The organism is Flavobacterium xueshanense, assembly GCF_900112975.1.
Classification (GTDB): Bacteria; Bacteroidota; Bacteroidia; order Flavobacteriales; family Flavobacteriaceae; genus Flavobacterium; species Flavobacterium xueshanense.
Window position 1 is genome coordinate 57,672 of sequence record NZ_FONQ01000008.1, and the last position, 100,813, is coordinate 158,484.

Annotated in this window: 93 protein-coding genes and 5 pseudogenes (1 of these 98 running past the window's edge); 49 read left to right on the forward strand and 49 right to left on the reverse strand. The window is 33.3% G+C overall.

The window, feature by feature from the left end:
• The 9 genes from BMZ76_RS09090 to BMZ76_RS09130 form a co-directional block, all read right to left on the reverse strand.
• Window positions 1–821, reverse strand: partial view of an AIR synthase related protein gene (locus tag BMZ76_RS09090; protein WP_091205168.1) — the 5' portion only. The gene continues 358 nt to the left of window position 1, outside the view; 821 of the gene's 1,179 nt are visible here — the first part of the coding sequence; the start codon lies at window positions 819–821; the stop codon falls past the left edge of the window.
• 234 nt (window positions 822–1,055) lie between these two features.
• Window positions 1,056–2,549, reverse strand: coding sequence for a carboxypeptidase regulatory-like domain-containing protein (locus BMZ76_RS09095; RefSeq protein WP_091205172.1), 1,494 nt, complete (start codon window positions 2,547–2,549; stop codon window positions 1,056–1,058).
• Window positions 2,550–2,625: 76 nt separating this feature from the next.
• Window positions 2,626–3,984, reverse strand: a complete 1,359-nt coding sequence (locus tag BMZ76_RS09100) for a CsgG/HfaB family protein (RefSeq protein ID WP_091205175.1) — start codon at window positions 3,982–3,984, stop codon at window positions 2,626–2,628.
• Between the two features lies 1 nt (window position 3,985).
• Window positions 3,986–4,387, reverse strand: coding sequence for a curli assembly protein CsgF (locus tag BMZ76_RS09105; RefSeq protein ID WP_091205177.1), 402 nt, complete (start codon window positions 4,385–4,387; stop codon window positions 3,986–3,988).
• Between the two features lie 16 nt (window positions 4,388–4,403).
• Window positions 4,404–4,733 carry a CsgE family curli-type amyloid fiber assembly protein gene (locus tag BMZ76_RS09110; protein ID WP_317615062.1) on the reverse strand — a complete coding sequence of 110 codons (330 nt, stop codon included), beginning with the start codon at window positions 4,731–4,733 and terminating at the stop codon, window positions 4,404–4,406.
• Complete coding sequence (locus BMZ76_RS09115; RefSeq protein WP_091205179.1) at window positions 4,730–5,134, reverse strand: hypothetical protein; 405 nt, start codon at window positions 5,132–5,134, stop codon at window positions 4,730–4,732. The genes BMZ76_RS09110 and BMZ76_RS09115 overlap by 4 nt, the downstream gene beginning before the upstream one ends.
• A gap of 4 nt (window positions 5,135–5,138) precedes the next feature.
• Window positions 5,139–5,663 carry a hypothetical protein gene (locus tag BMZ76_RS09120; RefSeq protein ID WP_143071071.1) on the reverse strand — a complete coding sequence of 175 codons (525 nt, stop codon included), beginning with the start codon at window positions 5,661–5,663 and terminating at the stop codon, window positions 5,139–5,141.
• A gap of 68 nt (window positions 5,664–5,731) precedes the next feature.
• Window positions 5,732–6,622: a hypothetical protein gene (locus tag BMZ76_RS09125; protein WP_091205181.1), complete on the reverse strand. Its 891-nt coding sequence runs from the start codon at window positions 6,620–6,622 to the stop codon at window positions 5,732–5,734.
• A 642-nt stretch (window positions 6,623–7,264) separates the two neighbouring features.
• Complete coding sequence (locus tag BMZ76_RS09130; RefSeq protein WP_091205183.1) at window positions 7,265–9,454, reverse strand: glutamine synthetase III family protein; 2,190 nt, start codon at window positions 9,452–9,454, stop codon at window positions 7,265–7,267.
• 290 nt (window positions 9,455–9,744) lie between these two features.
• On the opposite strand from BMZ76_RS09130, the gene BMZ76_RS09135 reads away from it, so the two are divergent.
• Window positions 9,745–10,692, forward strand: a complete 948-nt coding sequence (locus BMZ76_RS09135; protein WP_091205185.1) for a TerC family protein — start codon at window positions 9,745–9,747, stop codon at window positions 10,690–10,692.
• 81 nt (window positions 10,693–10,773) lie between these two features.
• Here BMZ76_RS09135 and BMZ76_RS09140 read toward each other — a convergent pair whose 3' ends face one another.
• Window positions 10,774–11,274, reverse strand: a complete 501-nt coding sequence (locus BMZ76_RS09140) for a hypothetical protein (RefSeq protein ID WP_091205188.1) — start codon at window positions 11,272–11,274, stop codon at window positions 10,774–10,776.
• A gap of 87 nt (window positions 11,275–11,361) precedes the next feature.
• On the opposite strand from BMZ76_RS09140, the gene BMZ76_RS09145 reads away from it, so the two are divergent.
• Window positions 11,362–11,934, forward strand: coding sequence for a DUF1543 domain-containing protein (locus BMZ76_RS09145; protein ID WP_091205192.1), 573 nt, complete (start codon window positions 11,362–11,364; stop codon window positions 11,932–11,934).
• Between the two features lie 98 nt (window positions 11,935–12,032).
• Here the strand turns inward: BMZ76_RS09145 and BMZ76_RS09150 are convergent, their stop codons facing one another.
• Together BMZ76_RS09150 and BMZ76_RS09155 are read right to left on the reverse strand one after the other, a co-directional pair.
• On the reverse strand, window positions 12,033–12,899 hold the full coding sequence (locus tag BMZ76_RS09150) for an alpha/beta hydrolase (RefSeq protein ID WP_091205194.1): 867 nt from the start codon (window positions 12,897–12,899) through the stop codon (window positions 12,033–12,035).
• A gap of 194 nt (window positions 12,900–13,093) precedes the next feature.
• Entirely contained in the window at window positions 13,094–16,546 is a 3,453-nt protein-coding gene (locus BMZ76_RS09155; RefSeq protein WP_091205197.1) for a methylmalonyl-CoA mutase family protein, read from the reverse strand.
• A gap of 286 nt (window positions 16,547–16,832) precedes the next feature.
• Here BMZ76_RS09155 and BMZ76_RS09160 point away from each other — a divergent pair, with 286 nt between their 5' ends.
• Both BMZ76_RS09160 and purU read left to right on the forward strand, forming a co-directional pair.
• Window positions 16,833–17,540, forward strand: a complete 708-nt coding sequence (locus BMZ76_RS09160) for a DUF4197 domain-containing protein (RefSeq protein ID WP_091205200.1) — start codon at window positions 16,833–16,835, stop codon at window positions 17,538–17,540.
• A gap of 123 nt (window positions 17,541–17,663) precedes the next feature.
• Window positions 17,664–18,518: a formyltetrahydrofolate deformylase gene (purU, locus tag BMZ76_RS09165; RefSeq protein ID WP_091205201.1), complete on the forward strand. Its 855-nt coding sequence runs from the start codon at window positions 17,664–17,666 to the stop codon at window positions 18,516–18,518.
• A gap of 353 nt (window positions 18,519–18,871) precedes the next feature.
• On the opposite strand, the pseudogene BMZ76_RS16125 reads toward purU, so the two are convergent.
• From BMZ76_RS16125 to BMZ76_RS09190, 4 genes and pseudogenes are all read right to left on the reverse strand, one after another.
• Window positions 18,872–19,516, reverse strand: a pseudogene (locus tag BMZ76_RS16125) (catalase).
• A 116-nt stretch (window positions 19,517–19,632) separates the two neighbouring features.
• Window positions 19,633–19,845: a catalase gene (locus tag BMZ76_RS09180; protein WP_091205208.1), complete on the reverse strand. Its 213-nt coding sequence runs from the start codon at window positions 19,843–19,845 to the stop codon at window positions 19,633–19,635.
• Between the two features lie 146 nt (window positions 19,846–19,991).
• Window positions 19,992–20,288: a DciA family protein gene (locus BMZ76_RS09185; protein ID WP_073355171.1), complete on the reverse strand. Its 297-nt coding sequence runs from the start codon at window positions 20,286–20,288 to the stop codon at window positions 19,992–19,994.
• Window positions 20,269–20,709 (reverse strand): hypothetical protein, encoded by a 441-nt coding sequence (locus tag BMZ76_RS09190; RefSeq protein WP_091205211.1) that lies wholly within the window; start codon window positions 20,707–20,709, stop codon window positions 20,269–20,271. Before BMZ76_RS09190 ends, BMZ76_RS09185 begins: the two co-directional genes overlap by 20 nt.
• A 241-nt stretch (window positions 20,710–20,950) precedes the next feature.
• On the opposite strand from BMZ76_RS09190, the pseudogene BMZ76_RS09195 reads away from it, so the two are divergent.
• Window positions 20,951–22,027: pseudogene (locus tag BMZ76_RS09195) on the forward strand (serine hydrolase domain-containing protein).
• A gap of 187 nt (window positions 22,028–22,214) precedes the next feature.
• Here BMZ76_RS09195 and ftsY read toward each other — a convergent pair.
• The 10 genes from ftsY to BMZ76_RS09245 form a co-directional block, all read right to left on the reverse strand.
• On the reverse strand, window positions 22,215–23,195 hold the full coding sequence (gene ftsY / locus BMZ76_RS09200; RefSeq protein WP_091205213.1) for a signal recognition particle-docking protein FtsY: 981 nt from the start codon (window positions 23,193–23,195) through the stop codon (window positions 22,215–22,217).
• 127 nt (window positions 23,196–23,322) lie between these two features.
• Entirely contained in the window at window positions 23,323–23,475 is a 153-nt protein-coding gene (locus BMZ76_RS09205) for a DUF4295 domain-containing protein (protein ID WP_091205215.1), read from the reverse strand.
• Between the two features lie 76 nt (window positions 23,476–23,551).
• Window positions 23,552–23,734 (reverse strand): 50S ribosomal protein L33, encoded by a 183-nt coding sequence (gene rpmG, locus BMZ76_RS09210; RefSeq protein WP_017495179.1) that lies wholly within the window; start codon window positions 23,732–23,734, stop codon window positions 23,552–23,554.
• A gap of 27 nt (window positions 23,735–23,761) precedes the next feature.
• The gene (gene rpmB / locus BMZ76_RS09215; RefSeq protein ID WP_024980263.1) at window positions 23,762–23,998 is read right to left on the reverse strand and encodes a 50S ribosomal protein L28; all 237 of its coding nucleotides are present in this window, start codon (window positions 23,996–23,998) and stop codon (window positions 23,762–23,764) included.
• 72 nt (window positions 23,999–24,070) lie between these two features.
• Window positions 24,071–25,324 (reverse strand): CinA family nicotinamide mononucleotide deamidase-related protein, encoded by a 1,254-nt coding sequence (locus tag BMZ76_RS09220; protein WP_091205217.1) that lies wholly within the window; start codon window positions 25,322–25,324, stop codon window positions 24,071–24,073.
• Window positions 25,325–25,551: 227 nt separating this feature from the next.
• The gene (locus BMZ76_RS09225; RefSeq protein WP_091205219.1) at window positions 25,552–25,896 is read right to left on the reverse strand and encodes an Hpt domain-containing protein; all 345 of its coding nucleotides are present in this window, start codon (window positions 25,894–25,896) and stop codon (window positions 25,552–25,554) included.
• Entirely contained in the window at window positions 25,896–26,507 is a 612-nt protein-coding gene (locus BMZ76_RS09230) for a fumarylacetoacetate hydrolase family protein (protein WP_091205221.1), read from the reverse strand. Before BMZ76_RS09230 ends, BMZ76_RS09225 begins: the two co-directional genes overlap by 1 nt.
• A 76-nt stretch (window positions 26,508–26,583) precedes the next feature.
• Window positions 26,584–27,354: a 3'-5' exonuclease gene (locus BMZ76_RS09235; RefSeq protein ID WP_091205223.1), complete on the reverse strand. Its 771-nt coding sequence runs from the start codon at window positions 27,352–27,354 to the stop codon at window positions 26,584–26,586.
• A gap of 145 nt (window positions 27,355–27,499) precedes the next feature.
• Window positions 27,500–28,804: a dihydrolipoamide acetyltransferase family protein gene (locus tag BMZ76_RS09240; RefSeq protein WP_091205225.1), complete on the reverse strand. Its 1,305-nt coding sequence runs from the start codon at window positions 28,802–28,804 to the stop codon at window positions 27,500–27,502.
• An 84-nt stretch (window positions 28,805–28,888) separates the two neighbouring features.
• On the reverse strand, window positions 28,889–30,088 hold the full coding sequence (locus BMZ76_RS09245; protein WP_091205227.1) for a glycosyltransferase family 2 protein: 1,200 nt from the start codon (window positions 30,086–30,088) through the stop codon (window positions 28,889–28,891).
• A gap of 302 nt (window positions 30,089–30,390) precedes the next feature.
• On the opposite strand from BMZ76_RS09245, the gene BMZ76_RS16130 reads away from it, so the two are divergent.
• The 4 genes and pseudogenes from BMZ76_RS16130 (at window position 30,391) to BMZ76_RS09255 (ending at window position 31,404) form a co-directional block, all read left to right on the forward strand.
• Complete coding sequence (locus BMZ76_RS16130) at window positions 30,391–30,654, forward strand: transporter family protein (protein ID WP_244281778.1); 264 nt, start codon at window positions 30,391–30,393, stop codon at window positions 30,652–30,654.
• 16 nt (window positions 30,655–30,670) lie between these two features.
• Window positions 30,671–30,784 (forward strand): annotated as a pseudogene (locus BMZ76_RS16455) (multicopper oxidase domain-containing protein); the annotation flags it as partial.
• Window positions 30,785–30,825: 41 nt separating this feature from the next.
• Complete coding sequence (locus BMZ76_RS16460) at window positions 30,826–30,978, forward strand: transposase (protein WP_396230402.1); 153 nt, start codon at window positions 30,826–30,828, stop codon at window positions 30,976–30,978.
• Window positions 30,979–31,062: 84 nt separating this feature from the next.
• Complete coding sequence (locus BMZ76_RS09255) at window positions 31,063–31,404, forward strand: hypothetical protein (RefSeq protein WP_091205233.1); 342 nt, start codon at window positions 31,063–31,065, stop codon at window positions 31,402–31,404.
• Here the strand turns inward: BMZ76_RS09255 and BMZ76_RS09260 are convergent.
• Complete coding sequence (locus BMZ76_RS09260; RefSeq protein ID WP_091205237.1) at window positions 31,381–32,154, reverse strand: TIGR02757 family protein; 774 nt, start codon at window positions 32,152–32,154, stop codon at window positions 31,381–31,383. The genes BMZ76_RS09255 and BMZ76_RS09260 overlap by 24 nt on opposite strands.
• A gap of 76 nt (window positions 32,155–32,230) precedes the next feature.
• Here BMZ76_RS09260 and BMZ76_RS09265 point away from each other — a divergent pair.
• The 9 genes and pseudogenes from BMZ76_RS09265 to BMZ76_RS09310 form a co-directional block, all read left to right on the forward strand.
• A pseudogene (locus BMZ76_RS09265) lies at window positions 32,231–32,497 on the forward strand (DUF2400 family protein); the annotation flags it as partial.
• Window positions 32,498–33,272: 775 nt separating this feature from the next.
• Window positions 33,273–33,641 (forward strand): response regulator transcription factor, encoded by a 369-nt coding sequence (locus BMZ76_RS09275; RefSeq protein ID WP_091205240.1) that lies wholly within the window; start codon window positions 33,273–33,275, stop codon window positions 33,639–33,641.
• A 26-nt stretch (window positions 33,642–33,667) separates the two neighbouring features.
• Complete coding sequence (locus BMZ76_RS09280) at window positions 33,668–34,771, forward strand: hypothetical protein (RefSeq protein ID WP_091205242.1); 1,104 nt, start codon at window positions 33,668–33,670, stop codon at window positions 34,769–34,771.
• A gap of 2 nt (window positions 34,772–34,773) precedes the next feature.
• A complete protein-coding gene (locus BMZ76_RS09285) occupies window positions 34,774–36,204 on the forward strand; it encodes a glycosyltransferase family 2 protein (RefSeq protein ID WP_091205244.1) in 1,431 nt (476 codons plus the stop codon).
• Between the two features lie 19 nt (window positions 36,205–36,223).
• Window positions 36,224–38,611: an LTA synthase family protein gene (locus tag BMZ76_RS09290; RefSeq protein WP_091205246.1), complete on the forward strand. Its 2,388-nt coding sequence runs from the start codon at window positions 36,224–36,226 to the stop codon at window positions 38,609–38,611.
• A gap of 233 nt (window positions 38,612–38,844) precedes the next feature.
• The gene (locus BMZ76_RS09295; RefSeq protein ID WP_091205248.1) at window positions 38,845–39,147 is read left to right on the forward strand and encodes a hypothetical protein; all 303 of its coding nucleotides are present in this window, start codon (window positions 38,845–38,847) and stop codon (window positions 39,145–39,147) included.
• A gap of 212 nt (window positions 39,148–39,359) precedes the next feature.
• Complete coding sequence (locus BMZ76_RS09300) at window positions 39,360–40,472, forward strand: protein-tyrosine phosphatase family protein (RefSeq protein WP_143071072.1); 1,113 nt, start codon at window positions 39,360–39,362, stop codon at window positions 40,470–40,472.
• A gap of 72 nt (window positions 40,473–40,544) precedes the next feature.
• The gene (locus tag BMZ76_RS09305) at window positions 40,545–41,810 is read left to right on the forward strand and encodes a YaiO family outer membrane beta-barrel protein (protein WP_091205252.1); all 1,266 of its coding nucleotides are present in this window, start codon (window positions 40,545–40,547) and stop codon (window positions 41,808–41,810) included.
• A gap of 91 nt (window positions 41,811–41,901) precedes the next feature.
• The gene (locus BMZ76_RS09310) at window positions 41,902–43,254 is read left to right on the forward strand and encodes a DEAD/DEAH box helicase (RefSeq protein WP_091205254.1); all 1,353 of its coding nucleotides are present in this window, start codon (window positions 41,902–41,904) and stop codon (window positions 43,252–43,254) included.
• 146 nt (window positions 43,255–43,400) lie between these two features.
• Here BMZ76_RS09310 and BMZ76_RS09315 read toward each other — a convergent pair whose 3' ends face one another.
• Window positions 43,401–44,513: a lactonase family protein gene (locus BMZ76_RS09315; protein WP_091205256.1), complete on the reverse strand. Its 1,113-nt coding sequence runs from the start codon at window positions 44,511–44,513 to the stop codon at window positions 43,401–43,403.
• Window positions 44,514–44,695: 182 nt separating this feature from the next.
• On the opposite strand from BMZ76_RS09315, the gene BMZ76_RS09320 reads away from it, so the two are divergent.
• From BMZ76_RS09320 to BMZ76_RS09335, 4 genes are all read left to right on the forward strand, one after another.
• Window positions 44,696–46,624 carry a BatA domain-containing protein gene (locus BMZ76_RS09320; RefSeq protein WP_091205258.1) on the forward strand — a complete coding sequence of 643 codons (1,929 nt, stop codon included), beginning with the start codon at window positions 44,696–44,698 and terminating at the stop codon, window positions 46,622–46,624.
• A 121-nt stretch (window positions 46,625–46,745) separates the two neighbouring features.
• Window positions 46,746–48,008 carry a dihydroorotase gene (locus BMZ76_RS09325; protein ID WP_091205260.1) on the forward strand — a complete coding sequence of 421 codons (1,263 nt, stop codon included), beginning with the start codon at window positions 46,746–46,748 and terminating at the stop codon, window positions 48,006–48,008.
• Window positions 48,005–48,343 carry a hypothetical protein gene (locus BMZ76_RS09330; protein WP_091205262.1) on the forward strand — a complete coding sequence of 113 codons (339 nt, stop codon included), beginning with the start codon at window positions 48,005–48,007 and terminating at the stop codon, window positions 48,341–48,343. The genes BMZ76_RS09325 and BMZ76_RS09330 overlap by 4 nt, the downstream gene beginning before the upstream one ends.
• 5 nt (window positions 48,344–48,348) lie before the next feature.
• Complete coding sequence (locus BMZ76_RS09335; RefSeq protein WP_091205433.1) at window positions 48,349–48,996, forward strand: alpha/beta hydrolase; 648 nt, start codon at window positions 48,349–48,351, stop codon at window positions 48,994–48,996.
• Between the two features lie 60 nt (window positions 48,997–49,056).
• Here BMZ76_RS09335 and BMZ76_RS09340 read toward each other — a convergent pair whose 3' ends face one another.
• Together BMZ76_RS09340 and BMZ76_RS09345 are read right to left on the reverse strand one after the other, a co-directional pair.
• Entirely contained in the window at window positions 49,057–49,557 is a 501-nt protein-coding gene (locus BMZ76_RS09340) for a hypothetical protein (RefSeq protein WP_091205264.1), read from the reverse strand.
• A gap of 11 nt (window positions 49,558–49,568) precedes the next feature.
• Window positions 49,569–50,333, reverse strand: coding sequence for an MBL fold metallo-hydrolase (locus tag BMZ76_RS09345; RefSeq protein ID WP_091205266.1), 765 nt, complete (start codon window positions 50,331–50,333; stop codon window positions 49,569–49,571).
• 94 nt (window positions 50,334–50,427) lie between these two features.
• On the opposite strand from BMZ76_RS09345, the gene BMZ76_RS09350 reads away from it, so the two are divergent.
• Window positions 50,428–51,888, forward strand: a complete 1,461-nt coding sequence (locus BMZ76_RS09350) for a TonB-dependent receptor (RefSeq protein WP_091205268.1) — start codon at window positions 50,428–50,430, stop codon at window positions 51,886–51,888.
• Between the two features lie 189 nt (window positions 51,889–52,077).
• Here BMZ76_RS09350 and bcp read toward each other — a convergent pair whose 3' ends face one another.
• The gene (bcp, locus tag BMZ76_RS09355; RefSeq protein WP_091205271.1) at window positions 52,078–52,530 is read right to left on the reverse strand and encodes a thioredoxin-dependent thiol peroxidase; all 453 of its coding nucleotides are present in this window, start codon (window positions 52,528–52,530) and stop codon (window positions 52,078–52,080) included.
• Window positions 52,531–52,619: 89 nt separating this feature from the next.
• Here bcp and BMZ76_RS09360 point away from each other — a divergent pair, with 89 nt between their 5' ends.
• Entirely contained in the window at window positions 52,620–53,270 is a 651-nt protein-coding gene (locus BMZ76_RS09360; RefSeq protein ID WP_091205274.1) for an endonuclease III domain-containing protein, read from the forward strand.
• Between the two features lie 302 nt (window positions 53,271–53,572).
• Here BMZ76_RS09360 and BMZ76_RS09365 read toward each other — a convergent pair whose 3' ends face one another.
• On the reverse strand, window positions 53,573–54,157 hold the full coding sequence (locus tag BMZ76_RS09365; RefSeq protein WP_091205277.1) for an RNA polymerase sigma factor: 585 nt from the start codon (window positions 54,155–54,157) through the stop codon (window positions 53,573–53,575).
• A 456-nt stretch (window positions 54,158–54,613) separates the two neighbouring features.
• Here BMZ76_RS09365 and uvrA point away from each other — a divergent pair, with 456 nt between their 5' ends.
• Window positions 54,614–57,409, forward strand: a complete 2,796-nt coding sequence (uvrA, locus tag BMZ76_RS09370; RefSeq protein ID WP_091205280.1) for an excinuclease ABC subunit UvrA — start codon at window positions 54,614–54,616, stop codon at window positions 57,407–57,409.
• A gap of 3 nt (window positions 57,410–57,412) precedes the next feature.
• Here uvrA and BMZ76_RS09375 read toward each other — a convergent pair whose 3' ends face one another.
• From BMZ76_RS09375 to BMZ76_RS09405, 8 genes are all read right to left on the reverse strand, one after another.
• A complete protein-coding gene (locus BMZ76_RS09375; RefSeq protein WP_091205282.1) occupies window positions 57,413–57,712 on the reverse strand; it encodes a hypothetical protein in 300 nt (99 codons plus the stop codon).
• Window positions 57,713–57,914: 202 nt separating this feature from the next.
• On the reverse strand, window positions 57,915–59,375 hold the full coding sequence (locus BMZ76_RS09380) for a lipopolysaccharide biosynthesis protein (RefSeq protein WP_091205284.1): 1,461 nt from the start codon (window positions 59,373–59,375) through the stop codon (window positions 57,915–57,917).
• A 41-nt stretch (window positions 59,376–59,416) separates the two neighbouring features.
• Window positions 59,417–60,706 (reverse strand): glycosyltransferase family 4 protein, encoded by a 1,290-nt coding sequence (locus BMZ76_RS09385; protein WP_091205287.1) that lies wholly within the window; start codon window positions 60,704–60,706, stop codon window positions 59,417–59,419.
• A 2-nt stretch (window positions 60,707–60,708) separates the two neighbouring features.
• Window positions 60,709–60,936 (reverse strand): hypothetical protein, encoded by a 228-nt coding sequence (locus BMZ76_RS09390; RefSeq protein ID WP_091205290.1) that lies wholly within the window; start codon window positions 60,934–60,936, stop codon window positions 60,709–60,711.
• Between the two features lie 4 nt (window positions 60,937–60,940).
• Window positions 60,941–61,408: a nucleotidyltransferase gene (locus BMZ76_RS09395; protein ID WP_091205292.1), complete on the reverse strand. Its 468-nt coding sequence runs from the start codon at window positions 61,406–61,408 to the stop codon at window positions 60,941–60,943.
• Window positions 61,409–61,420: 12 nt separating this feature from the next.
• Entirely contained in the window at window positions 61,421–61,585 is a 165-nt protein-coding gene (locus tag BMZ76_RS15910) for a hypothetical protein (RefSeq protein ID WP_167547448.1), read from the reverse strand.
• A 57-nt stretch (window positions 61,586–61,642) separates the two neighbouring features.
• Window positions 61,643–64,057 carry a YfhO family protein gene (locus tag BMZ76_RS09400; RefSeq protein WP_091205294.1) on the reverse strand — a complete coding sequence of 805 codons (2,415 nt, stop codon included), beginning with the start codon at window positions 64,055–64,057 and terminating at the stop codon, window positions 61,643–61,645.
• Between the two features lie 48 nt (window positions 64,058–64,105).
• Window positions 64,106–64,387: a DUF4834 family protein gene (locus BMZ76_RS09405; RefSeq protein WP_091205296.1), complete on the reverse strand. Its 282-nt coding sequence runs from the start codon at window positions 64,385–64,387 to the stop codon at window positions 64,106–64,108.
• Between the two features lie 135 nt (window positions 64,388–64,522).
• On the opposite strand from BMZ76_RS09405, the gene BMZ76_RS09410 reads away from it, so the two are divergent.
• Together BMZ76_RS09410 and BMZ76_RS09415 are read left to right on the forward strand one after the other, a co-directional pair.
• Window positions 64,523–65,458 carry a transporter gene (locus BMZ76_RS09410; protein WP_244281776.1) on the forward strand — a complete coding sequence of 312 codons (936 nt, stop codon included), beginning with the start codon at window positions 64,523–64,525 and terminating at the stop codon, window positions 65,456–65,458.
• 21 nt (window positions 65,459–65,479) lie between these two features.
• Window positions 65,480–66,598, forward strand: a complete 1,119-nt coding sequence (locus BMZ76_RS09415; RefSeq protein ID WP_091205298.1) for a GTP cyclohydrolase — start codon at window positions 65,480–65,482, stop codon at window positions 66,596–66,598.
• 89 nt (window positions 66,599–66,687) lie between these two features.
• Here BMZ76_RS09415 and BMZ76_RS09420 read toward each other — a convergent pair whose 3' ends face one another.
• Together BMZ76_RS09420 and BMZ76_RS09425 are read right to left on the reverse strand one after the other, a co-directional pair.
• Complete coding sequence (locus BMZ76_RS09420) at window positions 66,688–67,161, reverse strand: hypothetical protein (protein ID WP_091205300.1); 474 nt, start codon at window positions 67,159–67,161, stop codon at window positions 66,688–66,690.
• Between the two features lie 112 nt (window positions 67,162–67,273).
• Complete coding sequence (locus BMZ76_RS09425) at window positions 67,274–68,536, reverse strand: cysteate-C-fatty acyltransferase (protein ID WP_091205303.1); 1,263 nt, start codon at window positions 68,534–68,536, stop codon at window positions 67,274–67,276.
• 263 nt (window positions 68,537–68,799) lie between these two features.
• Here BMZ76_RS09425 and BMZ76_RS09430 point away from each other — a divergent pair, with 263 nt between their 5' ends.
• On the forward strand, window positions 68,800–69,564 hold the full coding sequence (locus BMZ76_RS09430) for an NYN domain-containing protein (RefSeq protein ID WP_091205305.1): 765 nt from the start codon (window positions 68,800–68,802) through the stop codon (window positions 69,562–69,564).
• Here BMZ76_RS09430 and BMZ76_RS09435 read toward each other — a convergent pair.
• Window positions 69,561–71,942: a hybrid sensor histidine kinase/response regulator gene (locus BMZ76_RS09435; protein WP_091205310.1), complete on the reverse strand. Its 2,382-nt coding sequence runs from the start codon at window positions 71,940–71,942 to the stop codon at window positions 69,561–69,563. The genes BMZ76_RS09430 and BMZ76_RS09435 overlap by 4 nt on opposite strands.
• 181 nt (window positions 71,943–72,123) lie before the next feature.
• On the opposite strand from BMZ76_RS09435, the pseudogene BMZ76_RS09440 reads away from it, so the two are divergent.
• From BMZ76_RS09440 to BMZ76_RS09460, 5 genes and pseudogenes are all read left to right on the forward strand, one after another.
• A pseudogene (locus BMZ76_RS09440) lies at window positions 72,124–73,630 on the forward strand (glutamate synthase-related protein).
• Between the two features lie 1,884 nt (window positions 73,631–75,514).
• Window positions 75,515–76,093: a non-canonical purine NTP diphosphatase gene (locus tag BMZ76_RS09445; protein WP_091205312.1), complete on the forward strand. Its 579-nt coding sequence runs from the start codon at window positions 75,515–75,517 to the stop codon at window positions 76,091–76,093.
• 202 nt (window positions 76,094–76,295) lie between these two features.
• Window positions 76,296–78,221 (forward strand): DEAD/DEAH box helicase, encoded by a 1,926-nt coding sequence (locus tag BMZ76_RS09450; protein WP_091205315.1) that lies wholly within the window; start codon window positions 76,296–76,298, stop codon window positions 78,219–78,221.
• Window positions 78,222–78,307: 86 nt separating this feature from the next.
• The gene (locus BMZ76_RS09455) at window positions 78,308–79,075 is read left to right on the forward strand and encodes a carboxypeptidase-like regulatory domain-containing protein (protein ID WP_091205317.1); all 768 of its coding nucleotides are present in this window, start codon (window positions 78,308–78,310) and stop codon (window positions 79,073–79,075) included.
• A 194-nt stretch (window positions 79,076–79,269) separates the two neighbouring features.
• Window positions 79,270–79,545 (forward strand): DHCW motif cupin fold protein, encoded by a 276-nt coding sequence (locus BMZ76_RS09460; protein ID WP_262987281.1) that lies wholly within the window; start codon window positions 79,270–79,272, stop codon window positions 79,543–79,545.
• A gap of 280 nt (window positions 79,546–79,825) precedes the next feature.
• Here BMZ76_RS09460 and BMZ76_RS09470 read toward each other — a convergent pair whose 3' ends face one another.
• The gene (locus tag BMZ76_RS09470; protein WP_091205324.1) at window positions 79,826–81,289 is read right to left on the reverse strand and encodes an aminoacyl-histidine dipeptidase; all 1,464 of its coding nucleotides are present in this window, start codon (window positions 81,287–81,289) and stop codon (window positions 79,826–79,828) included.
• A gap of 109 nt (window positions 81,290–81,398) precedes the next feature.
• On the opposite strand from BMZ76_RS09470, the gene BMZ76_RS09475 reads away from it, so the two are divergent.
• Window positions 81,399–82,460, forward strand: a complete 1,062-nt coding sequence (locus BMZ76_RS09475; protein WP_091205326.1) for a DUF3810 domain-containing protein — start codon at window positions 81,399–81,401, stop codon at window positions 82,458–82,460.
• 46 nt (window positions 82,461–82,506) lie between these two features.
• On the opposite strand, the gene BMZ76_RS09480 is transcribed toward BMZ76_RS09475, so the two are convergent.
• Window positions 82,507–83,811, reverse strand: coding sequence for an NAD(P)/FAD-dependent oxidoreductase (locus BMZ76_RS09480; RefSeq protein WP_091205328.1), 1,305 nt, complete (start codon window positions 83,809–83,811; stop codon window positions 82,507–82,509).
• A 293-nt stretch (window positions 83,812–84,104) separates the two neighbouring features.
• Between BMZ76_RS09480 and BMZ76_RS09485 the strand changes: the two genes are divergently transcribed.
• The 6 genes from BMZ76_RS09485 to rplT all read left to right on the forward strand — a co-directional run bounded on the left by BMZ76_RS09485 (window position 84,105) and on the right by rplT (window position 88,775).
• A complete protein-coding gene (locus BMZ76_RS09485; protein ID WP_091205330.1) occupies window positions 84,105–84,599 on the forward strand; it encodes an RNA polymerase sigma factor in 495 nt (164 codons plus the stop codon).
• A 5-nt stretch (window positions 84,600–84,604) separates the two neighbouring features.
• A complete protein-coding gene (locus tag BMZ76_RS09490) occupies window positions 84,605–85,210 on the forward strand; it encodes a hypothetical protein (protein WP_091205332.1) in 606 nt (201 codons plus the stop codon).
• A gap of 237 nt (window positions 85,211–85,447) precedes the next feature.
• On the forward strand, window positions 85,448–87,394 hold the full coding sequence (gene thrS, locus BMZ76_RS09495) for a threonine--tRNA ligase (RefSeq protein ID WP_091205334.1): 1,947 nt from the start codon (window positions 85,448–85,450) through the stop codon (window positions 87,392–87,394).
• Window positions 87,395–87,410: 16 nt separating this feature from the next.
• Complete coding sequence (gene infC / locus BMZ76_RS09500; protein WP_369699884.1) at window positions 87,411–87,968, forward strand: translation initiation factor IF-3; 558 nt, start codon at window positions 87,411–87,413, stop codon at window positions 87,966–87,968.
• A gap of 93 nt (window positions 87,969–88,061) precedes the next feature.
• Window positions 88,062–88,259: a 50S ribosomal protein L35 gene (gene rpmI / locus BMZ76_RS09505; RefSeq protein WP_022827375.1), complete on the forward strand. Its 198-nt coding sequence runs from the start codon at window positions 88,062–88,064 to the stop codon at window positions 88,257–88,259.
• Between the two features lie 171 nt (window positions 88,260–88,430).
• Window positions 88,431–88,775: a 50S ribosomal protein L20 gene (gene rplT / locus BMZ76_RS09510; protein ID WP_091205336.1), complete on the forward strand. Its 345-nt coding sequence runs from the start codon at window positions 88,431–88,433 to the stop codon at window positions 88,773–88,775.
• An 81-nt stretch (window positions 88,776–88,856) separates the two neighbouring features.
• On the opposite strand, the gene BMZ76_RS09515 is transcribed toward rplT, so the two are convergent.
• A complete protein-coding gene (locus BMZ76_RS09515) occupies window positions 88,857–89,723 on the reverse strand; it encodes a hypothetical protein (protein ID WP_143071073.1) in 867 nt (288 codons plus the stop codon).
• 343 nt (window positions 89,724–90,066) lie between these two features.
• Here BMZ76_RS09515 and BMZ76_RS09520 point away from each other — a divergent pair, with 343 nt between their 5' ends.
• The 8 genes from BMZ76_RS09520 (at window position 90,067) to BMZ76_RS09555 (ending at window position 95,703) form a co-directional block, all read left to right on the forward strand.
• Window positions 90,067–90,261 carry a hypothetical protein gene (locus BMZ76_RS09520; RefSeq protein ID WP_091205340.1) on the forward strand — a complete coding sequence of 65 codons (195 nt, stop codon included), beginning with the start codon at window positions 90,067–90,069 and terminating at the stop codon, window positions 90,259–90,261.
• A gap of 63 nt (window positions 90,262–90,324) precedes the next feature.
• On the forward strand, window positions 90,325–92,049 hold the full coding sequence (locus BMZ76_RS09525; protein WP_091205342.1) for a tetratricopeptide repeat-containing sensor histidine kinase: 1,725 nt from the start codon (window positions 90,325–90,327) through the stop codon (window positions 92,047–92,049).
• A 10-nt stretch (window positions 92,050–92,059) separates the two neighbouring features.
• The gene (locus tag BMZ76_RS09530) at window positions 92,060–92,728 is read left to right on the forward strand and encodes a DNA-binding transcriptional response regulator (RefSeq protein ID WP_091205344.1); all 669 of its coding nucleotides are present in this window, start codon (window positions 92,060–92,062) and stop codon (window positions 92,726–92,728) included.
• Between the two features lie 199 nt (window positions 92,729–92,927).
• Entirely contained in the window at window positions 92,928–93,215 is a 288-nt protein-coding gene (locus BMZ76_RS09535) for a hypothetical protein (RefSeq protein ID WP_091205405.1), read from the forward strand.
• A 231-nt stretch (window positions 93,216–93,446) separates the two neighbouring features.
• Complete coding sequence (locus tag BMZ76_RS09540) at window positions 93,447–93,752, forward strand: hypothetical protein (protein WP_091205408.1); 306 nt, start codon at window positions 93,447–93,449, stop codon at window positions 93,750–93,752.
• An 18-nt stretch (window positions 93,753–93,770) separates the two neighbouring features.
• Window positions 93,771–94,088, forward strand: a complete 318-nt coding sequence (locus tag BMZ76_RS09545) for a hypothetical protein (protein WP_091205410.1) — start codon at window positions 93,771–93,773, stop codon at window positions 94,086–94,088.
• Between the two features lie 226 nt (window positions 94,089–94,314).
• Entirely contained in the window at window positions 94,315–94,749 is a 435-nt protein-coding gene (locus BMZ76_RS09550) for a hypothetical protein (RefSeq protein WP_091205413.1), read from the forward strand.
• A 150-nt stretch (window positions 94,750–94,899) separates the two neighbouring features.
• Window positions 94,900–95,703, forward strand: coding sequence for an endonuclease/exonuclease/phosphatase family protein (locus BMZ76_RS09555; RefSeq protein WP_091205438.1), 804 nt, complete (start codon window positions 94,900–94,902; stop codon window positions 95,701–95,703).
• Window positions 95,704–95,725: 22 nt separating this feature from the next.
• On the opposite strand, the gene BMZ76_RS09560 is transcribed toward BMZ76_RS09555, so the two are convergent.
• Both BMZ76_RS09560 and BMZ76_RS09565 read right to left on the reverse strand, forming a co-directional pair.
• Window positions 95,726–96,568: an isoaspartyl peptidase/L-asparaginase gene (locus tag BMZ76_RS09560; RefSeq protein WP_091205415.1), complete on the reverse strand. Its 843-nt coding sequence runs from the start codon at window positions 96,566–96,568 to the stop codon at window positions 95,726–95,728.
• Between the two features lie 34 nt (window positions 96,569–96,602).
• Window positions 96,603–97,475 carry a cyanophycinase gene (locus BMZ76_RS09565; RefSeq protein ID WP_091205417.1) on the reverse strand — a complete coding sequence of 291 codons (873 nt, stop codon included), beginning with the start codon at window positions 97,473–97,475 and terminating at the stop codon, window positions 96,603–96,605.
• A 270-nt stretch (window positions 97,476–97,745) separates the two neighbouring features.
• Between BMZ76_RS09565 and cphA the strand changes: the two genes are divergently transcribed.
• Window positions 97,746–100,370 carry a cyanophycin synthetase gene (gene cphA / locus BMZ76_RS09570; protein ID WP_091205421.1) on the forward strand — a complete coding sequence of 875 codons (2,625 nt, stop codon included), beginning with the start codon at window positions 97,746–97,748 and terminating at the stop codon, window positions 100,368–100,370.
• Between the two features lie 128 nt (window positions 100,371–100,498).
• On the opposite strand, the gene BMZ76_RS09575 is transcribed toward cphA, so the two are convergent.
• Window positions 100,499–100,813 (reverse strand): integrase core domain-containing protein (locus BMZ76_RS09575; RefSeq protein ID WP_143071074.1); only part of this gene is annotated, 315 nt, incomplete at its 5' end.

A 100,813-nucleotide genomic window follows, 5' to 3' on the forward strand; every position in this document is an offset into this window, starting at 1 on the left:
TTGATGATTGGCGCATAGGTTCTGGTTGGCGAAAGCACCAATTGTCCGGCATCGATTGGTGAATTTTCAACGGCGTCCGTCAATTTTACTTGTCCGGAATAGATCAATTCTTCAGGAACTAAAGCATCGAAACTCTCCGGATATTTGGTTGCCAAATATTTCCCGAAAACATCATGACGCGCCGATGTTAATCCGTTACTTCCCATTCCCCCATTATAGCTTTTCTCGTAAGTGGCCTGACCGAAAGAGGCCAATCCTACAATTACGTCACCCGCTTCAATATTGGCATTATCAATAACTTTAGAACGTTTCATTCGAGCTGTAACTGTTGAATCTACAATTATCGTTCGAACTATATCGCCTACATCTGCCGTTTCTCCTCCAGTTGAATGTATGGTTATGCCAAAAGACTCCAGTTCTTTAATCAGTTCTTCGGTTCCGTTGATAATTGCTGAAATTACTTCGGCAGAGATTAGGTTTTTATTTCTTCCAATGGTAGACGAAAGCAAAATATTATCAGTTGCTCCCACGCACAATAAATCATCAATGTTCATGATTAAAGCATCTTGAGCAATACCTTTCCAAACAGAAATATCGCCAGTTTCTTTCCAGTACATGTAGGCCAACGAGGATTTAGTTCCAGCTCCGTCCGCATGCATGATTAAACAATATTCTTCATCTTGCGTCAAGTAATCAGGGACAATTTTGCAGAAAGCTTGTGGAAATAATCCTTTATCAATGTTTTTTATTGCATTATGAACATCTTCTTTGGATGCCGAAACACCGCGAAGTGCATATCTTTTTGAAGTATCTGAACTCATGTAGTAAAGTTGTGAAGCCTGCTTTTAAGCAGGTAGTTGTGTGGCAAAGGTAATTATTTTTTTGGGTTTTGCCTATCGAGTCTTAATAAGTGTTTCTTGATAAAATCGTCTTGCAAAAATTATTCACACCCAAAGTTTAGCATCTAAGAGAAGAATGTCTTAAAAAAATTTGTCAAAAAAAATGTCCATCGGATACAGATAGACATTTTTATTAAATTTCAATGGCGTAATAAATTACTCCCAGTCAGGCATGTATGCCTCAGAAAATAATACTACTCTAGATGCACCTAAATTATTTATAGCAGGGGTAAATCGAACAATATTTTTTACAGACAGCCCATCATTAGAAGTATTAACAATAATTATTTCGGCTTCGTTTGGAGAATATCGAGCATCTAGATCTAAAGTCCCTACTGGCTTATCAATACCCACCTCAGTAGTGACACCAGTACTAAAAACATGTTGAAAAACCCTAGCATCTAGCTGTCTATAATTAGCATCTTCAAATCCCGAAATATCTCTTGAAAAAATTATTTTTTGGCCTGTTACCGAAAAATTTAATCCCCCCATTGCGCCGGTAAATCCAGATATTATCTGACTTATAATGACACCCGATGTATTAATAACAAATATTTCTGAGTTATAACCATTAGCATTATTAACCTTCAATGCTATTTTTGTATTATCAAAACTCCAATCACATTCTGAAATAAACTTACCATCCGCAGTTTGATAAATTTTAGTTAATCCGCTACCATCACTATTTATCCTATATAATTTGTCAAAATATGGATAAATTATCTGGCTACCCGAAGTATTCCATGAAAAATTAATAAATTCACTATTAAATCCTGCAATAGGAATCGAATTTGTCACTTTAAAAACTCCTGAACCATCTTCATTCATGGTGTATATATGATTTTGGGCCCCACTAGCCCTTATAAATGCAATTTTATTAGATTGCTTATTTTTTCTTGGTCTCCAACTATTCATATTTGAACTTGTTAATTGTATTATATTTCCCCCATCATTGCCCGAGTAAATAACATTATTGTCGTTTACTTTTTTTACAATTGTAAAACGAGCGTTTGGAAATGATGTTGTAGTAAAAGAATGTACTTCACTCAAAACAGGTACATTTATCCCATCAGATACAGAAACCTGCCAATAATATTTAGTACTATAGGTAAGGTTTTTTAAACTAAAATTTGGTTTAGTTATCTTTGAATAAACTACAATGTCACTATTACTATCTTTTCGTAATGTAATATCATAAGTGAGACTATCTTTTTCAGGATCAGAAGAAGTCCATATTAAATTTAATTCCAAATTTTGATTCTGGGCATTATCTTTTGGCGTAACTAATATTGGAGCGGTTGGAGGTTTATTATTGGTCGTCGACAATTTAAGTTCGAATACAATATTTGTTGCGCTATTTATATTAACGGTTGCAGGTTCATATTTTGTTATATAACCTTCTTTTTGAGCTTCAAAGGAATACTGTCCGATTTTGACTCCTGAAATAGAAAATTTTCCTTTTTCATCCGTAAAAACTATGCTTGAGTTTGGATTTGAAAATACCTTTACATTCGCTAAGGGCAAAAAAGTTACTGCACTTACAACTTTTCCTTCAACAATTCCAAAGTCTTCTCCAGTAATCTTTTCCTCACTACAAGAAAAAAGCATAACTAAAAGTACCAAACTAAATTTTAGATAAATATTTTTCATTATTACAGAATTAAGATTTTTTGAAATAACCAATTATTTAAGAGCGTATTAATATTGACTTGATTTTTTATATTTTCTATCTTTTTTGTAAAAAATAATAGGTCATTCCTAAACCAAAACGATAATAGTAATCATCCCTTACTCCTCTTTTTAAATAGTCAATATTATCACTAAAATTTAAGTTATGCTCACCATATAATTTTATTCCAATTTTGTCTGAAATCATATACTCCAATCCTAATCCATATTGAAGTTTAAAATGCTCATTGTCAAAAATCCTATTTGCGCCAAAACCTCCCCCAGCAAATATAAAGGGACTCAGTTTGTCTTTTGGTAATATGATAAGTTCCCCATTAAGATCGAATGTTAGATAACCGACATCTAAACGATCTTTATTTGCCAGATTTATAACATTAGTTGATGCACTTAAATTAAAACTTGGTGTAATAAAATATTTTAATGCCCCTCGTCCCATTGGTCGTAATAATGAACTTCCATAATCGCCATCCATTAATGTAACTCCGCTCGAAATCTCTATGGCAAACTTGGATCTTCTTTCTTGAAGGTGTCTTCCGTAAATTGCGGCTACATCTGCTTCCTGATTTTCCTCTTTATATTTCATCATTACAGCATCGATTTCAGGTTTAGGAGCATCCGTCTCCCAAATACTGTCTTTGATACCTTCTAAAACAAGCGAAGAAACCGCTTTTTCAATCGCCTCCGTTACTGCCATTTGGATAGGTTCGTTAGTTGTATAACCTGTTTCAACTTCCAAAAGTCTTTTAAAGTTTACATATTTAAAGAGACTCTGATCAATTGCTTGAGAAAGTATAGTTTTAGAAATATAAACTGATTTCATTATTTTTCCATTTGAAGTAGAAATCATCCTTAGGTAAACGGTTACCCTGTCTTGTCTATATTTCACGGAACCTCCGGTACCAAAATATCTTGCACCAAATCCTCCTGTAATTATATTAGAGTCATAAGAAATAATCCCACCTTCAAGCAATACGCCAGCGTACAGCAAAGGCGTTATTTGAATTTCATTAGGATCTGTTTTTTTTGAATATTCCTGCCTAGTAGAGCGTATCAGATTTCTTTCTTGAAGTAAATTTCCAATATTTTCACGCTCAATAGGGATAAACCACTTTGAATCTTCAAGTGCTTTAATTAATATAGAAGTCGCCCCTTGAGTGACAGCAGTACTAAAGGTACTTCCGTTTTCAGAAGCCTTATACTGCCCTGTCTGATCTCTAAATTTATAGAGCCCAACCACAATTTGTTCTTTCGGTTTTGGGAGTGTTTTTAATAAAGAGGTGGCTGGGGTACTTTCTCCAATAACTGCTTTTTCAACACCTGTTGGCTGATTATAATAAGCACCACAACTTAGGAATAAAAAAACAAGTAGAATAGCTGAGTAGGTTTGTAATCGCATATTATTGATTTGGGATGATTACTTGAGTTCGTTCGCCTGTTTTTGTATCTAGAATATCAACTGTGAGCCCTCCAGATGATGGGTATACCTCTACAGATAGACTTCCAAATGTGTAAGTTCCCACAGTAATACCATTTGTCCCGAATTGTTGTCTAAATAGAGAACTAGATAATTGACTTAATAATTGTGAATTTAAATTCGCAGTAAACCGTTCCAACTCTGTTTGCTGTGTTTGAGAAGAAAAATCTTCCCTAAATTTATTTTGAGATTCCGCAGAATTTGCCAGCCATTGGTAATTAAATGTATCACCTCCAAAAGCAGGATTCTTAGGTTTATAAACTAAATCCTGAGCGTTTACTGTTAGTGCAAGTAAGAAGATTGTTACTGAAAATAGAAATTTCATAATATAAAAAATAAGATTAATATTGAGTGAAATATTTGCTTTGCTTTTCTAAATTCTTTAAATATAAATAAGTTGCATAAATAGATTGTTGAGCCATTTCATTAAGATACTCTTCATCTGGTTTAGCTAAAAATTCATACACTACTTCATTATCAATACTGATAATTATTTTCGTGTTTCTGGCGAAACTAAATTCTTCGTTTAATGTGACTATTTTTCTTGCATTGATTTTATATTCGTCATACAAGTAATAATACAAATCATAGAAATCTTTTCCAACTTTAGTTTTTGTATCATCTGTTATAATACCAATTAATTCAAATCCATCAGATGGAAGAACTATTATTTCATCTTTTTTTTTTCGTCACCCAGGACTACCCTATCTTTCCCTATTAATTCTTTATTTTCATTATAGAAGAGCAATAAAATTATAATCTCATCCCCACTCCTTACATTAACTTGAGCAGTGGACAAATTTTTATTTTCACTTGTATTAAGAGTAAAAAATCCCTCTTGTGTATTATTAGATTGGTTACCAAGCACATTGTTGTTTTTTATTACTGATAATTGATAAGACAAACTTTGAACTATATCAGATAAATTTTCCGCAGTACCAGTTATTTTTATATTTCCTTCAATTTCTTCAATTTCGATTTTTGCCTTAACTATTGTATTAGTTATCTGAGAATAAGACAATAGTGGAATTAATAGCAAAAACAAAAATTTATATTGAAAAGAAATATTCATAACTTTACTTATTTAATATAATTACAGAAGCACCATTTCCAGATTGTATTATTTTCATATTTTTTGATAGGGAATTAGTTCCATAATTTTGAATATTTTGATTATTTCCCTTTTGAATAATTTCCATATTTATATCGTAATTAACATATAATGAAAAATCTTTGATATAATTACTTTTTCCTTCTTGCACAATTTTTTGCACAATTGAATTGGCATTTTTATCCATAAAAATCTCATTGTCAATACCATTTTGCACTAAAGATACATTAATGTCTTTTGCCTTTAGATTTGCATTTACGTAATTGAAAGATCCTATTTGCTGAATCATCACATCTCTTTGCAAATTTTTAGATCCCAACAAATCTTCTTGATTTTTTATCGTGTTAGAAGCTAAATGCAAATTTTCCTTAGAAAATAAAAGAAATGAACTATTTTGGTTGTAATCATTATCAACCGCTGTTCCTTGTGCAAAAGACACAGATGCAAAAGAAACGCACATTATAACAATATTTGAAAATGAGGATTTCATCTTTTTTTTTTTAAAATTTAAAAAAACAGGATATCTTTTTTTGAGCTATCCTGTCCTTCATATTTGTATTAATTGCTTTGAGTAACATTTGATATATGATTGTTACCTTGTTGTGATACAGAACTATTATTTCCTGTTCCAATAACTGAAGTAGATTGAGTTGTAAATGACTTATGACCCGTTCCTTCTTGCAGAATATTATCTAGATTTCTGTATCCTGTTTGAGTAGACATAGCATAATTATCATCTCCAAATTGGTAATGGTTAGACACATTTCTTGCAGAAGCACTTGTCGAACGACCATTACTATCTTGATTTTGAATGGATCTATTTCTCATTCCTCCTTGACTAGCATATGCTTCATTAAAATTCCCTTTTTGGGTTTGCGTAGCATCGTTTTTTCCATGAGGTGCCAAGGGTATTGCAGAAGTAAGTGAAGTCATAAGTGGAAAAACTGACATAGTTGGAATTGGCGCATTACCTGAAGTACCTTGATCAATAGTGGCTTTGTTTTTATTACCTGTTTGAGTTTGAGTAGCAGTATCATCACCCACCAATGAAGATAAAGAAACTGAAATTTCATCTTGCCAAATTGTAGCATCGTTCTCGTTTCCTACTTGTTTTTGTGTAGCATTGTTATCCCAATTATTTTGAGAAATAAACGCATTGTTGTCAATCCCTGCTTGATCAATATCTGCTGTATTACTTGCAGATTTGTTTGGAGATCCCATTGTACCCGGTTTTGCCCCTTGAAAAACATCAGCTTCGTTACTTTGAACTGTTTGTTTGATTTTTGATTTTTGATTTGTTCCCATTTGTTCAACTAATGCATCTTGCGATAATCCAGATTGAGCGACAACACTTCCATTTACCCCAGCAACTGGACCGGCACCTGTCTGAGCGAATGCTACTGATCCTACAAATAGCATCGCGGAGATGCTTAAAACTACTTTTTTCATAATAAATATATTTAATTGGTTGTTAATACAAATTATCATGTAGGTTTTAAAAAAATAATTGGGGCGATTACTCTTTTTAGTTAATAAATAACAAGATATAAAATAATAAAGTATCTCTTATTGAAGTATTACATTTCAAAGATATAAAAGATTTAAAAAAAATAATACGGCATATATACTTGTTTTTCAAATAGTTAATTATTTTCGATGAAAGGTAAATCTATATCGATGAACAGCTAAAATAACATAAAAATAAATAAGAAAAATACTCCCAAATATTAAATGTAAAAAACCAATACTAAAACAGAAATACATATCTAACTAAACGACAGTGAATTGAAAAATATAGTTTTGTAAAGTAATTATCTAATTGCTATTCTAATTGTGAAAAACTTCACTTTAAATAACTACATAGTAAATGCCGTTAAAATTTTTGGTACAACCTCCATTTTTTATGCAATAGCAATTATTTATTAAATAATTTTTCACAAGAAGTGTTTCATAAATATGAAAGAATAACAAGTGAATGACAATTAGCGCTGAATAATTCCTAGAAAAATAAAACTGTCAACATTCAGTTATAACCATAAAAAAATGCCTATCCAAAATGGATAGGCATTTTTAATGAAATGGTGCTTTTTACTACTTAGTAAATAACAACTCTCTGTATTTAGTCAAAGTCCAGATTTCATTGTCTACCAACAACTCTAATTTGTCACAGTGATTTCTGATTATTTCAAAATATGGTTTTACTTTATTACAATATGCTTCTGCCATTTTCTGAGCATCAGTCAAGTTATTTGCAATCTTTCTCTCATTTGTCATTTCCTCAACTTTAGAATTGATTCCTTCTATATGACCTGATATTTCTTTGATCAAAACGATTTGCTCTTTCGCTATCGTTTCAAAATCATCTCCAAAAATATCTTTCAGTCCTTTTACATTTGCAATCAAAGTATTTTGGTAACGGATTGCTGTAGGTATTACGTGATTTTTTGAAATATCTCCTAAAACTCTACCTTCAATTTGAATTTTCTTTGTATACTCTTCTAATTCAATTTCGTATCGTGCTTCAACCTCAATATGGTTCATGATATTCAATTCAGAAAACAAATCCAAAGATTGTTTAGAAACCCTTGCTTTTAATGCTTCAGGAGTTGTTTTGAAATTACTCAAGCCTCTTTTCTTGGCCTCAATTTCCCATTCTTCGCTATATCCGTCTCCTTCAAAAAGGATTTTTTTAGATTGTTTGATATATTCTCTTAAAACATTGAAGATTGCATCGTCTTTCTTCATGTCTTTAGAATCAATTAAAGCATCAACTTCAACTTTGAAATCTCTTAATTGTTTTGCCACAATTGCGTTTAAAGTAGTCATTGCATTAGAACAGTTAGCCGTAGAACCTACTGCTCTGAATTCAAATTTATTTCCTGTAAAAGCAAATGGAGAAGTTCTGTTTCTATCTGTATTATCCAAAAGAACATCTGGAATTTTCCCTACAACGTTTAATTTTAAATCAGTTTTTTCTTCTGGAGACAATTTTCCTGTAGTTACGCCTTCTAGTTCCGCTAAAACTTTAGTCAATTGTCCACCAATAAATACTGATATAATTGCCGGTGGTGCTTCATTTGCACCTAATCTATGATCATTGCTTGCAGAAGCTATCGCTGCTCTTAATAATGATTCATTATCATTTACCGCTTTGATCGTATTAATAAAGAAAGTCAAAAACTGTAAATTACTCATTGGCGTTTTGCTTGGACTCAACAAGTTTACACCAGTATCAGTAGCTAATGACCAGTTATTGTGTTTTCCTGAACCATTCACTCCTTTGAAAGGTTTTTCATGGAACAAAACTTTCAATTCATGACGTTCAGCCACTTTTTGCATCACGTCCATCAACAAACAGTTGTGATCTACTGCCAGGTTTGTTTCTTCAAAAATAGGTGCCAACTCAAATTGGTTTGGCGCTACTTCATTATGACGTGTTTTTACAGGAATACCTAACAACATACATTCTTGCTCTAAATCTCTCATGTACGTTAAAGCACGTGTTGGAATTGATCCAAAATAATGGTCATCCAATTGCTGTCCTTTTGCAGAAGTATGCCCTAGCAAAGTTCTTCCTGTCATAATAAGGTCCGGACGAGAATTTGCTAACGCTCTGTCTACTAAGAAATACTCTTGTTCCCAACCTAAAGTTGCAGTAACCTTTTTTACATTTTTGTCAAAATATTTACATACTTCAGTGGCAGCTTCGTCCATAACGGTTAATGCTCTCAACAAAGGTGTTTTATAATCTAGAGCTTCTCCTGTGTAAGAAATAAAAACGGTAGGGATACATAATGTTGTTCCGAAAATAAACGCTGGCGATGTTGGATCCCAAGCGGTATATCCTCTTGCTTCAAATGTATTTCTAATTCCACCATTCGGGAAACTAGAAGCATCAGGCTCTTGTTGTACCAATTGAGCACCACCAAATTTTTCTACTGGATCACTACCATCATAAGATGTTTCAAAGAAAGCATCATGTTTTTCGGCAGTGGTTCCTGTAAGTGGTTGAAACCAATGTGTATAATGAGTAACTCCCTTAGCCAAGGCCCACTCTTTCATACCCATAGCGATATAATCTGCTAATTTTCTGTCTATTTTAGTTCCATGCTGTACTGCATCTCGCACGCCTTTAAAAGCATCTGAAGTTAAATATTGCTTCATTGCTTTGTCATTAAAAACGTTTGCACCAAAAATAGTTGATTTCCTATCTGATTCTTCAAATTTAACTGGCTTTCTAGTCGATGCTTCTCTCAAAGCTTGAAAACGTAATGTTGACATAAAAATTGATTTTAATTAATTAGACCCCTATTATTTTGATGCAAATATAAATTAATTATTACTTTTATAAAATTTTACCACCAATTTTTACGGGCTATTATAAAAAATTTATCAAATTCATAAAAAAAAGTATCAAAAATCAGAACTTGGTAATTTTAATGGCTCATATTTTTTAAGTCACAAATTCTAAAAAAAAACTAAAAGAATATGAGCTGTCCATTTTTCCTTGAAATATCTATTAAAGTTCAAAAATCAAAAAGTATCTTTACGCAAATATAAATACCAATTTTATGATTGTCTGGATTTCTTTTTTAAGCGCTGTTTTAATTTTTTTAGCACTTGATTTAGGCGTTTTTAATAAAACGCCACATATTATAAGCTCTAAAGAAGCAGGAAAATGGACCGCAATATGGGTCGCATTATCATTTATGTTCTCCGGTGTAGTTTATTGGCTCTATACTACAGATTATCTCGCTAATCCAGATAATCTGAAACCCACAACAGCCGCAATAAAATTCATCACTGGTTATTTGATTGAATTATCATTAAGTATTGACAACATATTTGTGATTGCAATTATCTTTGCTGCTTTTAAAATTCCACAGAAATACCAACATCGTGTATTGTTTTGGGGAATATTAGGAGCCATAATTTTCAGAGGATTAATGATATTCTTTGGGGTTATGCTAATCAATAAGTTTTCTTGGACGACCTACGTTTTTGGTGCTTTCCTAATCTACACTGCGATGAAAATGTTGTTTAGTGGCGAGGATGAGCAGTTCCAACCGAAAAAATCATTTGTATATAAAACACTCAAAAAAATAATGCCAATTTCTAATCATATTGATGAGGAGCATTTTTTTGTGAAAAGAAGACATATCACAGCTGCAACGCCTCTGTTTGTTGCATTAGTAGTAATTGAAGTTATGGATGTAGTATTTGCTATTGACAGCGTTCCCGCAATCTTAGCCATCACAAACGATCCTTTTTTAGTTTTTAGTTCTAATATATTTGCCATTTTAGGATTGCGATCCATGTATTTCTTCCTCGCTAATATGTTAGCTAAATTCAGTTATTTAGAATACAGTTTAATTGCAATTCTAAGTTTTGTGGGCCTTAAGATGTTACTTCATGATTTTATTGAAATTCCGGAATGGGGATCATTAGCATTTATAGCAATTGCCCTTATTTTAGGAATTGTTGTTTCCTTGCGAAAAAGCAGTAAAGAATTCGTCTAAAACTCCAGAAACTACACCATAAAAAAAAGAGAAATCATATTGCGATTTCCCTTTTTTGTTTTAATATCAAACAATCAATTATTACAAATTCACTTTCTTTATCTCACTGTTGTTAACATTTAACGCTGACATTACAGAATCAATATTGTTCTTATTTACCGTTTTAGCAAAACTACCTGGTATGATTACGATTCTAAAAGTTTGATTTTGTGTCCAACTCGACGGTACAGTATTAAGACTAAAATTAGCCGAAAGAAAGATATTTACGTTGAATCTAGAATAATCAAAATTGAAATCTAATTCACCGCCATCATTAAAATAATACGTTTGAGGCATTAGCTTCCATATATCTTGTCCATTTACCGTATCATACAAATGATATACTAAAACAGAATCAGAGGAATAAATTGGTGGATCAAATACGACCAAACTATTGTAATTATTATTATAATTAAATGAAGTCGTAACTTCAAACACTTCAGTTCTTGGTCCATTATCCACATCATCATATACTTCGGTCACTTCACAACTTTGTAGTGCCATCATCCCGATGAAAACTAAAAATAAGGTAATTTTTTTCATTCTTTATCGTTTTTATAATTTATCTTAAAAGACTCTATCCACGAATTGTGCCAAACTTTATTTTACAAAATAATGTACTTTTGAATTATGGAAAAAGAATTTAAATTATACATGATAATGCTAGGCTGTATTCCAGAAGGACGGTTTACAGAACAGCATGATATTTTTTTTGGAATTAGTAAATCCTTAAAAGAATTGATTCCGCATATAAATCTTTTTTGGCCAGAAGCCAAAGGTAAAATTCATATTGATGCCTGGCGAGAAGTTTCTGTAGTTGATGACTTCTCTATTGAAATTGTTCCAAAAAATACTGAAGCGCAAGTTACTCCAGAACAATTATTTTTCATCAATTTAGGAGGTTACAAAGAAAATGAATTTGAAGAGTACCATTATAAAATGATTACAGTTGCAACTAGTTTAGCATTGGCATCAAAAAAATCAAAAAAAACTGCATTTTACAAACATTGTGGTTTCAAAGATGCACCTTCACATATTGACGATCAATATGGAATTGATGTAGACGATATTTATAATGTTGCAGACATGCTGCCATCGCAATTCAAAGCTTTATATTCGTTAAAAATCACCAAGTCTGAAATTCAATTAGAACAAAATACGCTAAATATAGGCTATTTAAAATTAAAAAAAATTAAAGATTAAATTAATCACCATTTGAACTTTTTTCAATTGATTACAACAGTAAGGCCTTTCAATACTATCATTTGAAAGGCCTTTTAAATTTTTCAAGAATACGAAGTTTATTTCACCACTGCAGCATTATTTTTTAAAATTTTATTAAAAAACAGCACATGAGCGAGTAAAGCATTTTCCCAATATTCCCAAGTATGCGCACCTGGACGTTCTGTATAATCATGAGAAACTTTATTATAAACAAGTCTTCTGTGTAACTCGCGATTGGATTCAATCAGAAAATCATCCACACCGCAATCGATAATCAATTCTAGTTTGTTGCTTTTTATTTTGTCCACCATATTCAAAACGGCATTCGAGGCATATACTTCCTGGGGTGCACCGCTAATTCCAAAAACTGGCTCCATTAATTTAGTTACTCTTTCCTTAGATTCCGGATTAATCATGCTTCCCATATCTACTGCTCCACTCATACTTCCTGCAGCACAAAAAAGTTCCGGGTGCTTTGTCGAAAGATATAATGCTCCGTGACCGCCCATCGAAAGTCCCGTAATTACACGTCCTTTTCTGTCATTTATTGTTCGATAAGAATTATCTATTTTCTGAATTACTTCTTTTGTAATATATGTTTCAAACTGACTGCCTTTATTCACGGGACTATCCAGATAAAAACTGAATGTTTCTCCTTCCGGCATTACGATTATAATATTATACTGATCGGCTAAATTGTGTAGTACATTCTTATCCGGAGTTTTAGACAGCCAATCATTAAAATGACCATAAGCACCATGCAATAGATAAAGAACTGGGTAATTCACTTTGCTATTAGCATAAGAATTTGGTAAAACTATCGCAGCTTTATATGTTTTATTCATTACCATACTAGGAATTTGCAACGTATCGGCTTTTGCTGCATAAGAAACAACAACATGACCAAGAAGAAAAAATAAGAATACAATTTGAAATTTTTTCATACTATTCGGTTTTAAGGTAAAATGTAAATATACTACTTTAGAATAAATAAAATGAAGCTACGGTAATGACCTGAACTAAAAAAGACCTCTCATTGCTGAAAGGTCTTTTAAAAAATTTATATGTAGATCACGCCCGCACATGAGCGGAATAAACGATTCACACACTTTTTGCTATCCAAAAAGTGGTTCTCTACTTACATATTACGTCTGTATTGTCCGCCCACTTCAAATAAAGCCGAAGTAATTTGCCCTAAAGAACAAACCTTCGTTGCTTCCATTAAATGTTCGAATAAGTTTTCGTTTTTGATGGCTGCTTCCTGAAGCGTATTTAAATGTTCGTTTACTAAATCCTGATTGGATTGGTGTAAATGATTCAACATATCAATTTGGTATTGTTTTTCTTCTTCGGTGGCACGAATTACTTCGGCTGGAATCACCGTTGGAGAACCTTTAGAACTCAAAAATGTATTTACCCCAATAATTGGAAATTCACCTGTATGTTTCAAAGTCTCATAATACAAACTTTCTTCCTGAATTTTAGAACGTTGGTACATCGTTTCCATGGCGCCAAGAACCCCACCTCGTTCTGTAATACGGTCGAATTCGAGTAAAACTGCTCCTTCCACTAAATCCGTTAGCTCTTCGATAATGAAAGCACCTTGAATTGGATTTTCGTTTTTGGCAAGACCTAATTCTTTATTAATAATCAACTGAATCGCCATGGCACGTCGTACAGATTCTTCGGTAGGCGTTGTGATTGCTTCGTCATACGCATTGGTATGCAAGGAATTACAGTTATCATAAATCGCATACAAAGCTTGTAATGTAGTACGAATATCATTGAAATCAATTTCTTGTGCGTGAAGTGAACGTCCAGAAGTCTGAATATGGTATTTCAACATTTGCGCACGTTCGTTAGCTCCGTATTTATTTTTCATGGCTTTCGCCCAAATTTTACGCGCTACACGACCAATAACTGCATATTCCGGATCTACACCATTCGAAAAGAAGAAGGATAAGTTGGGCCCAAAATCATTAATATTCATACCACGACTCAAATAATATTCCACGTACGTGAAACCATTTGAAAGTGTGAAAGCCAATTGCGTGATCGGATTTGCTCCAGCTTCAGCAATATGATATCCTGAAATAGAAACCGAATAAAAGTTTCTAACATTCTTAATAATGAAATATTCCTGAACGTCACCCATCAATCGCAACGCAAATTCAGTAGAAAAAATACAAGTGTTTTGTGCCTGATCTTCTTTCAAAATATCAGCCTGAACGGTTCCACGAACTTGAGATAATGTTCTTGCTTTAATTTCGTTGTAGACCTCCAAAGGTAAAACCTGATCTCCGGTAACTCCCAAAAGCATCAACCCTAAACCGTTATTCCCTGCAGGTAAATCACCTTGGTAATGCGGCCTTTCGACTCCTTTTGCTGCATATATTTTGTTGATTTTTACCTCAACTTCTTTTTCAAGATCATTTTCTTTGATGTAAAACTCACATTGCTGGTCAATCGCAGCATTCATGAAAAAACCTAATAACATGGGTGCCGGTCCATTAATAGTCATACTCACCGAAGTCATGGCATGAACCAAATCAAAACCAGAATATAATTTTTTGGCATCATCCAAACAGCAAATAGAAACTCCGGCATTACCTATTTTTCCATAAATATCAGGACGTACATGTGGGTCGTTTCCGTATAAAGTTACACTGTCAAAAGCCGTTGACAATCGTTTTGCAGGCAAACCCGCACTTACATAATGAAAACGTTTGTTGGTTCTTTCCGGTCCGCCTTCTCCGGCAAACATACGAGAAGGATCTTCTCCTTCGCGTTTGAAAGGATACAATCCTGCCGTAAAAGGAAATTCTCCAGGAACATTTTCCTGCAAACACCAACGTAAAATATCACCCCAAGCTTTGTACTTTGGTAACGCGATTTTCGGAATTTGAGAATGTGAAAGTGACTCTGTATGTGTAGCCATTTTTATTTCCCTGTCACGAACTTTAAAGATATAAACTGGATTCTTGTACTTGTTTACTTTCTCGTCCCAAGTCAAAATGATTTCCCAATTGTACGGATCCAAATCCATTTTCACTTTATCGAATTGATTTAGTAAAAGGTTCAAAAAGATTTTGTCCTCAGCCGCACCAACTTTTTCAGATTCTAAAACCGTCGGCAAAACCGAATCGTCATTAATTCCTGCTTTGTTTATTTCAGGTAATTTCTTGGCAACCGTTTCAATCGTTTTGTAAATCCCATATAATTTTTGAGCCACTTGTTCCTGACTAACTGCCGTATCATCATATTTCCGGTTGCTTTCAGCAATTTCAGACAAGTAACGTGTTCTGTGTGGTGGAATAACAAAAATCTTTTCGCTCATTTCACGAGTGATTTGGAACGTAGATTTCAAATCAGAATTCGTTTTTTCATGAACTTTGTCCATAATCGCTTTGTACAGCGTATTCATTCCCGGGTCGTTGAACTGCGAAGCAATGGTTCCAAAAACAGGAAGTGTATCTAAATTAGCATCCCATAGATTGTGGTTGCGTTGGTACTGTTTTTTTACGTCTCTTAATGCATCCAAAGAACCGCGTTTGTCAAATTTGTTTATTGCTACCAAATCAGCAAAATCAAGCATGTCGATTTTTTCCAATTGCGTTGCAGCACCAAATTCAGGTGTCATTACATATAAAGAGACATCGGAATGGTCCATAATCTCCGTATCGGATTGCCCAATTCCAGAAGTCTCCAGAATTATAATGTCATAATTTGCCGCTTTGATTACTTGAATCGCATCAGCAACATATTTAGACAAAGCCAAATTCGATTGACGAGTAGCCAATGAACGCATGTAAACACGGGGATTATTGATTGCATTCATTCGGATTCTGTCACCTAGAAGTGCTCCACCGGTTTTTCTTTTGGATGGGTCAACCGATATTAATCCGATAGTTTTTTCGGGGAAATCGATTAGAAAACGACGTACTAGTTCATCTACCAACGAAGATTTTCCTGCTCCGCCCGTTCCTGTAATTCCTAGAACTGGAGTTTTACAATCCAGATTCTTTTTTTGGATGGCTTCCAATGTTTTGGCTGCAATATCGGGGAAATTCTCAGCTGATGATATAATGCGGGCAATTGCTTTTGGATTTTTCTCTTCTAAATGATTAATTTCATCCGTTAGTTTATCTCCAACCGGATAATCGGATTGTTGTACTAAATCGTTTATCATTCCCTGCAATCCCATTGCACGTCCGTCATCCGGAGCATAAATTCTCGTAATTCCGTACGCTTGCAATTCGGCTATTTCAGACGGCAGAATTACGCCTCCACCACCACCAAATATCTTGATTTGCCCTGCTCCTTTTTCTTGAAGCAAGTCATACATGTATTTGAAATATTCGTTATGTCCTCCTTGATAGGAAGTTATAGCGATTGCATTTGCATCTTCTTGGATAGCTGTGTTTACAACTTCTTCGACACTGCGGTCGTGACCTAAATGGATCACCTCAACACCTGTAGACTGAATAATTCTACGCATGATGTTGATTGCGGCATCGTGACCGTCAAAAAGAGCTGCAGCGGTTACAATTCTTACTTTATTGTTAGGGATATATGGTTTTTGTTGTTCCATTTTATGAATATGATAATTTAAGACTGCAATTTACAATTTTATTTTAAAAATAATTTGATGTTGCTGCTGGTTGTTAATAAATAAGGAAGAATTTTGTTACCTAGCCCCGATTGAAGCGGCATCCCTCGCTTTTTTTGGCGAGGATACAGCGGAAAGCGGGACAAATTACGATTAATAAAACCAAAATTTGTGCTCCTAAAGAATAGTTGGCTTTGTTTTTGAATAAACAGTATTTTTACAAATGCCAAATGGCAAACACACGAAGTAAACTAATAAAATAATTACGATGAAGAAAATTTTAATTTTAGCGGTAGCAATTTCCCTTTCGAGTTGTGCCGAAATGCAACAAGTTTTGAATCAATTCCCCCAAACACAAGGAATTGGTGGTGTGGATATTGCTGGTGGTTTAAAAGAAGCGTTGAATAATGGGATTTCCAAACAAGTGACAAAATTGACTACCACCGATGGTTTTTACAGAAATGAAGCCGTGAAAATTTTATTGCCGGAAGAATTGAGAAAAGTAGACGCGGGTTTGAGAAGAATTGGATTAAGCTCTTTGGCTGATGAAGGTCTTAAAGTATTGAATCGTGCTGCTGAAGATGCGGTGAAGGAAGCGACTCCAATATTTGTAGACGCCGTTAGAAACATGACTTTTATGCATGCCAAAACGATTTTGATGGGAAATGAAAGTTCCGCTACGAATTATTTACAAAACAGCACTTCGACTGCTTTGTACGGAAAATTTAATCCTGTGATTAAAAATTCATTCACTAAAGTAGGTGCCGATAAAGTTTGGACCAACATTATTACAAAATACAACAGCATTCCTTTAGTGAATAAAGTGAATCCTGACTTGACGGATTATGTTACCAATCAAGCACTGAATGGCGTTTTTAAAATGGTTGCCATTGAGGAGAAAAACATTAGAACCAATATAAGTTCAAGAACATCTGTTTTATTGCAGAAAGTTTTTGCAATGCAGGATAACAGATAGATTGAAATTTGGCTGTTTTTTTTTAACAAAAAACAGCCAAATTATACTTTTTATAAAAACAAATATGCTTAGATCTGTAAATACAGATCACGCTAAAAAACGAAGCTGAAAGAAACACATAAAATGCAAAAAATTACAATCCTAATCCATTGCAAAGATCAAAAAGCAATTATTGCCTCCGTTACGAATTATATTGCCTCTATTGATGGTAATATAATTTATCTTGACCAACATGTAGATGCGGATGAAAATGTATTTTTCATGCGTTTGGAATGTGAATTCAATGCTAAAAACTGGGATATTCACGCTATTAAAACTGATTTTCAAGCCAATCTAGCAACCCCGTTTAGCATGTCCTGGGAAATGTATACCCAAGACGAAAAACCAAAAATGGCTTTGTTTGTTTCTAAATATGACCATTGTCTGTATGATATTTTAGGACGCTACAGCGCTGGTGAATTGCCTCTTGAAATTCCTTTGATCATAAGTAACCATGAAGAATTAAGATCAGTGGCGGAACGTTTTTCAATTCCGTTTCATTATGTTCCTTTTACTAAAGATATTAAGGCCGAAGGCGAACAAAAGCAGTTGGATTTACTGAAACAATATAATGTTGATTTTATTGTTTTGGCACGCTACATGCAGATTATCACACCCAATTTGATTGCGCAATACAAGAATCAAATTATCAATATTCATCATTCCTTTCTTCCAGCATTTCCCGGAGCAAAACCCTATCATTCGGCTTTTAAACGAGGTGTAAAAATCATTGGTGCCACCAGTCATTATGTAACCGAAGGATTGGATGAAGGTCCGATTATCGAGCAAGATATTGCCCGAGTTTCACACAGTCATTCTATAGAAAATTTTATTATGAAAGGGCGCGATCTGGAACGCATGGTTTTAGCGAGGGCCATAAAACTGCATGCCGAAAGAAAAACAATGGTTTATGACAATAAAACGGTGGTGTTTTTATAAATCCTCACCTCTGCCCTCTTCTTCGGAGAGAAAGAAATAATCGATCACGATTACTAAAAAAATGCTCGCTTTTGTTGAGCATTTTATATTTAAATTCTACATCATCTTTATCTTTCTAGTAAGTCAATATCAACGCCTGATCCGGTAGCAATTCGAGCACCTAAACGTCCGTCAACTCGATACCAATGACACAATTAACGGTTTACTATTTTGTCTTTTTTAAAACCGTCAATGCCAGACATGTGAGCAATACCACTGTGTATCGTATTTTGTTGTTACTCTGGAGTCATGATTTTAAATAAATTTCCCCGTTGCGTTCAATGATCATTTTCTCCTTCGCAATTTCTGTCGTACTAACCCGCAAAATCACTAAAAATTTCCATTAGTGGTTCTTTATATGCTTGGTCAATTTTGATAGCATCAAAACTATTTGGTAAACAATTCGGATTACTGCCGCCATTCCCATTCACTCGCATTTGTCCATTCCGCTGATAATTATGGGTTGCAAATGGACAACGGTTTACCGAAATTTGCTCATAATTGGTTCCCAAACGATGGCGTTGCGCATCAGGATAGAACAAGAGTCTTCCTTGCAACATTTTATCAGGTGAATGTCCAATTTCGTCAACCGCATGCGCCATTGCAAATGCAACTTGCTCAATATCTTAAGAATAATTATGTGGATTTTGATTTAAATTTAAAAAACCAACGTTAATCTACTGAAAATCGTCTTGAGGCCACAAATTCTTTATATCAAATGGATTTAAATAATAGTTTTAGGAATTCGCTTGTTCTTCGGTCATGATTTGAATCTGCAAATTCCATTGTGGAAAATCTCCAACAGCAATATTTTTAAACAAATCGCGCTGTGCAAAATCCATATCATGCAATTTCATTTCGGCTGTTTCTTCAATCATAAAATTCCTAATTCCTTGTGCGGTTTTAAAATGAAATTTAACATAAGTGCGTTCATTCACAGCATTAATTATCGAAAAAATATGATCCTAAAAATCGCGCATTTGAATTTAGCCATAAGGTGTTCTTCTGTCCTACATTGAAATCAACACCCGTTGCTTACTCTCAAGATTTAACGACCAGTAATCCCACATTATCGTTAGCAATTTGATACTAATATGCGGAAATCGTTTTTAGGTATGAATAAAATCACCACTTTTTTAGGATTTTTGACAAAGAAAACACGCGCATTATTGCCCACTAAATCCCAATTGTCGTCTTCGGTATAAAACTTTATGCCAAAACCCAGTTGATCTCTTTTCTTATCCGCTGAACCTCTTTCGCGCCACAGCACCGATATTTTACCAAAAATTTAAATAATTTTCACAAATTAAATATTTATTTATATTGCAAACCTATCTGATTATCTATGCTAAGAAATAAATTAAAGTAGCAAGTATCTTTTTTATTTACTACTGGACACTGAGCATCGAAAATTGAAAACGGAGCACTTATGAACTATCTCAAAACCACATCCTTCACTACATCACGTCTTAATTCCTCATTAATCATAGCAACAATTTTGGACTTTCCGTGGCTTAATTCTTCCCGTAAAACGGACGAAGTTAACTCTACATACAACGTACTTCCTTTCAAAACTACATTGTTCGTATAACTGTTGACACCATTGCCCATTAGATTTTTCCACGCGTCTTTCACGTCAATTTGATCCATTCCGGGTTGCAGTTTATTCACTTGGATAATTTGTTTCAAAACATCCCCTATCGTACTCTGATTATTTAGTCGTTTTGCCATCGCCCAGTAAATTTATCGGAGTTGCTTTTTTGTAATGATATTCTATTTTTTCCTTATTCAACAGCACTAATTCTTCCGCTGACAAGGCAATCAATTCTTCACTCCACTTCATGTACGGTGTCGAATAGTCCAAGAATACTTTTCCGCCATCAAATCGAACCGTTACGTTTTCATAAGCATCATTCACTAAAAAAGTCCCGTCCAATTGCGGCATCACTTTCTTCCGAATCCCTTTACTTTTCTCTATTTCAAAATAATCATATACTTCGTTCACCTTGTATTCCTTATCCTTTATGGAATCAAAAACAACCTTTTCAACCTCCCAATATCCGTTTATTTTTGAAATATCTTCTGGTTTTATCTTTTGCTGACAAGCCACAAAAAGAAATGCTATCAAAAGAATGCTGTAAGTTTTTTTCATCTAATTATTATTTTTTAGGAGCTGTTTCCTGCTTTCCGCTTCAATCTTTGTATCCGCAAAAAAAGCGGCTAAAAAGGATTTCCGCTTCAATCAGGGCTAGGTAATTTGAGGAAACAACAACTTTATTTTATACTACAAAGTTACTCTTATTAAATTCAAAGAAAACAAAAATAGCAGAAACACATTAAACTATTTTCTATATTTTTGGTCTTAAACAAATTAGAAATAAATCAGTAGCAAGATGTCAAAAATAATTTACTGTTTCCTCATCTTACTATTTTGTAGTGGCTGCAGTTCCGATACTGTTGAACCAAATCCAACTCCAACGCATACAGAAACGTTCTATTTACCACCTTTAACAAACACAACTTGGGAAACAAAATCAATAGCGAGTTTAGGTTGGAAACAAATTGCCGTACAACCGCTATTGGATTATTTGGAACTCAAAAATTCAAAATCTTTCATCATTCTTGTCAACGGTAGAATCGTAATGGAACAGTATTTCAACGGTAATGACGCCAATGCTTTTTGGTATTGGGCTAGCGCCGGAAAAACGCTGACATCAGCTGTAACAGGAATTGCACAACAAGAAAACCTAATCAAAATCAACAATAAAGTTTCGCAATACATAGGAACTGGTTGGACGAGTTTGCCTTTAGCCAAAGAAAATTTGATTACAAACAAACATTTACTAACTATGACTTCCGGATTAGATGACAGCACGGATGACGTTAATCCAGCAAACCTAAAATATAAAGCGGATGCAGGAATACGTTGGGCGTATCATAATGTATATGTAAAATTACAGGATGTGATTGCTTTAGCCAGCGGTCAAACTTGGAATACCTATTTCAGTACCAAATTAAAAAATAAAATAGGAATGGAAGGCGCATGGTTTCAATTAAGTACTAATTCTGTTTATGGAAGTAATACTCGCTCCATGGCACGCTTTGGCTTGTAAATCTGCAACAAAGGAAAATGGGAAAGCAACACGAGAGTGAATGAGAACAATTTAAATGAAGCTACAAACACTTCACAAACTATAAATCTGGGATACGGCTATTTATGGTGGCTAAATGGAAAATCAAGCTATCATTTACCACAAAGTCAACTGCAATTTAATGGCAGTTTAATACCAACAGCACCAGCCGATATGTTTATGGCACTGGGGAAATACGATCAAAAAATCTATATTATTCCAAGCAAAAAAATGGTCGTCATCAGAACGGGAGATGCTGCAAATCCAAATAATCCAACTTTTACTTTATCCGATTTTGATGAAATTTTGTGGCAAAAAATTAGTGCTTTATACCAATAAACTTACTTAGTTTTCAAACGTTTCATAAAACCTAAAACAAAGAAAATCAAACCAATTATTAATAAAAAATAATAGAAACCAAGACTTTTGTCTCGAATAAGATTGGCCACAATAAAAGAAACAATACTTATAAAATAAAAATAAATTGGGTTACTATTTTTGATAGAAGAAAAATTCATTCCTGTTATTATTTAAAAAAACTATCTACAAACTCGTATTTATTAAAAACCTGAAGATCCTCAATTCCTTCTCCTACACCAATATACTTTACAGGAATTTGAAACTGATCCGAAATTCCAATTACTACGCCACCTTTTGCAGTTCCGTCTAGTTTAGTAACGGCTAAACAAGTAACTTCTGTAGCAGCTGTAAATTGTTTTGCTTGTTCAAAAGCATTCTGACCGGTTGATCCATCCAAAACTAATAATACATCATGTGGCGCATCATTAACAATTTTTTGCATCACTCGTTTTACTTTGGTCAATTCGTTCATTAAATTAATTTTATTGTGCAAACGTCCTGCAGTATCGATGATTACGATATCAGCATTTTGTGCCACTGCTGATTGTAAGGTATCAAAAGCTACCGAAGCCGGATCACTTCCCATATCTTGACGAACAATAGGAACGCCTACTCGATCCGCCCAAATTTGCAATTGATCGATGGCAGCGGCCCGAAAAGTATCGGCAGCACCAAGAACCACATTATAACCTGCTTTTTTAAATTGATAAGCTAATTTACCAATGGTAGTCGTTTTTCCAACACCATTAACACCAACTACCATTAAAACATAAGGCTTAGTCTGAATTGGAATTACAAATTCGGTTGCTTCGCCAGAATTGGTCTCGGATAACAAAGCCGCAATTTCTTCCCTAAGAATTTGATTAAGTTCTTCTATACCAAGATATTTATCGGAAGCAACACGACTTTCAATTCTGGCAATAATCTTTAAGGTTGTATTCACACCAACATCTGAGGCAACTAAGATTTCCTCTAAATTATCTAAGACTTCATCATCCACTTTTGACTTTCCTGCAACCGCTTTGGTTAACTTCGAAAAGAAATTTGTTTTTGATTTTTCAAGACCTTTGTCTAATGTTTGCTTCGCCTGTTCGCTTAGGCTCGGGTCTTTTTTCTCTGATGAAAATATTCTTTTGAAAAAACTCATTGTGTAAATAGTATTAAGAATGAAGTATTTAAGTCCAAAGAACTTATACGCTTTCTGCCCGTAAATATAGAAAATAAAAAAGCTACTTTCGAATGAAAGTAGCTTTTCTATATAATATGAATGTTGATTATTTCTTTTTCAAGAATTCATCAACTGATTCAGGAGTCATAATAGATTCTACGAATGTATATGCACCTGTTTTTGGAGATTTCACCATTTTGATGGCTTTTGATAATCTCTTAGAAGATGTTTGTAACGATGCTACGGTTTTCTTTGCCATGATTCAAATGTTATTTAAATTTAAATAAAATTTTCAAATGTTGATCATTTGACACTTTTATTCAAATCTCTAATTATTACTTAATTTCTTTGTGAACAGTTACACGTTTCAAGATTGGATTAAATTTTTTAATCTCTAATCTGTCCGGAGTATTCTTTTTGTTCTTTGTAGTTATGTATCTTGAAGTTCCTGCAACACCTGAAGTCTTGTGCTCAGTACATTCTAAAATTACCTGGATTCTATTACCTTTCTTTGCCATCTTGCTATTTTTTTATTTTGGAATGGATTATTTAATAAATCCTTCTGACTGTGCTTTTTTCAAAACCGCAGCAATTCCATTTTTATTAATTGTTTTTATCGTAGATGCAGCTACTCTTAGAGTAATCCATCTATCTTCTTCTGGAAGATAAAAACGCTTTTTAACTAAGTTTACAGAAAATTTTCTCTTAGTTTTGTTCATAGCGTGAGAAACGTTATTTCCTACCATCGCTCTTTTACCTGTAAGGTCACAAACTCTTGACATTATACTTATCTTTTATCGTTATTCAAAATCAGGGTGCAAAGAAAAGAAAAATAAACCTATTAACCAACAATATTATCGCACATTTTTTAAAATTTCTTTCTGTAACAGTTCCAAACTTTTAATTACCGCTCTATCTATCACTTTTTCACGGGGTTGACCAAAATTAAATTCTTCAACAATTATTTCATTTGGAGTGGCCAATGCAATAAAAACTGTTCCAATTTCTGCATTTGAGTCCCCTTTTGAAGGTCCGGCATTTCCTGTTGTCGCAATTGCATAATCTGTTTTCATCATCGCTTTCACATTCAAAGCCATCGCTGAAACTACTTCTCGGCTTACGACAGAATATTCTTTTATCAAGCTTTCAGCAATACCCAAAACATCAATTTTAACCTCTGTTGCATAGGAAATCACACTTCCTTTAAAATATTTTGAAGAACCTGAAACTGATGTTAAAACTTCAGCAATCTTACCTCCTGTACAACTTTCGGCAGTCGAAATAGTTTTGTTTTGTTTTCCCAGCAACCTTCCTACTACCACTTCAATAGTTTCATCATCATTGAAACCAACAATAATATCATTAATTATTGCATCTAATAATTTTACATTTTCATCAAGAGCCGTTTCTAATTTTTCCTTATCAGTTCCTCGTGCAGAAAGACGCAAACGAACTCTTCCCGGACTTGGTAAATAGGCTAATTTAATGAATTCAGGAAGATTATTTTCCCAGTCTTCTATGCGTTCCGCCACCAGACTTTCGCCCTGTCCGTAAGTAAGAATTGTTTTATGGATAATATAAGGACGTTTGTATTCCCGAATTACTTTTGGGATGATTTCATGCTCCACCAGATATTTCATTTCATAAGGAACTCCGGGAAGCGAAATAAAAACGGTATTTTCCTTTTTCATCCACATTCCTGGCGCGGTACCCACCTGATTGTGAAGAACTGTACATTTTGACGGAACCAATGCCTGGTCTCTATTGATTTGCGATGCAGTTCTGTTCATCACACGCTCAACAAGCTCAATTACGTGCTTCTCGACCGCTTCATCAATGACTAGTTCATCTTCAAAATAATCACAGAAAGTTTTCTTGGTCACATCATCTTTTGTTGGCCCTAAACCACCAGTTATAATCACTAAATCTACTTTGTTTTGAAGCGAAGCAAACGTATCCAAAATATGTTTTTTATCATCACTTATCGAAATCATTTCGTTGATTTCCACACCGATTTTATCTAATGATTTGGCTATAAAGCCAGAGTTTGTATCGACAATTTGGCCTATTAAAATTTCGTCACCAATAGTAACTATAGTTGCTTTCATTTTTTTGGAATATTTTTTTTGTGAGATTGCAATCTAAAAAAAGGATTTTGTGAACTAGTACATTCCGATTTTTTTTGCGTGCGGGATAAAAGTGAAAATCCTCCCGATTTTTATTCGTAAGATTACTTCACCTAACAATTATTTTCATAGAAGTTATATGAACTTCGTTTGCAACGGATAGCCCGACCAGGCTGTAACGATAGTGAAAGCGTGGTCACGCCCCAATATTACAAATTAAAGTCTTTTTTAATTTCTTTGATAGCGTCGTTGACTTGTTTTTTTACGCTCTTAAAAGTTTCTTTGATATCTTTCTTTTTACCTTCGGCTTTGGTCCAGGCTTCTATTTGAAGAATCTCTTCAAAAGCCACATTTAAACCCATCAAATCTAAGGTTGGTTTTATCTTGTGCGCATAAGCATAAGCATGCTTGTGGTCTTTCTTTTTAATTCCTTCTTTTATTTGTTGTAAATCATCTGGAACTTCGGTAACAAATAAAGTCAAAATTTCATTTACAAATTCAGGATCGTTGTCTGAAAGTGCGTACACTTTTGATAGGTTGTAATTTATAGCCATTATTTTACTTGTATTCTAAATAGTTGTTGTCCTTCTAAAAATCCTTCCAAAACGTCGTCTGGCTTAACGGCAGCGACTCCTTCCGGGGTTCCTGTAAAAATAATATCGCCAATTTTTAACGTAAAAAACTGAGAAACATACGAAATGAGTTCGTCAATTTTCCACAGCATAAAACTAGAATTGCTTATTTGTACTGTCTTATTATTGTTGGTTAATTCAAAAGTAATATTTTCTAATGAACTAAATTGATTTTTTGGCAAAAATTCACCTATAACCGCCGAGCCGTCAAATGCTTTTGCTTTTTCCCAAGGCAACCCTTTTGCTTTTAATTTATCCTGTAAATCGCGAGCAGTAAAATCAATTCCCACACTGATTTCTTCATAATATTTATGCGCAAATTTAGGTTCGATGTATTTCCCCACTTTACTTATCTTGACAATAATTTCAATTTCATGGTGCACATCTTCCGAAAATTCCGGAATTACAAATGGGTGTTGTTTCAATAAAATTGCCGAATCCGGCTTCATGAAAACTACTGGTTCCGTGGGTCTTTCGTTATGCAATTCCTCTATGTGATTGGTATAATTTCTACCGATGCAGATTATCTTCATAAATTTAGTATTCAGTTATCAGTCGCAATTATCAGTCGCAGCTTACAAATTGAAAACTGAGGCTGCGATTGAAAACTTATTTCGTGTTCAGTTTTCTTAATTTTATTGCCGTTAAAACTTTTTTGGTGTACAACGGAAAATCAGCATTTTGAATCCAACTGAAATAACCGGGTTCTGTTTCTAAAATTTTATCCACTTTTACTCCTTTGTGTTTTCCAAAAGTAAAAATTTCTTCATTGTCTTTATCAAAAGCAATCATTCCGGCAAAATCAGCAATTTTCTTTCTTGTTGTAAACTCTGATAATAATTTCATGTCGTTTTCCAGTTCCGGATAACGGTCCAGTTGTGCTTTCAAAATTTCGTAAGTGGCCATGGTATCTGCTTCTGCTGAATGCGCATTTTCAAGCGTTTTTCCACAATAAAATTTGTGTGCTGCACTTAATGTTCGTTCTTCCATTTTATGAAAAACTGTTTGCACATCTACTGAAACCCTCCCTTTCATATCAAAATCTACTCCGGCACGTAACATTTCTTCTGCCAATAACGGAATATCAAAACGATCTGAATTAAATCCAGCCAAATCACTGTCTTTCATCATATTGTAAACTTGCGACGCTAGTTCATTAAAAGTAGGTTCATTTGCCACTTTTTCATCCGTGATGCCATGAACAGCCGTTGTTTGCGGCGGAATTGGAATTGTTGGATTTACCAGCCATGTTTTGCTTTCTTTGTTTCCGTTGGGAAAAACTTTGAATATTGAGATTTCTACAATTCTATCTTTTCCAATGTCAATTCCTGTGGTTTCAAGATCGAAAAAGCAAATTGGTTTATTAAGTTTAAGTTCCATTTTAAATTTTTGTGTGGCTACAAATATAGAAATTTGGGTTTAATTTCATTTAAAGTTCAACGTTTAAAGTTCCAGAAAACCTCAAAAAAAGAAAACCCGATTGATTTTTTAAAATCAATCGGGTTTTTATAGTAATTATAAACTTTTAAACATCTCTGTTTACATCAAAAGCTTCTAAGTATTCAGCGACTCTTTTTACAAAACTACCTCCTAAAGCACCATCAACTACTCTGTGGTCGTAGCTGTGAGATAAGAACATTTTTTGACGAATACCAATAAAGTCTCCATCCCTAGTTTCGATTACCGCCGGCATTTTACGGATTGCTCCAAGGGCTAAAATACCCACTTGCGGCTGATTCAAAATTGGCGTACCAAAAACACTACCAAAAGTCCCCACATTGGTAACCGTATACGTACCGCCTTGAGTATCGTCCGGTTTTAGTTTTCCAGCTTTTGCACGACCTCCTAAATCATTTACCGCTTTGGCCATTCCAACTAAATTTAGCTGATCTGCATTTTTAATAACAGGAACAATTAAATTTCCGTTTGGTAACGAAGCTGCCATTCCAAGGTTAATATTTTTCTTTTTGATAATATAATCGCCATCCACAGAAATATTCATTCCTGGAAAATCTTTTATCGCTTTCGCAACTGCTTCCATAAAAATTGGCGTATAAGTCAACTTCTCTCCTTCTCTCTTTTCGAAAGCATTTTTATTTTTCTCTCTCCATTTTACAATGTTCGTCACATCGACTTCAATGAACGACTGAACGTGAGCTGAAGTTTGCACCGAAGCTACCATGTAGCCCGCAATCAGCTTGCGCATTCTGTCCATTTCTATAATTTCATCACCACCACTTACAGAAACCGGAGCTGCTTTTTGAGCGACTGGAGCTGCAACTGGTTTTTGAACTTCCGCCACCGAAGCTGCAACAGCTGTCGGTTGGCTTGCTCTATTTTTTACGTAGTCTAAAATATCATTTTTAGTTACTCTTCCCTCTTTTCCTGTTCCGGAAATTGCTGTTAATTCTGCAACAGAAACCCCTTCTTCTTTAGCAATATTTTTCACCAATGGCGATAAGAATTTTTCAGAATCAGAGAAATCTACTGGAGCTGCGACACTTTCTTTAGCGGCATCCACTGTTTTTGTCACTTCGGCAACAGCCTCTGGGGCAGCCTCTTCTTTAACAATTGACACAAGTTCTCCGCTTTCGGTTTCAATAATTGCGATAGTTTGACCCACTTGAACCAAATCGTCTTTTCCAAACAATTGTTCCACCAAAATTCCAGAAACTTCGCTTGGCACTTCACTGTCTACTTTATCAGTAGCAATTTCAAGTACGGCTTCGTCAGCTTCAATTCTGTCTCCAACTTCTTTTAACCAGTTTGTAATAGTTGCCTCTGCAACGCTTTCTCCCATTTTTGGAAGTTTTAATTCAAATCTTGCCATATTGTTAACCTCAAAGGTGATATTGATTTTCAGTTTGCGAAATTACTAAATATTTCAAATATAAATTACATTAAATGCAATTTTTTACTCTATTTCTATAATCTCACCTCTCTCATTACTATTGTTACTTCCTATTAAAAAATTAGCGTTTTTTGGTATAATTTTAAAGGTAAATCCTTTATTACTTGAATATTTGAGAATTTCTATACACTCTTTGAAAGTTATGAATTCGTTATCCAAAATAACTTCTGCACTTGCTTTGCTTTTAACAAAAGACGAAATTACCATTTTTTCTGTTTTTAAATCGTGAAACTGGACTTTATTTTGTAAAATCAAACGCAGTTTTTCTACTAATTTTTCGTTCGCCGAATACAAAAAATATGATTTTGGAGTTGTTTTTAATCCGAAATTTCGGAAAGGTTTTCCTTGAAACATTTTTACCAAAGAGAAAAAGACAATTCCCAGTTTCATAAAAAGCGAGAATAACACAGATCCCGTCCCAAAACCTCGGGATCGAGGATTAAAATGTTTTTTGTAAAAGAAATTCATAGCTTCTTGGAAACGCTTCATGTACGTTTCGTCTTTTACCGTACTTTCTCCTTTATAGTGGATTATAGTAGTTTCATGGAAATAATAATTCGACTTTCCTTTTTGCAAAATTCGATACGACAAATCAATATCGTCAGAGTACATGAAACAGTCTTCATCAAATCCGCCCACGTCAAGATACAAATCTCTTTTCAGGAACATAAAAGCACCCACTAGAATGTCTGTTTTTCCTGTTTGGTTTTCATTTAAATGTTGCGCATAATATTTCCCAAATGTTCCTGACTTTGTAAATAATTTATACAAACCCGTGATTTTAGTAAAAGCAACCCAAGGAGTCGGAACGCCACGTTTGCTTTCGGGCAGAAAATTTCCGGCTCCGTCAATGAGTTTACAACCCACGATTCCTAAATCCGCTTGTTGTTGGGCGAAAGCCAATACTTTTATAAAGGTATCTTCCGCGACAACAGTATCCGGATTGAGAATGCAAATATATTCGCCTTTGGCTTGGGCTACGCCAATGTTATTTCCTTTCGGAAAACCTAGATTTCCTTTGTTTTGAATGAGTTTTACATTTGGAAAACGTTGTTTCATCATCGCACAACTATCATCGGAAGAATAATTATCGATTATAATGATTTCGCCGTCAATGGTTTCTAACGCGCTTTGAACGCTTAAAACACATAGTTCGAGAAAATACCGAACGTTGTAATTGAGGATGATGACGGATAGTTGCATCGGACAAATATAATTATAACTTGCCAATTAGAAAAGTAGAAAACTATCCTACTATTTTTATTTATACTTCTTCACTCGAATAGGTTTCTAACTTCCCTTCGCACAATTGATGTAAAGCCTCGTGAATTTCTTAAGTATATTCTTTTTCGGAAATTGGGTTTCCTTGTGCGTCATAACCACAAAATTTAGGAGAGATGTTCTTATTTTTTATTCTTTTAGGAAAATAATTTTGATAGACAAAGTTAAACCAAAGGTTCCACTTTTAGGTTTACGGAATAATTAACCTAAACCATATTTAAAACATGAAAAAAATCAAACAATTATTATTTATTGCAGTTCTTGTCCTTTGTTTTGCGCCAAATGCCTTTGCTCAATATCAAGCTCCAGGAAATTTTGGATTCACATCTGTATTAGACGGTGCACCACCTGCACCAGGAGCTTATTATATGGGCTACCTTTCTCATTATAGCGGATCTATAAATGATACAAATGGAAAAACAGTTAGACCAAATGGAACAGATCCAATAAAAGTAAATACAGCATTGGCTATAATCAACAGACAATAAGATTACGCTCCAATGAAAAAAGATCATTGACATCTTGCCAATGGAAACTGATACGCGCGAATTTGCAGCCATCGAAAGTGGCAATTGGTTTTTTCATTGTCATATTTTATATCACATGATGAGCGGAATAGATTGCCCCGAAAAAGTTAGACACTATTTGGGTATTTTTTTATGGAAAGAAAAGTCAAGTATGATCATGCGTTTAAGCTTGAATGCGTAAAATTAGCATTAGAAAAACATTATTCTTGCAATAATGTTTCTATTGAAAAGGGTTTAGAAAGATCAAACCGTCGCAAATGGATTGGATTTTATAAAGAATATTGAGCCATTGGTTTGTTGCTTAGAAAGAGAAAGATACCATCGAGGTATTAGCAAAAAAAATACGAGTTGCTGCCCAACCAAATTTCAATGTGGAAGGCGGAAGCCATACGGAATCTTTCTGCGGTTTTTTCTGCAGAAAAAACGGTCGTTGCCAAAGATAAAATTCCAACAGAGAAACTCTATGCTCGAATAGGTGAGCTGACTTTGGAGAATGACTTTTTAAAAAAAAAGTCTGGGTTAGTATCCATCAGTGAACGAGTGAAAATGGTCGATACCCAAAATAAATTGAGCATTGTCAAACAATGTCGATTATTAGAAATTCATCGCGGCGGTCTTTACTATATAGCAAAACAGGAAAGTTTAGAGAACTTGAAAATAATGCAATTACTAGACCAACAGTATTTGCTAAAATCCTTCAAATATTCCTAATCCGAAAAGAGCAAAATCATATTTTACGGGGTCATGTGCGTCAAGTAATCTTAAACTAGTATCCAATTCTAATAAAGCTTTAGAATCATTTTGTTTTCTGGTTAACAAGCCTAATTTACGAGCTACATTGCCAGAATGAACATCAAGTGGGCATGAAAGCTTGGAAGGGGAAATATTGTTCCAAATTCCTAAGTCTACACCAGTATTATCATTTCTAACGAACCACCTTAAACACATATTGATTCTTTTTGCAACTGAGCCTTTGTATGGGTCAGCTACATGTTTTCGTGTTCTAATTAAATGTGGAATTTCAAAGAAAGCTTCATTAAGAGCATGTATCGCTGGTTGTAAAGAAGTGTCTATTTGATTGTCTGTAAAAATTTGTTGTAAACCACCTTTGTTAGTATATATGTGTTTTAAAGCTTTTATAAAATGAATTAAATCAACTGAATTAAATGTACGGTGAACAAAACCTTCCAATTGTTCCAGTTGATAATCATTATGACTCATAATAAAGTCATAGGGAGAATCACCTAACATATCCATCATACGATGACCATTTTTAGTTATCATCTTTCGATTTCCCCATGCTATTGTTGAAGCTAAAAATCCAGCAATTTCAATATCTTCTTTTAAAGAATAACGATGAGGAACACTTATAGGGTCTGGTTCAATAAAGTCACTCGTGTTATATTGAAGGACTTTTGAATCTAAAAAATCTTTTAACTCCTCTTTACTTAATTCTCTCATTTCGTTGTGAATCCTTTGTATATAGGCAAATATAAGTTAATTCATGGAACAATTTAAGGCTACCTTATTTAACTGCATCAACATTTATCTCCGTTGGATGATTCGCCAAGACAATAAAGGAGTCGATTTAGGAATCTGGAAAAGTATTTCAACAGCTTCATTATCTTGTCCTTTGGACGTACATTCCGGAAATGTGGCACGCAAATTAGGTGTTTTGACCCGAAAAGAAAATGATGGCAAAGCATTATCAGAATTAGATTTAAAACTTCGTGAATTTGATGCAAAGGACTCCGTAAAATACGATTTTGCCTTAATTAGATTAGGGATTTTCGAAGGATTTTAACTTCCCCGAAAGTTAATTTGTTGTTTGTATAATTTTTATTTATATATTTAGGCCTAAAGCTGTTTTAGAATAGTCCCCACTATTTTATTTACAACCAATGCCCTTACAAAAATCGAACTTAAACTGAACAAAAACATGAAAACCTACCTGAATGTTTTGCTGCGAAATAATATTGATATCAACATTATTTTCCGAACTGAATTAATATTTTTTAGTACCTTAAAAAATTTAATAACTAAATTTAATTTTCCCAATAATTCTTTTTATATACTCAAGTTATCCAATGATTTGATTCGGCATTTTGTCAAACATCATTCGCTTTTTTCTTTTCCCAGCTTTCAGCTGTTACTTTATCTAAAAAATAATGGATTTGGAAACAAAGACAAAATTAATGATTACTTCAAAACAAGTCTTTCTTATAACAGTTTATATTAGTTTAAAACAAAAATTATAAGTAGGCCTTCATCGCGATGGATATAATCTTTGTTTAATTACTTTAATAATTTACTGAAATCAACAAGTTTTAAATAACTTCATTAAATAATTAAAAGTCAGAAACTATTGTTGATGGCTTTTCGTAGATATAGATGTTAGGTATTAGACCAATCATTCCTATTTGGCATTCCCAAGTAAAATAAATTAGAGATTCAATCCATGATAAAAAAATTACTTAGAGAAAAACTACAAAACAAAATTGCAGAAGTTATAAATTTTTACCAATTTATTTTAAAGCACTTATCGTTTATATTTTTACCAGAATTAAAATTAATGTTCCATGAGTGATCCCAAAAAAATTGTCTTAGCAGAGGATAATTCTATTTTTTTGTTGTTACTCAAATTTAGATTAGAAAAAGAGGGTTATAAAATCCTGACCGCTGTGGATGGCAAAGAAGCAATTGAATTAATTGAAGAACACAGTCCAGAATTAATTTTGACCGATATTATGATGCCTTTCATCAGCGGATTAGAGGTTATTAGTCATGTAAGAAACAAACTGAACATGCAAACTCCTATCATTGTTTTTTCATCAGCCGGTCAAGAGGAAATAGTCCTGAAAGCATTTGACTTAGGTGCTACTGATTTTATGAGTAAACCTTTAAGCCCCAATGAACTGGTCATTAGAGTAAAAAGATTACTGCCCTAATAGTTTAAATTACCTGATATTATAACATGAATACAAATTACTATTTGATTGATTATTTTAATGAATCGCCATCTATTATTCAAGTAGCATGGAGCATTAGTGGTGTGTTTTTCGTAATTATCACTCCATTGATTCTTTATCTAAAGTTTTTGAGAGGACATTTGAGAAAAAAAGAAAGAGTAACAGCTGAATTTGAGAATGATTTTGAATCGTCTCTTATTAACTATTTGTATTCCGGAAATGAAGAAGAGGAAATCAGTTCAGAGCAGAAAGTAATTATTAATCAATTAAAAGAATGTATTAAAGACCCGTTCAGACGAAAAATTTTAATTGCTGTTTTGTTGAAATTAAAAAATGAAGTTTCAGGGGAAATTGCTGAAGCTATTCAGAAACTGTACTTTCATACGGGTCTTGTCAATTTTGCTTTATCACGATTAAAACATAAAAAATGGTATGTTATTGCTAAAGGAATTCGCGAACTAAAGCAATTTCATGTAAAGGAAGCGCATGATGAAGTTATTGTTCACATCAATCATCCCAGAAGAGAAGTCCGAAAAGAAATGCAATTGTACATGGTCAATTTATTTTATTTTGACGGACTTGATTTTTTAGATGTTTTAGAAACGCAATTATCAGAGTGGGACCAAATTCAATTATTAGAAGTATTGCAGCGATTGGAAAACCAAAATATTTCTAATATCAAATCTTGGTTGAATTCCTCTAATGATTCCGTTATTATTTTTGCTTTAAAACTTGCAAAAATTTACAATCAGTTTGAGGCAAAAGACGAATTGATAAATTTGTTATACCACATTAATAAAAAAATCAGATTAGAAGCTATACATGTATTAAGTTATTTAAATGTCTTAGAAGCCAAAGACATTTTGAAAAATAATATCGAAGGACGAAGCCTGGAGGAACAAATTGCTTTTTTTAAACTGATGGAGGATTTGTATGAACAAACCGATGAGTCTTTTGTAATGAAATACATCCATCACGAAATTTTCGAAATTAAAGTTTCTACTTTAAAAATTTTAAAAGTGCTAAATAGAGAAAGATTCAACCTTCTTAAATTTGAATCTTCTGAGTCTAATTTTTTAAGAATTGTTAATTTCATCGAAAATAATTAAATATGGGAGCAACTACATATCAAATTATTCTTGAGGTAATTCATTATTTATTTTTTATATACAGCATTGCGGCAATCGGATCTTATCTCCTGCTTGCCGCCATTTCTGCTGTGGAGACGGTTGAATACAAACGAAAAAACAGTTTTGTAAATTACAAAGAAATAATGTCCTCAAACATTTCACCTTCTATTTCTATCATCGCACCAGCGTATAATGAAAGTTTGAATATTGTTGAAAACGTGCGTTCCTTATTGTCTAACCACTATGTAAATTATGACGTAATTATAGTAAATGACGGAAGTAAAGATGACAGCTTAGAAAAACTGATTGACGTTTATGATTTGGTACCGGTAAATTATCTCATCAATGAACAAATTCCGACCAAACCCCTCAGAAAAGGAATTTACAAATCAACAAATCCCGCATTTGAAAAACTAATTATCGTTGATAAAGAAAACGGAGGGAAATCTGATGCTTTGAATATGGGACTTAATATAAGCAACAGTAAATATGTAGCTTGTATCGATGTAGATTGTTTATTATTAGAAGATTCTCTTCAAAAAATGATAAAACCATTTCTGGAGATTACTGATAGAAGAGTTATTGCTGCCGGTGGAGTAATCAGAATTTCGAATTCCTGTGTTGTCAAAGACGGTAAATTACATGACGTCAATTTTCCTAAAAAACTATTGGAGCAAGGACAAATTTTAGAATACATTCGTGCTTTTTTATTAGGAAGAATGGCCTGGAGCAGACTCAATGGTTTGTTAGTTATTTCTGGAGCTTTTGGTCTTTTTGATAAAAAAATTGCAATTAGGGTTGGCGGTTACGACACTAAAACTGTAGGAGAAGATATGGAGCTTGTGGTGAGAATGAGAGGCCACATGGAAGAGCTGAAAAAAAAATATAAAGTAGCGTATATTCCTGATCCGTTGTGCTGGACAGAAGCTCCTGATAATTATAAAATATTTATTTCGCAAAGAAACAGATGGACTCGCGGAACTATTGAAACCTTAAGAAGACATCGGAAAATTGGCTTTAATCCAAAATATAAAGCGCTGGGAATGCTGAGTTATCCGTATTGGTTTTTTTTCGAAAGATTGGCACCCGTAATCGAAGTGGTTGGTCTGTTTTATTTTGGAATCCTTATTTTGTTTAATCTAGTACGATGGGATTATTCATTTGCCTTTATCACTTTAGCTTATTTATTTACTGTTTTCTTTTCGCTGATAGCCTTAGTTACTGAAGAATTAACCTATCATCAGTATAAAAAGAAAGGAACGGGTTTTCGCTTATTACGGATCGCTTTTTTAGAACCAATCGTTACTCATCCCTTTATTTTATATGCTGCAATTCGAGGAAATATAGATTACTATTTTAACAAAAAGAAGAAATGGGGAGAAATGACCCGAAAAGGAATGACGAAAGGATAAAACAATAAACCACAGATTAATGAAAGTGAAATTTACTTATAAAGACATTTTAGAATACCTATATGCAACGGTTTCGTTAATCCTTATTTTTTGTCTGTTAAGTTTTATTGAAGTATTCAAAAATTTTGATAAACTGTCATTCGCGTATAAAATATTAAATGATTTTTTCACCGGAATATTAATTGGTTTATTGTTTTTTCCGTTGTATTTAGTATTAAAATACATTAAAAATTCTGTGGCAATAATTGTTATCAAAATACTATTCTCTGTTATTGCACTCATTCAACTTGGACTAATAGGATACAGCATGACGACTCATATTAATCTTGGTGCAGATCTCTTAGGGTATTCATTGAGTGATATGTACACTACTGTTACTGCATCTTTGTCCATTTCATTCCTTCTGTTTTTACCTTTGATAGCTTTGCCTGTTATTTATTTGGCACTGAACTGGTTGTTGCATTTTTTTGGACATAAAATCAACTCTAAAATTTTACTTGCAGCTGTATTCGTTTTTGGAAGTTTAAATTTAATACTTGCCGGAAGCAGTAAACCTGCTACTCAAAACAAATTGAATTTCTTGTTGAGTGACATCATTCGTGCTGAAAATGATAAATCTTTGGCTTCTCAGGGCAATACCACTTTTAAAAAAGAATACCCTTTAGAACAATCCTCAGAAAACATTAAAGATGTTCTGGCTCCATTTTTCAACATCAGCAAAGAGAAACCAAATGTTGTTTTTATAATTGTCGAAGGACTTGGTAGTGATTTTACGGATGATGGTGACTACAAAGGTTTCACGCCTTACCTGGATTCGTTGACATCGAAATCCCTTTATTGGGAGAATTTCGTAAGTACTGCTGGTAGAACATTTGGCGCACTGCCCTCGTTATTAGGTTCGTTGCCTTTTGGCGAAAATGGCTTTATGGAATTGAATCCGTTACCCAAACACAATTCACTTATCAGTATACTGAAATCAAACGGGTACACTACCAATTATTTTTGTGGTGATGAATCCAGTTTTGACAGAAAAAGTAATTTCTTAGAATACAATGGTATCGATAAAATAATAGATATTAATAAATTTGGCCCTGGATACGTTAAAACAAAAGAAAATGCCGGTGGATTTTCATGGGGTTATCCCGATGCTGAAATATATCGTAAAGCATTAACTGAGTTACAAGATAACAAGCAACCCAGGCTGGATATTATAATGACCCTTACCAATCACGAACCATTTGATTTCCCTTCGAAAAAAGTGTACTTAGAAAAAGTGGAACACATTTTAAAAACCAAATCATATTTTGAAAGAAACAAACTAAATGAATACAAAGACATATTTGCCTGTTTGTTGTACACGGATAATTCTATCCAAAATTTCATGGAAGCCTATGCTAAAAGACCTGATTATGTAAATACCATTTTTATAATTACAGGTGATCATAGGCTAATTCCGGTGCCGCTAAAAGATAATTTATCGCGTTTTCATGTTCCTTTTTACATTTATAGCCCCATGCTGAAGAAAACGGCAAAATTCAAATCTATTTCTTCACACAGTGATGTAACGCCAAGTTTAGTTTCTTTCTTAACCAATAATTACAAATTCAATGTATCAGAAAAAACAACCTGGCTTGGTCAGGGACTTGACACTGTGAGACAATTTAGAAATATTCACAATATTCCGTTGATGCGATACAAAGGAAGCATCAATGATTATATTTATAAAGATTATTTCTATTCTGATGGGAATTTGTTTAAAATTGATGAAAATTTCAATCTGAGTGAAACGGACAACGATATGACGGAAACGGTAAGTAGTTCTTTCACAGATTTTAAAAAATTAAATGCCTATTTGACTACAAAAAACAAAATCACCAACGCTGCTTCAAGCTTTATGAAACCTACATATACGTTTACTGCTGAAGAATTTTCGACCATTAAGAAATTAACAAAAGGATTGGATCACGACCACATATTCTTTTTAGCAAGAGATTTAGCATTCAAAAAAGAGCGCGAAAAAGCACTATTATTATGCAATTATATTCTGAATGACCTTCCTAATTATGGCGACGTCAGAACTCTGAAAGGGCGAATATTAGCTTGGGATGGCGATTATAAAAATGCGGAAAAAGAATTATTGGAAGTAATCAACAGAACCCCTTTTTTTGGTGATTCCTATTTAGCGCTGATTGATGTGTATTGGTGGTCAAACCAAAATAAAAAAGCAGTGGCTATTGGCAAACAAGCATTAGACAATCAAATAAATGATGCCGAATTGGGTTATAAATTGGCTCAAGCATACCAAAGAACGAACAACCTTGTCAAATCTAATAAGATTATTGATAGTATCATTAAAAAATATCCCAAAAACAATGACTACCTAAATTTTAAAAAATCTTTAAAATAAATTTAAATTATGCGATATATTAATACGTTAAATATCAGAAATTAACTTTATGTAATTATCTGCAACTAAATAAAAAATAATAACAAGAAATGATAAAAAAATAAAAAACGTCAATAGCATTTACAAAAAATTTATTTGTTGTTGTCGCAATTACAAAAACCAGCAGAAATACAGAAATTGAAATTTGTAAATATATCCCTTAAGGGGAAAACAAAATTATTGTTGAATTTGGCATGGGACATGGAAATATTACAAGAGAAATTCTAAATAATATCTCTTGCACTTCAAAAGTATTTGCTTTTGAAGTTAACAAAGATTTTTGTAAACAAGTGGAAAGTGAAATATCGGATAGCAGATTAGTAATAATTAATGATGGCGCCGAAAACATAAAAAAGCACATCAATGAAAATATTGATTCTGTGATTGGATCAATAACTTTTTCCTTTTTTTCAAAAGAAAAGGGAATGGGAATGGGAATAATTCAGGATTCGTACGATAAATTAGTGGATAACGCGTATTTTAGTCAGGTTTTATAAATAAAGTTTAATTTTAAAAAATTTGAACAAATCTTTAATTAGTGTTCCATAAAGTCCATAAAAAACACTCCCACAGAATATATTTTTCATTGCAAAAAAGAATGTAATTAACATTTTTATAAAAAAAGGAAATAGGAATAAAATTAAAGAAACTATCTTGGCAAACAAGTTTAAAATATATCAAAAAACACAATCTTACTTTTAAAATAAATATGGGAAATAATTACAAAATTAAGTCAACACTCTTATTCTTATATCTTTGGTTATGCATTGGATTCCCTTTGGGTTTGTGGATATTATTAGCAGGACCGTCAAAATGGATGGCCGAATATGCGCGTTCAACAGATATGGAAGTCTCCAAAGAAAATATTTTAGGAAAACTGATTATCATCGTTTATGTAATTGTTGCTTTTTTACTGGCACTTTTCTTTAAAAGAATAATAAAAAAATCAGAAAACAAAGCTGTTAAATTGTTTATCCCGGGAATATTAACGTTGATTCTTATAACTTCAGTCTACATTTTTAGTTTTAACCCTCAATGGCTCATAAGCTATTCTGGAGAAACTGCAACAAAAAATTTAAAAACCCGAGAAGATCAATATAAACAGCTGGAATTTGTTTATGGTTCCTATCCAAATGAAGAAATGATAAAATCCCTCAAGGAAAAAGGATACGACGGAATAATAACATTGCTGCATGAAATGGTAATTCCAGCAGAACCTGCTTTGCTTAAAGACGAAAATGAACTTGCTAAAAAATACGGTATCAAGTTAATTAATATGCCGATGATGCCTTGGATTTCGGAAAATGGGAAAATTCTGCAAGATGCGAAGAAGTTTATTGAAAAGGAGAAAGGACTTTATTATGTACATTGCTATCTGGGGCGCGACAGGGTAAATATTTTTAAATCAGCCGCAAAAAAATTCGGTGTTAAAACCAGTTCAAAAGAAAGAACGAAAATTCGCAAAATAGAAGACCTGCCTACTTGGACCAGGGGGAATTATTTTAAATTGGAAGAAGGAGTTTATTTAACGCCATACCCGACTGATGATGAATACACCATGTTTGTTCTAAACGACTATTTCAAAACTGTGATTTCGCTGCTTGACAATAATGTACCAGACAACCAACCATGGATTACCAAAGAAGAAAAGCTTCTTTCAGATCACGCAACGAATTACGTGCATTATCCATTTACTCAAACTATTAATCAAAAGGATTTGGAGGCGTTAAAAAAATTGATTAATTCAAAGGAAAAACCAATGCTTTTACATGGATTCCTGACAAATGATGAGATGTCAAAATTTATTATCAGTAATTATTAAAAAGAGTTTGCGTCATAGTACGACACATCCTGAAAACAGCGAATACTCAAATTTTAAAAAATCCTTAAAAAAATGATGGCGAAAATAATTATAAAACTAACTTTTATGGTCGTATTATTTGGCAGCTTTCAAGTGTCCGGACAAGAAATTAAATTTGATGGTGATCCGGATGCTTCTTTCGAAAATGCCCGTAATCTCGCCTTCAACCTTAAACGGAAACAAGCGCAGGATACCTTATTATTTATCCTGACAAAATATCCTGATTACCATGATGTAAGATCATTTTTGGCAACGACATACTCTTGGGACGGTGAATATAAAAAAGCCAGAAAAGAATTTAATTATGTTCTGGAGAAAGACAAAGAAAATAAAACTATTTGGATGGCAGCCATAAAAAATGAATTGTGGGGTGACTTGCCGTATGCAGCAATAGAAATGACAAATAACGCGTTAAAAACATTCCCTAATGACTCCGAGTTATTGTTATTGAAAGCAAGTGCGGAAGAAAATACAAATAATCCATTAGAAGCATTAAGCACGATTCAATTAGTGTTGGATCAAAATCCTGACGACCAGAAAGCCAAAGATTATAAAGCGACTTTAAACAATGGCTTGAGCCGAAATGCGATTGGAATAACCTCTTCGGTAGATATTTATTCCGATGTTTTTGATCCAATGCAGTACTATGCGTTGACGTACAGGCGACAAACAAAATATGGAAGTATTATAGGAAGAGTAAATTTCAATAGGAGATTCAACGAAAATGGATTGCAATATGAAGTGGATTTGTACCCAAAAATTGCAAAAGGACTGTACGCCTATGTAAATGTTGGTATTGCTAATACTTTTCTGTTTCCTGACATAAAATATGGTGCTGAATTATTCAAATCATTGCCTAAAAGCTTCGAAGTTTCATTGGGATTCCGAACCTTAAAGTATAGTACTACCACCAATATCTACACGGGATCAATAGGCTGGTACACCGGAAATAGTTATTTATCGTTTCGTCCCTATTTTACTCCAGGAGAAACAGGAATTAGCAAATCCGGGACTTTAACCTATCGAAAATACCGAAGTGATGCTGATAATTATTTAGGTGTAGCTGTCAGTGTGGGTTTTTCACCGGAAATTAATCAATTCAATATCAATGAAAATGCATCCAAATTTGTTGATTTAGAATCTCAGAGAATCAATCTGGGCTATTATTTTACCTCTGCAAATAAACAGAACGCCTGGGGTGCACAATTTGCGGTTTCACACCAAGAAATAATATTTGACCAAGGGAATTTCTTTTGGATTTATTCCTTAGCTGTTTCGTGGGATTTAAAATTTAAATAAAATAGTGCAAAACAAATTGCTCGTTCCTTGAATAGAGTAGATTTTATAGTTTTACTTTCAAAAAGACTATCTTTGCAAAAAATTTAAGCAAATGACTACTTTTGAGCAATTCAACCTTCCTAAATCCGTACAAAAAGCGATTGACGATTTAGGATTTACAACACCCACTCCTATTCAAGAAAAAACCTTTTCTGTGATAATGTCCGGAAGAGATATGATGGGAATCGCTCAAACGGGTACCGGTAAAACATTTGCTTACCTATTGCCTTTATTAAAATTATATAAATTCACACCCGGACATACTCCAAAAATAGTTATTCTGGTTCCTACTCGCGAACTTGTAGTTCAAGTAGTTGAGGAAGTAGAAAAACTGACAAAATACATGTCGGTTCGAACTATTGGGATTTTTGGTGGTGTCAATATTAATACTCAAAAAACGACTGTTTATCAAGGTTGCGACATACTGGTGGGAACTCCGGGAAGAATCATGGACTTAACGCTGGACAATGTAATTCGTTTTGAAGAAATGCAAAAGCTGGTCATCGATGAGTTTGATGAAATGCTTAATTTAGGATTTCGTACCCAACTAACAGCTATCTTAGCGATGATGCCTAAAAAACGTCAAAACATCCTTTTTTCCGCTACAATGACCGATGAAGTAGATGCAATTTTGAATGATTATTTTGATTATCCAGAAGAAGTTACACTTTCGGCATCAGGAACTCCATTGGAAAATATCAAACAATTATCCTACAAGGTTCCTAATTTCAATACCAAAATAAACCTTCTAAAACACTTGTTGCAAAGCAACGAAGACATGAGTCGTGTTCTGGTATTTGTCAATAATAAAAAGATTTCGGATATGGTTCTCGAACGAATCGAGGAAGATTTTGATAGTCAGTTTGGAGTAATTCACTCTAATAAATCACAAAATTATCGTTTGAGCACGATGGCTTCCTTTCAAGAAGGAAATTTACGTGGTCTGATTACTACTGATATTATGGCCAGAGGTTTAGACATTTCGAATATTACCCACGTTATCAATTTCGAAATGCCCGAAATGCCTGAACTGTATATGCACAGAATTGGTAGAACTGGTCGTGCTGATGCTTCAGGAATCGCCATAAGTTTTATCGCGCCACGTGAGGAAGAATTTAAAGTGGAGGTTGAAGTACTTATGAATATGGAATTGGCGATTGAGCCTTTCCCGGAAAGCGTTGAAGTTTCATCCAAATTAATCGAGCCTGAAAAAGACAGACAACCGATTAAGTTTATGATGAAAAAACAGAAACTTGACGGAGATGGTGCTTTTCAAGAGAAAAGTAAAAAGAATAAGAAAGTCAATTTGGGAGGACCTGGTGTTACCAAGAAAAAAACACACGGTTCTGTAAACAGAAACATGCTAAAAACCAGAGACAAAAAGAGAAAAGACAAGAACAAATAACGATCAGTATTCCGTTTTTAGTATTCCGTTTCTTTGTCCTCATTTTTTTCTGAACTTGGAAGACAAAAAACAAAAAGTAAATAAGGGTTGGAAAATAAAAATTATTTTTCAACCCTTTTTCTGTAAATTTTATTGAATATTTAAGTTTAATTCTTTGTAAAAACCAAACAAACCGGAGAACACAACGCAATCTTTTTACCAGTATCAATAAGCAAACCCGTCTTTTTATTTCTCTTAAAAATTACAACATCATTTGTAAATTGATGTGCTACCAAAAGAAAATTTCCGCTTGGATCAATGGCAAAATTTCTAGGTCCTTTTCCTAAAGTGCTGGTTTGTCCATTCAATTGTAATTTTCCGTTTTTTAGAATTTTAAAAATTGTAATATTATTGGCTTCCCCGCGATTAGAAGCATATAAAAACTTTCCGTCCGGCGAAATATGGATATCCGCAGCACTAAAATTCCCTTTGAAGTCTTTTGATAGAATCGTGGTTTCATCAATCTTTTTTAATGTTCCGTTTGAGTAACTAAATACGGTTAAAGCTCCGTCAAGTTCTTGTAATAGATAAACAAATTTCCCGTCTTTACTGAACGTCAAATGTCTTGGTCCACTTCCAGATTTCACTGAAATGCTATCTTTTATTTCTAAAACAGTACTTGTAGCATTAGGATTGTAAGCATACGAATACACTTTGTCATTACCTAAATCACTGGACAAAACAAACTTTTTATCTGGAGAAAAACCAACCATGTGCGCATGAGGACCTTTTTGTCTTTGCGCATTAGTCCCTTTTCCATAATGTTGTACAAGTTGCTTTGCTTCAGCAAGACTTCCGTCGTTATTTTTACTAAAAACGGAGATATTCCCGCCAGAATAGTTTGCAACAATTACATTTTTGTCATCGTTTATAATGTAACAAGGATTAGCACCTTTTGAACTTTGTTTGTTAATTAAGTTTAATTTTCCACTCGATGGATTGTAATTAAAAGAACTTACGGTACTTTCAGCCCCAAATTCATTCACGGAATAAACAAAATTATTATCTTTTGAAACCGCCATATAGCTTGGATTTATAACCTTTTCAGTCGCATTTTTAAAACTGAAATCACCTGTCTTTGAATCAAATTCATACACATAAATTCCTTTACTATCGCAGCTTTGGGTATAGGTTCCAATCAGTAGATTGAATTTATTTTTTTGTGCTTGAACACTTGTAAAAATGAAAATTAATAGAACAACAGCAAATGGTTTTTTCATGTTTTTAAATTTTATTGTAAAGCTAAAATACACATTATATTCAGAAAGAATTTCAATTGTTTATTCCTTTTAAAAATTATAACAACTTCATCTAAAACTGTCAACAAATTTGTATTTTTGACTCACGAAATTCAATGAATTCCATTGAAAACGAAATCCAGTGAAGTAAACTCAAGCTCAGAATGCATTTTAAACATCCCGAAATTTTCTACTTTCTGTTCTTGTTGATTGTTCCAATTTTGGTTCATTTATTTCAATTACGCCGTTTCAAAAAAGAATATTTCACTAATGTTCGTTTCTTAAAAGCACTTTCCATTCAAACCAGAAAAAGTTCTAAAATCAAGAAATGGCTACTTCTCGCCTGCCGATTATTACTGCTAACATTTATCATCACAGCATTTGCACAACCTTTTTTTGAGTCAAAAGACAGCAAAAACGCCAGTAATGAACTGTACATTATTTTGGACAATTCTTTTAGCATGCAAGCCAAAGGTAAAAAAGGCGAATTGCTAAAAAGAGCCGTTCAGGAACTACTCGAAGAAACTCCGGAAAATGTGAATTTCTCATTGCTCACCAATTCCGAAAATTATTGGAACACAGATATTAAGTCGGTTCGTAGTGCTTTGCAAAATCTAAAATATAGCGCTACTCCTTTTCAATTAGACAATATGTTAGCAAAGTTAAAAGCGCATAAATCAGCTTTTAAAAAGGATATCATTGTCATTACTGATGCTGTAGGTCTGAATGAAAAACAACTGAAAAATAGTGATGCAACTTATTCTCCTTTATTTATAATCCCAAAAGCAGAGCAAAAAAACAACGTTTCTATTGATAGTGTTTTCATCAATAAAACATTAGACAATTTTTATGAAATCAGTGTCCAAATTTCCGGTTTTGGAGATGATTTCAACCCGATTCCAATTTCTTTATACAATGAAAACAAGCTTATTGCAAAGACAATAGTACCATTGAACAGCAAGAAAAAAAATCTGAATTTTACGATTCCAAAACAAGCTTTTCATGGCTATTTTTCCATAGTTGACAATGGATTATCTTATGACAATACGTTGTTTTTTAGTATTTCTAAAACTAACAAAACCAACATAATCAGCATTGGAGAACCGACAAAAAGCAATTTCCTTTCCCGAATTTACACCAGTGAAGAATTTAATTTTAACAATTATACTTTAAGCGCGTTAGATTACAATAAGTTGGAAGAACAAGATGCGATTGTTTTAAATGAATTGGATGAAATTCCGCAAGCTTTGGCTACCACTTTGAAATCTTTTGTAGAAAAAGGCGCTAATTTAATTGTAATTCCTTCGACAATAAGTTCAACCACTACTATGAATTCTTTTGTATCGAATTTTGGGAATCTTAAATTTAATTCTTTAGAAAATAGAGAAAAGCTGATAACTAAAATTAACTTCAATCATCCTATATTCACAGGTGTTTTTGAAAATAAAGTGAGTAATTTCCAATATCCAAAGACAAAAAGTTCGTTTTTATTATCCAGTTCCAGTCCTGCGGCTTTGTCTTATGAAGACCAAAGTATTTTTTTGACTTCGATAGCAAATTCGGTTTCAGCTGTTGCTGTTTTTGCAGCTCCTATCAACATCGAAAATTCAAATTTCCAGCAATCTCCATTAATTGTGCCTACATTTTACAAGATGGCGATGAACAATCAAAACAACGGTGTAAATGCTTTGATAATAGGTAATAACAACCCGCATTTGACAGAGGCATCATTAAACAAAGACGCTATTTTAACTGTAAAAGGTTTGGACGAACAATTTATTCCTATCCAACAAATTCTGAATAATAAAGTCAAAATGACTTTCAATGATTATCCGGAACAATCCGGAAATTATAGCATTTACAATAAAAAAGAATGGATTGAAAACATCAGTTTCAATTACAGCAGAACTGAAAGTGATTTGGCTTCAGCCAATGAAAATATTCTTTCGAAATATAAAACAATCGAATCAATTTCATCGCTATTTGACACTTTACAAACTGACAGAACTGATAATCAAATTTGGAAATGGTTTGTTATCTTTGCGCTGTTATTTCTAATAACCGAAATGGCAATTATACGATTCGTAAAGTAATTAACGAAGGTCCAATAATTAAAAAATTAATATGAAATGAGCATGACCATCAATTGGTCGTAAGAGTTAATACAGCTCTGCGAATTTCATCTTCCATCAAAAAAACAAATATTATCTATATATGAAATTAATTATCAGAGGCGCCAAAATTATCGATTCGAAAAGTCCCTTTCATAACAAGACTCTAGATATTTTAATTGTTGATGGTTTTATAAAAAAAATTGGAACTTCGATTCCAAATCCAGATAAAGCAGACGAAATACAACTTGACAATCTTCATGTATCACAAGGATGGTTTGACAGTAGCGTTTCGCTTGGAGAACCTGGTTTTGAAGATAGAGAAACCATTTCGAACGGACTTAATGTAGCTGCCAAAAGCGGTTTTACAGCAATCGCATTACAGCCCAACTCCTTCCCTGTTATTGACAATCAATCCCAAGTGAATTTTGTTTTAAATAAAGCACAAGGATTTGCAACACAACTCTATCCTATTGGCGCTTTGAGCAAAGAAAGTGCAGGAAAAGACATGGCTGAATTGTATGATATGAAAAAAGCTGGAGCAGTTGCCTTTGGAGATTATAATAAAAGTTTAGACAATGCTAATTTGCTAAAAATTGCCTTACAATACGTTCAGGATTTTGATGGATTACTCATCGCTTTTTCACAAGACGAAAATATTAAAGGAAACGGAGTGGCGAATGAAGGCATTGTTTCTACCCGATTGGGACTGAAAGGAATTCCAAATCTTGTTGAAGAATTACAAATTGCCAGAAATTTATTTTTGTTAGAATATACCGGCGGAAAACTACACATTCCAACAATTTCGGCTAAAAAATCAGTTCAATTAATCAAAGACGCCAAAGCCAATGGACTTAATGTAACGTGCAGCGTTGCAGTGCATCATTTGGTTTTAACCGATGAAAAACTGGAAGGTTTTGACACCCGCTATAAAGTTTCGCCGCCACTTAGAACTGAAACTGATAGAAAAGCATTGTTGAAAGGAATAAAAGACGGTACGATCGATATGATTACATCCGACCATAATCCGATAGATATTGAACACAAGAAAATGGAATTTGATTGTGCGAAAAATGGAACAATTGGATTGGAAAGTGCTTTTGGTGCTTTGATGACAGTCTTACCTTTAGAAATCGTAATAGATAAATTGACATCCGGAAAAACAACTTTTGGTATCGAAACAGAAAAGATTAGTGAAGGGTCTAAAGCAAATATTACCTTGTTTAATCCGGAACCAAAAAGCATTTTTACAAAATCATCCATTTTATCAAAATCAAAAAACTCCGCATTTCTGCAAACAGAAATGAAAGGAAAAGTTTATGGTATTATCAATCAAGGAAAATTAATTTTATCAGAAAAAAAATGAATAATGATAATAATAACAATTCAGAGTCAGGAAAGACCGCTGCCATAACCAGTTATATTTTAGGAATTGGTGTTTTCATAGCGATGTCCATGAACTCCGAAGACAAAAATGCGTTTGCTTCTTTTCACATTCGCCAGGGACTTGGACTCACGTTAACTTTTATATCATTGGGATTAATCATTAGCAATTTTGACAGCTTAATGATTTCGGCTCCAATGTGGATTTTCGTATTTGTTTTGTGGTCTTATGGAATTACTACTGCTATAAAAGGCGAAACAAAACCAGTTCCATTACTAGGAACTTATTATCAAAAATGGTTATCAAACATATCATAATTACAATGAACTTATCCTTAGAATACAAAATACGAGAACCTAAAATAAAATTAGACAAAAATCCGCTTATCCTTTTATTGCACGGATACGGCAGCAATGAAGATGATTTATTTTCATTTGCTACTGAACTCCCGGAAGAATATTATATTATTTCGGCACGTGCGCCTTATGATATGCAATACGGTGCTTTTGCTTGGTACGCAATCAACTTTGATGCGGATGAAAACAAATTTTCTGACCAAGAACAAGCCAAAGTTTCAAGGGATTTAATCGCTGGATTTATTGATGAGCTAATTGTTAATTATCCAATTAATGAGAAACAAATTGCTTTAGTTGGCTTCAGCCAAGGCGCCATCCTAAGTTATGCTGTGGCACTTTCATACCCAGAAAAAGTTCAGAAAGTAGTAGCTATGAGTGGTTATTTGAATTTAGAGATTATGGCTGATGATTATCTTAAAAATAGTTTTACAAACTTGAAAATATTTGCTTCACACGGAACTGTAGATCAAGTAATCCCAGTGGAATGGGCCAGGAAAACACCTGCAATAGTAGAAAATTTAGGAATAAATATCAAGTACAAAGAATATCCTGTGGGTCATGGAGTAGCTCCACAAAATTTTTATGACTTTAAAAATTGGCTTCAGGAAAAATAGTATTCAGAAATCTGTCGCAGTTTTCAATACTGACAATTTCTGAAAGCTGCAACTGAATATTTATTTTTGATATAATAAGGATTGATTTACTTCAAATGAAATACTGTCATCTGCATTTACAAAATATTTTAATAAAACCTCACCCCAAATTTCGCCGTCACTAAAGTCAGCAATAATCCATCTGTGATTTAGGATTCTTACCTTGTTGATAATAAATTTATTGGCACCAATTTGATCTTGACCAGTGTAAGGATTTCCTTTTGGGTTGGAATTAAAATCTAATAATTTTTCAGTAACGTAAGGAATTAATTTTTCGTATTGAATTGTTTTTTCAGAACGTGCAGAATCAAAGTAGTTTTGCGCATTTTCATTTTTTTCCAAAGAAAAATAGTTGGCATCCGCTAATTTATTAGTAACCGAGGCTAAACTGTCCTTCAACTTTGTGGTTGTTTTTTTGTACCTATTTTGTTCAAAAGCTACTTCTTTGCTCAAAAACATATACGTAAAAATTAAAGAAAGAACAGCTAGAATAGTGAGATAAAGGAATAATGATCGTTGCATTTTTAATAAAATTAAATTTTAATTTCTAAATTATCGTAGGCAAGAAAAACATGCTCAGGAAGATTTTTTTGAACCTCCTCATGATATCCCATAATATGACTGATATGCGTGAGATACGCTTTTTCTGGTTGCACCAAAGTTATAAAATCTAACGCTTCTTTCAAATTGAAATGTGTGTCATGCCGTTCTTCTCGTAACGCATTCACTACCAAAACTTTTAGATTTTTTAGCTTGGCTATTTCTGTTTTTTCAATAGTTTTCACATCTGTTAAATAAGCAAAATCATCAATTCGGTACCCAAAGACCTGAAGATTTCCATGCATTACATTTATTGGAACAGCAGTTTTGTTTCCAATAGCAAATGGCTGGTCGTTAATAACTTCGATGGTTTTTACGGAAGGGGAACCGGGATATTTATTAACCGTTTCAAAAACATAATCGAAACGCTTTCTTAAATTATGTATCACTCGCTGGTGTGCATAAATTGGAATTTCTCCTTGTTTAAAATTAAAAGGTCGAATATCATCAATTCCAGCAGTATGATCTGAATGTTCGTGGGTAAAAAGAATGCCGTTTACCTTATGACAATTAGACGAAAGCATTTGCTGTCTAAAATCAGGTCCGCAATCGATAATAAAAGAATAATTTTCCCAAGAAATCCACACAGAAACGCGTAATCTTTTGTCTTTAAAATCAGTGCTTTTGCATACAGGATGATTACTCCCAATAACAGGAATCCCTTGTGACGTGCCAGTTCCTAAAAAATATACCTTCAACTTTCTTGATTTTGTTTACAAAAATAGGATTAATTCTCTTTCATTAGAAACCTAATTCATTAACTTTGCGAAATATTAGCCATATTAAAAGAAAATGGATACAGAAATAAAATTAAAAGGTGATAAAATCATCGAACAAATCCCTTCTACTAAAGATAAAGCGCTCCGTATCAATTTGAACGAAAATATTTATGGAACTTTCGCAGAAATTGGAGCAGGACAGGAAACTGTAAGACATTTTTTTAGATCTGGTGGATCTTCAGGTACAATTGCAAAAGCAATGTCAGCCTATGATAAAGACTTCAGTGATGCTGTATATGGAATAGAAGAAGACGGCCGATACGTAACGGAAAGCCGATTAAAAAAAATGCTTTCTCATGAAGTAAATCTTATAGAACGACGATTGAGCAGAGAAAAACATCCCAACAAAATGTTTTTTAGTTATGCAAATACCGTAGCTACTATTGATTTTGCCAAACAATTCAAAGGACATGGTTGGGTTGGAATCAGTTATCAAATTGAACCGGATGAGGATTACAACGAGATTATTCTTCACATTCGCTTTAAAGAAACTGATGTTCGTTTACAACAAGAAACACTGGGAATACTTGGCGTAAATTTGATTTACGGTGCCTATTACAAATACAATGACCCTAAACGATTATTGCGTTATTTATACGATCATTTAGACAAAGACCAATTAGAAATAGATACAATTAATTTCTCAGGACCCCGTTTTGCTGATGTAGACAATCGTTTGATGAGTTTACAATTAGTCAAAAATGGAATGACTGATGCTGTAATGTTTAATCCTGATGGAAAAAACATTCTTCCTGCAGCCATACTTTATAAGAAAAACATTCTTGCTTTTAGAGGGAGTTTTCGTCCCGTTACAAAAGTAAATATGGACATGTATGAGAAATCATTGAAAATGTTCCTGAATGAAAATAAGGTAAATGCCGAAAATACATTAGTTGTTTTTGAAATTACATTATCCAACTTGCGTTCTGATGGAGAAATAGACGAAAGGGATTTTATGGATCGGGCTGAATTATTGTGTTCTCTTGGACAAACAGTTATGATTTCTAATTTTCAAGAATATTATAAAGTGGTCGAGTATTTTGCTAATTATACCAAAGCCCGAATGGGATTAGCCATGGGCGTAAATAATTTAGTAGATATCTTTGACGAAAAATATTACCGTCATTTAAGTGGTGGAATTCTGGAAGCTTTTGGAAAATTATTTTATCGCGATATGAAAGTATTCCTATATCCAATGATTGGAGAAAATGGAGAAATTATTACATCCGAGAATTTAAAAGTACATCCTAGAATGAAAGAACTCTATAAATTCTTTAAATTCAACGGAAAAGTAGTTGATATCGATGATTATGACCCTACGATTCTGGAGGTTTTCTCCCGTGAAGTCTTGAATATGATTAATCATGGAAAACCGGGATGGGAACAAATGCTTCCTTCTGGTATTGCAGAAATAATTAAAGAACACAGACTTTTTGGATTTGATCCAAATAAAGTCTTGAATGAAAGCAATTAATTGCTAGTAATCATTAATCAGTTTTTAGATATAAATAATATCAGAATCCATATTGAATTTCGATAAAAGTTATAAAATAAAGTCCAGAACTGCGGTCAATTATAACCTCAAGTCTGGACTTTCCTTTGTCTTTAATAATCTAAGTTTAGTTTATGGAAACTTATTTTCAAATAAGTAGTAATTGAACACTTATTTTAATATCTGTGCAGCATGTGCTTTAGTTTTTACATCAGCTATCACCTCATCAATGATTCCGTTTTCGCCTATTACAAATGTAGTTCTGTGGATTCCGTCATATTCTTTACCCATGAATTTTTTAGGTCCCCAAACACCAAAAGCCTGAATTATGGATTTATCTTCATCAGCAAGTAATGGAAAAGGAAATTCATACTTATCTTTGAACTTAGCTTGTGCTTTTTGGCTGTCGGCACTTATGCCTAACAATGCATAATTATTAGCTTGAAATCGTTCGAAATTGTCTCTCAAATCACAAGCTTCTGCTGTGCATCCTGGCGTATTTGCTTTTGGATAAAAGAAAACTACCAGTTTTTTTCCTGCGTAATCTGCTAATTGATGTGATTTCCCCTCTTGGTCCAGACCAGAAAAATTTGGTGCTTTATCTCCTTTTTTTAATGTTGTCATTATTTATATTTTTTATTTATATGAATTGAAATTGAACTTTGCTTTTGCAATTGAAATTGTTTTTCTTTACCAATCAAATTTAATGAATAATGAATAAACAAGAACGTGTAACTTTTGTTATAAATACGTTAAAAGAACTTTATCCTACAATTCCAATTCCACTGGATCATAAAGATCCTTATACTTTATTGATTGCGGTTTTACTTTCTGCACAATGTACCGATGTGCGAGTGAATCAAATTACGCCTTTACTTTTCGCAAAAGCTGATAATCCGTATGATATGATAAAAATGTCTGTGGAAGAAATTAAGGAAATCATTCGACCTTGTGGCTTATCTCCAATGAAATCAAAAGGTATTCATGGTTTATCTCATATATTAATTGATAAACACGATGGAAAAGTCCCGCAAAGCTTTGAATTTCTGGAAGAATTACCTGCCGTGGGACATAAAACGGCTAGTGTCGTGATGTCGCAAGCTTTTGGAATTCCTGCGTTTCCAGTTGACACACACATTCATCGTTTGATGTATCGATGGAATTTAACCAATGGAAAAAACGTAGTTCAAACAGAGAAAGATGCTAAACGCATTTTTCCTGAAGAAATCTGGAATGACTTGCATCTTCAGATTATTTGGTACGGAAGACAATATTCTCCGGCTCGGGGCTGGGATTTAGAAAAGGATAGTATTACAAAAACAATTGGCCGAAAAACGGTACTCGATGCATATTATAAAAAATAAATTGAAGACAAACAAAAAACCACTAATTCTATTTAAAATCAGTGGTTTTTTTTGTCAGTAGCAAATTGGGCTAGAAAAATTAATTTCTTTTGGAATCATATAAATTCTAATTAGATATAATTTCGAAACTTTTATTTTCTATTTTTATTATAGTTAACGCTTGTGAATAGCCTAATAAAAAAGAAATTGTTTCTTTACTTGGTTTCATTACTTGAGAAAATAATGATTTTTTTGAGTAAGTTTTTGCCATAAAGTAATATGTATTTGTTTTATATTACAACGCAGCAAGTTTCAAAATATTATTAATTGGTTAAAACAATTTGGTGCTTATCAATTACCTTTCTCAAATTCATCAAAGCATAACGCATTCTTCCTAATGCAGTATTGATACTCACTCCAGTTATTTCCGAAATTTCCTTGAAACTCATATCTTGATACATTCTCATGACCAAAACTTCTTTTTGATCAGCAGGAAGTCCTTCAATTAGCTTTTTTAAATCCATTTGGACTTGTTCCGATATTATTTTATTTTCTATCGTCAATGAATTATCAGACATAATAGAGAAAATAGAGAATTCCTCTGTTTCTCTGAACATTGGCATTTTTTTAGTTTTACGGTAATGATCAACCACCAGATTATGGGAAATACGCATTACCCACGGTAAAAATTTACCTTCTTCATTATAAGAGTTTGATTTCAATGTTTTTATTACTTTAATAAAAGTATCCTGAAAAATATCGTTGGTAATATCTCTGTCTGGGATTTTAGAATATATAAATCCATATATTTTTGACTCATGCCTCTTTATTAGTTTAGCTAAGGCATCCTCATTACCTGCGACATATTCCTTAACTAATGACGCGTCTGGGAGTTGTATATTAACCATAATAATACTTTTTAGTTTTTAATTAAAATTGGAGATTTTTCTCTAAAAAGTAGTTTTTTATTATAAGCTAGAGTGTGTTTAGGTTTATTAAGTTGCCAAATTTAACTAATTATTATTTTAACATGCAAGTAAAATTAAAAAAAATTAACATTTCAAAATTAAAAATTGTTAAAATTTTTCTTCTTTTTTGACATTTATAATACAAATAGCATGCCGTTGCACAAGAAAGAGTTAATTTTATCAAAAAATTCTTAAAAAAAATAAAACTAAAATAAGATCTGATTGTTAATTCATTAAAATAGCCCCAATACTTTATTTTAGTGTCAATTATTTACACATCAAAACTAGATCAGGAGAAAAATCAGTTTTCAACCGTGCTTTTTATGATTATTTGTGAATTGTTCATTCCCTTTTCTCTGTTGAAAATTGATTACTTTTGTAAAAATAATCATTTTTATGCAAGTTGACCTTTCGAAATTAGATCCAAGGAAAAATATCATCATAAAAGGTGCACAGGTACATAACCTAAAAAATGTTGATGTCGCTATTCCCCGAAATAAATTAGTGGTTATCACAGGACTTTCGGGTTCAGGAAAATCAAGTTTGGCCTTCGATACTTTATATGCCGAAGGACAGCGCCGTTATGTAGAAAGTTTATCTTCGTATGCTAGACAATTTCTTGGACGATTGGATAAACCAAAAGTAGAATATATTAAGGGAATTGCTCCTGCTATTGCTATCGAACAAAAGGTGAATACGACAAACGCCCGTTCGACGGTAGGAACCTCAACAGAAATATATGATTACGTAAAATTACTTTTTGCCAGAATAGGACGAACTTACTCCCCTATTTCCGGTCGTGAAGTTAAAAAAAATACCGTCACAGATGTCGTTTCCGATGTGAAAACTTTTGAATTGGACAGCAAATGGTTGCTGCTCGCGCCCATTCATTTGGAAGAAGGACGAAAATTGGAAGACAAACTAAAAGTCCTTTTGCAACAAGGATTTGCCCGAATATTGGTACATAATGAAATGGTTCGTTTAGACGATTTACCAGATTCATTAGATAAAAAAGAAATCTTTTTAATCGTTGACCGAATTGTGGTTAATCACGACACTTCCGGAGAAGAAGAGTTTTACAATCGTCTTGCTGATGCGGTGCAAACTGCTTTCTTTGAAGGAAAAGGAATCTGCCATTTACAAGAATTAAACTCTGATAAAAAGTATTCCTACTCCAATAATTTTGAATTAGACGGCATTACATTTCTGGAACCAAACGTTCATTTATTTAGTTTTAATAATCCATACGGAGCATGTCCCGTTTGTGAAGGTTATGGAAATATTATCGGTATTGATGCCGAATTAGTGGTACCAAATACGACTTTATCCGTTTTTGAAAATGCTATTTTCCCTTGGCGAGGAGAAAGCATGAGTTGGTTTCGTGACGAATTGGTGAATAAGGCGTACAAATTTGACTTTCCAATACACAAACCATATTACCAATTATCTGAAGACCAAAAAGAATTAATCTGGAATGGAAATACCTATTTTCAAGGATTGAATGATTTCTTTAAAGAACTGGAAGAAAAGAATTATAAAATCCAAAACAGAGTGATGCTTTCGCGTTACAGAGGAAAAACTAAATGTCATTCCTGCAAAGGAAAACGCCTGAGAATTGAAGCTTCATACGTGAAAATTAATGAAAAAACAGTTTCTGATTTAGTTGATTTACCGATAAAACATTTGGTTACTTTTTTCAAAAACATTGATTTAGATGTTTATGAAAAACAAATTGCCAAACGATTACTGGTGGAAATCAATAATCGTTTGTCTTTTCTAACCGAAGTAGGATTGGATTATTTGACATTAAACAGGAATTCAGCAACGCTTTCCGGAGGAGAATCGCAACGTATTAATTTAGCAACTTCGCTTGGAAGCAGTTTAGTTGGTTCTATGTATATTTTGGATGAGCCAAGTATTGGTTTACACCCAAAAGATACAGAACGCCTGATAAAAGTATTACTTTCCTTACGTGATTTAGGAAACACGGTTATCGTTGTAGAACACGATGAAGATATCATGAAAGCTGCTGACATGATTATAGATATTGGTCCGGAGGCAGGAACTTTAGGCGGGAATTTAGTCGCTCAGGGAACCTACGACGAAATATTAAAATCGACTTCACTTACAGCGAAATATCTAAACGGTGATTTAGAAATTACCGTTCCTAAAAAAAGAAGATTATTTAAGAATTTCATCGACATAAAAGGAGCACGAGAAAATAATTTACAAAATATTGATGTTACTTTTCCGCTGGATGTATTAACGGTTATTACAGGAGTTTCTGGAAGTGGAAAAAGTACGCTTGTTAAGAAAATCCTTTTTCCAGCCATGCAAAAAAAGTTGGAAAACGCAGGTGAAAAAGCAGGACAGTTTACCGAAATGACAGGTTCATTTGCGCAAATTAAACACATTGAATACGTCGATCAAAACCCAATAGGAAGAAGTTCCCGTTCTAATCCTGTGACTTACATTAAGGCGTATGATGATATTCGGGAATTGTATGCCAAAGAAAAACTATCAAAAATAAGAGGGTATCAGGCCAAACATTTTTCTTTTAATGTTGATGGCGGAAGATGCGAAACCTGCAAAGGAGAAGGTTCTATAAACGTAGAAATGGTTTTCATGGCCGACGTTCAATTACCTTGTGAAACCTGTAATGGGAAACGATTTAAGAAAGAAGTTCTGGAAGTCGCTTTTGAAGGTAAAAACATTCACGAAATACTAACGATGACAATCGATGATGCTATTGCCTTTTTTATAGCAAATAAACAAACTAAAATCACTCAAAAATTACAGCCTTTGCAAGATGTGGGATTGGGTTATGTGCAATTAGGACAATCGTCTTCTACACTTTCCGGTGGAGAAGCGCAGCGAATAAAGCTCGCTTCATTCCTGGTAAAAGGAGCTACAAAAGATAAAGCTTTGTTTGTTTTTGACGAACCTACAACGGGGTTGCACTTTCATGACATCAAGAAACTAATGGCCTCCTTCGATGCATTGATTGATAAAGGGCATTCGATTATTGTCATCGAACACAACCTTGATTTAATAAAGTGTGCGGATTGGATTATAGATTTAGGTCCCGAAGGCGGGGAAAATGGCGGGAAATTGCTTGCAGTAGGAACTCCGGAACAAGTTGTTAAAATAAAAGAATCTGTTACGGGAAAATATTTGAAAGATAAATTATAAATATTATCCCATATAACATTTTTCTTCAAAAGGATTTCCGTCTTCATCAATTGCTATTAAAATCTTTTTAGCTTTTGATGAAACTTGTGTAATGTAAATCCAAGCTATAGACCAAAGTCCAAGCGTAACGCAAAAGATGCAAAAATTTAAAACATGATCAACCTTTTTTTTCTTTTTCAATAAAACGGCAAAAGGTAACTTATCGTTTCGCTCTAATACTACAAACCCATTATTAGTTTTATCTGCTATTATAGATGAAAATTTGATTAAATTATCATCGTTCGTACTTTTGTTACTATTCATGTTTATCCTTGAAATTAAAATACTTTTTTGCTGTCATTATTAAAAATGACTTTACAAAAATAATAGTAAATTTAAAATTCCACAATACCCACTTTTAGTGATATTTGATTTCTTTTTGTTAAAAAAGCTGAAATAACTTTCGATAAGTAAAAGAAAATGAAACCGTTATTTTCTATTACTATCAATCAAAAACGCTCCTAAATTATCTTAGCTTTTTCAAAACAACATCGATAGCTTGATTAATTTCGACAGAAATGACAAATTTGTAATTAATGTAAACGTATGAAATAGTTAACAAAACTGATTTTAATACTATTGCTATTTTTGGGTCAAAAGGAAATTCCCAAAAATAAAACAAAAGAAACAATAGCAATGTGATTCCTAGAGAATACAATGTTTGCTTTGTAAATGGATACAAATGCAAACGTTTAACCACAAACAGCAACTTAGCTATACTATATAAAGTTATTGATAATAATGTCGCGAACGCAGATCCCATAATCCCGTACAAAGGAATAAAAATCGCGTTCAATCCAATGGCTAAAGCAACTAAAAAAACACCGAGGAACAACACAGCTCTGTAGTATTTTGTATTAAAAATAATCGCATTATTATTCCCTAATATTAAATCAAAATATTTCGATAATCCAATCATAAAAACAACTAAAATACCACCGCTATACTCTTTAGGAACCATTTCATATAATTGATTGATATTAACAAATATACCCAACATTACAAAGCCACCCACGACTTGTAAATTAATGGATGTCTTTTTATACAAAACATTTAATTCCTCAAATTTGTTATCGTGCATCAGTCGTGCAGTAATTGGATAGACAATTTGGTGCATCGCGCGACTTGGAACAGAAATAACCAAAGCAATATAAGTAGCAACGGAGTAATAGGCTATATTCTCAATAATCATGTACTGGTTAAGCATAATTTTATCCCCATCCAATAGCAAATTAGCTACACTCCCTGATAAAATAATATAAAAAGTATACTCCATTATATTTTTTACATTAGAAGGTATTGCAAATTGGAAATCAGGCTTTTTGATGTAATACGCATAACCCATTGTAATAATTAATGCCAAAAAGTAAATTCCTGCAGTCACGTAAACGAACTCCACAACTGTTATCCATTTATAATAAACGCCAATCAACGCAAATAATGAAAACAATCTCAATCCTACCTCTTTTACAAAATTCCCAAAAACCGAATGCATGTGAACTTTGGCCCAAGCATAAAAAATTTCGAAATAAGCCATGCATAATCCTACAAATGGAATAAGCCAAATAAAATCCTTGACTACTGGGTTTTTCTTTGTTACAAATAACAAAATATCATCAAAAAAAAGTAATCCTAACAATATTAAAGGAATAGACAAAACTAAAGGAAATAATACGGTGAAGGATAAAAATCTGGATTTTTCCTCTTCTGACTCGTATTGCGAATAAAATTTCACTAACGTATTTTGCATCCCTATCGCAAATAAAGGCATGATTACATTTGCACAAGAAAGAATGTAACCTGTTACAGCATAATAGGTATCTCCTAAAAAAACAGGATACAAATACAGCGTATTTATGGCACCAATTCCAAAACCCAAATAAGTAATTATTGTATTCTTTAAAGACTGATTTAATACTATTCCCATTATTTATCATTGCGAAGTATTAAGAAACCTCACTTTCTAATTTACATTTTGTTAAGCAATTCAACCAATTCTTTCGTTAGGTTTTTTCTGGAATAATTTTGTAAACCAACTCCATTTGATTGTAATTTGCCTTTCAAAAACTGATTATAAAAGTCCAAAATTACACTTTTAAGTTTCACTTTCTCTGAATAATCAAAAAATACACCTGTATTAGTTTTCGTTATGATTTCGGCAAAATCAGAACCTTTGGGTCCAATAGCAACAATAGGCCTGTTTGAAACCATATATTCAAATAATTTTCCAGGAATAATGCTTTTAGTATCTTCCGAATTAATTTCGATAAGCAATAAAACCTGCGACTTTCGTTGGTGCGCAATCGCTTCCGAATGGGAAACATAACCCAAATTATTCAAATACTTATTTAGCCCGAATTGATTTATCGTTTCTAATACTTCCTGACTGACCGCTCCGATTAGTTTTATTTCTAAATGCGATTTGAAATCTGGAATCTCATGAATCATTTCAACTAAACTTTCCCATAAAATCAGAGGATTTCTCTCCGAAAGAAAAGAACCGATGTGTGCCAAACTAAATTTAGAATCCAGAGTTTGTTTTTCAACTTCTTCCGTATCATAGCCATTCGTTATTACCGCAATAGGTTTAGTGGTAATCGCCTGAAATTCAGTTTTGGTGGTTTTGCTCGTTACGATAATGGTGTCGGCTGTATTCAAAACTTGGTGTTCTAAAGCTTTGTGTTTTTTGGCAGCAAAACTCGACAATCGCAATGATTTATGATAGCCAATTGTGGTCCATGGATCTCGGAAATCAGCAAACCATCTCAGATTTAATTTTTGTTTTAATTCCAATCCAATAAGATGCAGACTGTGTGGCGGTCCCGAAGTAACAATTGTATCAATATTATTGTCTAAAATGTATTTCTCTAAATAAGCAACTGATGGTTTTACCCAAAAAACACGCGCATCGGGAATAAAAAGATTTCCACGAATCCAAAGAAAGGTTTTATCCAGAAAAGATTGCTTTTTCTGATTTGGAATAATTCCTGCACTGATTTTATTTGTTTTATTCTTTGAAAGAAAAGACGCCAGCTGATACGGTTCAAAAATTTTCTGTTTCAAAATAATCGCTTTCTCCGAGACTTCTTTTACCAAGTTTTGATCAACAATAGGATATGTTGGATTCTGCGGAATATAAACAATCGGCTGAATGCCAAAATCTGGCAAATACTTGACAAACTTAAGCCAACGTTGTACTCCTGGTCCTCCAGCAGGCGGCCAATAATAGGTAATTATTAAAATTTTCTTGGGTTCCAAAGCTAGGATTTTGTAGTAATTGATTTTAAATCCATAAAAAACAAATTACTGTTTTTATACAATCCTTTTGAAATAAAGTATAAAACTGGCAATGATGGTAATAACAATATAAATCTAAATTTATCCGGATTAATGAAGTATAGCGTTAAGAAAACTCCAATAATAATTCCTAAAAGAAAAAGCCAAAACAATATTTGTTGAAACGATTTTAAACCGAATAATTCTTTCATAATTTTAATAAATATTTTTATTATTTAGTTTCTCCAACTCTTCAATATCGAGCTGGTCTTTCAGTCTGTTGGCTGCTTTTTTGGCAATAATCAGATTATCGTAATCAATAAAAAAAACCGGAATTCCATCTATATCTATGATATTTGCTTTTTCTAAAAGTACTACGAAAGGCTTATTTTCTAGACCTTTAACAGAAGTCATAATATCCAATCTAAAATTAATATTTAAAGTGAAATCTGTCCAACCCGGAATGAATTGCATCGTTTTAATACTTTCAAAATCACCTAATCCCATTTGTTTAATAGCATTTCTCAAATTTTCACGATTAGCAATCGTATCTTCAATGAAAATATCAATATCTCCTGTATTTCTTCCGTAGCCATAAATATTTACAGCAAATCCACCGATGGTTAGATAGTTTACATTGTTTTCTGACAAGTACTTCCAAACATCTATTATTTGTTTATGCATATTCGTTTCAAATTATTTTGATTTTGAATATTTTTTTGCCGATTTTAATAAGCAAGAAAGTTCGATTATTGCCATCAGTTTTTCAAAACGTTGTTGATAAGTCAATTGTCTTGTTTCTTCAATATATCTTGCCTCCATAACTGTCGGAGGTGCGTGATTTAATTTGACTTTACCCATTGCATTAAAAATTTAGAATGTATTCGAAATTTATTAGATCAAATTTACAAATAAATATCAGACAGCTAACGCCTTTTTCTTCCTTTCAAAATAAATCCCACCAATCAAAAGCAAAAGTATTACTATGGAACTAATCAACGTTATGGTACTTCCGGTTTTAACGACTTGTGGTTCAAACTTGAATTCTATCTTGTGTTTTCCTGCTGGAATTTGCAATCCCCTTAAAACGTAATCAACTCTAACATGATCTGATTTTTTACCGTCTATATAGGCATTCCAACCTTTTCCATAATACATTTCGGAGAAAACCGCTAACCCTTCATTTGCGTTTTCAGAATTGTACTTCAAATAATTGGGTTTGTAGTTTTCTAAAGTTACAGTCGCTGAGCTGTCTTTGACGAAAGCCGTCTTTTTTAATTCAAAATCTTTACTATTTACGACTGCTACATTTTTAGAATCTAAACTATCTAACGCTTTCATCTCTTCATCAGCTGAATTAACTAATTTTACTTGGCTCACAAACCATGCATTTCCATTGGCATTAGGGTTCTGAACCGGAAAAGCAGCTCCAGTTGAATCCGTTTGAATAATGTATTTCACATTAAGCATATTGAGAACCTCAATATTATTTTTAGAAATTTGATAATCAATTAATTGCTGCATTCTCCTAGGTCTTACAGCGCTATATCCGCCAATCGATTTATGAAAATATGAAGCTCTTGCGCCCATGATATCTCCTACTTCCATAACTCGGTAATTAGCTGTGTCTTTTAGAATCTCAGCATCCGAAGGTGACTCTTGAAAAGGCACTTCAACTTGACTTCCACTTACAAAATCTTTTCCCGAAACATATTTTTTATCTACAAAAAACAAATCGGAAACCATCAATAAACCTACAATTATAATGGCTGTATTTTGAGCAAATCGATCCTTAATAAACAACCATAAAACGCTGACTGTCAACACGATAAAAAAGCCTGAACGCAATAAATCAGCACTATATAAGCTCATTCGATCCAGCTTAAGGGCGTTTACAAATTCAGGGCCGTAACTTTCTTGAAAATTAGTATCATTTCCTCCAGAAAAGCTAAACATGTTTTTGCTTAAAAATAAAATCAAAATAATTCCTAAACCTAAAATTGTCGTTTCATACAATGCTTTCCATTGCAGTTTTTTGTCTAATTTGAAGAAAGATTGTAATCCCATAATAGCCAAAACTGGGAAACACAATTCCAAGACAACTTGAATAGAAGATACCGCTCTAAATTTATCGTACATTGGAACATAATCAATAAAAAAGTCCGTCAAAATAGGGAAATTTTTACCCCATGAGAGAACTAATGCAACTATTGAACCGGATAGAAATACATATTTAATCTTTCTTTTATCGATAAATAATGCCAAAATCGCCAAAAAGAATACTACAATTCCAATATATGCAGGCGCTGCCACAATAGGCTGATCGCCCCAATACGTTGGCATTCCAGAAACAAAATCAGTAGCCTGATCTTCCGGCACGCCTTGACCAATCATCAATTCATACATATTACTATCTTTCCCAACGGCCTCATTATTTGACCCACCAAAAAGTCGCGGTGCAATCAAATTGAAACTTTCAGTAATTCCATAACTGTACTCCGTGATATAGTCCTTAGACATCGAAGAAGTAGTTTCATTTTTTGAACCGTTTGGATTAAATGTCAGTTCACTTTTCCCACGAATACTAAAATCCGCATATTCAGAAGTTGCCAATAGATTCGTAGCATTGGCACCAATAGCTAAAATTCCTGCCGCTGCTAATATTGCAAAAGAATACAACATTGATTTATATTCCTTTTCTTTTGCTTGCTGATAGATAAAATAAGCAGAAAGAATTAATAAGAAAATCAATAAGTAATAAGTCATTTGGAAGTGATTCGCATTGATTTCTAATGCTGTTGCAAAAAGTGTAATCAAACCTCCCAGAATATATTTTTTCTGAAAAACCAGGATAAATCCGGCAATAACAAGTGGCATGTAAGCAATAGCATGCGCTTTGGCATTATGGCCAACGCCCAAAATAATGATCAGATAAGTAGATAAACCAAAGGCTAATGCTCCAAAAAAGGCTTTCAAAGGATCTACTTTTAACACCAGCATCAAACCATAAAATCCGAGAAAATATAAAAATAAATAATCGGCTGGACGCGGTAAAAAACGCAACGCATCATCAATAGCGCCAATATAATCGTGTGGGTATTTTGCTCCTAATTGATACGTTGGCATTCCGCCAAACGCTGAATTAGTCCAATAAGGTTCTACATGATCCGTTCCTCTAAAGTCATTTTGCTCTTTGGCCATTCCGGTATACTGTACAATATCCGACTGGAAAATTTGTTTTCCTTGTAATACAGGATAAAAATAGAGTACTGAAACTAGTACAAAACCAAGTATGGAAAGGGCGTGCGGATAAAACCTGTTTATTATTTTCAATTTAAAAAGTTTGGATTAGAATAAAAAAACATGCTAATAACGACAAATTTAATCTATTTCTTCGTAATCAACATAATCTCCCACTTTTTTGGTTTCGCGTGGGTTTTTAGTATTTGCAGTATTGTAAATCACTTCATCCTTACTTTGTGTTTTTTTCCAAGTATTATCCTGTGCATGCTGTTGCTGCTTCTGCATATTTTCGCCTGCTTTTTCGACTACTTTTTTAACTATTAAAGGCAAAAATAATTTTACTAAAAATCTGAAAATATAGTAGAAAGCGATCATATAAAATAGCGCATATATAAAACCCGTAAATGAAGCTGTTTGCATGTAAGTGTAATTTTTTACAAAATTAATAAATTCATCCCGAAAGTTCGGGACAAAATAAAAATATCATTCTTAAATAAATAATAAAATATAGTACATTTGAAAAGCGTTATTACTTTTTAACACAAAAAAAATAATATGTCCAAAATCAAAATCTTACTTATCGTTGCTATTCCAATGTTTCCAAGTATTCATTACTGCCAGCATACGGATCAAATAAATTCTAACAGGCCAGGCGAAACCATGTCGGCTTTTGCAGTTGGGAAATCAGTAATCCAAATAGAAACAGGCGTTTATGGAATTAAACAAAACCATAGTTTGTTAAATTATGATGCCAATGGTTTTGGTGTTGATGCCACCTTACGATGGGGATTGTTCATGGAAAAACTTGAATTAATAGCTGATATACAATACCAAAACGAGAAATATACCACCTTATTCAACAGCTCGAAAAGAGCCGACTTCAAACAAACTGTTTTGGGAGCCAAATATTTGATTTACGATCCTTTCAAAAATTACGAGAAAAAGGTAAATATTTATAGCTGGAAAGCCAATAAAGCTTTCAATTGGCGTCAATTGGTACCTGCCGTTTCTGTTTTTGCCGGAGCAAATTTCACTATGGCAGACAATCCGTATTCTTTTTCTTCAGAATCCAGCATTTCCCCAAAAATAATACTGATAACCCAAAACCATTTGGGTGACGGTAGATGGGTTTTCGTAACCAATATAATAGCTGATTATGTAACAACTGATTTTCCTAGTTATGGTTATGTATTGACTTTAACCCGAGGATTTAATGATAAATGGTCTGGATTTTTAGAAAATCAAGGATTCAAAAGTGATTTTTACAGTGACGCCATTGTTCGCGGAGGCGCCGCTTATTTATTAAATAAAGACATGCAAATTGACGCTTCGATTGCTACAAGTCTGAAAGACACTCCATCTGCCCTTTACGGCGGAATTGGTTTTTCTTGGCGTTATGACGCCAATTATCAGGAAGTGCGCATAAACATTGACTCAGGTGACTCAGGAAAAAAGGCGGAAAAAAGAGCAAAAAAGACAAAAAAAGGATAATCACAGAATTTCAAAAACAGAATGATTACAATACAAGAAGCAAAAACAAAAAGTGAATTAACTGAATTTGTAAAATTCCCTTTTTCTTTATACAAAAACAATAAAAATTGGGTTCCACCACTAATTGGTGAGGAACTAGAAGGATTTGACAAAACTAAAAATCCTGCTTTCGAAACTGCTGAAGCATATTTTTATATTGCCAAAAGAAATAACGAAACAGTAGGCCGGATTGTTGCAATCATTAATTGGAGTGAGGTAAAAGATCAAAAAAAAATGAAAGTTCGTTTTGGATGGTTCGACGTGATTGATGATGTAGAAGTGACTAAAGCACTTTTAGAAAAAGTGTATGAATTAGGTCGAAAAAACAATTTAGAATATGTTGAAGGACCTATGGGTTTTTCAAATCTGGATAAAGTGGGCGTACTTACCGAAGGTTTTGATGAAATGGGAACCATGATTACGTGGTACAACAATCCATATTATGCCGCTCATTTCGAACAATTGGGTTACGTTAAAGAGAAAGAATATATCGAAAGTAAATTTCCATTTGTAAACGTAAAGCCTGAATTTTTTGAAAAAGCAAATGATTTGGTTAAAAGAAGGTATCAATTAAGTCCGCTAAATTTTAAAACGACCAAAGAAGTAATGCCGCACGTGGACAAAATGTTTGATTTATTCAATAAATCTTATGCTTCGTTATCTTCGTTTGTCGCTATTTCAGATACAGAAAAAGAATATTTCAAGAAAAAATACATAAGTTTCATCAATCCTGAATTTATCAAATTCGTGGAAGACAAAAACCACAATATAGTTGCTTTCAGTATTGTAATGCCTTCTTTTTCTGAGGCGATACAAAAGGCAAAAGGAAAATTATTCCCGTTTGGATTTCTTCATCTGCTCAGAGCAAAAAAACGAAGTAAGGACGTCATTTTCTACCTTATTGGCGTGTTGCCTGAATACCAAAACAAAGCGGTTACAGCCATTATATTCAAAGAATACTACGAAATTTTCAAAGAAAAAGGTATTGTTAATTGTTTCAGAACTCCTGAATTAGTTGATAACGCCGCAAGCATCAATTTGTGGAAACATTTTGATCCTCAAATTCACAAACGCAGGTGTACTTATAGAAAAGAGTTGTAAGTGAATTCCATTTTATAATAAAACTAAAAATCCATCAACGTCATGCTGATGGATTTTTTAGTTTTGAATAATACATGTTTTTAATAAAATCACATTTTACAATCCACTTTTGACAACACTACATTTCCATCAAATTGTAATTGTTTTTTATCTTTAAAAGTTACTTTCCCATTATTGTCATCAATCACATCACCAAAACCTTCGACATAAGAATCGTCTTTTTTTAAGAAAGCAACTTCGCGAACTGACGAAATACCTTCGGACATGAAAGTATAATCCGCATAAAGCGTATCTCCTTTCAATTCTCCCACAAGTGTTCCTACATTTTTATCTTTTTCATAAAAATTATAACTTAAATTCCCCGAGGAAAGCTGACCGTTTTTTATATTCAAAGTCAATGAAACAGTGTCTTTTTGAAGGATTGCACGGTAACATTCTTTAGATTCAGGTTCTTCTACAACAATTTTTTCTAAAACAGCAGGGGGTTCCTCCGTCTCGATTACTTTTTTACAAGAAACAAAAACACTCATAAAAACGACACCCAATAATATTACTTTTTTCATGAATTTTCAATTTAGTCTTATAAATATACTAATTCCTGACGCAATAAAATGCAAAAAAAAATCCATCATTGCGAAGAATGATGGATTTATATGTAAAAACTTAATTACTTAATTATGCATCTAAATCAACTGTAGTTCTACTTGCAATTTCTTTGTAGGTCCCATTTTCTAATTTCTCTCGAATCGCTTCAAAAGCAGTTAGTGTTTCATCAACATCTGATAAAGTATGAGTCGTAGTAGGAATCATTCTCAACAAGATAATTCCTTTTGGAATCACAGGATAAATCACAATCGATAAGAAAATGCCGTAGTTTTCTCGTAAATCGTTTACCATAATCATTGCTTCTGGTACACTTCCTTCAAGATATACTGGTGTTACACAGGTATTGGTGTCACCTATATTAAAATTACGCTCTCTCAATCCGTTTTGCAACGCATTTACATTTTCCCACAATTTATCTTTCAATTCCGGGTGATTACGCAACAATTCCAATCGTTTTAACGAACCAATTGTTTGTATCATTGGCAATGCTTTCGCAAACATTTGAGAACGCAAATTGTATTTTAAATAATCAATAATGTCTTTGTCAGCGGCTATAAAAGCACCAATATTTGCCATCGATTTTGCAAAAGTAGAGAAATAAACATCAATTCCGTCCTGACAACCTTGCTCTTCACCTGCTCCGGCACCTGTTTTTCCAAGTGTTCCAAAACCATGTGCATCATCAACCAGCAAACGGAAATTATATCTTTCCTTCATGGCAACAATTTCCTTCAATTTTCCTTGTTGTCCACGCATTCCAAAAACACCTTCGGTAATAAAAAGAATTCCGCCTCCTGTTACTTTCGCTAATTTTGTAGCACGTTCCAAATTTTTTTCCATACTTGCAAGATCATTGTGACGGTATGTAAAACGTTTCCCCATGTGTAAACGTACGCCATCAATAATACAAGCATGAGCATCAACATCATACACAATTACATCATTTTTTGTAACCAAAGCGTCAATTGTTGACATAATTCCCTGATATCCAAAATTTAACAAATATGCCGATTCTTTCATTACAAAAGCTGCCAATTCATTCTCTAATTGCTCATGATATTTAGTGTGACCACTCATCATACGCGCTCCCATTGGGTAAGCTGCACCGTATTGTGCTGCTGCTTCCGTATCTGCCTGACGCACTTCCGGGTGATTAGCAAGACCTAAATAGTCATTCAAACTCCAATTCAAAATATCTTTTCCACCAAACTGCATTCTTGGACCCAACTCACCTTCTAATTTAGGAAAAACAAAATAACCTTCTGCTTGTGAAGCCCATTTTCCTAACGGTCCTTTATTGTTTTGAATCCTTTCGAATAAATCTTTTACCATAATATATCAAGTAATAATTTTAATTTTAAGAAGTTGCAAAAATAATTATTTAAACTTTATAAAGGACTTGAAAGTAAATTTATTTTTCAAAAGCTATTCACTCGTCGACACTTTATCTTTTGAGGCAACAAAAAAGATTATTTCATCCCTCGCCGAGCCGGCTCAAAAGGATACGGTTTAGATCAAGGCTAAACCTCAAAACACAAGACGTATTCAGTAATAAACGTTGTATATTTGAACAAATATTCCAACATTAGAAATTTATGTCACAATATACAAAAGAATTAAAATTAGCCGTTCTCATTGATGCTGACAATGTTCCGTACAGCAATGTAAAAGGAATGATGGAAGAAATTGCTAAATTTGGAACACCCACCACCAAACGTATTTACGCCGATTGGACTAAACCGAATGCAGGAGGATGGAAAAGTGTCTTATTGGAACACGCCATTACTCCTATTCAACAATACAGTTATACGGTTGGGAAAAACTCTTCGGATTCAGCGATGATTATTGATGCTATGGATTTATTGTATTCCGATAAAGTGGATGGTTTTTGTATCGTATCCAGTGATTCTGATTTTACACGTTTAGCCATCAGATTGAGAGAATCCGGAATGAAAGTCATTGGAATCGGCGAACAAAAAACGCCAAACTCATTCATTGTAGCCTGTGACCGTTTCATTTATATCGAAGTTTTGGATGGCGCCATTAAAAAGAAATTACCAAAAAGAACCGCAACCGATACTAAAAAAGCAACGCCAAAAAGCTTAAATAAAGTCGATTTGCATACCATAGAATTAATAGAATCAACTATAGAAGATATTGCCGACGATAGCGGTTGGGCGTTTCTAGGTGATGTAGGAAATCTAATTGTAAAGAAAAAACCGGAATTTGACCCAAGAAATTATGGCTTTTCTAAATTAACTCCTATGCTAAAATCATTGACTGATATACTCGAAATCGACGAAAGAGACTCTGATAAAAAAGGAATCAAACACGTTTATGTAAGACTGCGTTTCAGTTAAACTAATTTTTTAACCGCCTCATATAAAGTTTCTTTCTTAAATGGTTTAGACAAATAATCATTCATTCCTATTTCCTTAACACGATCTTTTGTGGTTTCCATTACATCGGCGGTAACTGCAATGATGGGAATATTACTGTTGTGCGCTCCGGCTTCACCATTTCTGATAGCAATTGTTGCCTCATACCCATCCATGATTGGCATTTGCAAATCCATTAATACTATATCAAATTGATTTGTCTTAAATGCATCCAGTGCTTCCTGACCATTATTAGCATAAACCACCTTAGTATCCAACCATTTTTTTGCAATCATTTTTATCACCATTTGGTTAATGGGATTGTCTTCAACCACCAAAATGGATTTTCCTGCCAAATCATCAATAATAACTTTAGCAGGAGACTCTAGCTTTCTTTGCTGTGCCGATATGGCAAAATCAATTGTAATAACGCAAGTCGTTCCTTCGTTTATTTTACTATCCATTTTGATGGTTCCGTTTTGCATATCGACTAAAGTTTTCACGATATAAAGTCCTAAACCAAGTCCTCCAAATTTTCGTTTATTATCAATGATATTTTGAGAAAAAGAGTCAAAAATACTTTCCATTTTGTCTTTTGGAATACCAATACCAGAATCCGAAACAGTCAAAATTAAACTTGCTTTATTTCCCTCTATCAACTGGCAATCAACATGAAATTTAACAAACCCTCTAGTTGTAAATTTGATGGCATTATTCAGTACATTATTCACAACCTGAACCAATCGATTAACATCCCCAATTATTATATCAGGAAAAATACCTGATTTAGAAAACTGAAATACTAACCCTTTATCTTCGACCCTATTGATGGCATTATTCTTTAAATTCTCCAAAACTTGCACGAGATCAAATTCGTTCTTTTCGAGCTTTAATTCTCCTTTCTCAATTTTAGAAAAGTCTAAAATATCATTCACAGAGCTTAATAAACTATGAGAAGAGTATTTTATAATTTGGCAATTTTTTTTGATTTTATCATCCTGAACTTCATTAGAAATAGAATCAGTTAAATTTATAATTGCATTCAGCGGCGTTCGCAATTCATGACTGATATTCGATAAGAAATAGGATTTTAAATCATTCATTTCTTCCGAGCGAACCAATGCCCGACGATTGAGTTCGTTTTTTTCATTTTTTAAATTCCTAATCAAATTTGCCATCGAAAGTGAAAGAAAAACAACCTCTAATCCAGTTCCTAATTTTGAACTGTTTTCCGTTAAAAATGAATTGGGGATTTGACCAAAATTATTGAGAATAAATATTCCGAAACCCATGATTAAAAAGAAGATACCAACGGTAAAAAAGGGATCTACCTTCTTTTTTTTATAATACAAATATATAACCGAGGTAATAATTAGAATAAGAATCAATAACCCTAATACATTTGCCAGCGGATAACTTATAGGTAAAGCTGCCGGGACGAAAAGAATAAAAATTATTAAAACAAAAGCTAACACATAAACGACATTGAAGAGAGTATAAATAGTCCTATTATATCTTTTTATGTTCAAAAAAACTTCACTGTACTTCCCCAGTAAAAAACCGGCAATCATAGCAAAAAACAGTACTGCACGAAGAGAAAACCAACCACCTTGCGGCGTTACTAACTCATAGAAATAGCCGTCTAAAGAAAATTGCATCAAGCCGATAAAAATTACATATAGACTGTAATACAGAAATGTTTTCTCGCGTAAAGCAAAATAAAAGAAGAAATAAATGATAGACACTATTGCTAAAATTCCGTAAAAAATTCCAAAAAACAATTGTTCATTTGAAATCATTTGTATGAACCTTTCCGACGAATAAAGCATTATGGGGATTTTTATTACCTCACCATCACTCTTTAAATGCATGAACAATTGTAAACTGGATTTTGGTGCTATTTCGATTTTAAAAATAGTTTTTCGATTATCAAAACTACGTTCGGAATATGCCATATTATCTCCACTAATCTTGGTAGTTATTTTTCCTGAGGCTGCATCAACAATAAATAATTCTACTAAATCTGTTATGGGACGTGCCGTTTCCAGATAATAATTCAATTTTGAATTTGTTAGATTATTTATTTTTGTTTTTGACCAAAAATTATTTTGAGTAAAACCTAAATCATCATTTTCAGTGATAAGTTTTATGGGATTCAGGGAGTTATAATTGGCAACAACATATTTTATATTTAAACTTCTTTGCCCTACATCTGCAATTGTAGTGTGATTATGCAAAGAAATTTCTTTAGGAATTGTATCACCGCGAAAGACATATTGTGAATAAGTGCTTGAAAAAAACAAGGTGAAAAATAATAATTTCAAAATAGCACAAATCTGTTTATAGTTTTTTTGACTCATGTTTACTAAATTGTGATTAAGCAATATTATATACATACGTTACGTAAGAAACTTTAGTTTTCCAACCACGCCGTAATTTTATATTTTTTTTGTGAAATAAAGCAATTCCTGTCAAATAACAGAATTAAAAGTCCAAAATATTTAATATTATTATTGTTTTCGAAGCTGAAAAAACTTTACATTGAGACAAAAATTTTTAGTTTTAGGAATTTCCGCACTTATCATTACCGCTGTCATTAATTACTATTTTAATATTAGATTGCTATTTATGGCTGTATTGATTGTATATTAGTAGTGGGTTTTGCAAATGCTCTACAATACAAACATTTCATTTTGAGAAATTTTCCTTTTTTGGGTTATTTCAGATATTTATTTGAAACGATAGCTCCTGAGATTCAGCAATATTTTACAGAACGTTCCACAGACGGAAAACCATTTTCGAGAAACGAACGTTCCCTTGTGTATCAAAGAACTAAAAATATTGATTCTAATACATCGTTTGGGACACAATTAAATTTAAACCAACCTTGATATGAAGGAATAAAACATTCTATTTTCCCAACAGCAGTCAATGAAGAGCTTCCTCGGGTTTTAATTGCTGCGCCTGATTGACCACAACCGTACTCAGCTTCCTTATTAAACATTTCAGCAATGAGTTTTGGTTCGTTAAGCGAAAATGTGATCGTAGAACTGAATCAAGGAGCGCTAAAAAGAAAATTACATCACAATACCGGCAAAGGTGGTTTAACCCAATTCCGCCAACAAGGTGGTGATGTATGCTGGCAAATAGTGACTGGATGATTTGGTTGCCGAGATGACAGAGGTGTTTTCGATGGAGGTAGATTTGCTGAAAAAGTAAATTTGCCAGAAGTAAAAATGATTGAAATTAAATTATCGCAAGGAGCAAAACGAGGTCACGGAGGTGTTTTGCCTGTAAGAAAAAACACTGTGCAAATTGTTAAAATAAGAGGTGTTTTACCTAATACAACAATACTTTCTCCTCCCAGTCATTCTGCTTTTAAAGATATTAAAGGTTTGATTCCTTTTATAGCAAAATTACGTCAGCTGTCTAATGGAAAATTAATTGGGTTTAAATTATGCATTGGAAATACCCGAGAATTTAAAATGATTTGCTAAGAAATGATTACTCAAAACTGCTTTCCTGATTTCATCACCGTTGGTGGTGCCGAGGGAGGAACAGTTGCTGCACCATTAGATTTGCCTATGGTATGGGAATGCCATTTGAGCCTGTACATATTTTTGTAAATAAAATGCTAGTTCGTTTTATGATTAAAGACAAATTCCAAATTATTTGCAGTGATAAACTGATATTTGGATATTCCATACGTAGAGCAACAGCACTTGGCGCTTACATTTGCAACAGTGCGCGCCGATATGTATTTTAGTTGGGATGTATCCAAGCATTACGATGCAACAATAACGAATGCCCAACAGGAGTTACTACTCAAGACAAAATGCTGATGAAAGAATTAGTGGTTACGGATAAAACAGAACGCGTTTTTAATTTTAGTAAAAACACTTTACACTCCGCTAACGTGATCCTTGCTGCAGCAAGTAAAAAAAGCTTTGCTGGAGTTGACATCAATATTTCATTCACGGTGATGAATTTACACATTTATCCGACTTATATTTTTCGAAATAATTTAAAAAACGTAATCAAACATTAAAGTACAATATTATTGAAATTAAAGGAGGGCCTTTATAGCCCTCCAGTTGTTGATTCTGATTTACCATTATCAACTCATACTGTTAAAAGTATAGATGATTATTGAATTATCAAATCTTATTGTAAGATGGATATACTCAAGTAATGAATCAAAACCACATTCAAATTTAAGATTTATTGAATTCAAAAGCACTACTAATCAATACTTTAACCTCAAATTAACAAGTAGTTTTAGTACTCACCATTATTAACCAATTATCAATATGTATTGGTGTTAATAAAAAAAGGAGGACCTATAAAGTCCTCCAATTGTTGATTCTGATTTACCAATACTAACTCATACCGTTACTGATAGGGTCAATTATAAGTTATTAATCTCATTATAAAAGTAACAACTTAAGTAATTAATCAAAACCACAATCAAAGATACAATTATTTTTAATGCAATAAAATGATTATCAGCATTTTAACTATAATTTAAAATATTAAATTAATTATTTCATTTACACAATTCATATTTGAAAGGAAATTTTATCAAATATTTTTTTAAAATTGTATATGAGATCTCAATAAACTGCAAAATTATTTATTGGGGAAAGAGCAAAAAAAGGAGGCCTTTTTAAAGGGCCCCCAAATATGAATTTTGGTTTGTTGTTATCAGATTGAATCTTTCGATGCTACTAACTATTAAATACTCTTCTCTTTGCAGATGGATATATTCAACAAAAAACCAAAATCATATCCAAATATACAACAGTTTTAGAATTAAAAAAACCTAAAACAATACTTTAACATGTTTTTAACGTACTGTTTGTCAGTACAATAACAACGCATGTAAACATTGTACTTAAATCCTAACATTATTATTATGAATAAAGAAGTGAATGCATTTTTAACAATTGAAAAATTGTAAAAATTATGTTCTTGCTTTACAAGAAAGAACAAAAAAGGAGGCCTTTTTAAAGGGCCTCCAAATATGAACTTTGGTTTGTTGTTATCAGATCGTATCTTTCGATGCTACTAACTATTAAATACTCTTCTCTTTGCAGATGGATTTATTCAACAAAAAACCAAAACCATATTCAAATATACAACAGTTTAAGAATTAAAAAAAAAACCAATCAATACTTTAACATGTTTTTAACGTACTGTTTGTCAATACAATAACGACGTGTGTAAAAATTGTATTTAAATCCTAACATTATTATTATTATGAATAAATAAGTGAATGCATTTCTAACAATTGAAAAATTATAAAAATTATGTTCCTATTTTACAAGTAAGCACAAAAAAAGGAGGCCTTTTTAAAGGGCCTCCAAATATGAACTTTGGTTTGTTGTTATCAGATCGTATCTTTCGATGCTACTAACAATTAAATACTCTTCTCTTTGCAGATGGATATATTCAACAAAAAACCAAAATCATATTCAAAGATACAACAGTTTTATACATAAAAAACACTTAATTAACACTTTAACATGTTTTTAACTTATTGACTTACATACTATTACAAACACATTATCGCTGTAGTTTAGAGTGTGAAATTGCCGAAGAAAATATTCCAAAAAAAAGGAGGCCTTGTGAAAGACCTCCAATTGTTAATTTTGATTTACCATTATCAACTCTACCGTTCAGTACAATTGACTATCTGAATATTATCGCCATCGCTGGTGAGTTATTCAAGTGACCAATCAAAACTGCACTCAAAAATACGTTAAAATTTTATTTAAAATATTAATAATCAATTATTTAACTAAATATTAAGATGGTAAATTAAAAATACTCAGAGATTTACATACAGCCAATACATATTTTTAATAAAAAATTAATCATTTCAATTCTTAAATAAGTAGAAAATGTATATTTGAAGATTAAAACTAAAAAAATGCAATTCGTTTTCGCCTCAAATAACAAAAATAAAATCTTGGAATTACAAAGCATGCTTCCTGAAAGTATTACCATTTTAAGTTTAGAGAGCATTGGTTGTTTTGAAGACATTCCTGAAACCGCTGACACTATTGAAGGGAATGCAATTCAAAAAGCAAATTATGTCACGGAAAAATTCGGGTATGATTGCTTTGCTGATGATACTGGACTGGAAGTGGACGCTTTAAATGGCGATCCGGGTGTTTTCTCTGCACGCTATGCTGGCGAACAACGCAATGCAGATGACAACATGAATAAATTATTAGAAGCCTTAGTGGTTCAAAATGAAAGGAAAGCACAATTTAAAACTGTTATCGCATTAAATTTAAAAGGCAAACAATATCTTTTTACAGGAATTGCAAAAGGCGAGATCACTTTAGAAAAAATTGGTAATCAAGGTTTTGGTTACGATCCCATTTTTCAACCGGAAGGATTTCTTCAAACATTTGCCCAATTATCCTTGGACGTAAAAAATAAAATAAGTCACAGAGGAAAGGCGACTCAGCAATTAATTATTTTTTTGAAAGAAACCGAATAAGTCATGATTACAACATTATTACAACACAATATTAAATTCAATGTCATAATTTTACACTCAATTTTCTAAATCGAAACTTCAAATTTGTAAATAAAAATATAACTTTCTGATAATCAAATTATAATAAATCATCAAATCTTAAAATAGCATTAGTTTATATGGATTATAAACAGTAATTTTGCACCCTATTTTAAAAATACATATGAATAAATTTGAACAATTAGGATTGAGTGAATCGTTACTGAAGGCGATTTTAGATCTAGGATTTGAAAATCCGACCGAAGTACAGGAGAAAGCGATTCCCCTATTATTGGAAAAAGACACAGATATGGTTGCGTTGGCTCAGACAGGGACAGGGAAAACGGCAGCTTTTGGTTTTCCAGTTATTCAGAAAATTGATGCCAACAACAGAAACACACAAGCATTAATTTTATCTCCAACCCGCGAATTGTGTTTGCAGATTACCAACGAAATTAAAAACTACTCTAAATACGAAAAAGGTATTAATGTGGTAGCAGTTTACGGTGGAGCTAGCATAACAGAACAAGCGAGAGACATAAAGAGAGGCGCGCAGATTATTGTGGCAACTCCAGGAAGAATGCAAGACATGATTAATAGAGGTTTGGTAAACATCTCTCAAATCAACTATTGTATTCTTGACGAAGCTGACGAAATGTTGAACATGGGTTTTTATGAAGATATCGTAAACATCCTTTCGACTACGCCAGACGAAAAAAATACATGGTTATTCTCTGCAACAATGCCGGCTGAAGTAGCACGTATTGGAAAACAATTTATGAAAGATCCAATTGAAATTACAGTTGGAACTAAAAACTCGGGTTCAGCTACAGTTTCACACGAATTTTACCTTGTTAATGCTCGTGACCGTTACGAAGCTTTGAAACGTTTAGCCGATTCTAATCCAGACATTTTCTCAGTAGTTTTTTGTCGTACCAAAAGAGATACGCAAGCTGTTGCTGAAAAATTGATTGAAGACGGATACAGCGCTGCTGCTTTGCACGGAGATTTATCTCAAGCGCAACGTGATGGTGTAATGAAATCTTTCCGCGGAAGACAAATTCAAATGCTTGTAGCAACTGATGTTGCTGCACGTGGAATTGACGTTGACAATATTACTCACGTAGTAAATTATCAATTACCCGACGAAATAGAAACCTACAATCACCGTTCTGGTCGTACTGGTCGTGCTGGTAAATTAGGAACTTCTATCGTAATTGTAACTAAAAGTGAATTGCGTAAGATTTCTTCAATTGAAAGAATCATCAAACAAAAATTTGAAGAGAAAACAATTCCTTCTGGAATTGAAATCTGTGAAATCCAATTGTTACACTTAGCAACAAAGATTAAGGATACTGAAGTTGATCATGAAATTGACACTTACCTTCCTGCAATCAATAGTGTACTTGAAGGTTTATCTAAAGAAGAACTTATCAAGAAAATGGTCTCGGTTGAATTCAATCGTTTTATCAATTATTACAAGAAAACTAGAGACATTTCTAACCAAGCTTCAGGTTCTGAAAGACGTGATCATGATGATAGAGACGGTGCTCCACGAGAAAATAACAATAGTGGTGCAACAAGATATTTTGTGAACATAGGTTCTAGAGATAACTTTGATTGGATGTCATTGAAAGATTATTTGAAAGAAACATTGGACTTAGGTCGTGATGACGTTTTCAAAGTAGATGTAAAAGAAGGTTTCTCTTTCTTTAACACAGATCCGGAACATACTGATAAAGTAATGGAAATATTGAATAACGTGCAATTAGAAGGACGTAGAATCAATGTTGAAATTTCTAAAAATGACGGTGGCGGAAGACGTGATCATAATGGAAGAAGTTCAGGTGGAAGTTTTGGTGGCGGAAGAAGTTCAGCTCCAAGAAGAGAAGGAAGTTTTGCCCCAAGAAGAGAAGGTTCAGGCGGATTTAGAAGTGATAGAAGTTCAGCTCCAAGAGAAGGTGGATTTGGTGGAAGAAGTGATGCTCCAAGAAGAGAGGGTGGTTTTTCATCTGACAGACCTAGAACTGAAGGTTCATCTGATAGAGCACCGAGACGTTCTGAAAGCTTTGGTGATTCACCAAGACCAAGAAGACCAAGAAGAGACTAACAGGTATTGTTAATTTTCTTATAATTATACTGGAACTACAAAATATTTAATCCTGTTTTATTACTTTTAAAGTCTTAAATCAGTTTATGAAATATTTTGTAGTTTTCTTTTTTTTAATACTATCTGCAACTGCTTTTGCGCAAGTTATAGAACCCTCCCAAAAAGTTGATGGAATTATCATCAGTAATTCTACCAGACAACCCCTATCCAGCGTAAATATTATTAATATCAACAAAGTAAGAGGCGCTACTACTGACGCAGGAGGATTTTTTGAGATAGATGTTCAATTAAACGACACCTTGCACATTACAAGTTTAGGTTTTCAATCTCTTCGTGTTCGGGTGACCAATGACTGGATCAAAAACAAAAGCACTAAAATACAGCTTACCGAAAAAGCAATCGCACTCGAAGAAGTAATCATAAGACCTTTTAATCTGACCGGTTACCTCGAAGTAGACACCAAAATTATTCCTGTAAAAGAAAACTATCGCTACAGTATTTCAGGTTTGACACAAGGATATGAAGCGGGCGAATATTCTCCAAATGCCTTTGGAAGGGTTCTTGGTTCCATCTTTAATCCAGCAGATATGCTGTATAATTTCTTTGGTAATAATCCAAAAGAGCTCAAGAAACTTAAAGAAATGAAGAAAGATAATACGGTGCGCAATCTGCTCGAATCAAAATTTGACAGAGAAACCATAGCAGTGCTTTTAGGCATTGACAAAAATGAAATACCTGAAATTTTGCAGCGTTGCAACTATTCCGAATCGTTTATAAAAACGGCGAACGACCTACAAATTATGGACGCCATTAGTGGCTGTTATGAGGAATACAAAGTTCTAAAGAAAAAATAAACATTGCTATTGAATCAAAGTTTAGACTTTTATAATAAATTAAAAAATTCCTCAATTCTGAAAGAAATTGGGGAATTTTATTTTAAAGTGATTGCATTTGAATTTAAATCAAAATAAAATCTTTTAAAATAAAACCGATCTCCAATATACCTTTCCAAACAATTAATTGGGAATCAATATAAAAAACCGAACATATCGGAGAGGTAGGAACTGCTCATCGTAAAACCATACAATTAGGCGGACTTAGAATTCGTAAAGTAAGGTATTCCAAAGATTATCTAGCAAATCACTGGTGTCAAAAAGGACATGTTATTCATTGTCTTGCAGGAGATTTTATTAGTGAATTAGAATCGGGAGAACAAGTTCTGCTTTCTAAAGGAATGACCTATGTAGTTTCTGATGATGCAAGTTCGCATCGCTCTATGTCTGCTAATGGTGTAGCATTATTAATCATCGATGGGGATTTTTAAAGTAATATTTAAGACAAATCAAAAATATTATATACATTTACCTGAATCAACAATTAAAAACAAAACCTAAATATCCATATCATGGCAAAAAGTCAAGACGCAAAGAAAACCGCGAAGAAAGAGCCTTTAAAAACGGCTAAAGAAAAGAAAGAAGAAAAAAGAGACAAGAAAAACACTCCTAAAAGAGATTAATTTTTTAAAAGTTTTCAGTCGCAGTCCCAGTTTTCAGTTACCCTTACTATCATAAGTAGGACTGAAAACTGCGACTGAAAACTGAATACTATTTCAGCGGAATATTAGCTAAAATTTCCAATAGAAATTTCCAAAATTTCTGAGAAGAAGAAATACTCGCTCTTTCATCAGGAGAATGCGCACCATGAATCGTTGGTCCAAAAGAAATCATATCCATATCCGGATAATTAGTTCCTAGAATCCCACACTCTAATCCTGCGTGACAAGCTACCACTTTTGGTTTTTCACCGTTTTGTTTTTCGTAAATTGGAACTAAAACATCTAAAATTTCTGATTCTGAATTTGGTGTCCAACCTGGATATGAACCTGAAAATTCTACTTCACAACCCATTAATTCAAAAGCGGAACGCAACGCATTAGCCAAATCAAATTTAGATGTTTCAACAGAAGAACGCGTTAAACATTGTACTGAAAGTTGACCATCTCCAACAATCACTTTGGCGATGTTATTTGATGTTTCTACTAAATCGTCAAAATCAGCACTCATTCTATACACTCCGTTGTGAGCAGTATACATGGACCTCACAAAGTAAAACTGAGCAATTGTCGGCATAACTTTAGCAGGAGCGGCAGCCATTTTCTCAAAAACAACTTCTAAATTTGGTTCCGTTGCTTTAAACTCCGTTTTGATTTCGTTTACAATTTGCTGCATGTCAAAAACAAAAGCTTCATCGTACACTTCGGCGATGATTACTTTTGCCTGACTTTCACGAGGAATTGCATTACGTAAACTTCCTCCTTTTATTTCAGCAATTTGCAAACCAAAATTATCAAAACCATCAAATAACAATCGGTTCATAATTTTATTGGCATTACCCAAACCTTTGTGAATATCCATTCCTGAGTGCCCACCTTTCAAACCTTTTACAGTAATTGTATATCCTACAGAACCTTCCGGAGTTTCCTCTTCATCATATTCAGCAGTGGCTGTTACATCAATTCCTCCAGCACAACCAATGTCAATTTCATCATCTTCTTCCGTATCTAAATTCAATAGAATTTGACCTTGCAGAATGCCGCCTTTTAAATTCAAAGCTCCTGTCATTCCAGTTTCTTCGTCAATGGTAAACAAAGCTTCTATAGCAGGATGCGGAATATCAGTGCTTTCTAAAATTGCCATAATAGCCGCAACTCCAAGACCATTATCAGCACCAAGAGTTGTTCCACGAGCACGAACCCAATCCCCATCAACATACATATCGATTCCTTGTGTATCAAAATCAAAAACGGTATCCGAATTTTTTTGGTGCACCATGTCCAAATGTCCTTGAAGTACGATTGCTTTTCGGTTTTCCATTCCAGCAGTAGGTGGTTTTCGAATGATTACGTTGCGAATTTCATCTTCAAAAGTTTCCAATCCTAGACTATTTCCAAAGTTTTTCATGAACTCAATCACGCGTTCTTCTTTTTTAGAAGGACGAGGCACGGCATTCAAATCGGCAAACTTATTCCAAAGTGCTTTTGGTTCCAGATTTCTTATTTCCTGACTCATTTATTTTTGTTTGAGGTTTTACATTTACAAGTACCAAAGTTACAAAGTTTAAATTCCTTATGATAGTAATTAATATTGTAATTATATTTACATTGCCAAAAAGTAAACATTGAAAACTAAATATTTCCTTTCCTCTTTTCTATTTATTCAAATACTGCTTTTGCAAATTATTCCCTTTTACCCCGAACAAATCGAAGAATGGTACAGCAATGGTTTTTATCCAATACTTTCGTTGTTTTCAAGAACTATTTTAGGTGGAATTCCTTTTTCTGTGGGTGACTGTCTTTATTTCATTATAATTTTATTCATTTCCAAATGGCTTTGGAACAAACGCAAAACATGGAAATCCGAATGGAAACACACTCTATTTAGCATCTTGAGTTTCGTTTCAGTTTTTTACTTTTTATTTCATGTTCTTTGGGCGTTGAATTATTACCGTGAACCACTTTTTGAAAAAATGGAAATTCAAAAAGACTATTCGGATGCGGATTTGTTGGCTTTCACCAAAAAAATAATTGCCAAAACCAATGCCGTTCAAAACCAACTCACAAAAAACAACAGCTTGAAAGTGGTATTTCCCCACTCCCAAGAACAGGTTTTTGAAATGAGTATGAATGGATACAAAAACTTATCCGCGGAATATCCTTATTTTTCTTATTCCAAGTTAAGCACCAAGAAATCACTGATCAGTTTGCCATTGACTTATATGGGTTTTGGAGGCTATTTGAATCCGTTTACTAATGAAGCACAGGTTAATTATTTGGGTCCAATGTACAGTTTTCCGATGACTACAAATCATGAAATGGCACACCAAATGGGATACGCCAGCGAAAGTGAATGCAACTTTATCGGCTTTTTAGCATCTGTAAAAAATGATGATCTGTACATTCAATATTCGGGTTACAGCATGGCTTTACGCTATTGTTTAGGTAATTGGCAAGCCCGAGACGAAACGATTTACAAACAATTATTAAAAACTGTTCATCCCGGAATTTTGAAAAACTACAAAGAAAGTGAGCATTTCTGGAAGCAATACGACACGATTATCGATAAGGGTTTTCATGCTTTTTACGACCAATTCCTGAAAGTGAACCAGCAAAAAGACGGCATGGAAGGCTACAGCAAATTTGTGAATTTGATGGTGAATTATTACAAAGGAAAGAAGTTATGAACAAGACTTTAAAACTTATCATTCATAACTAATAACTCATCATTTTCTAAACTTCATCACTCGTAAAAGTCATAAAACTTTTCTTTTTGTAGGGTCTAATGATTAATCTTCCTTCACGATCAAAACGAATGTAATTGTACACCCAATTCAGGAATACGACGGCTTTATTTTTAAATCCAATAAGGGAAAACAAGTGGACAAACATCCAAACAAACCAAGCAAAAACGCCACTGAAATGGTATTTAGGCAAATCGACTACCGCCTTATTTCTTCCTATGGTTGCCATAGAACCTTTATCATTGTATTTGAAAGCTTCCATAGGTTGCTTTTGAATTAATTTTACTAAGTTTTCACCCAACAATTCCCCTTGTTGCATCGCAGGTTGCGCCATCATGGGATGTCCTTGCGGATAGCTTTCGGATTCCATGGAAGCTATATCGCCTACTGCAAAAATATTGTCGTAGCCCACCACTTGGCTGAATTCATTGACCCGAATGCGTTCTACTTTTTCAACCAAAGATTTGCCATCCAGTCCCGCGACAAGAGCGCCTTGAACTCCTGCTGTCCATATTACGGTGGCAGTTTCAAAAGACAAATCGGAATTTGTGGTTATCGTACGTCCGTCATAATTAGTTACTCGGACGTTTTTCCAGATTTTAACCCCTAAATTAGTTAAAAACTCTTCGGCAGCTTGAGATGATTTCTCGCTCATTGTATTAAGAATCCTGTCGCCACTTTGAATCAGATTGATTTCCATTTTGGCAATATCAAGATCGGGATAATCTTTTTGCAGAATGGCTTTTTTCATTTCGGCCAAAGCTCCGGAAAGCTCTACTCCTGTTGGCCCTCCACCTACGAGCACAAAATTGATTAAACTATTTTGTTCGGCTACATCAGTGGTTAAAACCGCTTGTTCAAAATTTTCAAGAATCAGACTTCGAATATTGAGCGATTGCGGTATGGTTTTCATAGCCATACTGTTGCGCTCGATTTCTTTGTTGCCAAAATAATTGGTTTTGGAACCTGTGGCAATCACGAGATAATCATACTTTAATTCTCCAATTTCGGCAATTATCTTTTGGTTTTTAGTGTCGATTTCTTGGACATTGGTGAGTCTGAAATAGACGTCATCGTATTCCTGAATTACTTTTCGGATTGGGTACGCTATGGAACCGGCTTCGAGACCGCCAGTAGCTACTTGATATAATAAAGGTTGGAAAGTGTGATAATTGTGTTTGTCTAAAAGGACAACCTGAACTTTTTTGTTTTTTAGTTTTTTGGCTAATGCAATCCCAGCAAAGCCCCCTCCTATAATTACTATTCTGGGTAAAGTTGAATTTGGGATGTTCATATTTTTATAAAAAAGTTTCAAAGTTGCAAAGAATCAAAGATACAATGTTTTCTACTGTTGAATTTTAACAAATAGTATCGAAATTTTTGTTTTTTGGGAAAGGTATTCTGAAAACGAAACGGGTAGATTAGCCCTGATGGAAATGGAAATCCTTTATTTACTGATTTTTATCAGGAAATAAAGACTGTAATGTACAGCGGGACGATTCTTAATTATGAAATAAATAGTGTTGTGCTCCTCAAAAAAAAGCGCTACTTTGTAACAAAAACCAGCAATGACTTACTAACGTATATATGAGTGATAATTTAGAACATTCTTTTGTAAAGCAATTGCAGGAAAATCAGAATATAATCCACAAGATTTGTAGGTTGTACACTAATGGCGATGATGCACACAAGGATTTGTTTCAGGAAATTACGATTCAGTTATGGAAGGCTTTTCCAAAATTCAGGGGTGACAGCAAATTTTCTACTTGGGCGTATCGAGTCGCATTGAATACCGCGATTACTTTGTATCGAAAAACCAAACGATCCATAAATACGGTTGAATTTGAAAGTAGACAACATTTCCTGAATGATGTGGAATATGACTATGAAGAGGAGGAACAATTAAAATTAATGTACAAAGCGGTTTACCAACTGAATGATATTGAAAAGGCGTTGATATTTTTGTATCTGGAAGATAAAGATTACCAGGAAATATCAGAAACATTGGGGATAAGCGAAGTAAATGCGAGGGTGAAAATGAATAGAATAAAAGGGAAATTAAAAAAAATATTAAATCCTTAAGGAATATGAAAGAGCTGGATTTATTAAAAAAAGACTGGAAGAAAAATGACAATTCTTTTGCGCAAGTATCAGAAAATGACATTTATAAAATGATTCACAAAAAATCATCTTCGATTGTGAAGTGGATTTTTATCATTAGTATCATTGAATTTATAATATTAAATTCGGTAAGCTTCATGCTTCCTGATGAAAAGATAAGTAAATCTGAAACAATTGAATTTTTTATTACTGTTTTAGATTATTTAAGCTACGGTGTAGCGCTATTTTTTATGTACTTATTCTATAAAAATTATCGCTCTATATCTGTTACTTCCAATACTAAAAAATTAATGGAATGCATTTTAAATACCAGAAAAACGGTCCGCTATTATATAGGCTATAACTTATTTATTGTGTTTTTTGTTTCTGTAGTATTACTTTCCAATGAGATTCAAATTAAATCAGCGACGGGTAATGATGATGGCGCTAGAATATTTTTTATTTGTATTTTGATGTTAGTTTTTGTAATTGTTTTAGTAGGTCTCGTATGGTTATTTTATCAATTGATTTATGGTATTTTATTAAAAAAATTGAATAGAAACTACACAGAATTAAAGAAAATCGATTTATAAAAAACACACTTTTTTTTCCTAAAAAAAGAACTGCTTGACACGCTGCAATTGAAACAGAAAAGATTTTTAAAATTATTCTTAGATTATGTTTTGCGCAAGTTTAACCGAAAATATTTTTTAATACGACACTGATTCTTACAAACTCCTTAGATTATTAGTTTTAGACTAACAAACCTTACATATATATTGTTTGTGTTTTTGTAATGCTATATATTTGCATTCTTAAAATATCAAACAATGATTAAGATTACTTTGCCCGACGGGTCAATTAGAGAGTTTGCTCCTGAAGTAACTCCAATGGATGTTGCAAAAAGCATTAGTGAAGGATTTGCCAGAAATGTAATTTCGGCTTCTTTTAATGGTACAACTATTGAAACTACAACTTCTTTGACGACGGACGGTAGTCTTACATTGTACACCTGGAATGATGATGCTGGAAAAAAAGCGTTCTGGCACTCCACTTCACACGTCATGGCACAAGTTCTTGAGGAAATGTATCCTGGAATTAAGTTGACTCTTGGACCAGCAATTTCTAATGGATTTTATTATGATGTAGATTTTGAAGATCATAAAATCACTGATGCTGATTTCAAGAAAATTGAAGACAGAGTTCTTGAAATTTCAAGAGGAAAACATGAATTTAAATTACGCCCAGTTTCTAAAGCTGATGCGTTAGAATTATACAAAGACAACATTTACAAAACAGAATTAATTACCAATCTTGAAGATGGAACAATCACTTTTTGTGATCATTCTACTTTCACAGATTTATGTCGCGGTGGACATATTCCAAATACTGGAATAATCAAAGCGATGAAAATCATGAGTGTAGCCGGTGCATACTGGCGTGGTGATGAAAAAAACAAGCAACTTACACGTGTTTACGGAACCTCATTTCCCAAACAAAAAGAGCTGACAGAATACCTTCTATTACTGGAAGAGGCAAAGCGTCGTGATCACAGAAAATTAGGAAAAGAATTGGAATTATTTGCTTTTTCACAAAAAGTGGGCGCAGGTTTACCCTTATGGTTGCCAAAAGGAGCAGCTTTGAGAGATCGATTGGAACAGTTTTTGAAAAAAGCACAAAAAAAAGCAGGATATGAGCAAGTAATTACCCCACATATTGGCCAAAAAGAACTTTATGTAACTTCTGGACACTATGCGAAATACGGTGCAGATAGTTTTCAACCGATCACTACACCAGCAGAAGGAGAAGAGTTTTTGTTGAAACCGATGAACTGCCCGCATCACTGTGAAATTTATAATGTACGTCCTTGGTCGTACAAAGATTTACCAAAGCGTTATGCTGAATTTGGCACGGTTTACCGATACGAACAAAGTGGTGAATTACACGGTTTAACTCGCGTGCGAGGCTTTACTCAAGATGATGCACATATTTTTTGTACTCCGGAACAACTTGATGAAGAGTTTAAGAAAGTAATTGATTTGGTATTGTATGTTTTTGGTTCATTAGGTTTCGAAAACTTTACCGCTCAAATATCTCTAAGAGATAAAGAAAATAGAGATAAATATATTGGTTCTGACGAGAATTGGGAAAAAGCAGAAAATGCAATTATTAATGCTGCTGCAGACAAAGGGTTGAACACAGTAGTTGAATATGGCGAGGCTGCTTTCTATGGTCCCAAATTGGATTTCATGGTAAAAGATGCTTTGGGACGACAATGGCAACTAGGAACAATTCAGGTGGATTATAACTTACCGGAACGCTTTGATTTGACATATAAAGGATCGGATAATGAATTACACAGACCTGTAATGATTCACCGTGCTCCTTTTGGATCGATGGAACGATTTATCGCTATTTTATTAGAACATACTGCAGGAAATTTCCCGCTATGGTTAATGCCTGAACAAGCTATAATATTGTCTTTGAGCGAGAAATATGAAATATATGCGAAAAAAGTTTTAGATTTGCTAGAAAATCACGAAATTCGCGCCTCGGTTGATAATAGAAACGAGACAATAGGGAAGAAAATCAGAGACGCCGAAATGCAAAAAACACCGTTTATGTTGATTGTAGGTGAGGAAGAAGAGAAAAATGGTACGATCTCTATCCGTCGTCATGGACAGGAAGGAAAAGGAAATATCACCGTTACAATAGAAGAATTTGTTGCTATTGTAAATGAAGAAATCAACCAAACATTAAAAGTATTTACAGTTTAACTTAAATTATAAAGTCATAGCAATAAGAAGCAACAGAGGTTATCAACCTCGCGTAGAAAAAAAGGATGCACACAGAATAAATAATCTTATTCGTGGTGTACAAGAAGTAAGGCTTGTAGGTGAGAATATTGAACCAGGAGTTTTTAAACTTTCGGAAGCCTTAAGATTAGCGGATCAATTTGAACTGGATTTAGTAGAGATATCTCCTAATGCTGAACCTCCGGTTTGTAAAATAATGGATTACAAGAAATTTGTTTACGAACAAAAAAAACGTGACAAAGTCCTGAAAGCCAAATCTACACAAGTAGTCGTTAAAGAGATTCGTTTTGGACCTCAAACAGATGAACATGATTATGAATTTAAAAGAAAGAATGCGGAAAAATTCTTAAAAGAAGGTGCAAAATTGAAAGCTTTTGTTTTCTTTAAAGGACGTTCAATTATTTATAAAGATCAGGGTCAAATCTTATTGTTGAGATTAGCTACAGATCTTGAAGAATTTGGTAAAGTGGAAGCGATGCCAGTTCTGGAAGGAAAGAGAATGATTATGTTTATTGCTCCAAAGAAGAAAAAATAAGTACGTTAAAAGTCGTAATGTCCTAAAGTTTAAATGATAGATTTTAAGACTAAAAAATAAGTAAGTAAGAATAAATTAAAATACTAGGAAAAAATGCCTAAAATGAAAACCAAATCTAGCGCCAAGAAACGTTTTAAAGTTACTGGTTCTGGAAAGATTAAAAGAAAGCATGCTTTTAAAAGTCACATCTTGACTAAAAAGTCTAAAAAACGTAAATTAGCTTTGACACACTCTGCACTAGTTCACAAAACAGACATGAAAAGCATCAAACAACAATTAAGAATTATATAAGTAAGTCTTAAAGTTGTGAAGTAAAAAGTCTAAAAGACTTTCGACATTCGACTTTAATAACTTTTGACTAAATAATCTTTAGGTTAAAACAATTTAAAATAACCTTGGAGTATGGCCATTAAGCGCTTTTGATTCAATTCAAGCCGCCAGCTACAAAAACACATCAAAATTATGCCAAGAGCGGTAAATTCAGTTGCTAAAAGAGCAAGAAGAAAAAAAATAATGAAGCAAGCCAAAGGTTTCTTTGGTAGACGTAAAAACGTTTGGACAGTTGCTAAGAATGCGGTAGAGAAAGCAATGTGCTACGCTTACCGTGACAGAAAAGTGAACAAAAGAAATTTCCGTGCATTATGGATTCAACGTATCAACGCTGGAGCTAGATTGGAAGGAATGTCTTATTCACAATTCATGGGTAAAGTAAAAGCTAACGGAATCGAATTGAACCGTAAAGTTCTTGCTGATTTAGCAATGAATCACCCAGAAGCTTTCAAAGCAGTACTTAATAAAGTAAAATAAACGTTTTATCAACTCAATTTAGATTACTTACTTACATAGAAACCTCAATCGGAAGATTGGGGTTTTTTGTTTTTATATACTTCATTTTTCCAAATTGTACTTTTTTATAATGTACTTCGTTATTGGCTTCAAAGGTTTTCCTGTTTCTGGATGAAATCCTGGAGTATTAAAAAGCTCCACTACGCCATCGTTCTTACCATACCAAACTACTGACTTACCATTCTTAAAGAAGTTCAACTTCTCATTTGAATCCAATTTATTTAACTTCATGATGTTTTCATCAATGGGAATAATCAAGGCTGATTGACCAATTCCTAACTTATCATTAATACAATCTACGGCTAGGTAATGATTTCCCTCCCACCGCATACATTCCTTTTTTGGAAAAAAAAATCCTTTTACAGTATACCCCATAAAAAATAAGGATAATACTACCGCAAAAAATATCGCTGTCTTTGTTCCAATCTTAGTATCATCCTCTATTACAAAAACTTTTTCGACAAATCCAAAAGGACGATTATCCACAACCAACTCCTTCTCTTCAATGTGGGAAGGAACTTCAAAATTTCTTCTTTCACTACTTTTGTCATTAAGCAAGTACTTACTGTAAGGTCTTGGATTAAAATTAACCAGAATGGCTGCCAATTCTATTCTTGTGGTATGCTCCGAATCTTTCTCCCCTTTTAAAAATGATATTATAGGTTTGAATTTTCCAATATCAAAATTTTCAATTGACTTTCTCAAATCCACCTCTTCTTTCACATTAAAGAATATTCTAAATAAATTCTCATCGGTCCTCGATACGCTATTATCAAGTTTCATCAAACATAGATTTCGCAATTGAGCCGGCGTAGGATTTAATAAAATACCAGAGACATCATCCATTTTCGACACCTCATATTTAACTCTAATACCACTTTTATACTCTTCAAAAGTAATTTTGTTCATACCCATTTATTGGAATTATCGGAATCTTATGGAAACCTTCAGAATTAGCAGAATCATCGGAATTCCATTAAAAATATTCAACCAATTCCGCATTCCTTTGCTTCAGGAATAGTTCCCGTTTTGAATTGCAAACAAAACAAATATACAAAACTACTTCTAAAAAAGTGAGCTAAACAGCATAGCGCGTTTATCCGGGAAGTATAAATTATACTATACTGTTTCAGTTCACTTCACTTCCCAAACAGCAAAAAAAAACATGTTTTAAATGGCTCGTCTATTCTGGCAAAGATTCGACTTCAAAATCGGATAGCCCAACCTATGTCTAATTTTTAAATCCAAAAAAATGAAAAGAATCATTATTATTACATCAATTGCAGTTTGGAGCACATTATTTGTATCCTGCACAAATGAAACTGAAGAAGTAGAAAAGAGTTTCTTAAAACAAGTTACTCCTTTACAATTGACAATAACAGACACCTTATCGACAAGCGCTGGTCCTGGAGATGAAACTGTTCCTATATTACCTCCTAAAAAATAATCTCTATAATAAAAATTATAGGTTATAAACTATAAATTACTACTTTCGGGGAAAGTTATCACTATGTTACGTTCCCCGATTTTTATCCTCCTATTCTTCATTTTTCTATATTCGTGTCAGAACGATTCTAAAAGAAAAATACTTTCCAATCAAGAAAATACGAAAAGTAAAAACGCTATACAAGCACGGAAACTATTAGATGCAGGTGATGTGTACTTTGCTGGTCAAAAATTTGATAGTGCTTTTCAGGCTTATAACCATTCCAAAATACTAAATGAATTAGAAAATGATAGTGCCTCAGTAGCCTACACTTTAATCCAAATGGCTCATACGCAACAAACTTCGGGAGATTATGTTGGAAGTGAAAAAAATTTAATTGAAGCGTTATCCCTTATTCAACCACATTCCGCCTATGAATCCGCAGCATACAATCTACTTGGCATTTCATCTAAAGAACTTTACAATTATGAAGATGCTTTGTACTATTACAGTAAAGCTAAAACAGAATCAAGTGATTCTTTGGGGAGAATTGCTTCTGAGAATAATATCGCAACAGTGTATATCAAAATGAAAAAATATGATTTTTCAATCAAAATACTGGAGTCGATTTTGAAATCATCCTTTCTAAATACAATAAACACGCGAAAAGCGAGGGTTTTGGATAATCTAGGGTATTGTTATTTTAAAACAAACCAAGTATCAAAAGGTTTACAATTAATGACAAAATCATTGTTAATTAGAAAAAATGCCAAAGATCAATATGGCAGTATTGAAAGCAATCTACATTTAGCCGAATATTATCAAGGAATAAATTCTCAATTGGCACTAAAACATGCCCAAGAAGCCTACAGAACAGCTACAAAACTAAACAGTATTGATGAAAAATTAAAATCATTATCTTTTATAATAAACAGAACTACCGGAAAAGATGCTCCTAATTATGCCTCAGACTATATACTTCTCAATGACAGTATTACAAAAGTTCGTAATAATGCAAGAGACCGATTTATAAAAATTAAATACGACAGCGACCAAAACAGGGAAGAGAATTTAAAACTAAAAAACCAAAAAGCAGAAAATGCCCTTCAAATAGAACAGCAAAAAAACAGAAATCAACTTTTATATTTTGCTGTAGGCTTCATTATTTTGATCAGTGTTTTAATCTTCAATTTTCTTGTAGCTAAAAATAAACGAGAAAAAATAAAAATTTCTTACAATACTGAAATCCGAATTGCAAAAAAACTGCATGATGAATTGGCTAATGACGTCTATCAAACCATGGCTTTTGCCGAAACACAAGATTTATCCAACAGCCAGAATAAAGAAATTTTACTCACCAATCTGGATACGATCTATTCCCGTACCCGAAACATCTCAAGAGAAAATAGTACCATCGAAACAGGAATTCTTTTTATACCCAATTTAAAAGAAATGATGTCCGGGTTTAATACTGATGTAGTGAATATATTAACCAATGGAATGGATACTATCAATTGGTCCCTTTTAGACAATAATAAAAAAATCATCGTGTATCGTGTACTTCAAGAATTGCTTATCAATATGAAAAAGCATAGTAAATGCAGTTTAGTTGTTATAACTTTTAAAAAAAATGAAAATAAATTACAAATTGATTACACTGATAATGGGGTTGGAATAGACAATAACCAATTAAATTCAAAAAATGGACTACTGAATGTGGAAAACCGTATTCAGGCTATTAAAGGAACTGTTACTTTTGATATTAATTCTAACAAAGGATTCAAAGTAAATATTATTTTCCCAATATAATCATAGCCTTATGTTTAATAAAGTTTTAATTGCCGAAGATTTAGACAGTATTAGTATGACAGTTGTTCAAGCACTCGAAGAACTTTTTGTTGTAGAAATTCACCACGCCAAATACTGTGACGATGCTTTTTTGAAAATAAAAAAAGCAATTCATGATAAAGCCCCTTATGACTTATTAATTAGTGATTTATCATTCAAGCCGGATCATCGACAAAATCGATTGGCGTCAGGTGAAGAACTAATTCAAGAAATAAAAAAAATACAACCAGATATAAAAACAATAGTTTTTTCTATTGAGGATAAGTCCTACCGAATAAAATCACTTTTTCAAAATGTAGGGATTAACGCTTACGTATCAAAAGGCAGAGATAGTATTCAGGAACTTAAAAAAGCAATTCACCTCATTTATAACAACAAAGAAATCGAATTATCTGAAGAGGTTGCGCACGCAATGAGAGACAAATCATTATTCGAAATTGAAGCCTATGATATTAATCTTTTAAAATCCTTAGCGAAAGGACTTACACTGGACGATATATCCTTCGAATTCAAAGATTCAGGAATTATTCCAAATGGCAGCAGTAGCTTAGAAAAACGAATCAATAAATTAAAAATATATTTCAAAGCAAGTAACAATGTGCATTTGATAGCCATCACTAAAGATCTAGGATTAGTTTAAGCAACTTAACTTTTTTATAAAAAAGATTTATAAAACTAAAATCAAATTTATTTTCAACATTATATTTTGAACAAATATTCTTAATAATAAATGCCATTTCTTTTTAAATTTCAAAAAAAATAATCCATTTACGGATTCCCGTAAAGATATAATTTTTAAAGATGTTACGTTTGCCCCATAACTTTTAAGATAATTCAAAATGGCCAATTTCACAAGAGAAGACTTAGCATTTAATGGATATTCCCAAAAAATTGATTTGATAAATAATCCTGATTGTACTAAAACTATTGATCTAATGTATATCGATAAAACAGAAGAATTTGAAATAATCCATTTCTGTAATCAGTTTTTAGAAAAATATAAAGTTCCCCAAACCAAAGCCAGTTTTCAAAAAGTAGAAAGTTTTTTACAACACCCCGAATTAGAAAATGCAGTTTACAAAGCTCATTTACAAGATTGGATTGCCAGTAACTGGATAAAAATATAATTTTTTTAATTATCAATTCGATTCCAAAAGAAAAAATTTGCATTTAGAATTTAACAATAGACCCAAATGTTTTTAACTGTTATACTTCATTTTAACAGAATTGATGAATAACATTTAGACTATCCGAATTATTATTGGGATGCGTTACGGTTTACCGTAAGGGAATGTGCTTTATTGCTTTTAACTTTGATGAAAGCAAAAAATTAAATTATTTTCATAAACAATTCAGTCATGAAAGAATACGAAAACGAAGTTCAGAACACTGTCACTGTGAAAGAAAAAGAAAATCAAGTATGTGACAAATGGAACAAAAAAATTCAAGATTATGAAAATTATGTAAAAGAATATCTAAAGAATTATAAGAAATCACTGCAGAAAAATACCGTTTCCTTATCAAAATATCCATACATGAAAATCAAATCAGAAGCTTTAAATAAGAAACTGAATAAAGCAATGGATAACGGACTATTGACAAAAACTCAAATAAAAAAAATTTTGAAAATTCAATTGAAAATCGTGAATAAGTGCTGTGATTAAATCTTTATTAAAGACAAAATGAAAAAAAATATTTTACTTGGAGTAATACTATTAATCCTGCTTTTTTCGTATCCAACAAAACTAAAATACAAAAATAATAATAGAACAAATAAAGAAAATGCAATTTTAATAACAGTATTAAACGGCCGAAAATTTGACTCTAAAGAAGAAAAAGCTGCTAGAATTTCTGAAGAATTTTACAAGAAAAATTCTATTCAAAATCCGTTTGATATGTACAAGAATAAAAATATTATCCAGCATTCCTCCAGAAACAATAAAGGAAAAATCATGCTTTCTTACGATCACTATGTAATTTCTGAAACTAAACTTGATTAACATTTTTTCAGGAAATAAAATTTACACCAACAATAAAAATAATGAAATCAATACTCCTTTTAAATTCAAACCTATTGTTTTTTGTACAAATAGTAGTGCTGCTAATAGGCGCAATTGGCCTTATTTATTTAGTTTATCATTTGTGGAGAAAATAAAAAATTAAAAAAAAGTTTTTCTGTATACTTTAAGAATTACAACAAATTAATTAAGATAAAAAACACACCTCATGAACCTTACAAATAATTTTAGAGAATTAACATTAACTACAAATGGAATACTTTTAATTCTTAAAACAAAAGAAAAGAAACAAATTTTATTTTCTGATTTAGATCTAATTTACATAACTGTAAACAAAATGAAAACGATTTATGAAGTTCTAATATTGCTGTTTGCAACAGGTTTAGCGGCATTTAATTATTTATTTTTCCAAATTGACTTAATCCTAATCATAGCTTTCTTAGTCGTTATTGCTATCATTTTTAAAAAAAATGATTACAAAAGCTATAGTTTAAAACTACGCTTACAAAATTGTCAAATTTTTAAAAATAAAGCACCTTTAAAATCGAAACATGATACAATAGATATGGTAAATGAGGTTCGAAAAGAAATTTATAATATTAAAATGAAAAAAAGTAATGAAGTTATAATTTCGGTTTCATAGAAACCAATTTAAAAAAATGAGGAACTAATTTGATCCTTTCTTTATCAATTGCACTAAAAGAGATTAAAAATTAAATTTTGTCCACATCGATTAACTAAATTTAAATTATTCTAATTTTACAACTTATGACAACCTTAACACTTGCATGCATTGAAACCCTTTTATTTTCTTCTATTTCTACTTTTCCCCTTCAGCATTCTATCTCAAACCAAGCTGCTTTCTTGGAATATAGAAAATTTTGGAAAATCTAAATCCGAGGAAACAATAAACTACATCGCCAATACGCTGAGAGAATACGATATCATTGCAATTCAGGAAATTGTTGCGGGTTATGGAGGAGAGCAGGCAGTAGCAAAACTGGCCGACGAACTCAATCGTAAAGGCGCTAAATGGGATTATGTGATTAGTGACCCGACCAGCAGCAGTGCCTATAAAACCGAGCGTTACGCTTTTATTTGGAAAACAAGCAAGGTAAAAAAAATTGGAAGAGCATGGCTCGAACAAAAATACCATTTGGAAATAGTTAGAGAACCCTATTTTTGTACGTTTGAATATAAAAATAAACAATTTACAGTGGTAAATTTTCATGCGATTGCTAAAAAAAGTCAACCTGAAACCGAAATCAAATATTTTAAATTTCTACCGGACGAATATCCTAATTTGAATTTAATTTTTACGGGAGATTTTAATTGTCCACAATCGCACAACGTTTTTAATCCTTTGAAAAAAATGGGGTACGAATCAATTTTGATTAATCAAAAAACATCGCTTAAACAACAATGTAAAAATGAAAAATGCCTCTCATCCGAATTTGACAATATGTATTTTAATTCTTTAAAAGTGAATCCCATAAAATCAGGTATAATTCTCTTTTATAAAAATTTCAATTCATTAAAAGAAGCCCGAACAGTATCGGATCACATTCCCATTTGGTTTGAATTTTCTTTAAATTAAAAACAATTTAATTCATTACTATTTAATCGAAAACTTCAAAATTATCTCCGTCAAAACTGGCAAAAACCATGCTGGGATGCGAATCCTGATGAAACACATTTCCCTGACTATCAATAGCAATTGCGCCTGCAAAACCATCATAAAGTTTCAATTCGCTAAACGTTTTGGTGAAGGCGTCTTGCAATGAAAACCCATCGGTAACTCGAGTGACGATTTTTGCCGCCGTCGCATTACTCACTATGTCCTCACCTACTCCGGTCAAACTCACACCGCAAAATGCATTGGCATAATTCCCGGCTACAGTAGCAGAATCTGATATACGACCCGGAATTTCAAATCCTTTACCGCCCGTAGAAGTTGCAGCGGCAATTTTACCGTTTTGGTCCAAAGCCACACAACCTACCGTTCCTGTACCCAATGATTTTAGTTTCGCTTCATATTCCGCTTTTCGCTGTGGAATTTCAGTTGAAAAAGACTTAAAACCACGTTGTCTTGCAAAATTAGTTGCTCCACTTCCTCCCAAAATTCTATCGTCATAATCCATCAGTACTTGGGCAACCTGAACCGGATTTCTAACTGCTTCAATATTGATGACGCCACTCATTTTCTGGGTTTCACCATCCATAATCGCAGCACTCATTCTTATTTTTCCGTCACTTTGTATTTGCGATCCAGTTCCAGCATTGAATAATTCGTCATCTTCCAAGAGAGAAACAGCATATACAACTGTCTCTAATCCGGAATGTGTTTTCAAAAAATCGTAAGAATCTTTCACAATTCGTTCTAAAGCCTTTTGTTTAGCGACTTTTGTTTCGTGATTGGTTGATGATTCCGAGAAAAAACCACCATGTATAATTAGTTTCATATTTGATAAAGTTTTTACTTTGCACCATTAAATGTTACAAATAATGCGAAGATTGAATGTACATTTTGTGCGTTTCAAGATTGTAAGTGTCAAATTTACTCATGACATGAGTTACCAAATGGGAGATGGATATGGGCTGACCTAACTCTACTTTTGTCAAATTAGTATCTTTTATCTCGCGACCGTCCACTAAAATAACTAAACCAGAACCTATCGCTTCCATATCTTTATTATTGGTAATCAATAGTCCGGTATCCTCACCAAGTCCGATTCCCAATACTCTAGGATTGCCAACCACCGCTTGAAAAAGTCTGCCAATTCTGCCGCGTTGTACAAAATGAGTGTCGATAATAACGCCATCAATTAAACCCAATCCACTTGAAATTTTAACTTCCCCTTTTAATAAAGCTTCTGAGCTACTTCCCTGATAAATCATGTTATTTGAGGCTGCTGCTGCTCCAGCAGAAGTTCCGGCATATATAAATTCTTCATTATGGTATTTATCCAATAACATATCATGAAATTGTGTTCCACCAAGAATAGAAGTCAATCTAAGTTGATCACCTCCGGTAAACATAACAATATCAGCCGCTTTTAATCGGGCCAAAACTGCTTCATCAGCTGCTTGTTCTCTTCTTTCAATATGTAGAATATCAATATTTTTAGCATTTAAATATTCAAATGCCTTTACATACTCAGGACCAATTTCTCGTGGAATGACTGAAGCCGTTGTAATGACTTCTATTCGTGATTTTTCTTTGTGTTTTGATTCATTTAGTATCCTTTTTAAAATTCCAGTTTCAAAAAAGTTTAAATTATTGATGGCATTTTTATCTAAATCGGTTTCTGTAAAACTCCCTTTATCCACTGCACCGCCTATTATTATTAGTTTTCCAAGTATATTCATTTTGTAAAAATAACCAAAAAGATAAAAAAGAGCCTTTGAAGTTGTGATTTTTTTTCAGTAATTACCAACAGAGATACTATTAATTAATTTTCAAAGAATAAATTTTGATTACTATTGTAAAAACTTTACTTTAGTTCTATTCTAAGTTATTTAGATTGAATTATTAGATTGTACTTTACTTTTTTTATCCAAATTATTACTGGTTAAAAATGAAAATTAAGCCTTTGTATTCAACTACATTTTTACACAAAAAATAATTTTTCCGTTTTTATGAAAATAATTAAAATACAAGCCCTTCGTGGACCGAATATCTGGAGTATTCGACGAAAAAAATTAATCCAAATGCGTTTGGATTTAGAAGAAATGGAGCAATTCCCTACCAATAAAATAGACGGATTTAAAGAACGAATTGAAGCGATGTTCCCTTCAATGATTGAACATCGTTGTTCTGAAGGTTGTCAAGGCGGATTTTTTTCCAGAGTAGAACGCGGAACCTGGATGGGACATGTCATCGAACATATTGCACTCGAAATTCAGTCGCTTGCTGGAATGGAAACCGGTTTTGGAAGAACAAGAGAAACTAAAACTTCCGGAACATATAATGTAGTTTTCAGTTATACCGAAGAAAATGTAGGTCTTTTTGCAGCGGAATCCTCTGTTGCCATTGCCGAAGCATTAATTGCAGGAACTGAATATGATGTGAATGCCGACTTACAGAAAATGAGAGAAATACGCGAGCGCGTGAGACTTGGGCCAAGCACCGGAAGTATTGTGGAAGAAGCAGTTTCCAGAGATATTCCTTGGATACGACTTGGAACAAATTCTTTAGTACAACTTGGATACGGCATCAATCAAATGCGTTTTCAGGCAACCATTACTTGTAAGACAAGCAGCATTGCTGTTGATATTGCCTGTAATAAAGAACAAACTAAAAAAATGTTGGAGATGGCCTCCATTCCTGTAGCCAGCGGAAGCATTTGTATAGATGAAGACAGTTTAGCTGAAGTCATACAAAAAATTGGTTATCCTATTGTCCTAAAACCTTTGGGCGGAAATCATGGAAAAGGCGCTTCTATTAATGTTACCAATTGGGAGGATGCGGTTGTCGGTTTAACATTTGCGCAAGCTTATGGAAAACGTGTCATTGTAGAAAAATTCATAACTGGTTTCGATTTTAGAATATTAGTTATCGATAATAAATTAGTTGCTGCTGCAAAAAGAGTTCCTGCTCATGTTATAGGAAATGGAACGGACAACATTCAACAGTTAATTGACACCACGAATCTGGACCCACGTAGAGGTTACGGACATGAAAATGTGCTCACTCAAATTGATGTCGACCGGGATACCGAAGATTTACTGAAAAAACTAAACTACACATTGGAAACTATTCCAAGAATTGGAGAAATTGTATTTTTAAAATCCACAGCAAATTTGAGTACCGGCGGAACTTCTGTAGATGTAACTGATATGATGCACCCGGAAAACATCTTTCTTGCCGAAAGGATTTCACGAGTTATTGGACTCGATGTTTGCGGAGTTGATATTATGGCCGAAAATTTGACGCAACCGTTAAAAGAAAATGGCGGTGTAATTTTGGAGGTCAACGCGGCTCCCGGTTTTAGAATGCACCTTGCGCCTGCGGAAGGATTACCAAGAAACGTTGCTGCACCGGTAATTGACATGTTATATCCCCCGGGAAAATCATGTCGTATTCCTATAATTGCCGTGACAGGAACTAATGGAAAAACCACTACTACCCGACTTTTGGCACACATTGTAAAAAATAATGGATTCAAAGTAGGATTCACCACATCAGACGGGATTTATGTTCAAAATCACATGATGGAAAAAGGCGATACTACGGGACCTTTAAGCGCCGAATATATTTTGAGAGATCCAACTGTAGAATTCGCTGTTCTGGAAACTGCCAGAGGCGGAATTCTTCGTTCTGGACTTGGTTTTAGCCGCTGTGATATAGGGGTTATAACTAATATTCAGGAAGACCATTTGGGTTTAAGTGACATTCATACCTTAGGTGATTTGGCCAGAGTGAAAGCCACAGTGGTCAAAAGTATCAAGAAAAACGGCTGGGCTGTTTTGAATGGTGATGACGAACATTGTGTAAAAATAGGTCAAGACCTGAATTGTAATGTCGCATATTTCAGTTTGAGCGAAGACAGCGATTTCATTAAAAAACTTTGTGCCGAAGGAAAAACAGTTGCTGTTTATGAAAATGGCTTCATCACCATCAAAAAAGGAGAATGGAAAATCCGCATCGAGCGTGCCACTCACGTACCTTTAACATTGGGCGGAAAAGCGAAATTCATGATTGCCAATGTACTTGCAGCCACTTTAGCTAGTTATTTGTGGGGTTTCAAAACGGAAGATATCAGCTTGTCTTTGCAAACTTTTATTCCAAGTGCCGCACAAACGCCAGGTCGTATGAATATTTTTGAGTTTAAAAAATTCAAAGTATTGATTGATTTTGCTCACAATGCATCCGGTTATAAGGGTGTTGAAGAATACCTTCATAGTGTAGATGCTTCTAAGAAAATTGGAATTATAGCAGGAGTTGGCGACCGTCGTGACGAAGATATCAGGGAATGTGCCACTATTGCCGCCCGAATGTTCGACCACATTATCATCCGGCAAGAAAAATACCTTAGAGGAAGAACAGAAGTCGAAATTATTAATTTAATTCTTGAAGGTATCAAAAATTCCGGTAAAACCGTTACTTATGAAATTATTCCTAAAGAAACCGAAGCGATCAAACATGCGATAAATTGCGCCGAAGAAGGAAGCTTCATTACTGCCTTAAGCGACGTAGTTACGAATGCAATTGATATTGTACAAGAATATTTAGACAAAGAAAACGAACACGGAGTGGTGTAATTTTCAGAAGCTATTCCTGCTGTCCGTTATATCTTTCTTTGCCTAAAGAAGGCAAAGAAAGGATACCACTACCATCAGGGCTGTCTAGTCCTGAAAAAAGTTGACACGAATTAGATTTTAAAATTACACTAATTATTAACCTCGGAAGTAAAAACTTTCGAGGTTTTTTTCTTCCATTTTTTTGATTTGATTACTTGTTGTAAATGCGTCTGATTTGGCGTTAACATTTGACAACTTAAGTGAGGCCTATTTTGGTTATAAATATCAATAGATTCCCTTATTGCTTTTAATGCCTGTACATGATTTATAAATCCATCTATTAGTAAAAATTCATATTTTAAAATACCATTTATTCTCTCTGCTATTGCATTTTCGTAAGGATCACCATTTTCAGTCATACTAATTTTGATGTTGTTTTCAGTAAGCTTTTTTACATAATCACC

Excerpts from the sequence above, each read along its gene's own strand:
- BMZ76_RS09095 (WP_091205172.1), bottom strand. The coding sequence starts at position 2,549 with ATGAAAAATATTTATCTAAAATTTAGTTTGGTACTTTTAGTTATGCTT.
- BMZ76_RS09100 (WP_091205175.1), bottom strand. The coding sequence starts at position 3,984 with ATGCGATTACAAACCTACTCAGCTATTCTACTTGTTTTTTTATTCCTA.
- BMZ76_RS09105 (WP_091205177.1), bottom strand. The coding sequence starts at position 4,387 with ATGAAATTTCTATTTTCAGTAACAATCTTCTTACTTGCACTAACAGTA.
- BMZ76_RS09115 (WP_091205179.1), bottom strand. The coding sequence starts at position 5,134 with ATGAATATTTCTTTTCAATATAAATTTTTGTTTTTGCTATTAATTCCA.
- BMZ76_RS09120 (WP_143071071.1), bottom strand. The coding sequence starts at position 5,663 with ATGAAATCCTCATTTTCAAATATTGTTATAATGTGCGTTTCTTTTGCA.
- BMZ76_RS09125 (WP_091205181.1), bottom strand. The coding sequence starts at position 6,622 with ATGAAAAAAGTAGTTTTAAGCATCTCCGCGATGCTATTTGTAGGATCA.
- BMZ76_RS09130 (WP_091205183.1), bottom strand. The coding sequence starts at position 9,454 with ATGTCAACATTACGTTTTCAAGCTTTGAGAGAAGCATCGACTAGAAAG.
- BMZ76_RS09135 (WP_091205185.1), top strand. The coding sequence starts at position 9,745 with ATGATTGTCTGGATTTCTTTTTTAAGCGCTGTTTTAATTTTTTTAGCA.
- BMZ76_RS09140 (WP_091205188.1), bottom strand. The coding sequence starts at position 11,274 with ATGAAAAAAATTACCTTATTTTTAGTTTTCATCGGGATGATGGCACTA.
- BMZ76_RS09145 (WP_091205192.1), top strand. The coding sequence starts at position 11,362 with ATGGAAAAAGAATTTAAATTATACATGATAATGCTAGGCTGTATTCCA.
- BMZ76_RS09150 (WP_091205194.1), bottom strand. The coding sequence starts at position 12,899 with ATGAAAAAATTTCAAATTGTATTCTTATTTTTTCTTCTTGGTCATGTT.
- BMZ76_RS09155 (WP_091205197.1), bottom strand. The coding sequence starts at position 16,546 with ATGGAACAACAAAAACCATATATCCCTAACAATAAAGTAAGAATTGTA.
- BMZ76_RS09160 (WP_091205200.1), top strand. The coding sequence starts at position 16,833 with ATGAAGAAAATTTTAATTTTAGCGGTAGCAATTTCCCTTTCGAGTTGT.
- purU (WP_091205201.1), top strand. The coding sequence starts at position 17,664 with ATGCAAAAAATTACAATCCTAATCCATTGCAAAGATCAAAAAGCAATT.
- BMZ76_RS09185 (WP_073355171.1), bottom strand. The coding sequence starts at position 20,288 with ATGGCAAAACGACTAAATAATCAGAGTACGATAGGGGATGTTTTGAAA.
- BMZ76_RS09190 (WP_091205211.1), bottom strand. The coding sequence starts at position 20,709 with ATGAAAAAAACTTACAGCATTCTTTTGATAGCATTTCTTTTTGTGGCT.
- ftsY (WP_091205213.1), bottom strand. The coding sequence starts at position 23,195 with ATGAGTTTTTTCAAAAGAATATTTTCATCAGAGAAAAAAGACCCGAGC.
- BMZ76_RS09205 (WP_091205215.1), bottom strand. The coding sequence starts at position 23,475 with ATGGCAAAGAAAACCGTAGCATCGTTACAAACATCTTCTAAGAGATTA.
- rpmG (WP_017495179.1), bottom strand. The coding sequence starts at position 23,734 with ATGGCAAAGAAAGGTAATAGAATCCAGGTAATTTTAGAATGTACTGAG.
- rpmB (WP_024980263.1), bottom strand. The coding sequence starts at position 23,998 with ATGTCAAGAGTTTGTGACCTTACAGGTAAAAGAGCGATGGTAGGAAAT.
- BMZ76_RS09220 (WP_091205217.1), bottom strand. The coding sequence starts at position 25,324 with ATGAAAGCAACTATAGTTACTATTGGTGACGAAATTTTAATAGGCCAA.
- BMZ76_RS09225 (WP_091205219.1), bottom strand. The coding sequence starts at position 25,896 with ATGGCTATAAATTACAACCTATCAAAAGTGTACGCACTTTCAGACAAC.
- BMZ76_RS09230 (WP_091205221.1), bottom strand. The coding sequence starts at position 26,507 with ATGAAGATAATCTGCATCGGTAGAAATTATACCAATCACATAGAGGAA.
- BMZ76_RS09235 (WP_091205223.1), bottom strand. The coding sequence starts at position 27,354 with ATGGAACTTAAACTTAATAAACCAATTTGCTTTTTCGATCTTGAAACC.
- BMZ76_RS09240 (WP_091205225.1), bottom strand. The coding sequence starts at position 28,804 with ATGGCAAGATTTGAATTAAAACTTCCAAAAATGGGAGAAAGCGTTGCA.
- BMZ76_RS09245 (WP_091205227.1), bottom strand. The coding sequence starts at position 30,088 with ATGCAACTATCCGTCATCATCCTCAATTACAACGTTCGGTATTTTCTC.
- BMZ76_RS16130 (WP_244281778.1), top strand. The coding sequence starts at position 30,391 with ATGAAAAAAATCAAACAATTATTATTTATTGCAGTTCTTGTCCTTTGT.
- BMZ76_RS16460 (WP_396230402.1), top strand. The coding sequence starts at position 30,826 with ATGGAAAGAAAAGTCAAGTATGATCATGCGTTTAAGCTTGAATGCGTA.
- BMZ76_RS09255 (WP_091205233.1), top strand. The coding sequence starts at position 31,063 with ATGTGGAAGGCGGAAGCCATACGGAATCTTTCTGCGGTTTTTTCTGCA.
- BMZ76_RS09260 (WP_091205237.1), bottom strand. The coding sequence starts at position 32,154 with ATGAGAGAATTAAGTAAAGAGGAGTTAAAAGATTTTTTAGATTCAAAA.
- BMZ76_RS09275 (WP_091205240.1), top strand. The coding sequence starts at position 33,273 with ATGAGTGATCCCAAAAAAATTGTCTTAGCAGAGGATAATTCTATTTTT.
- BMZ76_RS09280 (WP_091205242.1), top strand. The coding sequence starts at position 33,668 with ATGAATACAAATTACTATTTGATTGATTATTTTAATGAATCGCCATCT.
- BMZ76_RS09285 (WP_091205244.1), top strand. The coding sequence starts at position 34,774 with ATGGGAGCAACTACATATCAAATTATTCTTGAGGTAATTCATTATTTA.
- BMZ76_RS09290 (WP_091205246.1), top strand. The coding sequence starts at position 36,224 with ATGAAAGTGAAATTTACTTATAAAGACATTTTAGAATACCTATATGCA.
- BMZ76_RS09295 (WP_091205248.1), top strand. The coding sequence starts at position 38,845 with ATGGGACATGGAAATATTACAAGAGAAATTCTAAATAATATCTCTTGC.
- BMZ76_RS09300 (WP_143071072.1), top strand. The coding sequence starts at position 39,360 with ATGGGAAATAATTACAAAATTAAGTCAACACTCTTATTCTTATATCTT.
- BMZ76_RS09305 (WP_091205252.1), top strand. The coding sequence starts at position 40,545 with ATGATGGCGAAAATAATTATAAAACTAACTTTTATGGTCGTATTATTT.
- BMZ76_RS09310 (WP_091205254.1), top strand. The coding sequence starts at position 41,902 with ATGACTACTTTTGAGCAATTCAACCTTCCTAAATCCGTACAAAAAGCG.
- BMZ76_RS09315 (WP_091205256.1), bottom strand. The coding sequence starts at position 44,513 with ATGAAAAAACCATTTGCTGTTGTTCTATTAATTTTCATTTTTACAAGT.
- BMZ76_RS09320 (WP_091205258.1), top strand. The coding sequence starts at position 44,696 with ATGCATTTTAAACATCCCGAAATTTTCTACTTTCTGTTCTTGTTGATT.
- BMZ76_RS09325 (WP_091205260.1), top strand. The coding sequence starts at position 46,746 with ATGAAATTAATTATCAGAGGCGCCAAAATTATCGATTCGAAAAGTCCC.
- BMZ76_RS09330 (WP_091205262.1), top strand. The coding sequence starts at position 48,005 with ATGAATAATGATAATAATAACAATTCAGAGTCAGGAAAGACCGCTGCC.
- BMZ76_RS09335 (WP_091205433.1), top strand. The coding sequence starts at position 48,349 with ATGAACTTATCCTTAGAATACAAAATACGAGAACCTAAAATAAAATTA.
- BMZ76_RS09340 (WP_091205264.1), bottom strand. The coding sequence starts at position 49,557 with ATGCAACGATCATTATTCCTTTATCTCACTATTCTAGCTGTTCTTTCT.
- BMZ76_RS09350 (WP_091205268.1), top strand. The coding sequence starts at position 50,428 with ATGGATACAGAAATAAAATTAAAAGGTGATAAAATCATCGAACAAATC.
- bcp (WP_091205271.1), bottom strand. The coding sequence starts at position 52,530 with ATGACAACATTAAAAAAAGGAGATAAAGCACCAAATTTTTCTGGTCTG.
- BMZ76_RS09360 (WP_091205274.1), top strand. The coding sequence starts at position 52,620 with ATGAATAAACAAGAACGTGTAACTTTTGTTATAAATACGTTAAAAGAA.
- BMZ76_RS09365 (WP_091205277.1), bottom strand. The coding sequence starts at position 54,157 with ATGGTTAATATACAACTCCCAGACGCGTCATTAGTTAAGGAATATGTC.
- uvrA (WP_091205280.1), top strand. The coding sequence starts at position 54,614 with ATGCAAGTTGACCTTTCGAAATTAGATCCAAGGAAAAATATCATCATA.
- BMZ76_RS09375 (WP_091205282.1), bottom strand. The coding sequence starts at position 57,712 with ATGAATAGTAACAAAAGTACGAACGATGATAATTTAATCAAATTTTCA.
- BMZ76_RS09380 (WP_091205284.1), bottom strand. The coding sequence starts at position 59,375 with ATGGGAATAGTATTAAATCAGTCTTTAAAGAATACAATAATTACTTAT.
- BMZ76_RS09390 (WP_091205290.1), bottom strand. The coding sequence starts at position 60,936 with ATGAAAGAATTATTCGGTTTAAAATCGTTTCAACAAATATTGTTTTGG.
- BMZ76_RS09395 (WP_091205292.1), bottom strand. The coding sequence starts at position 61,408 with ATGCATAAACAAATAATAGATGTTTGGAAGTACTTGTCAGAAAACAAT.
- BMZ76_RS15910 (WP_167547448.1), bottom strand. The coding sequence starts at position 61,585 with ATGGGTAAAGTCAAATTAAATCACGCACCTCCGACAGTTATGGAGGCA.
- BMZ76_RS09405 (WP_091205296.1), bottom strand. The coding sequence starts at position 64,387 with ATGCAAACAGCTTCATTTACGGGTTTTATATATGCGCTATTTTATATG.
- BMZ76_RS09410 (WP_244281776.1), top strand. The coding sequence starts at position 64,523 with ATGTCCAAAATCAAAATCTTACTTATCGTTGCTATTCCAATGTTTCCA.
- BMZ76_RS09415 (WP_091205298.1), top strand. The coding sequence starts at position 65,480 with ATGATTACAATACAAGAAGCAAAAACAAAAAGTGAATTAACTGAATTT.
- BMZ76_RS09420 (WP_091205300.1), bottom strand. The coding sequence starts at position 67,161 with ATGAAAAAAGTAATATTATTGGGTGTCGTTTTTATGAGTGTTTTTGTT.
- BMZ76_RS09425 (WP_091205303.1), bottom strand. The coding sequence starts at position 68,536 with ATGGTAAAAGATTTATTCGAAAGGATTCAAAACAATAAAGGACCGTTA.
- BMZ76_RS09430 (WP_091205305.1), top strand. The coding sequence starts at position 68,800 with ATGTCACAATATACAAAAGAATTAAAATTAGCCGTTCTCATTGATGCT.
- BMZ76_RS09435 (WP_091205310.1), bottom strand. The coding sequence starts at position 71,942 with ATGAGTCAAAAAAACTATAAACAGATTTGTGCTATTTTGAAATTATTA.
- BMZ76_RS09445 (WP_091205312.1), top strand. The coding sequence starts at position 75,515 with ATGCAATTCGTTTTCGCCTCAAATAACAAAAATAAAATCTTGGAATTA.
- BMZ76_RS09450 (WP_091205315.1), top strand. The coding sequence starts at position 76,296 with ATGAATAAATTTGAACAATTAGGATTGAGTGAATCGTTACTGAAGGCG.
- BMZ76_RS09455 (WP_091205317.1), top strand. The coding sequence starts at position 78,308 with ATGAAATATTTTGTAGTTTTCTTTTTTTTAATACTATCTGCAACTGCT.
- BMZ76_RS09470 (WP_091205324.1), bottom strand. The coding sequence starts at position 81,289 with ATGAGTCAGGAAATAAGAAATCTGGAACCAAAAGCACTTTGGAATAAG.
- BMZ76_RS09480 (WP_091205328.1), bottom strand. The coding sequence starts at position 83,811 with ATGAACATCCCAAATTCAACTTTACCCAGAATAGTAATTATAGGAGGG.
- BMZ76_RS09485 (WP_091205330.1), top strand. The coding sequence starts at position 84,105 with ATGAGTGATAATTTAGAACATTCTTTTGTAAAGCAATTGCAGGAAAAT.
- BMZ76_RS09490 (WP_091205332.1), top strand. The coding sequence starts at position 84,605 with ATGAAAGAGCTGGATTTATTAAAAAAAGACTGGAAGAAAAATGACAAT.
- thrS (WP_091205334.1), top strand. The coding sequence starts at position 85,448 with ATGATTAAGATTACTTTGCCCGACGGGTCAATTAGAGAGTTTGCTCCT.
- rpmI (WP_022827375.1), top strand. The coding sequence starts at position 88,062 with ATGCCTAAAATGAAAACCAAATCTAGCGCCAAGAAACGTTTTAAAGTT.
- rplT (WP_091205336.1), top strand. The coding sequence starts at position 88,431 with ATGCCAAGAGCGGTAAATTCAGTTGCTAAAAGAGCAAGAAGAAAAAAA.
- BMZ76_RS09515 (WP_143071073.1), bottom strand. The coding sequence starts at position 89,723 with ATGAACAAAATTACTTTTGAAGAGTATAAAAGTGGTATTAGAGTTAAA.
- BMZ76_RS09520 (WP_091205340.1), top strand. The coding sequence starts at position 90,067 with ATGAAAAGAATCATTATTATTACATCAATTGCAGTTTGGAGCACATTA.
- BMZ76_RS09525 (WP_091205342.1), top strand. The coding sequence starts at position 90,325 with ATGTTACGTTCCCCGATTTTTATCCTCCTATTCTTCATTTTTCTATAT.
- BMZ76_RS09530 (WP_091205344.1), top strand. The coding sequence starts at position 92,060 with ATGTTTAATAAAGTTTTAATTGCCGAAGATTTAGACAGTATTAGTATG.
- BMZ76_RS09535 (WP_091205405.1), top strand. The coding sequence starts at position 92,928 with ATGGCCAATTTCACAAGAGAAGACTTAGCATTTAATGGATATTCCCAA.
- BMZ76_RS09540 (WP_091205408.1), top strand. The coding sequence starts at position 93,447 with ATGAAAGAATACGAAAACGAAGTTCAGAACACTGTCACTGTGAAAGAA.
- BMZ76_RS09545 (WP_091205410.1), top strand. The coding sequence starts at position 93,771 with ATGAAAAAAAATATTTTACTTGGAGTAATACTATTAATCCTGCTTTTT.
- BMZ76_RS09550 (WP_091205413.1), top strand. The coding sequence starts at position 94,315 with ATGAACCTTACAAATAATTTTAGAGAATTAACATTAACTACAAATGGA.
- BMZ76_RS09560 (WP_091205415.1), bottom strand. The coding sequence starts at position 96,568 with ATGAAACTAATTATACATGGTGGTTTTTTCTCGGAATCATCAACCAAT.
- BMZ76_RS09565 (WP_091205417.1), bottom strand. The coding sequence starts at position 97,475 with ATGAATATACTTGGAAAACTAATAATAATAGGCGGTGCAGTGGATAAA.
- cphA (WP_091205421.1), top strand. The coding sequence starts at position 97,746 with ATGAAAATAATTAAAATACAAGCCCTTCGTGGACCGAATATCTGGAGT.